Origin of the sequence: Faecalibacterium sp. 9, from assembly GCF_048320955.1 — a bacterium.
GTDB lineage: Bacteria > Bacillota > Clostridia > Oscillospirales > Ruminococcaceae > Faecalibacterium > Faecalibacterium wellingii.
The window spans coordinates 1-114,486 of the sequence record NZ_JBLWGB010000001.1 but is presented as its reverse complement, the minus strand read 5'-3'; the positions used below and the strand labels follow the sequence as shown (position 1 = coordinate 114,486).

Here is a 114,486-nt window from a genome sequence, read left to right as displayed (position 1 = left end):
TGCGCCGGTGCTTACGGCGTGGCAAAGGAGACCTACCACTGCGCAGGCCACAAAGCCCACGGCACCATCACACTGGCCGAAGCTCTGCGTCAGAGCTGCAATATCTACTATATCCAGCTGGGCCAGCGCGTTGGCTCCCAGACCTTCTATAACTACTTCGATGCCTTTGGCTTTACCAGCCGCACCGGCGTGGACCTGCCCAGTGAGACGGGCTTCATGCAGTATTATAAGGCCAACCAGCTGGGCGAAGTGCAGCTGGCTTCTTCGGCCTTTGGCCAGGCAATGGCCATCACCCCGCTGCAGATGTGCACCGCTGTGGCCGCAGCCGTCAACGGCGGCTATCTGGTCACGCCCCATGTGGTGGATAAGATCACCGATGCAAATGGCAACGTGATCGAGGAAATCGGTGCCAATGTGCGCCGTCAGGTCATCAGCGAGAGCACCAGCAATGTGATCCGCCAGATCATGGAATATGAGGTGGGCGCCGGTACCGGCGGCGGCAAGTATGCCTATGTGTCCGGCTACCGTATCGGCGGCAAGTCCGGCACTTCCGAACAGTTGAACATGGATCGCCGTGCCGACGGTGACTACAAGAAGGTGGCATCCTTTGCCGCTGTCCTGCCCGCCGACGACCCGGAGATCATCGTCTATGTGATGCTGGATGACCCCAACAACGCCAGAACGGACTACTCGTCCTTGCTGGCAGCGCCCGTTGTGGGCAACATCATCAGCGAGATCGCACCCTACCTTGGCATTGCCGCCGACGGCGAGGATCGCAGCCAGACTGTGGTCACTGTGCCGAATCTGGTGGGCACCGAGTGGAGCAGTGCGCAGGTGCAGCTGAACATCAAGGGCCTCAGGCATCAGCTGGCCGAAAGCACCACCAGTCAGGCGGCAGCAGCTGTCACCTACCAGTATCCGCACGCGGGTGCAAAGGTGGCCTACGGCACCACCGTGTACCTGTATACCGATACCTATGAGGGCAGCCATACCGATGTGCCGGATGTGACCGGCAAGAGCGCGGACTTTGCTCGCCAGATGCTGTCTGCCGCCGGATTGAACTGTGTGGTGGAGGGCAATGCGAACGCCACCGTGCAGGCCCAGAGTGCAGACCCCGGTTCCAGTGTGCAGCGCGGCACCGTCGTGACCATTACCTGTGGGTAACAAGAACCCTCTCAGGCGCTTGCGCGCCAGCTCTCCCGAAGGGCGAGCTTTATGAGTGGGCACGGTAAAGTGAATCTTCTGAAGAACTGCACTTTATCGTAAGATGCAAAAGAGCTCCCCTTTCGGGGGAGCTGGCAATGCCGCAGGCATTGACTGAGAGGGTTTTACAAGATAAAAGAGAGGGGAAAGAACCAATGGAAAAAATTTCTGCAAGCAAGCTTCTGGCAGGGCTGGTGCCCGCAGACTTCATCCGGGAAGAGGTGCAGGTGGAACTGGTGACCACCGACAGCCGCGAGGTGCGGCCCGGCTGCATTTTTGTAGCGTTCCCGGGTGAAAAATTTGACGGCCACGATTTTGCGGCCAAAGCACTGGAGAACGGTGCTGTTTATGTGGTGGTGAACCACCCGGTGGAGGGCGTGCCTGCGGAAAAGGCCATCCTCTGCCCGGACAGCTACCACGCCATGATGGTGATGGGCGCGAACTACCGCAGCCAGTATCACCCCAAGATGGTGGGTGTGACCGGCAGCGTGGGCAAGACCACCACCAAGCAGATGACCTACGCCGCCCTTGCAGGCTTTGGCGAGACCATCAAGACCGAGGGCAACCAGAACAATGAACTGGGCATGCCCCGCACCCTGATGCGGCTGGAAAGCAGCACTGAGTATGCCGTGATCGAGATGGGCATGAGCCATGCGGGCGAGATCGACCGTCTGGCCCGGGCCGCACGCCCGGATGTGGGCATCATTACCTGCATCGGTGTGTCCCACATCGGCAATCTGGGGAGTCAGGAGAACATCTGCAAGGCAAAGCTGGAGATCTGCAACGGCCTGCCGGAGGGTGCACCGCTGGTGCTGAACTATGATGATAAGTTCCTGCGCGCCGCAAAGCTGCCCGCCCACGTGAAGCCGGTATGGTTCAGTCTGGCAGATGAGAACGCGGATGTGTGTGCACTGTCCATCCGGCAGGAAGAGGACGGCATGAGCTTTGTGCTGGAAGATCAGGAAGAGGGCACCTTTGTGGTCAAGATCCCGGCCATGGGCAAGCACAATGTGGCAAACGCTCTGGCTGCCTACTGCGCCGCCACCCGCTTGGGCTGCGACCCGCGCGGTGTCATCAAGGGGCTTTCCAATTTTGAGCAGACCGGCCGCCGCCAGAAGGTGGTGCACAGCAAGGGCGTTACCGTCATTGAGGATTGCTACAATGCAAACCCCGACAGCATGAAGGCCGCGCTTGCCATGTTCAAGGAATTCCCCTGCAAGCGCCGCTTTGCCCTGCTGGGCGATATGCTGGAGCTGGGCGAGCTGTCCCGCGAAGCCCACGAGGAGCTGGGCCGTCTGGCTGCGGAGAGTGATCTGTACTGCCTTGTGACCTACGGCGAAAACGCAAAGCGCACGGCTGTGGTGGCTGCGGCCAAGGGGGTCAAGACCCTCCATGCAAACAACTACCGCGAGGCAGCGGATGCTCTGCTGAACCGGATAGAGCCGGGCGATGCCCTGCTGGTGAAGGCAAGCCGCGGCATGGCGCTGGAAAAAGTACTGGAAATTTTCTACGCAGAGCAGAAAGATGCCGAAGAATAACCCTTTGGCATGAATTTGGAGATTGAAAAATGATTCGTTTCGCCTTGGTCGTCGCGTCGGTGCTGGGTTTTGTGCTGACTGCGGCGCTCGGCAATATGATGGTGCCGCTGCTGCGGGAGTTGCAGCGTACGGCACGCGGTACACAGCCGGACAGCGATGCCCCGGACAGCCCGGTGCCTACCATGGGCGGGCTGTGCCTGATGGTGGGCACCCTTGCCGCTGTGGGCGTGGGCTGGCTGGCCGCATGTGCTGCACAGCCTTCCCTGCTTGGCAGCGACCGGCAGATGACCTCCCGCCTGCTCATTGCACTGCTGGGGTCGCTGGCCTTTGGCGCAGTGGGGCTGGCCGATGATCTGGCCCGCATCCGCAGCCGCTACCCGAACGGTTTGGGCCTTGGCCTGCGCCGCACACAGCGCCTTGCACTGGAATGCACTGCTGCAGCGCTGGTGCTGGGCCTGCTGGCACTGAACGGGTGCCTGCCCACAGGGCTGATCCTGCCGGGAGCAGGCTATGTGGAATGTGCGCTGGCACCGCTGCTGTGGGCTGTGCTGCTGGTGGCGATGGCCGAGGCGGCCCGCGTGGCCGACGGTGCCGACGGCACGGTGTGCGGCGCGGCCTTTGTAGCTATGCTGGGCCTGATGATGCTGGAAACGCAGCTGGGATGGTTCCCGCTGGCGGTGTTCCCGGCAGCGCTGGCCGGAGCACTGATGGCCTTTCTGCTGTGGGATTTCCCGCCGGCAAAGCTGCACCCCGGCAAATGCGGGTGTCTGTTTGCGGCGGGAGCCATCGGCTGCATCCCGCTGTGCATCGGCTATGCAGAGCTCAGCGTCCCGCTGGCGCTGCCCTTCTGGCTGGAAGGCGGCATGGTGGCGCTGCAGATCCTGTTTTACCGCCGCCGGGGCAGGCTACTGTTCGCGGCTGCGCCGCTGCATCGCTGGCTGGAAAAGCGCGGCCTGAGCGCGGTGAATGTTTTTTACAGCCTGTGCGCCCTGAGCGTGTGCGGGCTGGCGCTGGCCGTGCGTCTGGCACGCTGGGCCTGAGCGCTTTATTCTGAAAAAACGAGGGGGAAGGGCAATGGAAGCCGCCCGCAGACAATACAGACAAAAAGAGACGACATGGGCCCCGCCGCTGCAGCGGGACCCGGGGCCGTGGAGCCGGCTGGTGATCAACTGGATGGCAACACTGGCGGTCATTATGGCGTTTGGCCTTGTGATGCTGTACAGCGCAAGCTACACCACCGGCTACCTGCGCATGGGCGACAGCCTGCACTACATCAAGCAGCAGATCCTCTGCATGGCCATTGGCATCGGATGCATGGCAGCCATGAGCTATGTGGATCACCGCTTTCTGCGCTGGGCATGCAAGCCGTGTTACTGGATCGTGCTGCTTATGCTGGCAGCTACGCTGGCCTTTCCGCCGCTGAACGGCTGCCGCCGCTGGATCCGTCTGGGAGGACTGACCCTGCAGACCTCTGAGGTAGCTAAGTTTGAGATGATCCTGCTCACGGCGCATCTGGCGTCCAGTGCGCCGCAGATCGGACGGTTCCGTCCATCCCTGAAAGAAAAGGTCCGGCTGAAGGACTGGCTGTTCATCCGCATCGTGCGGCAGATCATCCTGCCGGTGCTGCCGCTGGTACCGGTGCTGGTGCTGCTGATCATGGAACCGCACATGTCCGGCATCCTGCTGACCACCGCCATCGTGGGCACCATCCTGATGATGAGCGGCAGCGGCGGCATCATTACATGGGCAGGAGCAGGCACCGCGGCGCTGCTGCTGGAAACGCTGCTGACCCATGTGAACTCGATTGAGTACCTGCAAAAACGCCTGAAAACATGGTCGGACGATCTGGAAAAACTGAATCCCCAGACCAAGCAGAGCCTGTATGCCATTGGCTCCGGCGGCCTGAAGGGCCTTGGCCTTGGCAACAGCGTGGAAAAGCAGCTCTGGCTGCCGGAGAGCACCAACGACTTTATCTTCAGCGTGGTATGTGAGGAGCTGGGCTTCATCGGGGCCACGCTCATCATCGTGCTGTTTATCCTGTTCATCGTGCAGGGCCTGCTGATCGCCTACAAGGCCGAGAATCAGTTCTGCACCATGGTGGGCATCGGCATTATGGCACAGATCGCATGGCAGGTGTTCTGCAACATCGCCGTTGTCACCAATACCATCCCGAACACCGGCATCAGCCTGCCCTTCTTTTCGTCCGGCGGCACCAGCCTGATCCTGCTGCTGGCAGAAATGGGCGTGATGGTGAACATTGGGCGCAACGGAGAACGAGCGGCCCAGCAGCGTGCCGCAGACCACGCCCGGCGGGAGGCAGAACGTGCGGCGCAGGAGGCCGAACGGGCCAGCAGGACCATCAATCTGGAAGATGCCCGCCGTGCACAGAACGGGAAATGAGAGGCTCCGGGCAAAGGCCGGACACATATAGGAGGAAATCAGTATGCGAGTTCTTATCGCTGCCGGCGGCACTGCCGGCCATATCAACCCGGCACTTGCCATTGCAGGTGCCATCAAAAAGGCAGATCCTTCTGCCGAGATCCACTTTGCCGGCCGCAGGGAGGGCATGGAGTACCGTCTGGTGGGTCAGGCGGGCTATCCGTTCCACCACATCGAGATCACCGGTTTCCAGCGCAGGTTGTCGCTGAACAACATCAGGCGCAACATCGTCACCCTGTGGAATCTGGCCCTTTCCGGCCCCAAGGCAAAGAAGATCATGAGGGAAGTCCGGCCCGATCTCGTGATCGGCTGCGGCGGCTATGTGTCCGGCCCGGTGGTGCGCTGCGCTGCCAAAATGGGCATCCATACCGCCATCCATGAACAGAACGCCTTTCCGGGCGTGACCAATAAGCTGCTGGCACCGGATGTGGACATCGTGTTCGCCGCTGTGCCCGCCGCTGTGGAAAAGCTGGGAGCACCCGATAAGACCATCGTGGTGGGCAACCCGGTGCGCCCGGAGGTGTTCACAAAGGCAAAGGAGCGGGATGCCATCCGTGCCGAGCTTGGCGCAGGCGACCGCACCGTGGTGCTTTCCTTCGGCGGCAGTCTGGGCGCACGCCGCGTCAATGAGGTGGTGGCCGACCTGTGCGCATGGGAGCAGCAGGAGCACAAGCCGGTGCTGCATCTGCATGCCACCGGTCAGTACGGCGTACAGCTGTTCAAGGATCTGGAAAAGGAAAAGAACTTTGCCGAGGGCAGCAGCCTTGTGGTGAAGGAATACATCAACAACATGCCGGAGCTGCTGGCAGCGGCAGACCTTGTCATCAGCCGTGCCGGTGCGCTGACGCTGGCCGAGCTGGAGGCCGTGGGCCGCGCTGCGGTGCTCATCCCCAGCCCCAATGTGGCAGAGAACCATCAGTATTTCAACGCGATGGAGCTGCAGAAGGCCGGTGCCGCCGTGGTCATTGAGGAAAAAGACCTGACGGGCGAAAAGCTGGTGGGCACTGTTGCCGATCTGCTGGCACAGCCCGGTAAGCTGGCTGAAATGGGCAGAAATGCGCGCAGCCTGTCGGTAGACGACAGTCTGGACCGCATTGCCGCTGCCCTGATGAAACTGGTGCAGAAGCACTGACGAGGAAAAAACGGAAAGGAGGTGCACGCCATGCAGCGATCCGGTGGAAACAACGGCAATATCTACGACCTGCGGAAGGATCTGCAGCGTCCTCAGGCACCTTCACAGAAAAAGGAAACCTCCGGCAGCACCGACAGCCGCTATGGCTTTAATGGTGAGCCGCTGAGCTTTGCGCCGGACCGGACGTCCAACGGCGCCGTCCGGCGGACCCGGACGGACAACAGCATCGAGTTTCCCACCCAGCCGCGCCGCACAGCCCAGAGCAGTGCCCCGCGCACCCGCAGTCAGGGCCAGAACCGCAGCGCACCGCGTTCCCGCCCTGCGTCTGCAGGCCGGAACAGCTCCGGCACGGCCCGCAGGCCCCAGCAGCGCAGGCCCCAGAGCCAGCAGACCGGGCAGACGGCAGACAGAGCCGCCCGCCAGCGCTACAAAAATCAGCGCCTGCGCCCGGCGCAGCAACAGCAGGTCCGGGACCCGGTGCGGCGGGAAAAACGCAAGAAACGCCGCCTGACCCGCGCCGCGCTGAAACGGCGGCGGATGATGCGGCGTCTGATGGCCTTTGTGACTCTGCTGGCCGTGATCGCCGCCGGTGTTTACCTGACCATGACCATGCTGTTCAAGATCGGCACCATTCAGGTGCAGACGGAGGACGGCACTGTGGTGCAGGAGGCGGGCGGCTATTCCAGCAGCGAGATCATTCAGGCGCTGGGTGTAGCGCCGGAGGAAAATATCTTCAGCTTTGACCCCGGCGAAAAGGAGGCGGCGCTGGAACGCCAATTCCCTCTGCTGGAATCCATCAGGGTGGTGCGGGATTATCCCAACACGGTGGTGGTGCAGGTGACGGAAGCGGTGCCTGCCTACGCCATGCAGACCCAAAGCGGATGGCTGACCCTCTCGGATCAGTTCAAGATCCTGGCCTGCGGGTCGGCCCAGCCGGAGGGACTCAAGACCCTGTACGGCGGTGAGGCGAAAACGACTGCCCCCGGCGAACAGCTGAGCTTTGCGGCAGAGGATGCCGCCGACAGCACGGCAGCGTCGGACAGCGCAGCAGCCAGCAGCCCGGAGGAAGCGGACAAAAAGATGGAGACCCTGACGGCTCTGCAGGCAAAGCTGGAGGAATATGAACTGCTGGATGATGTGACCCGCATGGAATTTGCGGACACCGATCAGGTAGCATTTTTGTATCAGGATCGGGTCAGCGTGCTGCTTGGCACCCTGAACGATCTGGATTATAAGCTGGACCGCGCACGCTATGTGCTGACCAATGCCGACGGTAAGGGCTGCGCCCCTACCGACACCGGCAGGCTGGATTTCAGCCATGTGAGCGCAGGCAGCACCCGCAAAATTTATTTTGCACAGGGAGAGCCGACCCTGCCCTCCGGCTATGTGGTGCCGGAACCGGAGGAACCGGCCCAGACCGAGGAACCGTCTGCCGATGATACCACGGCAGATGGTGCAGAGGATGCCGCAGCCCAGCCTGCGGGCGATACGGCTGCAGCGGAGGAAACGCCGCTGATCGACCCCGCCCGCATGACCGCCAACGAGACCCAGGACCCCATGTGAGAATACGACCATTTGAGGAGTGAGCAGCAATGAAACTGGAACAGTTACTGGAAGGTGTGCCCTTTACTCTGGTGCAGGGCAGCCTGAATACGGAAATTTCGGATATCATCTATGACAGCCGCAAGGCAGCCCCGGGGCTTGCATTTGTGTGCATCGTGGGCACTCAGCGCGACAGCCACGAGTTCGCCGCCGACTGTGCCGCAAAGGGAGTCAGCGCGCTGGTCATCCAGCACGACATCGACCTTTCCGCCCTGCCGGATGTGACCGTGGTCAGGGTGGAGAGCAGCCGCTATGCCATGGCGCTGATGAGTGCAAACCTCTTCGGCAACCCGTCCCGCCAGATGACCATGATCGGCGTTACCGGCACCAAGGGCAAGACCACCACCACCCACATGATCAAGAGCGTGCTGGAAGCAGCGGGCCGCAAGGTGGGCATGATCGGCACCAATGGCATCTACTACATGGGCTGCCACAAGGAGACCGCCAATACCACCCCCGAAAGCTACGAGCTGCAGAAGACCTTTCGGGAGTTTCTGGACGCAGGCTGTGATACTGCGCTGATGGAGGTGTCCAGTCAGGGCCTGATGATGGACCGCGTGGCGGGCGTGCACTACGATGTGGGTGTGTTCACCAACCTTTCGCCGGATCACATCGGCCCCGGTGAGCACAAGACCTTTGAGGAGTACCGCAGCTGGAAGGGCCAGCTGTTCAAGCGCTGCGACGTGGGCGTGGTGAACATTGACGATGAGAACACCGAAGCTCTGCTGGAAGGCCATACCTGTAAATTGGTCACCTATGGCCGTGATGAAAAGGCCGACTACCGCGAGACTGGCTATGAGCTGCTGCGCACCCATGATTTTCTGGGCGTTAAATTCAATGTGACCGGCAAGGACGAGATGGACGTCAAGGTGAACATGCCCGGCGAGTTCAGCGTGTACAACGCGCTGGCAGCTCTGGCGGTGGGCAAGGTGCTGGGCCTGCCGGATCAGGCGATCCACGACGGCCTTGGCAAATGCGTGGTCAAGGGCCGGGTGGAGCTGGTGCCCATCAGCAAAAAGTTCACCATCCTGCTGGATTACGCCCACAACGAGGTGTCCACAGAAAGCCTGCTCACCACTCTGCGGGCCTACAAGCCCCACCGTCTGGTGGTGGTGTTCGGCTGCGGCGGCAACCGCTCCAAGCTGCGCCGCTACGGCATGGGCGAGATCTGCGCCAAAATGGCCGATTTCTCCATCCTCACCGAGGACAACAACCGCTTTGAAAAGGTGGAGGACATCCTTGCTGATATCCGCGTGGGTATGAACAAGGGCAACCCGGACGCAAAGTTCGTGGAGATCCCCGACCGTCTGGATGCGCTGCACTACGCAGTGGATCACGCGCAGGAGGGCGACCTGATCGCCGTCATCGGCAAGGGCCATGAGACCTACCGTGACCGCGAGGGCGTCAAGACGCCGTTCCTGGAGCGGGAGCTGCTGGAAGAGTACGCACAGCAGATCGGGCTGGAATAAGAATACAAAAAACAACGCCGTGTCGAATGTTCAGACACGGCGTTATTTTTTGCGGTAATTATGCTTTCAGCTGCGAAGCCTTGTTCTCCGGCAGGAGATTGGTCATGCTCTTCAGGCTGATGCCAATGGTAGACAGGTTATGCAGCATGGCAGAGGAGGCCGGCTGCAGGATGCCCAGAGCACCCAGCGCGATGAGGGCGGAGTTGAAGGTGAGCACGAAGCGGTAGTTTGCGTGCACGCGCTTCTGCAGGGAGTTGGCGATGGCCTTGAGCGCCACCAGCTCCTCCAGACTGTCGGCCTTGATGGTCACATCGGCAATCTCGCGGGCGATGGCAGCGCCGGAGTTGATGGCGATGCCGATATCGGCAGCGGAAAGGGCAGGCGAGTCGTTGATGCCGTCACCGATCATCACCACGGTGTGGCCCTCGGCCTTGGCCTGCTGGACAAAGTTTGCCTTGTCCTCGGGCAGCACCTCGGCAAAGAAGCGGTCCACGCCCACCTGCTTTGCAATGGCGGCAGCGGTGCGCTCGCTGTCGCCGGTCATCATGACGGTGTTCCGGATGCCCAGCGCACGCAGACCGTTCAGCACAGCGGCGGCTTCCGGGCGCAGCGGGTCGGAGATGCAGATGACACCCACCAGCTGCCCGCTGGCAGCCATGTACAGGTGCGAATACGCGGGCTTGAGGGCATCGAACTTCTGCTGTTCGGCTGCGGGGATGGTGCACTTTTCATCCTCAAAGACGAAGTGGTGGCTGCCGATGACCACGCGCTGGCCGCCCACGCGGCTTGCAATGCCGTGGGCCACGATGTACTCCACCTCAGAGTGCATCTCCTCATGGGAAATGCCGCGCTCTTTGGCGGCACGCACCACGGCGTTGGCCATGGAATGGGGGAAGTGCTCTTCCAGACAGGCGGCCAGCTGCAGAACTTCGCGCTCGTTACAGCCGGAGAAGGGCACGACCTCCACTACCTGCGGGGTGGCACGGGTGAGGGTGCCGGTCTTGTCGAACACGATGGTGTCTGCCTTGGACAGGGCTTCCAGATACTTGCCGCCCTTGACGGTGATGTGGTAGCTGCCGCACTCACGCATGGCAGAAAGCACGGCCAGCGGCATGGAGAGCTTGAGCGCACAGGAAAAATCCACCATCAGGCAGGAGATGGCGCGGGTGGCGTTGCGGGTGAGCAGATAGGTGACCACCGTTGCGCCCAGACACCATGGCACCAGCTTGTCGGCCAGCACCAGCGCACGGTTCTCGGTGCTGGACTTGAGCTTTTCGGATTCCTCGATCATGGCCACGATTTTGTCGTAGCGGTTGGAACCGCCCTCGGCCTTGGCGATAAAGATGCACTCGCCCTCCTCCACAACGGTGCCGGCATAGAGGGTGGAGCCCTCTGCCTTGCGCACCGGCATGGCTTCGCCGGTCAGGGCAGCCTGATTCACCATGGCTTCGCCTTCCAGCACGGTGCCGTCCAGCGGGATCATGTTGCCGCTGCGCACGACCACCTCATCGCCGGAGCGTACTTTGGTCAGAGGCACCAGCACTTCGGTGCCCTGACTGCGCACCCACACCTTGTCCACGTTCAGGGCCATGCTGCGGGCCAGATCGTCCAGACTCTTCTTGCGGGTCCACTCTTCCAGCAGAGAGCCCAGATTCAGCAGGAACATGACAGAACCGGCGGTGCCAAAGTCGCCGCGCAGCAGCGAGACGCCGATGGACAAAGCGTCCAGCACCTCCACTTCCAGCCTGCGGCTCAGCACGCAGCGCACACCCTTCCAGAGAAAGTGGATGGAGCGGAAGACGGTGTAGGCAGCGTCAAGGGGTGCGGGCAGGAACAGCTTGCGCAGGCAGCGTCCTGCCACCAGATCGAACATTTTATCCTGATATTCCCGGTTCAGTCTGCGGCTGTCGGTAGAGGTGACCAGAGCGTCATACTCGGCCACATCGAACTTGTAGCCGGCCAGAACAGCGATGGCAGCGGAACGTCTGCCGGTATAGGTGATGACCACATCGCCGGTGCGCTCGTAAACGGCGGCATGGACGATGGCATCATTGTGGTTCAGATATGCTTCCAGCACATCGGCACGGTGCAGGGTCATGCGGACTTTTTCCACATGCACGCGCATCCGGCCCTTGCCTTCATGCAGAATGGTACATTTCATATATCAAATATCCTTCTCTATCTTTTTGCCGCAGCGTCAGGCTGCTATACCCTGCACGCCTGCGGCCCCACTCTCACAAAAAAGAGCCGCCCGAAGGCGGCTCGAAAGCCACGTTGGGGCTTTCAGTGTTTTACGAACCGAAAATTACTCAGCGGTCTCTTCGGTGGTCTCCTCGGCGGCATCCTCGATCACAGCAGCCTCGGCTTCAACAGCACGAGCCTCGTTGATGGCCTTTGCATCGGCCAGAATGTCACCGGCCTGCTCCTGCACCTTGCTGACGGTCTCCATGGTGGAGTCCTTCATGCGCAGCACGGCAGCAGTGGTCTGGGTGTAGACCTTCTTGGCGTCCTTGCTGGACAGCAGCTTGAAACCGGCAGAACCGAACAGAGTGCCGGCGGCGAACAGTGCAATCTTCTTGATATCCATAGTAACTTCCCTACCTTTTCTATTTCCTGTCAGAGGCCCTGCACCGCAGGACCTGTAAGATGAATATACCGGCCCAAAAGCCGGAGAACAGGGTGGACATTTCCCTTCTGTCGAGCCTATTGTAGCACAGAATTTCCCATTTTCAAGCTTTTTCTTGAATGTTAATACATGTAAACTTTTTACGATGTGTAGTTAGAAAAAGCTATCTCTAACGTGTTTTTTGAGACAAACTACAGTTTGTAAATGAAAACTAACCGGCAGATGAGACGAGAAAGAATTTCCAGCTTGTAAAAAGTCCTGGTTTGGAAATGCAGTTTGCCGCCACGGCCCTTCTCTGTGAAAAAGCAACCCGGAAAAATCCGCAGATTTTTCCGGGTTGCTAAAATAAAAATCGTTTTGCTTTACAGGATGCGCACCCGGATCACCGCGGGGATGGCAGCCAGCTTTTCGGCCAGCTTCTTGTCCACAGCACCGGTAGCATCCAGCATGGTGTAGGCCATGTTCTTTTTGCTCTTGTTCACCATGTTCTCGATGTTCAGGCCGGCTTCAGTGGTCAGGGCGGTGATCTGGCTGATCATGCCGGGCTCGTTTTTGTGGATGATGCAGATGCGCTTGCCGCCTGCGCGGGGCTGATTGACCTCCGGCATGTTCACCGAGTGGATGATGTTGCCGTTCTTCAGGTAGTCGCTCAGCTCCTTTGCAGCCATGACAGCGCAGTTGTCCTCGGCTTCCGGAGTGGAAGCGCCCAGATGCGGGGTGCACACGATGCCGGGCTTGCCCAGAATGGCCTCAGACGGGAAGTCGGTCATATAGCCGGACACCTTGCCGGTCTCCATGGCTTCCAGCAGGGCTTCGGTGTTCACCAGTTCGCCGCGGGCGTAGTTCAGGATCTTCACGCCGTCCTTGCACAGGGCAAGGGTCTGGGCGTTGATGGTGTCCTTGGTGGTGGGCAGATAGGGCACATGGATGGTGATGTAGTCGCACAGGGGCAGCATGTCGTTCAGGTTCACGCAATGGTGTACCTGACTGCTCAGGTTCCAGGCGGCGTCAATGGAGATGTAGGGGTCGTAGCCGTAGACCTCCATGCCCAGCTCAATGGCGCAGTTGGCCACGCGGGAGCCGATGGCACCCAGACCGATGACACCCAGCGTCTTGCCCTTGATCTCGTTGCCCACGAACTGCTTCTTGCCCTTTTCCACGGTCTTTGCCATGGCGGGGTCGCCGGTCAGGCCCTGACACCACTGGGCAGCAGCAGCCACATTGCGGCTGCCGGCGATCAGCATACCGACCACCAGCTCGGCCACAGCGTTGGCGTTGGCACCGGGGGTGTTGAACACCACGATGCCCTGCTCGCTGCAGCGCTCCAGCGGGATGTTGTTCACGCCGGCACCAGCGCGGGCGATGGCCAGAAGATTGTCGTTGAAGGCGGTATTCAGCATGTCGGCGCTGCGCACGAGGATGCCGTCCGGGGCATCGGTGTCCACAGCCACGTCAAACTGCTTGTTGTTCAGCTTTGCCAGACCCACCGGGCTGATGGCGTTCAAAGTTTTGATGGTGTACATAGTCCAGATTTCCCTTCTATTATACAGGAACCCTCTCAGTCACGGCTTGCACCGTGCCAGCTCTCCCAAAGGGCGAGCTTAGAAAGCGGGTTCGATCAAGTTGTCCTTCTGATAAAAAGCTCCCCCCTGAGAGGAAAGACTTCCCCCGGCCGGGGGAAGATGTCGCGCAGCGACAAAAGGGGGAATCTGCCGAACGAAGTGAGGCTGAGAGGGTTTTATGCATTTTCCTTGCGGAACTTCTCCATGAAGTCCACCAGCTTATCCACACCCTCGGCAGGCATGGCGTTGTAGATGGAAGCGCGCATGCCGCCCACCAGACGGTGCCCCTTCAGGTTCACGAAGCCTGCTTCTGCAGCTTCGGCGCAGAACTTCTTGTCCATATCTGCATTGGGGCTGGTGAAGGTGACGTTCATGGTGCTGCGGTAGCGGTGCTCCACAGGATTCGTAAAGAAGTCCTGACCGTCCAGATAGTCGTACAGCACCTTGGCCTTGGCTTCGTTGATCTTCTGCATGTTGGCAAGACCGCCGATGTCGTTTTCCAGATACTTGAGCACCAGACCGGTCATATAGATGCACCAGCAGGGGGGCGTGTTGTACATGCTGTCCTTGCCCAGCAGGGTGGTGTAGTTCATCATGGTGGGCACATTGTCGGCGGCATGGCCCAGCAGGTCATCGCGGACGATGGCAATGGCCATACCGGCGGGGGCCACATTCTTCTGCACGCCGAAGTAGATGCAGCCGTACTTGGTCACATCCACCGGCTTGGAGAGGATCATGGAGCTCATGTCTGCCACCAGAGGCACACCCTCCACCTGCGGCACCTCCACGAACTGGGTGCCGAAGATGGTGTTGTTTTGGCAGATGTGGATGTAGCTGGCATCCTTATCATAGTTGATGGCGTTCACGTCCGGGATGTAGGTGAAGTTTTTGTCCTTGCTGGAAGCAACGATGTTCACCTCGCCGAACTTGGCGGCTTCCTTGGCGGCAAGGTTCGAGAAGTTGCCGGTGACAAGGTAATCCGCCTTGCCGGTGGTCATAAAATTCAGCGGGACCATGGCAAACTGCTGGGTGGCACCGCCCTGAAAGAAACCGACCTTGTAGTTGTCGGGAATGTTCATTACCCGGCGCAGGGTGGCCTCGGTGTCCTTGATGATGGCATCGAACCACTTGCTGCGGTGGCTCATCTCCATCACGCTCTGACCGCTGTCGCCATACTCGAGCAGCTCTGCCTGTGCCTGCTTGAGCACCTTCTCGGGCAGCATGCTGGGGCCTGCGCTGAAGTTGTAAACTCGTGCCATAATGAACTCTCCCTTTCCTGTATCGCACAGCACCGCGGTTTTCTGCGGTGCGTTCTGTTGATTGCCGTAGCCGTAGTATACCGGTTTTGCGGGGGCGAAAACAAGAGCATCTTTGCACAAAGATACGGCGCAAAAGCCACTGCACAGGCACAAAGCACACAAATGTCCTTGATGGAAAAACAAAAGCAAAGACAAATGTAAAATATAGCCGGAAAAGCCTGATTCCATCGGCATTTCCGGCTCTTGCACTTTTACGGGAAAACAGGTATAATGAAGAAACAAAGACAAATGTAAAAGCAAAAAAGATGCGGAAAGGAGGGAGAACAGCAGGATGTATGGCATCCCGGACAGTGTAAAGCCGCTTTCGGCGGCAGAGGAGCAGGTGATGCTGGCGGTGTGGGCCTGCCGTGCGCCCGCGACCCGGCGGGACATCGACGAAAAGCTGCGCGCAAAGGGCTGGGCCCCGGCGACCGTGCTCAACTTTCTTTACCGGCTGGAGGAGAAAGGCTGGGTGAAAAGCGGCAAGGACGGCAACCACAACACCTATACCCCGGCCATCACCCGGCGCGCCTATCATGTGTGGAGCATGCGCGAACGGCTGGACACCCTCTTTGGCGGCGATCTTGCGGCGGCGGTGCACGCGCTGGTGAGTGAGAGCGGCTGCGGCCAGAGCGAGCTGGAACAGGCCATGAAGGTGCTGGAGGAAAAGCATCTGGAAGCGGAAGAATATGATCTGTATGACCCTTATGGGTAAAAAGGAGAGCGGAAGATGGATTGCAAACTGCGTGCCAAAAACTGCGGCGGCTGCCCGATGCTGGGCATGGACTACGCCGCACAGCTGAAGCAGAAAGAAGAGACCGTGAAAAAGCTGCTGGGCAGATTCGGCCCGGTGGAGCACATCCGGGGCATGGAAACGCCGTACCACTATCGGAACAAGGTGATATCCACCTTTACCACCGGCTGGGGTGGAAAACTTACTTCCGGCATTTACGCGGCAAACAGCCATAAGGTGCTGCCGGTGGAAAGCTGCCTTTTGCAGGACGAAGTGCTGGACAAGACCATGCTGGCAGTGCGCGCAGCGGCGGGCGCCTGCCATTACCAGCCTTTCAATGAGGATAAGGGCACCGGCCTTCTGCGTCATTGCCTGCTGCGGCGGGGCGTCATGACCGGGCAGGTGATGGTGGTGCTGGTAACAGCCCAGCCGGTGCTGCCGGGAGCCAAAAACTTTGTCAAAGCACTGCTGACCGAAGCCGGAAAGCAGGGCGTGACCATCACCACCATCGTGCAGAATGTGAACAGCCGCAGGACCAGCGTAGTGCTGGGTGAAGCGGAAAAGGTGCTGTACGGCAAGGGCTTCATTCTGGATACCCTCTGCGGCAAGACCTATGCCATCAGCCCCCGCAGCTTTTACCAGATCAACCACGCCCAGACCGAAGTACTGTACGGCCTTGCGGTGGATGCCGCAAAGCTGACCGGCAAAGAGGTAGTGCTGGATGCCTACTGCGGCATCGGGACCATCGGCCTGACCGCCGCCGACCACGCAAAGCAGGTGGTGGGTGTGGAGCTGAACCGCGACGCCGTGCACGACGCCATTGGCAATGCAAAGCACAACGGCGTGAAGAATGCCTGCTTCTTTGCCGCCGATGCCACCCAGTGGATCGGCGAGGCTGCCGCCGCAGGCGAGCGGGCAGACGTGATCTTTATGGACCCGCCGCGGGAGGGCTCTACGCCGCAGTTTATCGAAAGCGTGGCCCGCATGGCCCCGAAGCGTGTGGTGTACGTCAGCTGCAACCCGGTCACGCTGGCCCGGGATCTTGAGCTGCTGACCCGGAAGGGATACAAAGTGGAGAGCAGTACGCCGGTAGATATGTTCCCCCACAGTGAGCATATCGAAACGGTATGCGCATTGTCCAAACTGGATGTCTACCAGAAGATCACGGTAGACCTGAAGATGGATGAGTTGGACGTGACTGCTGCGGAGACCAAGGCTACCTATGAAGAGATCCGGGAGTACGTCAAGGGGCATACCGGTCTGAACGTGAGCAACCTCTATATTGCACAGGTCAAGCAGAAATGCGGCATCAAGGAGCGGCAGAACTACAACAAGCCTAAGGCTGAGAACCCCAAGCGGCTCAAGTGCCCGCCGGAGAAGGAAAAAGCCATCCGGGAGGCACTGAAGTATTTTAAGATGATTTGAAATAAAAAAATAGACGGATGTCTGTCAACTGGCAGACATCCGTCCGTTTTTATGATAATCTGTTATGATCGCAGTTCCTCAAGCAATGCCGTGCAGCCTTCCAGTATATCCTGCCATGTGGTTTCAAAATCTCCCGTGAACCATGGGTCTGCCACTTCACGGGGATGATCCGTATGCGCCATCAGCAGCGAGACTTTATGCTGTGGGTCACCGCCGACAAGCCGCAGGATGTCGCACAGATTACTTTCATCCATGCCAATCAGATGATCATACCGTGCATAATCCAGCCGGGTCATCTGCCGGGCGGTCTTGCTGTTGCAGTCGATGCCATGTTCTGCCAGCTTCTGCCGCGCAGGAGGATAGACCGGATTTCCGATTTCCCATGCACTGGTGGCGGCTGATGCGATTTCAAATTGCTCGGAAAGTCCTGCCCTGGACGTAAGGTCTTTCATCACATACTCCGCCATCGGGCTTCGGCAGATATTTCCGAGACAAATAAATAAGATCCTGGTCATGCCGGGTCGTTCTCCTTTTGGCTTACAAAAGCATAGCCGCCGTGGGTAGTGCGGATAAAGCTACCGCAGCCGGCCAGCTTCTTTCGCAGATTGGAAACGGTATTTGCCACGACCTTTAAGGTGTCGTCACAGTTTTGTCCCCACACAGCACGGAAAAGCTCTTCTTTTGAGAAGATTTGTCCTTCGTGGGAGGCAAGCATCAGCAGCAAATCGAACTCCAGTCGTGTAAGGGAGACTTTTCTGCCGTTGCACGACACTTCGTGGGTCATTCCGTCCAGTGTAAGCCCCGGAAGAACCAACTTCTCCCATGAATCAATGGATATTTGCTCTGCCTCGATGTGCTCTCGTTCCAGAAGCATCCGGATCTTCTGCTCTAATTCCGGGTCAGGCTGTCGGGTTTTTATAACGATCATGGCAAACTCCTGCGTGTATTTTATTCTGCGGCGGTATCCATTTCCCGGAGCAGGTTTACCATCTCGATGGCACTGACTGCACAGTCATAGCCTTTATTCCCTGCTTTGGTGCCTGCCCGCTCGATGGCCTGTTCGATGTTTTCGGTGGTCAGAACACCAAAGAGGACGGGAACCCCGCTTTCCAGTGAGACCGTGGCAATGCCTTTGGAAACCTCATTGCACACATAGTCGTAATGGCTGGTAGAACCGCGAATCACGGCACCAAGGCAGATCACAGCATCATACTTTCCGCTTTTTGCCATTTTAGAGGCAACCAGTGGGATCTCAAAAGCACCCGGAACCCATGCAACATGAACATCAGCGTCTTGCACATCGTGCCGGAGCAGACCATCCATTGCTCCGCTCAGAAGTTTGGACGTGATAAATTCGTTGAAGCGGGCAGCTACGATACCGACCTTGATGTTCTGAGAAACCAGCTTACCTTCAAATGTTTTCATTTTTAAATACCTCTTTCGTTGTTAATATTCCAGAAGATGCCCCATCCGTGCCTGCTTCGTTTTCAGGTAAAACAGGTCATACGGGGTCGCCGTCATCTGAATGGGTACGCGCTCGGAGATCTCCAGCCCAAACTCGGAGAGCTGATATACTTTGTCCGGGTTATTGGTAAGCAGGCGCAGACTTTTTACGCCAAGTTCCCGGAGGATCTGCGCGCCGAGATAATACTCCCGTTCATCTCCATGGAACCCCAGAGCGAGATTGGCTTCCAGCGTATCCATGCCCTGCTCCTGAAGTTCATAGGCACGCAGTTTATTGATCAGACCGATGCCCCGGCCTTCCTGCCGCATATAGAGCAGGATACCCCGGTCTTCTTTTTCGATCTGCGTCATGGCAGCGGCCAGCTGCTGGCCGCAGTCACAACGCAAAGAGCCAAATGTATCTCCTGTCAGGCATTCCGAGTGGACGCGGCACAGAATATCCTTTCCATCGCCAATCTCACCTTTTACCAGTGCAATGTGATGCTCTCCGTTCAGGCGGCTCACGAAACCATAAGCTCTGAAGGTGCCATACTTGGTGGGCAGGTTCACTGCCGTTACCTGATCGACCAGTTTATCGTGACACTTGCGGTACTCCTGTAAATCACGGATGGTGATGAATTTGATCTGGAAACGCTCTGCCAGCTTTGCCAGTTCAGCGGTGCGCATCATCGTGCCATCCTCCCGCATGATCTCGCAGCACAGGCCGCATTCTTTCAGCCCTGCCAGACGGCACAGGTCAACGGTTGCTTCCGTGTGACCGTTGCGCTCCAACACACCGTTCTTTTTTGCCAGAAGGGGGAACATATGGCCCGGTCTGCGGAAATCTTCTGCTTTTGCGTGATCGTCCACACAAGCCATCGCCGTAATGGAACGCTCTGCGGCAGAAATGCCCGTAGAAGTAGAAACGTGGTCGATGGACACCGTAAATGCCGTTTCATGGTTGTCGGTGTTATACTGCACCATCTGCGGAAATTGCAGCTTCTGGACGAAAGCCTCGGACATCGGCATACAGATCAGACCTTTGCCGTGGGTCGCCATAAAGTTGACGTTTTCGGTGGTGGCAAATTCGGCAGCACAGATGAAGTCCCCCTCGTTTTCACGGTCGGGGTCATCCGTTACCAGAATGATTTTTCCTTGCTTCAGGTCTTGCAAAGCTTCGGGAATGGTATTGAAGTTCATCGTAAACTCTCCTTAAAAGCCGCAGCGCAGCAGCATTTCTTTTGTGAGCGTGTTTTGCTTCGGTGTTTCTGATGGAAGCAGCCTCTCGATATATTTTCCAACAACATCGGTTTCCAAATTGACAAAATCCCCTTTGTGCCGTTGGTTCAGGTTCGTCTGACGGACGGTGTGCGGTATCGTGGACACGGAAAAGCCCGTAGGTTCCACCGCAGCCACGGTCAGGCTGATACCGTCTATTGTGATAGAGCCTTTTTCAACGACATAGCGAAGGATCGCAGGATCTGCATGAATGGTGTACCAGATAGCCGTATCGTCTTTTCGGATATTAGCAATGCGTCCGACGCCATCCACATGGCCTGCTACGATGTGTCCGCCAAAACGTCCGTTGGCCGGCATGGCACGTTCCAGATTGACAGAACTTCCAACGGTGAGCTGTGCAAGCGCAGAGCGGTTCAAGGTCTCGTGCATGACATCCGCAGCAAAGCTATCCGGGAAGAGCTGCCTGACGGTCAGACAGATGCCGTTGACGGCGATGCTGTCGCCGATCCTGGTTCCTTCCAGAACCGTTTTTGCACGAACAGTCAGTACGGCGGAATGCTGTCCCCGATTGATGGATTTTATTGTTCCGACTTCTTCCACGATTCCGGTAAACACGGGTACTCCACCTCACTTTCGATCAGAAAATCTTTGCCAAGCTGTTCCAATCGGCTGTTTTTCAGGCGGAATGCAGCATCCGGAAGCGGGACACCTGCACCCTCAATGGGTGCTTTGGCATCCCTTCCTCCGAACAGCTTCGGGGCAATGTAAGCCTGTACCTGCTGCACGATGCCGCTTTCCAGTGCAGACCAGTTCAAGGTTCCGCCGCCTTCCAGCAGAATGCTGTCGATCTGCTCCTGCCCCAGCTGTTCCATCAGTTGCAGAAGATTCACATGACCGCAATGCGCTTCCAGACAAAGGACCCGGCACCCGGCCTGTTGATATGCCGCCTGCTTCTCCGGGTCGCCGCAGCAGGTCGCAAGAATGGTCGGAACCTGTTTGGCGGTCATGACCACCTGTGATTGCAGCGGTGTCCGCAAATGTGTATCACAGATGATCCGGACGGGATCACGGCCACCCTCTATCCGGCAGGTCAGCAGCGGGTCATCTGCCAGAATGGTTCCGACTCCCACCATAATGCCGCGGAATCGGTGTCGCTGCCGTTGAACATGATTCCGGGCAATTTCCCCGGTGATCCATTTGGAAGCGCCTGTGTATGTGGCGATTTTTCCGTCCATCGTCATGGCGTATTTCATGGAAACGAAGGGGCGTTTTGTGGTGATATAGTGGAAGAACACCTTGTTCAGCGCATCGCATTCCTCTTGCAGAACATTTTCGGTCACATCTATGCCGTGTGCGCGCAGGATTGCAATTCCTTTTCCAGCCACCAGCGGATTCGGGTCAGCAGAACCCACGACCACCCGGTGAATGCCCGCGTCCAGAATCGCATCCACGCAGGGCGGCTGCTTTCCGTAATGGCAGCACGGCTCCAATGTCACATACAGGGTCGCTCCCTGCGGATCTTCGGTGCAGGATGCCAGCGCATTGCGCTCCGCATGAGCCTGACCGTATCTCTGGTGCCAGCCCTGTCCGATGATCCTGCCCTCTTTTACGACCACGGCACCCACCATCGGGTTGGGCGATGTCCATCCGCAACCCTTTTTTGCAAGCTGCAAAGCCAGACGCATATAGTCTTTGTCGTTCATCGTGTCGCCTCCAAAAGAAAAAGCCCTGAACAAAAACGTTCAGGGCAAGCCGAAAAGACACAAGGGACCCTTGTGCAAAAAAGAAAGCTCCAGAATGCAAACGCATCCCAGAGCAGCCTCCACAAGCGCCGAACCGTGCGGGCTCTGCGCTTGGTATCTTCTTTCATCCAGACTGTACTGTCGGCTTCGGAGTTTCACCGAATCATGCCTTACGGCTCGTGGGCTGTACCACCGGTAGGGAATCGCACCCTGCCCTGAAGATTTCTGATTCAATTACAGCGGCATTATAGCACGGCTCCTTTCGGATTGCAAGGGCATTCTGCAAACCGGGACGAAACCGGGATGAAGCGAATCGCTACAACAATAAAATCACATCGTCCGTAGGACAATGTGAACGGAGAATCCAAAGGGGCGCGGGTCGCCAGGCGAGAGCAGCGCCCTTTGGCACACGACTTTGCTTGCAAAGTCTAGTGTGTTACACCTTGGTTCCGGCTGATGCGGAAAAGGGGCTGCGAGAGGCTCCGGCAAGCACCTGTTCTGCGGCAGAAGGATGCGCGGATGGGCATGGTCTGCATGAAGGTCTGGTGTCGGAAGAAGTATGGCAGACTGCACAGGTCAAGATGAAAGCCAATGCACAGAAGTATGAGCTGGCAGCTCGTCCCAAAACAGACCGGGTGCATCTGCTGTCCAACATCCTGAAATGCCCGGTCTGCGGTGCGGAAATGTATGGCAATAAGTCCATCAAGAAGCGACCGGACGGGACAAAGTACAAGGACTTCTATTATTACGGCTGCAAGCACCGCAATATGCAGCGGGGCTACAAGTGTGATTACCGCAAGCAGATCCAGGAGGAAGTGCTGGATGCGGCAGTTGCTGAAGTGGTGTCCAGGCTGGTCAGCAATCCCCGCTTTGCCGCTATGATGCAAGAGAAGATCAATATGAAGGTGGATACCACTGCCATTGAGCAGGAAATCGCCGCCTATGAGAAGCAGCTACGGCAGCACTACTCCACAAAATCCCGGCTTATGGAGGAAATCGACAGCTTTGACCCGGACGACCGGCACTTTATCGCCCGAAAATCCGACCTTGACGACCGCCTTTATAAGATGTACGATAAAATCGAAGAGGCGGAAAATGGACTGATGGATGCCCGGGCAAAGAAGCAGACCATTGAAGCCGATAAAATCACAGGCGACAACATCTATAAGATCCTGATTTGCTTCGACAAGCTCTATGCCACCATGACCGAGGCGGAACGCCGCAGACTAGTGGAGATTTTGATCGATGAGGTGCAGATCTACCCGGAACGCCAGCCTAACGGACAGTGGCTGAAGTCCGTCCGGTTCAAGCTGCCCATCATCGACCATGACCTTGAATTGAGTTTGGACAATAAGGATCGTGTCGAGGTTGTGTGTTCGATGGTTAGAGTCAAAAAGCATTGATCTAATGTGAAGTAGGGTAAACCGTTTTATGTATTCTGTTACACAGCGTATAAAAATGATCCGGCAATATGAAGGAAAATAAGTAGGCCTGTGCGGTCTGGTGAAAAATAACAACACAAATAGCACAGAGAAAAGGAGCATCCCATGAACGCAAATATCAATTATGATGAGATCCCGGATACCAGTGCCGTGCAGGAGGACCTGCTTGCGGCGCTGAGCAGCCAGCATGTGACCGTGCACACGAATGAGGAGCCGGACTTCGACTACATGGAAAACGAAGATGTGGCCTTTGTGGTCAAGAATCCGCACAACGAAGAGAATCTGCTCGTTGAACTGGGCGGAGAGTTTTCGGTGTTCTTCGGCCTGTGGCATGGGCAGTACAAGGCGGTGGAGTATGACTACGACCGCATGAAGAAGGACGTTGCCGCGATTCTGGCGGGCAATGCCGGTGTGCTGAGCCTGTATGCCGATGGCAGATGGCAGGGCAGTACCCTCTGCCCGGAGAAGGTGTCTGCCGATGCTGATATGGAAAAGCTGCTGGAACGCTGCTGGCAAAAGCAGGAGCCGAAGGAAAAACTGCTGGCACAGGGCGGCAGGGTGGAATTGCTCTACTGGGACCCGGCGGAGAACAAAAGCTTTGTCATTCCGGCGAAAGGATGACACTTTTTACGCGAAAGACTATTATGAAAAAGCAAAAACAGCCAGGCCCGTGGGCCTGGCTGTTTTGCCATGGAATGTAAAAATTTAGACCTTCTCGATGGTGATGCTCCAATCGGCGGTCATGGCCTCGTCCGGCTCCAGCACCTCGTGCCGGCCTTCCTCGTTGACGCTGTTGGCCCAGCCGTTCCAGGGCTCCATGCACACGAAGCTCTCGGCATCCTGCTGCCACAGCACGGCGTGGTCGAAGCTGTCGTCGGCATCCACAGTCACCTTGTGGCCGTTGCCGCTGTCGGTGAGGGTCATGGGGAACTGCACGCCGGTCAGCAGGCGCACGCTGTTGTCGGCACCTTCCTTGCGGGTGAGGGTGATCTTTTCCGGGGCAGCGGGCTGTTCGCCCTTGGCGCTCTCGGAACAGGTGGCGCAATGGATGTCAAAGTCCACGTTTTCCAGCTTGGAAGCCTTGAAGTAGGGGTGGAAGCCGAAGCTGAAGGGCATGTTGGTATCGCCCTCGTTGATCACGGTCATGTTGATGGCGGCAGTATTGCCCTCAAGGTTATAATTCATCAGCACGGTGAAATCGAAGGGATAGAGGAACTTGGTCAGCGGGGTGGACTCCAGGATCAGGGTCACGCCGTCCGGGCCGACGCTCTCCACATCCCATGCGCACAGGTCGGCAAAGCCGTGGTTCTCCATGGGGTATGCCTTGCCGTCGAAGATATGCACGCCGTTATCGGGCAGGCCGCAGTTGGGGAACAGCACCGGCACGCCGAAGCGGGGACGGTTGCACTCGGAAAAATTGGGGTGGCGGGTCCAGATGTATTCCTCGCCGTTCAGCGAGAAGCCGGTGATCATGCCGCCGCGCTCCGGGGTGATGACCAGCTCGGTCTTTGCCTCGGCATCGGTGATGACATACTGCTCGTAGCAGGCACCGTTTTCGGTGACGTAACGGGTGGTGATCTGATTCATGGTTCAGTCCTCCTTATGTTTCTGGCTCTGTGCCAGTTTTTCAAAATAATAATCAATGCCATAGCGGATGAGATATTTTATGACCCTTGCAATAACGGCCACGATAGCGGCAAAAATGCCGCCGTAAAGCAGGAACGCATAGATCATCATACGGGTGGTCATAGCCATAAAAACACATCCCTTCCGTTTTCATGCACAAAGAGGCTGCCGTACAGCCAAAGTGCCATACAGCAGCCTCGAAACGATTACAGAACGACACCGTCCTTGAAGATGGAGATCTCGCGGAAGCCGTGCTTCTCGGCCTTGGTCTGCTCACCGCTTGCAACGCGGATGACCAGATCCAGCAGGTCCTTTGCGGCCTCGTCGATGGTCTTTTCGCCATCTGCGATCACGCCGGTGTTGAAGTCGATCCAGCCGGATTTCTTCTGGGCCAGCGGAGTGTTGGTGGAGATCTTCAGGGTGGGAGCCGGGGCCGAGAACGGAGTGCCGCGGCCGGTGGAGAACAGGATCAGGTGTGCGCCTGCGGCGGTCATGGCGGTGGCGGAGACCAGATCATTGCCGGGGCCGTACAGCATGTTCAGGCCCTTGGTGACAACGGGATCACCGTAGCCGATGACATCCATGATGGGAGCAGTGCCGCCCTTCTGGACGCAGCCGCAGCTCTTGTCCTCCAGCGTGGTGATGCCGCCCTGCTTGTTGCCCGGAGAGGGGTTATCGTAGACCACCTCGTTGTGGCTGATGAAGTAATCCTTGAAGCCGTTGATCATGTGCTCAGCCTTGACAAAGACGTCATGGTTGATGCAGCGATCCATCAGGAAGCCCTCGGCACCGAACATCTCGGGCACCTCGGTCAGCACGGTGGAACCGCCGCGCTGGCCCATCATGTCGGAGAAGCGGCCGATGGTGGGGTTGGCGGTGATGCCGGACAGGCCGTCCGAGCCGCCGCACTTCATGCCCACCACCAGATCGGACACGGGGATGGGCTCACGCTTGAACTGACCGGCGTAAGCGGCCAGCTCCTTGAGGATATCGCGGGCGGCGGTGAACTCGTCGTCCACCTCCTGACAGGTGAGGAACTTCACACGGTCGTGGTCGTACTCGCCCAGCTCTTCCACGAACTGATCGTGCTGCAGGTTCTCGCAGCCCAGATGCAGCACCAGAACGGCGGCAGCATTGGGGTGGCGCACCAGCGCAGCCAGCAGCTTGCGGGTCTGTGCATGGTCGTGGCCGGTCTGGCTGCAGCCGAAGGGATGGGTGAAGGTGTACAGGCCCTCGATGGAGCCGGTGACCAGATCCTGATTGTCGGCAACGATCTTCTTGGCGATGTCGTTGACGCAGCCCACGGTGGGGATGATCCAGATCTCATTGCGGATGGCGGCGCGGCCGTCCTTGCGGCGGAAGCCCATAAAGGTCTCCGGCTCGACCTTGGGCAGGGGAGCCAGATCCGGGGCGGGGTTGTAGCTGTACTCCACCTCGCCGGACAGGTTGGTGTGCACGTTATGGGTGTGCATCCAGCTGCCGGGAGCGGCGTCGGCGGTGGCGTGGCCGATGGGGAAGCCGTACTTGATGACGTTCTCGCCGTTCTTGATGGGCTTGACCGCCATCTTGTGGCCCTGCGGAATGTCCTCCAGAGCAGTCACGGAAAGACCGTCCACTTCCACCAGCGTGCCCTTGGCAATGGGGTGCAGAGCAACGACCACGTTGTCGATGGGGCTGATATGAATTGCCTGCGGCATAGTTGTTCTCCTTGTTGACAATTAAAAGCACAAAAGGGAATGAACCCTCTCCGTCATCGCCATGCGATGCCACCTCTCCCGAAGGGCGAGGTCTTTGCGATGAAAACTTTACGTTTCCGCAAAAGCTCCCCCCTCGGGGGAGCTGGACGCGAAGCGGACTGAGAGGGTTCACACCTCAAAGCAATGTTTCTTTTAAACGATCAGGCTTACAGGCAGCTCTTGTAAGCAGCCTCGGCACCCTCGGTGCGGATCTTCTCGAGGTCTGCCAGAACAGCGGCCTCCAGACCCTCGATCTTGGTCAGATCCTGATCCCACATCTGGGTGTTGGTCAGCACAGCATGCACCAGCTGGGCTGCGGTGTCGTCCTTGTGTGCATAGTAGAAGTCCAGAGCCCATGCGTCATCCTGGATCTTGTAGGTGTTGCCGGCGGGGCGCTTGCAGATCAGGCCGTCAGCGGTACGCTCCTGAATGTCGCTGGAATAGAAGGCAATGTAGGCTGCCAGAGACATGGTCAGGCACTTGGGCAGCTGCTTCTGCTCCTCGATGTAAGCCAGGAAGGAAGGCATGTTGCGGGCCTTCCACTTGGAGGTGGAGTTCAGGGAGATGCTCATCAGCTCATGGTTGACGAAGGGGTTGTTGAAGCGGTCCTCAACAGCGGAGGCAAACTCTTCCAGATCCTTCTTGTCCAGCGGCAGGGTGGGGATGATCTCCTCGTGCAGCATCTTGTTCATGAAGCCGCGGATGGTGTCGTTGTGCATGCAGTCACGGACGATGTCAAAGCCTGCCAGATATGCGCCCAGAACGAAGCCGGTGTGGGCACCGTTCAGGATGCGGACCTTGCGCTTCTTGTAGGGGGTGACGTCAGGCACGACCATGACGTTGACGCCGGCCTTCTTGAACGGCAGCTTGTTCTCCAGCTCTGCGGGACCCTCGATGACCCACACGCCGAACACTTCGCCCACGTCCAGAGCGGCATCATGGTAGCCGTTGGCCTCTTCCATGGCAGCCAGTTCCTTGGGATCGCGGATGCGGCCCGGAACGATGCGGTCCACCAGAGTGGAGCAGAAGGTGTTGGCGTTGTTCATCCAGTCGATGAAAGCAGGCTCCAGATTCCAGTCCTTTGCGTAGTTGTTGCAGCACTTCTTCAGCTCTTTGCCGTTGTTGTCGATCAGCTCGCAGGACAGGATGGTCAGACCCTTGTCAGCAGCACCGTTGAATGCCTTGTAGCGCTCGAACAGCACGCGGGTCAGCTTTGCGGGGAAGCTGTTGGGAGGAACCTGATCGAACTGGCTGTCGCCCTGCGTGTAGGCGATGCCGGCCTCAGTGGTGTTGGAAACAATGGTCTCCAGGTCGGCAGAACGTGCCAGAGCCAGCACTTCGTCCCACTTGCCATCGATGTAGGGGCACACACAGTCGGACACGCAGGAGATCACGCGCTTTGCATCGACCTTCTGGCCCTTCTCGCTGCCGCGCAGGTACAGGGTGTACAGGCCCTCCTGCTCGTTGATCCAGTCTGCCATCTGGGGGAAGTTGCTGATGGGCTGCACCAGCTTGACCTTGCCGTTGTAGCCGGCCTTCTCGTTTGCGATGTCATAGAAGTAATCCACGAAAGCACGCAGGAAGTTGCCCTCGCCAAACTGCATGACCTTGACGGGTGCATCCTTCAGGATGTAGCCGTTGTAGCCGGTGCCTTCCAGAACCTTGTAGTTCAAAGTTTCCATCTTGTTGATCTCCTTTATAAACTTGCTTTGCTTATCAGAGAGCCTCTTTATCTGCTCTCTGCTCCTTACCCTATTTTATGCTGTTGTATACAAATAAGTCAAGGGCTTTGTGCAATATTTTTAGCCCAAAGGTGCCATTTTGGGGCATTTCCAGCGAAAAGCACAATTGTGTGCTAGAAAATTTGTCACTTTTTCAGTTGTATACATGCAAATTTTCCGCTATACTAAAAGTAAGACGAGTTTGCCCGTGCAGGCGGGTGTCCCGTTGTACACAACGTTTGACTATTTTCTAACAAACATCGATCAGAAAAAGGAGTTATCGACCCATGAAAGCATTTATGGATAAGGACTTCATGCTCCAGTCTGCCACTGCGCAGCATCTGTACCACGACTACGCTGCGGATATGCCTATCTGCGACTACCACTGCCACATCCCTCCCCGTGAGATCTACGAGAACCGCCGCTTTGAGAACATCGCTCAGGTGTGGCTGGGCGGCCGCAACCCGGACGGCAGCTACTTCGGCGACCATTATAAGTGGCGCGTGATGCGTTCCAACGGTGTGCCCGAAGAGTACATCACCGGTGATAAGCCTGACCGCGAGCGCTTCCAGAAGTTTGCAGAGGCTCTGCCCATGGCCATCGGCAACCCGATGTACCACTGGACCAATCTGGAGCTGCATGTGTTCTTCGGCTACGAGGGCGTGCTGAACGGCGATACCGCTGAGGAAGTCTGGAACCTGTGCAACGACAAGCTGCAGCATGATCCCAAGCTGACCGTCCGCGGCCTGATCGAGCAGTCCAACGTTGCCTTCATCGGCACCACCGATGACCCCATCGATGATCTGTACTGGCACAAGAAGATCAAGGAAGATCCCACCATCAAGTTCACCGTGGCTCCTTCCTTCCGTCCCGATAAGGCCATCAACATCAACAAGCCCGGCTTTGCAGAGTACATGGGCAAGCTGGCCGCTGTTGTGGGCAAGGAGAAGCTGGCCTGCATCGACTGCGTGACCGATGCCCTGACCAAGCGCATCGAGTTCTTTGCCGAGATGGGCTGCCGCGCTTCCGACCACGGCCTGGATTACATCCCCTACCGTGAGGCTACTAAGGAAGAGGTCAACGCCATTTACCAGAAGGTGATGAAGGGCGAGAGCTGCACCACCGAAGAGGCTGAGAAGTACCAGACCTACATCCTGATCCATCTGGGCAAGCAGTATCACCGTCTGGGCATTGCCATGCAGATCCACTACAACTGCCTGCGCGGTGTGAACCGCAAGATGAACGCTCTGCTGGGACCCGACACCGGCTATGATATGATCAACACCGCTACCTGCGGCGGCGAGATTGCAAGCCTGCTGAGCGCCCTGAACGACACCGACGAGTGCCCCAAGACCATCATCTACAGCCTGAACCCCGCCGACGACGCACAGATCGGCACCATTCTGGGCTGCTTCCAGAACAGCGAGGTGCCGGGCAAGATCCAGCACGGCTCCGCATGGTGGTTCAACGACCACAAGATCGGCATGGAAGAGCAGATGACCCGTCTGGCAAGCCTGGGCCTGCTGGGCAACTTCGTTGGCATGCTGACCGACAGCCGCAGCTTCCTGAGCTACACCCGTCATGACTACTTCCGCCGCATCCTGTGCAACATCATCGGCCAGTGGGTCGAGGATGGCGAGTATCCCAACGACGAGAAGGCTCTGGAGAAGATCGTCAAGGGCATCTGCTTTGACAATGCAAAGCGCTACTTCAACCTGTAAGAGAAGTGCCTGAACCTGAATAAGGTATAACACAAAGCCCCCGGAACGGTGATCCGTTCCGGGGGCTTTTGCGTAAACAGAAGAGCTTTACTTTACAAGGCTGCGCAGCACGACACGCGCAGTGGAAACATCGGAACCGAGCAGGGTGTCGTAGACGTTCAGCACGTCCCGGATGGCCTGCAGGTTGTCCTTGGTCAGGGTGTAGGTCTTGGTGGAGCCGTCCCTGCCGGTAAAGGTGGCGGTGACGCTCTTGGCGGCAAGCCACTCGTTCAGCCAGCCGGTCTCGTCGTCCATATCGAACAGCTCATAGGCGAACCATGCCTTGAGGTCGTTGTCGTAGCCGCCGATGAACTCTTCACCACAGGTAAAGTCGTAGTAGTTATCCTCGGTCTCTACCCGAACAGATTTCATGTCCAGCTTTTTATCGCCGAAGTAGGTCATGCCCAGACTGAGATACACGGTGGGATCATCGTTGGTAACGAACAGGTAGGGGTACAGACCGCAGGAGGCCTTTTCCATGCTGGCCTCCTCGTAGGGAGAATCGATCTGCCAGCCCTCGGCCTCGCTGTCATAGGTGACAGTGAACTTGGACAGGGCAGAGCGCAGCTGCGCCTCCGACACCGCATTGGTCACTGAAAGCTCTGCCGGGGCAGGCTCGTCCGGAAGAGCAGGGCTCAGGGCAAAGGCAGAGACGCCGCCCATCAGGATGGCGGCGGTGCACAGGCAGGCGGCACCGCGCTTGAACAGTCCGGTCAGTTTCATAAGGATCTCCTTTCGCTTCACAGAAATGCTTTTTCTCTGTCCAGAGCATACCAGATTTTACGGCCTCTGACAGCAAAACGGCATGAATCGCCCTTCAGATGCATCAGAACGACCGTTCAGATGGTGTGCAGTGCGGATGAAAACGGCTTCTTACACCTGATGGTTTTCCAGCCAGTCGGTCATCTGCTGGGCGATGCCCTTGATGCTGCCCTCCTCAAAGGGAACTTTCAGCCCGGCAGTCTCCAGCAGCTCGGTATAGCTGGCCGTACCGGCGCGGCGCACAAGGCGCAGATAGCGCGCCCATGCATCCTTGTGGTCGGTCAGGCTCAGCAGGAAGAACTGCAGCGCGGCCATGGTGGACAGGCAGTAGTCGATATAATAGAAGGGGCACTCATAAATGTGCAGCTGGCGCTGCCAGCCTGCGCCCCGGCCATAGAAGGGCAGATTGTCAAAATCGATCCACGGGCGGTATTTCTTTTCCAGCTTGAGCCACTCGGCATTGCGTTCATCGGGGGTCAGGTCCGGATTCTGGTACATGATGTGCTGGAACTCGTCCACCTCGCAGCCGTAGGCAAGGAACACGAAGCTGTCCTCGGCGTGCAGCAGGGCGTATTTGTCGGTATCCCGGCCGAAGAGCAGATGATGCCACGGCGCAGTGAGGAACTCCATGGCCATGGAGTGGATCTCTGCACTCTCCATGCCGGGGCATTCCAGATCGGCGGGGATGGCGGGGTCACGCTCGGCTACATAGCCCTCAAAGGCATGGCCGCATTCGTGGGTCAGCACGTCCACATCGCCGGAGGTATCGTTCCAGTTGGCAAAGATGAAGGGGGCCTTGTAGCTGGGCAGGCTGGTCATATAGCCGCCGGACATCTTGCCGGGGCGGCTCTCCACATCGAACAGCTCGTTGTCCTGCATAAAGTCGATGAACTCGGAGGTCTCGGGGCTCAGCTCGTGGTACATGGTGCGGGCGGCATCCATGCGGGCCTTGTAGCCGGGGATGGGCTTGGGGTTGCCGTCCCGGAACAGAATGGGCAGGTCGGTAAAGGCGGGATGGGCGATGCCGGTGCGCTTTGCGCGCAGGGCCATCACCTTCTGCAGCTGAGGCACCACATCGTTTGCGACCTGATCGCGGAATTTCCGGATCTCCTCCGGGCCGTAGCCGATGCGGTTCATGCGGACGTAGGAGAGCTCGCTGTAGTCGTGATAGCCCATCACCCGGGCCTGTGCATTCAGGTTCTGGACGATCTGACCGTACAGCTCGTCCAGCTCGGCACGGTGGGCGTCAAAGTAACCGGCCTCGGCTTCGTAGGCGGCACGGCGCACAGCGGGGTCCAGATCTTCTTTGTAGGGGCCCAGCTGGGGGATGGTGAGCTGTTTGCCGTCCAGCTCCACCAGTGCGCCGCCGTAGATCTGCTGGTAGCGGCTCACCAGAGCATTGAACTGCTGCTGCAGCTCCACGGTACGGTCGTCCATGCTGAGGACGGCGTTCTTCATGCCGGCCACGCAGGTGGTGCCGAATTTTTCGGTCAGGGCATCCACATGGGGATTTGCCAGAAATGCCCGGCTGATCTCCACGCTGGCGTTGGTCACGGCGGGGCCGTTGGCATCAAAGAAGTCCTGCTCGGCCTTCCAGTAAGCGTCGCGGGTGTCGCAGGTGTAGTGGATGTTGGCGAGGTTCGCGGCGGTGTTGTACTCTGCAAAGGCTTCGCTCTGCTCATAGTAGAGCCGGACAAGGGCATCGCCGTCCGGTGCGGCAGCGGCCTTTGCGGCCAGCTCCCTGCACCGGGCCAGCAGGGCATCGATGTCCGGGCGGGTATAGGTCATTTCGTTGAATTTCATCGGGAAACATTCCTTTCCGGGAGAAAACTCCATATTTAAGGTTAAACTCATCTTACCACGTTATGCGGCAAATGAAAAGAGGATACAGGCCAAAACCCGGCAGATGCTATGCACAACTGCTAAAAATTGGTGCTGTGTTTTAGCAAAGTTATCCATTGATATGGTTGCAAGGCCGCAGAAAAAAGACTATAATAAAGCCATCAACAGAGTAAGACCATGTGCGTTAAGTGCCGCATCAACGGGGAGTTGTGCTGTGGACGAAGGTGTACCCGCGGTGCATGGTCTGCATCCCGCTGCTGCATGGACTTGGGTGCAGGCGAGACGGCTTGCGTCCCGCCCGGAAGTGAAAGTTGTTGGATTCACGCCCTCCTTTGTGCGGTTTGTCACAGGGAGGGCGTTTTTGTTTGTGCAGACCGCCCACCCGGTATTCCTTTTGCAAGGAGGACAGTTGATATGAACAACTCGAAAAATTCCGTCCGTACGCTCACCATGCTGGCCCTGCTGGTGGCAATGAGCATCGTGTTCAGCCGGGTGCTGAGCATCTCCACCGGCTTTGTGCGGTTCAATCTGGGCAGCCTGCCGGTGCTGCTGGCAGCGCTGCTGTTCGGCCCGGGAGCAGGCTTTGCCGTGGGCGCTGTGGCCGATATGATCGGCGGCGTGCTGGCAGGCTACGCCATCAACCCGCTCATCACGCTGGGCGCAGGTGCCGTTGGTCTGGTGGCGGGGCTTGCATGGCAGAAGCTGCCCGGGCTGCGCACCGGCCTGCGGCTGCAGATCAGCGTGCTGCTGGGACACTTTGTGGGTTCCATGGTCATCACCTCGCTGGCACTGCGCATCTTCTACGGCTACCCGTGGGCAACGCTGGCCGTGCGCATCCCCAATGCACTGATCCTGGCTGCGGTGAACACCGTGCTGCTGCGCATCCTGCTGGAAAACCGTGCCCTGATGAAGATGGTGAAGAAATAAAAGCTTTCCGTATCCGCAAAAATAAAAATTCGTCTAAAATAGTGATCTCGAAAAGAGGCATTACAATGAATTACGAACAGGCAATGGAATACATCCACGCCGTCCAGTGGGCCGGCCACAAGCCCGGCCTGACACGTACCCGCACCCTGCTGGCCGCACTGGGCGACCCGCACAAACAGCTCAGATTCGTGCATGTTGCAGGCACCAACGGCAAGGGGAGCACCGCCGCCATGATGGCGTCCTGCCTGCAGGCCGCAGGCTATCGGGTGGGCCTGTACACCTCGCCCTTCATCAACCGCTTCAACGAGCGCATTCAGGTCAACGGAGTGCAGATCCCGGATGAAGAGCTGGTGAGACTGGTGGAGCAGGTAAAGCCTGCCGCCGACACCATGGAGGATGTACCCACCGAGTTTGAGATCATCACGGCGCTGGGGATGCTCTATTTTGCCCAGCAGAAATGTGAGATCGTGGTGCTGGAGGTGGGCCTTGGCGGCACGCTGGATTCCACCAACGTCATTGATGCCCCGGAATGCGCAGTCATCACGGCACTGGGCATGGATCATGTGAAGGAGCTTGGCCCCACCCTTGGGGACATCGCTGCCGCCAAGGCGGGGATCATCAAGGAAGGTTGTCCGGTGGTGAGCTATGGCGGTGTGCCGGAAGCGGACGCCGTGATCCGCCGCGTGGCAGCGGAAAAGCACGCCGAGCTGACCGAGGTGGATTTCAGCAGGCTGAAATACGAGGGCGGCAGCCTTGACGCTGTGGAGTTCGACTTTGACGGCCTGACCGATGTGCACCTGCCCCTGATCGGCAGCTACCAGCCCCGGAATGCGGCGCTGGCGGTCACGGCTCTGCGGGTGATGCGCGCCCATGGCTGGAACATTCCGGAAAGCGCCATCCGCACAGGTCTGGAAACGGTCAGCTGGCCGGGCCGGTTCGAGCTGCTGCGGTACGCGCCCGCCTTCCTGCTGGACGGCAGCCACAATGCCCATGGAATGCGGGCCACGGTGCAGAGCCTGAAAGACCGTTTCCCGGGGCAGAAGTTTGTTTTTCTGGTCAGCATTATGGCAGACAAGGATGTGGACCAGATGCTGAGCCTGCTGGCTCCGCTGGCTGTGCGGTTCGTCACGGTGACGGCACACACGCCCCGGGCAATGCCCGCCGAGGTGCTGGCAGAACACATCCGGGCCTATGGCTGCAGGGCAGAAGCGGCCGACTCCATCGAAGCAGGCGTGGCCCGGGCGGTGGAGCTGGGCGGTGAAGGCCCGGTGTGCGCGCTGGGAACGCTGTACTTCTCCGGTGATGTGCGGAACGCATTTGCGGAACTTGTGAAGGACTGACGATTTAAAATGGCTCCGCGTGCGCTGCGCCATCATCAGCGGAAAAATTATTTTTAATATTTGCAACTCCGGAAGATCTGCGGATCTTCCGGAGTTGCTTTTTCACGGAAAAAGTTGCTTCTTGTGCAGAGAGCGGTCGCGTGGGACAGGCTTAAGGGCTTTTATAAAATTCTTCTCCGTCGGTGACGCTCCGCTGGGCCAGAGGCAGGGAGGGGTGTTTCGAGTCCCCCCTCCCTGCCTCTGGACTCCACCCACCCCGCAACGAGAAAGGGGCTGCACGCCCCTTTCAGACCCCAAAGCTGTTGGGCTCCATACAAAAAATCCAAGTCGCTCCGCTAAAGGATTTTTTGTGTTGCGCCGATTTCAAGGCCCCTCAGTCGCTGCGCGACAGCTCCCCGCAGGGGAGCGAGCGCCAGCAGATGCAGCTACTCGCCGCGGCCCCTTCCCGTGAAAAAGCAAATCAGGAATGACCGCAGTCATTCCTGATTTGCAAATATAAAAATATTTTTCCGCTGAAAATGCCCAGAGTGAAACGGAGGGCATTTAAATGGTTAGGCCTGCGATAGCACAGACAAAAAGAAAAAGCGGTGACTCGTGCAGGTTGAGTCATCGCTTTTCTTGCCCCTTGCGGGGCAGGCAGGGTAAATGATAAGAAGGTAAATGAAGAAAATAGCAAAAATAAGGAACAAAGCGCGATAATGAGCGAAAAACCGCTCTGAGAAGTTCATGTATCCAACACTGCAGCTTTGTTGGATACAACATACCACTTTTCAAATAAAAATACAAGCCCTTTTTTTGATTTTTCACCAAAAGACGTCCGAAAAAACTCATTTTTGGAGGAACGCACAAATTTGACGAAGAGTTCCCGGCAAACTGACGAACAAGCCCAAAAGCAGCAGAAACACCCCGGATGCCGCGCAAAAAACACACAGGATACGACAGTTCTTTACAAGCGTCGGCCTGTGTGTTATGATGGATACATTCAATGGGGAGTCTGCCCTGTGTGCGGCAGACGGCGTGCGGGGGAAAAGAGGCCCGGCACGGGGGAAAGGAGCATATCAATGGAAAATCAGACGGTGAGCGGAACAAAAAAGCCGCTCTTCGGAGGGCGGAAGCCGCTGTTCACACAAAAGGAACTGCTGCTGCTGACCGGCCCGCTGCTGGTGGAGCAGCTGCTGGAAGTGACCGTCGGCATGGCCGATACCATGATGGTGTCCCGCTGCGGCGAGGCGGCTATTTCGGGCGTCAGCCTTGTGGACATGATCAACAACCTTATCATCGTGCTGTTTGCGGCACTGGCCACCGGCGGCGCGGTGGTGGTGAGCCAGTTTCTGGGCGCACGGGAGCAGAAGGGCGCCAACGAGAGCTCCGGCCAGCTGATCCTGCTCAGCGGTCTGTTCGGGCTGCTGGTGGGCGCATTCTGCTTTGTTCTGGCCCGGCCCATGATCCGGCTGTTTTACGGTGCCATTGATGCCGATGTGCTGGACGCCAGCGTGCTGTACCTGCGCATCATCGCCATCAGCTATCCGTTTCTGGCACTGTATAACGGCGGCGCGGCACTGTTCCGCAGCATGGGCAACTCTAAAATCTCCATGCAGATCAGCCTTTTGATGAACGTTATCAATATCGTGGGCAATGCAGTGTGCATCTTCGGCCTGAAAATGGGCGTGGACGGCGTTGCATGGCCCAGCGTGGTGTCCCGCGTGGTGGCGGCGTTCCTCATCCTGCGCAGATGCTACCAGAAGGGCAACGCCCTCACGGTGCCCAAGACCACCCGTCTGGACGCAAGGATGACCCGGCGCATTCTGGGCATCGGCATCCCCTCTGCATTCGAGAACAGCCTGTTCGAGGCCGGACGCATTCTGGTGGTGAGCATGATCTCCACCTTCGGTACGGTGCAGATCGCGGCCAACGCGGTGGCAAACAATCTGGACGGCATGGGCGTCATCCCCGGCAAGGCCCTCAGCCTTGCCATGATCACGGTGGTGGGCCGCTGTGTGGGCGCGGGAGACAGCGAGCAGGCGGTCTACTACACCCGCAAGCTCTCCCTGTGGTCCTACATTGCAATGGGCCTTTCCAACGGTGCCATCCTGCTGTTTTTGCATAAGCTCATCGGCATCTATGCGCTGTCCGGGGAGACGATGGTGCTTTCCGAGACGCTGGTGCGCATCCACGCGGGCTTTGCCATCCTGCTGTGGACCCTGTCCTTTGTGCTGCCCAACGCACTGCGCGCCGCCAATGATGTGAAATTCACCATGCTCGTGTCCATTCTGAGCATGGCCGTGTGGCGGCTTGGCTTCAGCTATCTGCTCTGCGTGCGGATGGGCTGGGGTGCCGTGGGCGTGTGGATCGCCATGATCATCGACTGGATGTGCCGTGTCACCTGCTTTGTCATCCGCTTCCGCAGCGGTGTATGGAAGAACAAATATCACGCATAACATAAAGGAGTACAGCATGAAACTGATCAGCTGGAATGTCAACGGTCTGCGCGCCTGCCTGACCCACGGCTTTGCCGAGAGCTTTGCGCAGCTGGATGCCGATATCTTTTCGGTGCAGGAGACCAAGATGCAGCCGGGACAGGCAGATTTTGCCCCGGAGGGCTACACGGAGTACACCTATTCCGCAGAGAAAAAGGGCTACTCCGGCACGGCCTGCTGGTGCCGTGAGCAGCCGCTGGCCGTGACCACCGGCATCGGCATCGAGGAGCACGACCACGAGGGCCGGGTGCTGACGCTGGAATACCCGGCGTTCTGGCTGGTGAACTGCTACACCCCCAACAGTCAGGACGGGCTGAAGCGTCTGGACTACCGCATGGAATGGGAGAACGCCTTCCGCGCCTACCTGCTGGCGCTGGATGCGAAAAAACCGGTGATCCTGTGCGGGGACCTGAACGTGGCCCATACGGAGATCGACATCAAAAATGCAAAGACCAACCGCATGAGCGCAGGTTTCACCGATCAGGAACGCGGAAAAATGACCGAGCTGCTGGATGCCGGCTTTGCCGACAGCTTCCGTGTGCTGCACCCGGACGAGGTGAAGTACAGCTGGTGGAGCTACCGCTTCCATGCCCGGGAAAAGAACGCGGGCTGGCGCATCGACTACTTTATCGTATCCCGCCGCATCGCCGACAGGATCCGGGCGGCAGAGATCCACAACGAGATCTTCGGCTCGGACCACTGCCCGGTGGAGCTGGACATTGACCTGTAACCTGTAAAAAACGCCTGCTCTCCCGGAAAGAGCAGGGAAAAGGAGATTCTATGCTCAAAGGCTATCTGCTGGTATTTTTCGTTTCCATGGTGCCGCTCATTGAACTGCGCGGTGCCATCCCCATCGGGCTTGGCATGGGCCTGCCCATCCTGCCCACCTATCTGGTGTGCGTGGTGGGCAACATGATCCCGGTGCCGTTCATCTATCTGTTTGCACGCAAATTCCTGATCTGGGGCTACCATAAGCCCCTCATCGGGCCCATCTGCAAGTTCTGCATCGTCAAAGGCGAAAAAGGCGGCCGCGCACTGGAAGCCAAGGCGGGCCGCGGCCTTGTGGTGGCGCTGCTGCTGTTCGTGGGTATCCCGCTGCCGGGCACCGGCGCGTGGACCGGGACGCTGGCGGGCTCGATCCTGGATATGAAGTTCAAGGACGTGGTCAAGGCCTGCATGGGCGGCGTGCTGCTGGCGGGCATCATCATGGGTCTGGCCAGCGCGGGCCTGCTGGGTGCGCTGAGCACCCTGTTCTCGGTGGGCTGAGGAAAAAAGACTGCGTTCCGGCAAAGAACAACAATTGACAATGGTATTTTGCCGCCGAGTATGCTAAAATAAAAAAGTGTTTTGGAACCGGCGGCGCAAAGCTGCCGGACGGAAAGGAACGATAAGATCATGGATCAGGCACTGAATCAGAAAATCGACGCATATATTGCGCAAAACAAGGAACAGCTGCTGAAGGATATCGCCGCACTGGTGGCTGTCAACAGCGTGGAGGGCACCCCGGAAGAGGGCGCACCCTATGGCGCAGGCCCCCGCGCCGCACTGGACAAGACGCTGGAGCTGGCTGCAGGCATGGGCCTTGCCACCCGCAACTGCGAGAACTACATCGGCTATGCAGAGCTGGCCGGCAAGGACCCTGAAAAGTATCTGGCGACCATCTGCCATGTGGACGTGGTGCCCGTGGGCAACGGCTGGACGGCCGACCCCTTCACCATGCGCATTCAGGACGGCTGGCTGCTGGGCCGCGGCGTTGCCGACGATAAGGGCCCCATGGTGGCTACCCTGTATGCCCTGAAGTTCCTCAAGGAGCAGGGCTATGAGCTGCGCTACCCCATCCGCGCACTGGCAGGCACCAACGAGGAGACCCACATGCAGGATGTGGACTACTACCTCAAAAACTACCCGGCTCCGGCCTTCTGCTTCACCCCGGATGCCGAGTTCCCGGTGTGCAACGGCGAGAAGGGCCTGTTCGGTGCCAAGATCGTCAGCCCGGTGTGCAACGGCGTCATCGTGGAGATCGAGGGCGGCGTGGCAAACAACGCCGTGCCCGACCGTGCAAGTGCACTGGTCAAGACCGACATCTCCAAGCTGAAGAATGCCCCCAACATCACGCTGGAACCGGAAGGCGACGGCGTGCGCATCCGCGGCTGGGGCAAGTCCGGCCACGCAGCCATGCCGCAGGGCACCGTGAACGCCATTGGTCTGGTGGTGAACTACCTGCTGGACAACGGCCTGTGCAATGAGACCGAGCGCACCTATCTGGAGGCTGTGCGCAAGCTGCACGCTTCCACCGCCGGTGAGGGTCTGGGCATCAACTGCGCCGACGGCCCCTTTGGCCCGCTGACCGTGATCGGCGGCCGCATCTACATGGAAGATGGCCGCATTTTCCAGACTATGGACAGCCGCTTCCCCACCTGCACCAACGGCAAAAAGATGACCGAGCAGATCCGTGCCGCACTGGGCGACGGCGCTGAGCTGCGCGATGTGACCGCTGCCGAGCCCTTCTATATTGAAGCCGACAGCCCCGCCATCCTGGCCTGCATCAACACCTACAACGAAGTGACCGGCGAGAACGCCAAGCCCTTCACCATGGGCGGCGGCACCTATGCCCGCCACTTCCCCTATGCTGTCAGCTTCGGCCCCGAGCATGTGGACCTGCCGCTGCCGGAGTTCGGCGGCCCGATGCACGGTGCAAACGAAGCTGCACCCATTGACAAGCTGCTGGAAGCCGTAAAGATCTATATCATCGCGCTGCTGCGCCTTGAGGAAATCGACTTCTGATGCAGCCGATGAATGTGCTCGTCATCGATGGGCAGGGCGGGGGCCTTGGCAAACAGCTGGTGGCAGCCCTGAGCACGCAGTGCCCGGAGATCCGGCTCACTGCGGTGGGCACCAACAGTCTGGCGGCAAACGCCATGCGCAAGGCCGGTGCCCCGCGTGCCGCCACCGGTGAAAATGCAGTGGCGGTGAACTGCCGCAGCGCGGATATCATCGTGGGGCCCATCGGCATCGTCATTTCGGACGCACTGCTGGGCGAGATCACCCCCGCCATGGCCACGGCCGTGTGCCAGAGCCATGCGACGCGGGTGCTCATCCCGGTGAACCACTGCGAAAACTATATCGTGGGTGTGCCGGAGCAGCCCATCAGCGATCTGGTGGCCGCTGCGGTGCAGAAGGTGAAAGCCCTCTGTGCCGGGGAAGGCTGCGGAAAAAGGGTTTATTGAAAATGCCCTCCGCTCTCGCTCTGGGCATGATTCAAGGAATTTATATTTTTTAGTTGCAAGTCGGAAAATCCTGCGGGATTTTCCGACTTGCTTTTTCACCGGAGCGGGCGCAATGAAGAAGTGGCCTGTTTCCCGGCTGTGCGGCTGTTTCCGCAGGAAACGAGCACAGACAGATCAAGTTTCCCTCTTGGACCCTTTCCGTGAAAATGCAACAGCGGACAGCCCGCAGGCTGTCCGCTGTTGCTATAAGATATTTTTCCGCTGAAGATGCCCAGAGCGCAAGCGGAGGGCATTCTGAATCGTTATGACTTCTGCCGTGCGGCGATCTGCGCTGCCGTGGGCGGGGTATCGCCCTGCGCAGCGTTTTCCAGTGCGCCGAGGCGGCGGTCCAGATCGGTCAGGCGCTGGGCTACGATATCCGGCAGATCCTGCTGGTCCAGATCGTCCGCCGGGTTCACGGCCTTGTTGTTGATGCGCACCACTTCGGCGGGCACGCCCACGGCGGTGCAGTTGGCGGGCAGATTGCGCAGCACCACGCTGCCTGCGCCGATGCGGGAGTTGTCCCCGATATACACCGGGCCAAGGACCTTGGTGCCTGCACCGATCAGCACGTTGTTGCCCAGAGTGGGGTGGCGCTTGCCGGTGTCCTTGCCGGTGCCGCCCAGAGTGACACCGTGGTAGATGGTGCAGTTGTCCCCGATCTCACAGGTCTCACCGAACACGATGCCCATGCCGTGATCGATGAACAGGCATCTGCCGATGGTGGCACCGGGGTGGATCTCGATGCCGGTGCGGCGGCGTCCGTGCTGGCTGACCCAGCGGGCAAGGAAAAAGCGCTTGTGCCGGTACAGCCAGTGCGCAATGCGGTGATACACCAGAATGTGAAAGCCCGGATACAGCAAAATGACCTCCAGCACGTTGCGTGCAGCGGGGTCCTTGCGCTGGATGTTCCGCGCGTCCTCCAACAAACCCATGGGAAAACCCTCTCTTTCCTGATTCCGATGAAGCTGCTCTGAAAAAATCACGCCTCTGCCATGAAAACAGCCTCTGACTCTTTTGACCATATTATAATAGCACACCCGGACGGGAATGTACAGCAATATGCTAGGAATTGATGCGACTAACCCGGAATCTGGCAGGGAAAAACTGCTTTTGGGTAGAGTAGCTAAAATTCCGGGAGGGAAGCGGCAAACCTTTTTGCAACAAAATATATGCGGAAGCATTGACACATTTCGCGCTTCTATGCTAAAATATTATGAAAAGATTCCAGACTTATAAAAGGAGACAGCACCATGCAGAAAAGCGCGATGTGCACCAAACTGAACAAGCAGTTCGCATCCGGTTTTGCCGTGGGTTCGTTGTTTCCTTTTTTTGTAGAATGAGCTTTTCCCTTTGCGGGGAAAAGTTTTTTTTTGCCCGTAAGCCGGAAAGCCGAACCAGACAAACGCAAATCAGGAGGGAACTGCGATGCTGCTTGTAAATGCTGTGAACACCGAAGGAAGACCGCTTGAGATTTTTGTAAAGGACGGCAGAATCGCTGCTGTGGGTCAGGAGCTGGAGGCGCTGGCCGGGGAGAACGAAACGGTCATTGATGCCGGCGGGCTGACCGTGCTGCCCGCCTTTGTGGACCTGCACTGCCACTGGCGCACCCCGGGCTTTGAGTACAAGGAGGACATCGAGACCGGCAGCCGCGCCGCAGCCGCCGGCGGTTACACCTTCGTGAACCTGATGCCCAACACAAAGCCGGTCTGCTCTTCTGCGGCACAGGCCATGATGGTGGAGCAGAAAGCCGCCGAGATGGGCCTGTGCGATGTGAACCAGACCGTCTCCATCACCGAGAATTTTGACGGTGTGAGCATCGACCACCTCAAGACCCTGCCTGCCGGTGTGAAGTTCATCACCGAGGACGGCCACGGCGTGCAGGACAATGCCACCATGGCAAAGGCTTTCGCCATCTGCACCCAGAAGGATATCACCGTGATGAGCCACGCCGAGGATATGGAGATCAGCCCGTGGGACTACCGTCTGGCTGAGGACATCGAGACGGTGCGCAACTGCTGGCTGAGCGAATACTACCAGACCAAGCTGCACATGTGCCACGTGTCCACCCGCGGTGCGCTGGATGCCATCCAGATGGCAAAGCTGCGGGGTGCACCCGTCACCTGCGAGGTGACCCCGCACCACCTGTGGTTCACCAATGATACCTGCGATTACCGTGTGAACCCGCCCATCCGCACGGCCGACGATGTGCAGGCGCTGGTGGACGGCATCCGCACCGGCATCGTGGATGCCATTGCCACCGACCACGCGCCCCACTCCGAAGAGGACAAGCTGAAGGGCATGGCCGGTATGGTGGGCAGCGAGACCGCTTTCGGCGTCTGCTACACCAAGCTCTGCAAGCAGGAAGGCCTGCCGCTGGAAGTGCTGGTGCATCTGATGAGCACTCGCCCCGCCGAGATCCTGGGCCTTGCCAAGGGTCAGCTGGAACCGGGCTACGACGCGGACTTTGTGCTGGTGGATCTGGATACCCCCTACACCGTGGACAAGGACAAGCTGCACTCCAAATCTCACAACACCCCGTTCGACGGTGCCCAGCTGTTTGGCAAGGTCTGCGCCACCATCAAGGGCGGCAAGCTGACCTATCAGGCAGAGAACTGAGAAAATGTTTCACAAAATAATATGATATAAAATAGATAAGAAAGCAAACAGGAGGAACACCCAAATGACGAACATGGACAAACTGTACGAAGCTGTGGAAGCCCGCGGCCCGGTGTGCGTGGGTCTGGACACCGACTTCAGCTACCTGCCCGCCGATTTTGTGGACAGCACCCTGTCCCGCGGCGAAAACATCGTGCGCTTCAACAAGAAGCTCATTGACGCCACCAAGGCCGTGGCAGGCTGCTACAAGGTGCAGATCGCTTACTACGAGTCTCTGGGTCTTGAGGGCATGAAGGCCTACGCCGACACCCTGAAGGCGGTGCGCGAGGCAGGTGTGCCGGTGATCGCCGACATCAAGCGCGGCGACATTGCCAAGACCGCCGAGATGTACGCCATGGGTCACTTTACCGGTGATTTCGAGAGCGATTTCGTCACGCTGGCACCCTATATGGGTCTGGACTCCATCAGCCCCTACCTGCCCTACGCCGAAAAGCAGGGCAAGGGCATGTTCGTGCTCTGCCGCACCTCCAACGGCGGTGCCAAGGACTTTGAGTATGAGAAGCTGGCCGACGGCCGTCACGTCTACGATCTGGTGGGCGACAAGCTGAACGCTCTGGGCAAGGACTACATGGGCGAGCACGGCTACTCCTCCATTGGTCTGGTCATCGGCGGCACCCACATCGAGGAGGCCACCGAGATCCGTGCAAAGTATCAGGACAGCTTCTTCCTGATCCCCGGCTACGGTGCACAGGGCGGCAAGGCCGAGGATATTGCCCAGTATCTTACCAAGGGCAACGGCGGCGTGGTCAACTCCAGCCGCGGCATCCTGCTGGCCTACAAAAAGCAGCCGGGCACTGCCTTTGACGAAGCCGCTTACAACGAATGCGTGAATATGAAGGAGGCCATTGCTCATGCGTGCAGCCTGCTGTGAAGCCACTGTTCTGCGCAATGAGGTCATTGCCCCGGACATCCGTCTGCTGACGGTGGTCTGGCCGGATCGCGACCACGCACCCCACGCAGGCCAGTTCTTTACCCTGCGTGCATGGGGCGCAGATGAAGCCCCCTTCCTGTCCCGGCCCATCAGCGTGCACCGCTGGAACCCGGACAGCAGCACCATCGAGTTTCTGTATCAGGTGGTGGGCGAGGGCACGGAAAAGATCGCGCAGCTCAAAATGAAGGATACCTTCCAGCTCACCGGCCCTATGGGCAACGGCTTTGACGTGCCGGACATCCTGAGCAAGTACAAAAAGATCGCTGTGGTGGGCGGCGGCATCGGCACTGCGCCCATGTTCCAGCTCACCCGCGAACTGGCAGCAGCAGGCGTGAAGCCGGATGTGTTCTTCGGCTTCCGGGATGCCCCCTACTGCATGGAGGAGTACCGCGAGATCGCAAACCTCGTCAAGGTGTCCACCGACACCGGCGCGGTGGGCTTCCACGGCTTTGTCACCCAGCTGTACGACCCCGCCGACTACGATGTGGTGCTGGTGTGCGGCCCCACGGTCATGATGAAGAACGCCGCCCGCCTGTGTGCCGAAAAGGGCACCCCCTGCTTTGTGAGCATGGAAAAGAAGATGGCCTGCGGCATCGGTGCCTGCCTTGGCTGCACCTGCGAGACCAAGAGCGGCGAGGGCAAGAGCGTGTGCAAGAACGGCCCGGTATTTGATGCAACGGAGGTGTTCTTCTGATGGCTGACCTGAAAACCAACCTGCTGGGTTTTGTGATGAACAGCCCGGTCATCGGTGCATCCGGCACCGTGGGCTACGGCGTGGAGTACGAAGAGCTGGCAGACTTTGCCAAGATCGGCGGCATCTCCGGCAAGGGTCTGACCCTGCACGGCCAGTACGGCAACAAGGGCGAGCGCCTGTGGGAGACCCCCTCCGGCCTCATCAACAGCATCGGCCTGCAGAACCCCGGCGTGCAGCACTTCATTGACGTGGAGCTGCCCGAGATGCTGGAACTGAAGCAGAAGTACGGCACGGTGGCCATCGCCAACCTTGGCGGCCACAGCGAGGAAGAGTACGTGGAAGGTGCCGCGATGCTGAGCGACAGCGCAGTGGACATCGTGGAGCTGAACATCTCCTGCCCCAACGTCAAGGTGGGCGGCATGGCCTACGGCGTCAAGGCCGAGGCTGCCGGTGAGGTGGTGCGCATGGTGCGCGCTGCCTGCAAAAAGCCCCTGATGGTCAAGCTGAGCCCGCAGGCCGAGAACATTCCCGAGATGTGCAAGGCTGTGGAAGCCGCCGGTGCGGATGCCATCAGCCTGACCAACACCTTCCAGGCCTGCGCCATCGATCTGGAAAAGCGCCGCCCGGTGTTCAACAACATCTTTGCGGGCCTGTCCGGCCCGGCGGTGCGGCCCATCGCCCTGCGCATGGTATGGCAGGCCGTGGGCGCTGTGAACATCCCGGTGGTGGGTCTGGGCGGCATCGCCACGGGCCGTGACGCACTGGAGTTCATCATGGCCGGTGCTGCGGCGGTGCAGGTGGGTGCCGCAAACTTTGCCAACCCCCGCGCTATGGAGACCATTGCGGACGAGATGGCCGCATGGATGGACAAGAACGGCGTGAAAACGCTGGACGAGATCCGCGGATGTGCCCGGAATGCTGAATAATCCAATTGATATACCAGCATAAATCCTGATTTATACGCATAAAAACAAAGTTGCTGCATAAATTTGCAAATCACGCAAAAGCGTGGTACAATACCGTTCAAAAGACATTTTTATAAAAGAGAGGGAGAAGTACAATGAGTGAAGCACTTGAGATCCTGAAGAGCTGTGACGCGTTCCTGGAAGGTCACTTCCTGCTGTCCTCCGGCCGCCATTCCAGCGCATACTGCCAGATGGCTTATCTGCAGCAGTACCCCGACCGCTGCGCCGAGGTCATGAAGAGCGTGGCAGATAAGGTCAAGGAAATGGACGTGGATGTGATCGTGGGACCTGCCATGGGCGGCATCGTCTATGCCTACGAGCTGGCCCGCCAGACCGGCAAGCGCGCCATCTTCACCGAGCGCGTGGACAATGTGATGACCCTGAAGCGCTTCGCCATCCACCCGGGTGAGAAGTGCCTCATCGCTGAGGATGTGGTCACCACCGGCATCTCCTCTCTGGAGACCAAGCGGGTCATTGAGGAGAACGGCGGTATCTGTGTGGGCATCACCTGCGTGGTGGACCGCACCAAGCCCGAGGCTCCGTCTCCCATTCCCATCGTGGCAAGCGCCCTCAAGCTGGACCTGCCCAACTACGCACCGGAAGAGTGCCCCATCTGCAAGGAGGGCAAGCTGCCGCTGGTGCATCTGGGCAGCCGCAAGATGAAGCAGGAAGCAAAGCAGACCCTGTAATGTGTTGAAACGAGGAAAACTATGAACGCATATCTTCTTTTGGCAAATGGCATGGTCTTTGCCGGCCAGTCGGTGGGTGCCGAGGGCGTCACCGTGGGCGAGGTGGTCTTTGCCACCGGTATGGTGGGCTTTCAGGAGACTCTGACCGACCCCAGCTACTACGGCCAGATCATCACCCAGACCTACCCCCTTATCGGCAACTACGGCATGAATAAGGACGACATGGAGTCCGACCGCATCTGGGCAAAGGGCTACATCGTGCGCGAGGCCTGCACCACCCCCTCCAACTGGCGCTGCGAGGAGACGCTGGACAGCTTTTTGAAAAAGAACAACACCATCGGCATCGAGGGCATCGATACCCGCCACCTGACCCGCATCATCCGGGAAAGCGGCGTGATGAACGGCGCCATCCTGACCACCTTTGACCCCGCCGACCCGGCCAACAAGGCCGAGACCGAGGCCCTGCTGGCCCAGATCCGCGCCTACGCCGTCACCGATGCGGTGAAGAATGTTACCTGTGAAAAGCCCGAGGTGTTCAACCCGCAGGGCGAGACCCATATCGTGCTGATGCACTACGGCTGCAAGCGGAACATCGTGCGCTGCCTTGTCAAGCGCGGCTGCAAGGTGACCGTCATGCCCGCCTTTGCAACGGCAGACCAGATCAAAGCTCTGAACCCGGACGGCATCATGCTGTCCAACGGCCCCGGCGACCCCGCCGAGCCGGTGGAGGTCATCGAGAACCTCAAGCAGATCTTTGCACTGAACATCCCCACCTTCGGCATCTGTCTGGGCCACCAGCTGTCCGCGCTGGCAGCCGGTGCCAAGACCATGAAGCTGAAGTACGGCCACCGCGGTGCCAACCAGCCCGTGACAGACTTTGAGTCCGGCCGCACCTTCATCACCAGCCAGAACCACGGCTACGCTGTGGTGGGCGACGAGCTGCCCGCCGAGATGGGCGAGGTGGCACAGGTGAACGCCAACGACGGCACCTGTGAGGGCATCAAGTACAAGAAGTGGAACTGCTTTACCGTGCAGTTCCACCCGGAAGCAAACGGCGGCCCCAAGGATACCGAGTTTCTGTTCGACCGCTTCCTGAACAACGTCAAAGCAGCAAAAAAGGAGGCACGCTGAAATGCCGAAGGACCCTAGAATCAAGAAGGTGCTGGTCATTGGCTCCGGCCCCATCATCATTGGTCAGGCTGCGGAGTTCGACTACTCCGGCACGCAGGCCTGCCGCGCCCTGAAGGCAGAGGGCATCGAGACCGTTCTGCTGAACTCCAACCCCGCAACCATCATGACCGACCCGGATGTGGCCGACCATGTGTATATCGAGCCCATGACGCTGGAAGTCGTGGAGCGCATTCTGGACATCGAAAAGCCGGACTCCGTTCTGCCGAACCTCGGCGGCCAGATGGGCCTGAACCTGTCCATGGAGCTGGCCCGCTCCGGCTATCTGGACCGCACCGGCATCCGTCTGCTGGCCTGCAAGCCCGAGACCATCGACCGTGCCGAGGACCGCGAGCTGTTCAAGGAGACCATGGAAAAGCTGCACCAGCCCATCATCCCCTCTGAGGTGGTGGAGACCCTGCAGGACGCACTGGCCTGTGCAGACCGCATCGGCTACCCGGTCATCGTGCGCCCGGCCTTCACCATGGGCGGCACCGGCGGCGGCATCTGCGAGAACAAGGCAAAGCTCATCGAGATCGGCACCAACGGCCTGCGCCTTTCCCCCATCCATCAGATCCTTGTGGAAAAGTGCATCGCCGGCTGGAAAGAGATCGAGTACGAGGTCATGCGCGACCACAAGGGCAACGTGATCACCGTGTGTAACATGGAGAACCTCGACCCTGTGGGCATCCACACCGGCGACTCGGTGGTCGTGGCTCCCTCCCAGACCCTGACCGACCACGAGTACCAGATGCTGCGCACCGCTGCGCTGGACATCATCACCGAGCTGGGCATCGAGGGCGGCTGCAACTGCCAGTTTGCTCTGAAGCCGGACAGCTTTGATTATGCGGTCATCGAGGTCAACCCCCGTGTGTCCCGCTCTTCCGCACTGGCTTCCAAGGCTACCGGCTACCCCATTGCCAAGGTGGCCACCAAGATCGCCATTGGCTACACGCTGGACGAGATCACCAACGACGTCACCGGCAAGACCTGCGCCTGCTTTGAGCCTGCGCTGGACTACATCGTGGTCAAGTACCCGAAGTGGCCCTTTGATAAGTTCGTCTACGCCGACAAGTCTCTGGGCACCCAGATGATGGCCACCGGCGAGGTGATGAGCATTGGCAACAGCTTCGAGGCTGCCATGATGAAGGCGGTCTCCTCCATCGAGCTGGGCATGGACACCCTGACCCACAAGCCCTTTGAGGAGCTGACCGATGACGAGATCGTGGCTCACATGCATGTTCAGGACGCCGAGCGCGTGTTCTGCGTGTACGAGGCTCTCAAGCGCGGCATCGACCACGAGACCATTTACAAGATCACCAAGATCGACTGGTGGTTCCTGGACAAGATGCAGCATCTGGCAGATCTGGAAAACGGTCTTGCCAAGTGCAACGGCGTGCTGACCGAAGAGCAGTACAAGACTGCCAAGAAGTACGGCTTCCAGGATAAGACCATCAAGCGTCTGGCACAGGTGGACAAGCTCCCTGTGGAAAACTACCGCGCCGGTTTCAAGATGGTGGATACCTGTGCGGCCGAGTTCTCGGCCAACACCCCTTACTTCTACTCCACCTACGACGGCGACAACGAAGCCGCTGAGTTCATTGCCGAGAAGGAAGCCGAAGCATCCGCCAAGGGCGAGCCCAGGAAAAAGAAGGTGCTGGTCTTTGGCTCCGGCCCCATCCGCATCGGTCAGGGCATCGAGTTCGACTACTGCTCGGTACACTGCGTGTGGACCCTGAAGAAGCACGGCTGCGAAGCCATTCTGGTCAACAACAACCCCGAGACCGTCTCCACCGACTTTGACACCGGCGACCGTCTGTACTTTGACCCGCTGAACCCGGAGAGTGTGGACAACATCATCGCCACCGAAAAGCCGGACGCCTGCGTGGTGCAGTTCGGCGGCCAGACCGCCATCAAGCTGGCAAAGCACATGGACGAGATCGGCCTGCCCATTCTGGGCACCCCGGCAGATGCCATCGATGAAGCCGAGGACCGTGAGCGCTTCGACGAGCTGCTGGAGCGCTGCAAGATCCCCGCGCACCGGGCCGCACCGTGTTCAATCTGGACGAGGCGCTGGCCGCTGCCGATGAGATCGGCCTGCCGGTGCTGATGCGCCCCTCCTACGTGCTGGGCGGTCAGAACATGATCGTGGCTTACACCAAGGCAGACGTCATTGAGTACATGGGCGTCATCACCGAGCATGTGGACATGGATCACCCTGTGCTGCTGGATAAGTACATTCTGGGCACCGAGTGCGAAGTGGATGCCATCTGCGACGGCGAGAACTTCCTGATCCCCGGCATCATGGAGCAGGTGGAGCGCACCGGCGTGCACTCCGGCGACTCCATCTGTGTCTATCCGGCACAGCACCTGACCCAGGCCGAGATCGATACCATGGTGGACTACACCGGCCGCTTTGCCCGCGAGCTGCATGTCACCGGTCTGGTGAATGTGCAGTACGCTGTCTCCAACGGCAGAGTGTACGTCATTGAGGTGAACCCCCGTTCCTCCCGTACTGTGCCGTATATCTCCAAGGTCACCGGCGTGCCCATGGTGGATCTGGCAGTGCGCTGCTGCTTGGGCGAGAAGCTGGCAGATATGGGCTACGGCACCGGCCTGCATCCCAACGCACCCTATGTGGCCGTCAAGGTGCCTGTGTTCAGCTTTGAAAAGCTGCACGGTGTGGACACCCAGTTCGGCCCCGAGATGAAGTCTACCGGCGAAGTGCTGGGCATTGCCCCCAACTACCACGACGCCCTGCTCAAGGGCCTCATCGGCGCGGGCTACACCTTCAAGACCCCCGGCCCTGCAAGCTGCTGCATCTTCACCGTGAAGGACAGCGACAAGCCGGAGTTCGTGGATATTGCATGGAAGCTCAAGAGCATGGGCTACAAGCTGTACGGCACCTCCGGCACCTGCGCATGGCTCAACAAGCACATGGTGCCCTGCAACGAGGTGCGCAATATGTCCGGCGAGTCGCCCAACATCGTGGACCTGCTGCAGAGCGGTCTGGTGGACTACGTGTTCTCCACCAGCGCCAAGGGCCGTGACCCCAAGCGCGATTCCGTCCGCCTGCGCCGCAAGGCCGTGGAGCTGAGCATTCCCTGCATCACCGCCGTGGATACCGCCAACGCTCTGGTGGACTGCCTGCGCAGCGACCACAGTCTGGAAAATATCCCGCTGGTGGATATTGCCACCCTGTATCACCGCAAGTAATTACCGCTGTAATTACCCCCGGAAACGGATAAAGACAGACTTTATACAGCGCCCGCCAAAACGGCGGGCGCTGTATTTGTGAAAGGCAGACAGAGAATATAAAAGTTCGTGCGCAATAAATGACGTTTTGTGCGCAATCTGTCGCAAACAGTGCGCAAATTATGTTATACTCAACAACGCAAAATTTGCCAAAAGACCGTTACTTTTGGACATTCCAGGAGGATATAGATACATGACCCGTTCCCAGATGATCGAGACTGTTGCACGCAAGACCGGCTTTACCGAAGCTCAGGTCGAGACCACGATGGATGCGATGTTTGACCAGATCGCCGACTGCCTGCGCGCAGACGAGAAGGTGACCATCGCAGGCTTTGGCCGTTTTGAGATGCGTCCCCGCAAGCCCAAGGCCTACACCAACCCCAAGACCAAGGTTTCCAGCCGTCTGGAGTCCACCTCCATCCCCGGCTTCAAGGCCAGCGGCCGCTTCAAGCAGAAGCTGGAAGCAGGCAAGAAGAACGTGGAAGAGACCGCCTGATCGATGTGCATTGAGGACCGTACCCGTGACCCCGGGGGCGGTCCTTTTTGTTTGCTGGATATGCGGGCGAGAGAACGATTTGGAATGCCCAGAGCAAAGCGGAGGGCATTCTAAATCGTCCCGCTCTGTGCCCGGCGCACGGCATCTTTTTGTTTCTCTGCTGACAAGTGCGGCATTTCATGCTATACTGAGTGCAGAATATAAAAGGACAAAGGAACGGAGATTCAGATGCTTTACAGTGAACTGCAGTGCAGCCCGGCCATCCATCAGGCAGTGGAACGCATGGGCTTTGCCGAAATGACCGAGATCCAGGAAAAGACCATCCCCGTCATGATGGCGGGTCATGACGTGATCGCAAAAGCCCCCACCGGCACCGGCAAGACCTGTGCCTTCGGCATCCCGGTGGCGGAGCATATCCTCCCGGAAAACAAGTACCCGCAGGCTGTCATCATGGCCCCCACCCGGGAGCTGGCCCAGCAGATCGCGGAAGAGCTGACCCAGCTTACCTATTTTATGCCGGAAGTGCAGGTGGCCTGCGTGTATGGCGGTGCCAATATGGAAAAGCAGGCAAAGCGCCTTGCCGAGGGCTGCCAGATCGTGGTGGCCACGCCGGGCCGTCTGATGGACCACTACAAGCACCGCACCATCGACATCTCCCATGTGACCCAGATCGTGCTGGACGAGGCCGACGAGATGCTGAACATGGGGTTCTATAAGGATGTGCGGCATATCATTGAAATGATGAAGGCCCGCAAGTCCCTTTCCATGTTCTCGGCCACCATCAGCCGCGAGGTGATGGACATTGGCTGGCTGTACCAGCACAACGCTGAGGAGATCACCGTCCAGCCTCGTGAGGAGAGCCAGCCCAAGATCACCCAGTATATGCTGGAGACCTCCGGCCGCAACAAGCTTTCCGACCTTGCACAGATCATCATTGGTGAGAGCTACAAGCGGGTGATGGTGTTCTGCGATACCAAGTTCAACACGGCCACTCTGGCCAACCAGCTGGCACGGCTGGGCTTCTCGGTGGATTGTCTGCACGGCGACCTCTCCCAGAAGGAGCGCAACCAGATCATGCAGAACTTCCGGGACGGCAAGCTGGCCATTCTGGTAGCCACCGACGTTGCCGCCCGCGGCATCGATGTTTCGGACGTGGACGCTGTCATCAACTACGATGTGCCCAGCGAGAACGAACATTACACCCACCGCATCGGCCGCACCGGTCGTGCCAAAAAGGAGGGCGTGAGCTACCTGTTCTATGTGCCGGAGGAGAAAAAGCGGGTGCAGGAGCTGCTGCGCCTGACCCGCAATACCGACCTGTGTACCCCGGTGCATTTTGACTTCAACCATGAGCACATCGTGGTGGAGGAAAAAAAGGACAACGCCGACCGGTTCCAGATCAAGTGTTACTTTTAAAGGAAGAAACTCCCTCAGTTTGCTCCGCAGACAGCCCCCTCAAGGAGGGAGCCTGCCCGTACGGTAAGCCTCCCTCTCTGAGGGAGGTGTCGAGCGAATGCGAGACGAAGGGAGTTCTTTTTGTAAAAAAGACTTGACCTTCCCCTTTCTGGAAGGTGTAACATAGGCACGTAAGGAGGCACCGGAGCCATGAAGATCAACGAGGTGGAAGCCGCTGTAGGCGTGACCAAAAAGAACATCCGCTTTTACGAGGAAGAGGGACTCATTACCCCCGGCCGCGAACCGGGCAACGGTTACCGCAGCTACTCGCAGGCAGACGTGGAGCGTCTGCGCCGCATCAAGCTGCTGCGCAAGCTGGATGTTCCGTTGGCCGAGATCCGGGAAATGCTGGAAGGGCGAAAGACGCTGGCCGAGGGAATGGGTCAGCAGCTGGAACGGCTGAACGCCCGCCGCAAGGATCTGGACGAAGCCATCGACTTCTGCACCGTATTGGAAAAGGCTTCCGGAAACCTTGAAGAACTGGATGTGGAACAGACGCTTGCGCGCCTTGCTGCACGGGAAGAACAGGGGGTGACCTTTGTGAACATTGAACGCACAGACCGAAAAGGCGAGCGCATCCGCGGTGCCTGCGTCGGCGCGGCCCTTTTTGTGGCGCTGATGGCTTTTGTGATCGCAACGATGGCGTGGGCCTTTTACAGCGACCCGCAGGAAGCGCCGCCGCTGCCGCTGCTCATCGTATTGTTCGGCATCCCGGTGGGGTGCATCGTGGGCACGCTGAAGGTGCTGCTGGAACGCATTGAAGAGATCGGAAAGGGAGAAGAAGATGCTTATCGTAACTATTAACGAGGTGCCCGGCAAAAAGCTGGAAGCGCTGGGTGTGGTGCGCGGCAGCACGGTGCAGAGCCGCAATCTGGGCCACGATCTGATGGCGGGGTTCCGCACGCTGGTGGGCGGTGAAGTGACCGACTATGCGGATATGCTCACCGAAGCCCGGCAGATCGCCACAGGACGCATGGTCAAGGATGCAGAGGCCCTTGGGGCGGATGCAGTTGTAGGGATGCGCTACGCTTCTGCCAGCGTCATGCAGGGCGCGGCAGAGGTCATTGCTTATGGAACGGCGGTGAAGTTCGTATGACCACAAAAGAAAAGCAGGGCTTCGGCCTTTATTTCCTGTTAGCGTTTGGTCTGGCATGGCTGTGTCAGGTCGGTGGCTGCATGGCGCTGCTGCAAAAGCAGAATGCCGTGCTGTATCAGCTGGCGCTGGTCGCCACCATGCTCTGCCCGCTTCTGGCGGTGCTGCTGGTGCAAAAGGTCTTTCTGCGCCAGCCCACCGGCATCGGCTGGAAGGTGCAGGGCAAGCGCCGCTACTGGCTGGCGGCGTGGTTCGGCCCGGCGGTGTTCACGGTGCTGGCTGCAGTGCTCTATTTTGCGGTGTTCCCGCATCGGCTGGACCTCTCCGGCAGCTGGCTGACAGCGGCCTACGGCGGCGAGATGGACGCTCAGACCCTGCGCAGGGAGCTGGGCGTATCCAACCTCAGCTACATGCTGGAAACAGGTCTGTTCGCGGTCACACTGGCACCGGTCATCAATATGTTCGCAGCTTTGGGTGAGGAAGCTGGCTGGCGCGGGTATATGATGCCTCGCCTGAAGGAGCAGCTCGGCCTGCTCAACGGCCGCCTGCTGGGCGGCGTGATCTGGGGTGTCTGGCACTGGCCGCTGATGCTGCTGGTGGGCTACGAATACGGCACCAACTATTTGGGCGCGCCGGTGCTGGGCCTTTTCGTGTGGTGCATAGTCTGTTTTGCGCTTAATACCCTGTTGGACTGGCTCTATGAAAAGACTGGGTGCATCTGGGTGCCGTCCATTGCACACGGCGCGTTCAACGCGGTGGCAGCGCTGTTTGTGGTTCTGACGAACCCGGCAGACAGCTATTACAATGTATTGGGTCCGGCACCCATTGGCCTGATCGGAATGCTGCCCATGCTGGCTGCTGCAGTCTGGTTGACCCTGCAAAGATCCTGAAAACCTGAATATTCCGGGAGAGGACTCTTCCGCTTTTGCCGCCGCAGCTGCGTTGCAGCTGCGGTTTGCTGCTGTTTTGGGGTGGACACGAAAAAAGATGAAAAAATCTGTCAAAAAGTGTTGACAAGGAGGCGGGGGTGTGGTATTATACTTGAGCGCCAAGCGCTGAGGCAAAAGAATGACTTCCGGAGCCACAGCGGGAAGCCCTTGAAAAGAACCAATAGACGCAGAAAACACCAGTTGACACTGAGATGTTTGAAGCGCTCCAAGTTCAGAAAGTTCAAAAGCTTCTGAAAAATAAGGCTTGACAAAAAACCACTTCGGTGGTACAATGAACAGGTCGTCAGCCGCAAGGCTGAGGCGCTACAGGACCTTGAAAATTGAACAATATCGAAAAACTTGTAAGGAACCTTTATGTGTTTGGAAAAACACTTAAAACAATTCCAAAAGTAATTCACACAGGACGCAAGCGATTGCGTGCTGAGCGAACAAGATTTAACACTTTTAAGTGATAAATATCATTTATAAAGAGTTTGATCCTGGCTCAGGACGAACGCTGGCGGCGCGCCTAACACATGCAAGTCGAACGAGCGAGAGAGAGCTTGCTTTCTCGAGCGAGTGGCGAACGGGTGAGTAACGCGTGAGGAACCTGCCTCAAAGAGGGGGACAACAGTTGGAAACGACTGCTAATACCGCATAAGCCCACGGGTCGGCATCGACCAGAGGGAAAAGGAGCAATCCGCTTTGAGATGGCCTCGCGTCCGATTAGCTAGTTGGTGAGGTAACGGCCCACCAAGGCGACGATCGGTAGCCGGACTGAGAGGTTGAACGGCCACATTGGGACTGAGACACGGCCCAGACTCCTACGGGAGGCAGCAGTGGGGAATATTGCACAATGGGGGAAACCCTGATGCAGCGACGCCGCGTGGAGGAAGAAGGTCTTCGGATTGTAAACTCCTGTTGTTGGGGAAGATAATGACGGTACCCAACAAGGAAGTGACGGCTAACTACGTGCCAGCAGCCGCGGTAAAACGTAGGTCACAAGCGTTGTCCGGAATTACTGGGTGTAAAGGGAGCGCAGGCGGGAAGACAAGTTGGAAGTGAAATCTATGGGCTCAACCCATAAACTGCTTTCAAAACTGTTTTTCTTGAGTAGTGCAGAGGTAGGCGGAATTCCCGGTGTAGCGGTGGAATGCGTAGATATCGGGAGGAACACCAGTGGCGAAGGCGGCCTACTGGGCACCAACTGACGCTGAGGCTCGAAAGTGTGGGTAGCAAACAGGATTAGATACCCTGGTAGTCCACACCGTAAACGATGATTACTAGGTGTTGGAGGATTGACCCCTTCAGTGCCGCAGTTAACACAATAAGTAATCCACCTGGGGAGTACGACCGCAAGGTTGAAACTCAAAGGAATTGACGGGGGCCCGCACAAGCAGTGGAGTATGTGGTTTAATTCGACGCAACGCGAAGAACCTTACCAAGTCTTGACATCCCTTGACGATGCTGGAAACAGTATTTCTCTTCGGAGCAAGGAGACAGGTGGTGCATGGTTGTCGTCAGCTCGTGTCGTGAGATGTTGGGTTAAGTCCCGCAACGAGCGCAACCCTTATGGTCAGTTACTACGCAAGAGGACTCTGGCCAGACTGCCGTTGACAAAACGGAGGAAGGTGGGGATGACGTCAAATCATCATGCCCTTTATGACTTGGGCTACACACGTACTACAATGGCGTTAAACAAAGAGAAGCAAGACCGCGAGGTGGAGCAAAACTCAGAAACAACGTCCCAGTTCGGACTGCAGGCTGCAACTCGCCTGCACGAAGTCGGAATTGCTAGTAATCGTGGATCAGCATGCCACGGTGAATACGTTCCCGGGCCTTGTACACACCGCCCGTCACACCATGAGAGCCGGGGGGACCCGAAGTCGGTAGTCTAACCGCAAGGAGGACGCCGCCGAAGGTAAAACTGGTGATTGGGGTGAAGTCGTAACAAGGTAGCCGTAGGAGAACCTGCGGCTGGATCACCTCCTTTCTAAGGAGTCAGGCAAGGACAGGACATCAAAAGATGGACAGTCCTTGGACAGGTTTAAACAAGTAGAGTAGATATTGTTCGATTTTGAGGGCCCTGAAGAGCGAAAGCTCGAAAGAACCTTCAAAGACGTACCTTGAAAACTGAATAATAACTGCGAAACAAAGATTATAGTAAGTTCTTTTTTAAGAAATATTGCAATTTCAAAAGGAAGGGTAACAATAATCTTCGTTGGCAAGAGAGAATCAAGAGGATACCAAATGTTCCAAGAGAACGTTTGAAAGGTCAAGCGAACAAGGGCGCAGGGCGAATGCCTTGGCACTGGGAGCCGATGAAAGACGTGATAAGCTGCGATAAGCTTCGGGGAGCTGCAAATAAGCATTGATCCGGAGATTTCTGAATGAGGAAACTCACCTGGGTTCATACTCAGGTACGTTATACTGAACTTCAAAATAGGTATATCGAGGGAACCGCCTGAACTGAAACATCTAAGTAGGGCGAGGAAGAGACATCAAACGAGATTCCGTAAGTAGTGGCGAGCGAACGCGGAAGAGGGCAAACCGAGAGTAGAAATACTTTCGGGGTACGGAGCGCATTTAGGACTTAAGTTGTTAACCGAACGGCATGGGAAGGCCGGTCAGAGAGTGTGAGAACCACGTAGGTGAAAACGACAAGAGCCGAGCGAATTCCAGAGTACGGCCAGACACGTGAAACCTGGTCGGAATATGGGGGGACCACCCTCCAACCCTAAATACTACCCAGTGACCGATAGCGTATAGTACTGTGAAGGAAAGGTGAAAAGCACCCCGGGAGGGGAGTGAAAAAGAACCTGAAACCCTGTGCCTACAAGCACCTAGAGCGCGTCAATGCGTGATAGGGTACTTTTTGTAGAACGGTCCGGCGAGCGATTGTATGCAGCAAGGTTAAGGACTTAAGGTCTGGAGCCGAAGCGAAAGCGAGTTTGAAAAGGGCGTTAAGTTGCATATAATGGGCCCGAAACCGGGTGACCTACCCATGGTCAGGTTGAAGTGGAAGTAAAATTCCATGGAGGACCGAACCGACCTCCGTTGAAAAGGCGGCGGATGAACTGTGGGTAGCGGAGAAATTCCAATCGAACCCGGAGATAGCTGGTTCTCCCCGAAATAGTTTTAGGACTAGCCTCAAGTTAGATACCTGGAGGTAAAGCACTGAATAGCCTAGCGGCCGAGAGGTTAGCGAAGCTTATCAAACTCAGAATGCCAGAGTATTGATGCTTGGGAGTCAGACAGTGTCAGATAAATGTCATTGTCAAAAGGGAAACAGCCCAGATCTACAGCTAAGGTCCCAAAGTCAGGTTAAGTGGAAAACGATGTGAAGATACGCAGACAACCAGGATGTTGGCTCAGAAGCAGCCACTCATTCAAAGAGTGCGTAATAGCTCACTGGTCGAGCGTCTTTGCGCGGAGAATTTAACGGGGCTAAACCTGACACCGAAGCTTAGGCAGCATGTTTACATGCTGGGTAGGGGAGCGTTGTATACGCGGTGAAACAGTAGCGTAAGCGGCTGTGGAGTGTATAGAAGTGAGAATGCCGGAATGAGTAGCGCGAATGCAGTGAGAATCTGCATGGCCGAAAGCCTCAGGTTTCTGGAGGAAGGTTCGTCCGCTCCAGGTTAGTCGGGAGCTAAGGTGAGGCCTAACGGCGTAGCCGATGCACAGACGGTAGAGATTCCGTCACCACCAAAAGAGTTAAACACAGGGACACATATGAAGTCTCGGAGCCGGGTGTTGGTTCCGGTAGCGATCGAGGGAAATTAGTACCGAAGTCCGGGATGGAAGATGGCGAGAAAAGCTGTGTGTATTTCTGCGGTGCCCGTACCGCAAACCGACACAGGTAGGTAGGAAGAAGATTCTAAGGCCAACGGGAGAAGGGTTGTTAAGGAACTCGGCAAATTGACCCCGTAACTTCGGGAGAAGGGGTGCTGCAGCAATGCAGCCGCAGAGAATCGGCCCAAGCAACTGTTTACCAAAAACACAGGTTTGTGCTAAATCGAAAGATGACGTATACGAGCTGACGCCTGCCCGGTGCTGGAAGGTTAAGAGGAGATGTGCAAGCATTGAATCGAAGCCCCAGTGAACGGCGGCCGTAACTATAACGGTCCTAAGGTAGCGAAATTCCTTGTCAGGTAAGTTCTGACCCGCATGAAAGGCGTAATGATTTGGGCACTGTCTCAACAGCCCGCCCGGCGAAATTGTAGTACCGGTGAAGATGCCGGTTACCCGCGACAAGACGGAAAGACCCCATGGAGCTTTACTGTAGCCTAATATTGGGTTTCGATGTTGCATGCACAGGATAGATGGGACACTGGGAAGCAGGTGCTTTGGCGCTTGTGGAGTGGCCGTTGGGATACCATCCTTGCGATATTGGAATTCTAACCTGCGCCTTTGAATCAAGGCGGGGGACATTGTTAGGTGGGCAGTTTGACTGGGGCGGTCGCCTCCTAAAGAGTAACGGAGGCGTTCAAAGGTTCGCTCAGCTTGAACGGAAATCAAGCAAAAGAGTGCAAACGCAGAAGCGAGCCTAACTGCGAGACTGACGGGTCGAGCAGTAACGAAAGTTGGAGTTAGTGATCCGGTGGTATGTGAGTGGAAATGCCATCGCTCAACGGATAAAAGTTACCCTGGGGATAACAGGCTGATCTCCCCCAAGAGTCCACATCGACGGGGAGGTTTGGCACCTCGATGTCGGCTCATCGCATCCTGGGGCTGTATTCGGTCCCAAGGGTTTGGCTGTTCGCCAATTAAAGCGGTACGCGAGCTGGGTTCAGAACGTCGTGAGACAGTTCGGTCCCTATCTGTCGTGGGCGCAGGATATTTGATGGGAGCTGTTCCTAGTACGAGAGGACCGGAGCGGACGTACCTCTGGCGCACCAGTTGTTCTGCCAAGAGCATAGCTGGGCAACTATGTACGGATCGGATAAACGCTGAAAGCATCTAAGCGTGAAGCCGACCCAAAGATAAGATATCCCATTGTTTCAAACAAGTAAGACCCCTTGAAGACTACAAGGTTGATAGGCACGATGTGTAAGTGGAGCGATCCATTCAGCAAGCGTGTACTAATAGGTCGAGGGCTTGACCACAATTCGCTTGAGACTCTGAGAGTCAACGAAAAAATGTCAGCAGTGATTATTCAGTTTTGAAGGCACGTCCTTCTAAGAAACACTGGACAAAGTAGACCAGTTATGGTATACTGAACCAGTCAGATCGGTCGGTGTCGATGACGGTGAGGTTCCACCTGTTCCCATTCCGAACACAGAAGTTAAGCTCACTTGTGCCGAAGATAGTTCGCTGGAAACGGCGCGTGAAAATAGGTAGTCGCCGACTTGAACAAAAAGCTCTGAGATGAAAGTCTTAGGGCTTTTTTGTTGCATAAAAATATGGCATGATTTTTGGTTGTAATGCCAATAGGCCAGGACTTGACAGAAGAACTACTATGTAATACAATGTAGATAAGCTACTACGCATTACATACTAGCGGAGAGGAGGATTTATGGAAAACAATGCACAACTTTTAAAGGGTGTTCTGGAATATTGTGTCCTGAAATTGATTGCGCAAGAGCCGACCTATGGCTATGAGATCGTGATGCATCTGAAACAGGTCGGATTTTCTGACTTGAGTGAAAGTACACTCTATCCGCTGCTATTGCGCTTGGAGCAGCAGGGAAAGGTTACGGTAGAACGCAGACCTTCTCCCAAGGGGCCGAGCCGAAAATACTACATTGTAACGGAAGAAGGGCAGCAGGCGCTTCTTGAGTTCCGGCAGGATTGGAGTCAGCTCTGCCAGCTGGTGGAAAAAATTTTTAAGGAGGAGCCAGATGAATAAGTATTTTGCATTGCGAAAAACAAACCGGATGCGTACCGAGTTGCTGACTGAAAAAAGTCAGGAGCAGCTTAAAGAAGTGATTCGTTATCTTCGCCGGGTCAGCTGGGACTTCTGTGGTATCGAACTTGTGCGCAGCGATTTGCTTGATATTGCAATCCAAGCCAACAAGGAAAATCAGGAACTGTTTCATTCGATTTCGGACGCAAAGACCTTTGTGGAAGAGGTCAAGCCCAGCTTGAAAACACTGAGAGCCGGGGATTACTTCTGGTATGCTGCACCTCTGTATTTCTTTTTTGGGTGGGGCGTGGAAGGCTTGTTGCTCTATCCGGTAATTGGAAATTGGGTCTTTGAGCTTTCGGTAGGCTATCTGATGCAGTTAGCTGTTGCATTGACCGCGTTTTGCATACTGTTCCGCCGGATGATGGAGCAGGCGGGCTTTCCTCCACGGAAACACTGGCTCAAATACATCGCCTGGATGGCGCTATATATCGTAGTGCTGTATGGGACAGGCTGGTTCTTTAACCAAATTGCGGGCAATCTCGTGTTGCTGCGGCTTCCGAATCTTCGCTATTCGGTCTTTTGCCTGCTTCTGGGTGCGGGGCTGTATGCGGTACATTTCTGGAGATATGGAAAAGATTCGCGTCTGAATGCTCGCATATAAAGCAAAAAGCGGCCCCGCCGCGTTGAGCATTCAACGTGACGGGGCCGCATACTTTATTGGGTGGTGTACCGGTTACGATACGAGCTTCTGCTTAGCCCTTGCCTGCGCAGCCGAACAGCTCGATCTTCTCCTTGCACTTGGCCTCGATGGCCTTTGCGCCGGGAGCCAGCAGCTTGCGGGGATCGAAGCCCTTGCCCTGCTGATCCTTGCCCTCTTCGATGTACTTGCGGGTGGCCTCAGCAAACACCAGCTGGCACTCGGTGTTGATGTTGATCTTGGAAACGCCCAGGCTGATGGCCTTAGCGATCATCTCATCGGGGATGCCGGTGCCGCCGTGCAGGACCAGAGGAATGTTATTGGTGGCCTTGTGGATGCGGTCCAGAGCCTCGAAGTCCAGACCCTTCCAGTTTGCCGGGTAGACACCGTGGATGTTGCCGATGCCGGCAGCCAGGAAGTCGATGCCCAGAGCAGTGATCTTTGCGCACTCCTCGGGGTCTGCAATCTCGCCGGCACCCACGACGCCGTCCTCGACGCCGCCGATGGAACCGACCTCTGCCTCGATGCTCAGGCCCTTAGCGTGTGCCAGAGCCACCAGCTCCTTGGTCTTTTCCACATTCTCCTCGATGGAGTAGTGGCTGCCATCGAACATGATGGAAGAGAAGCCGGCCTCGATGCAGGCCTTGCAGCCCTCATAGGTGCCGTGATCCAGATGCAGGGCAACGGGAACGGTGATGCCCATGGAATCGACCATAGCGCTGACCATGGCAGCGACGGTCTTGAAACCGGTCATGTACTTGCCAGCACCCTCGGAAACGCCCAGGATCACGGGGCTCTTCATTTCCTCGCAGGCGGTCAGGACAGACTTGGTCCACTCCAGATTGTTGATGTTGAACTGAGGCACACCATAGTGGCCATCACGTGCTTTGATCAGCATTTCGGTTGCATTTACCAACATTATTCATTACCTCCACAAAATCATTGGGGCCTTGCTCGTTTCGTGCCTGCTTTGTGCACGTCTTAACGAACTTACAGGGTTAGTATACCCCAAACAGCGCCTAAAATCAATCCAAACGGGCTTTTTTCCTGCAACAATGCGGAAAATCGATCCCTGCGGGGAAGGAGACTTTCCGTCAGAAAGGGTCAGCACAGAACAAAAAACAACAATATTCCATAAAATCTGCAACATGAAGCCGCGCGGCGGGAAAGCAGCAAAAGGACGAATTTTCAACATAGATCCACATTCGTCAAAATGATATTGGAAGATCTGGCAAAACCGGACAGAATGCAGTTCAAAAAATTGTCATATTTTCGACTTGTATTTTACAAACTGTACGCAAGAAAAACAAACGGGTCGAACCGGAATGTGGAAAACACGGTGGAAAGTGTGGAATTCCACCCGTAAAACAGGCTTTAAAACAGGACTTTTGAACTTTCTCCACCGGGTTTTCAACATGTGGAAAAAGTGATCGGCCCTTTACGGATTGTATACCACATTTTTGTGGAAAACTTTTCTCATCGGCAAAACAGAGGACGCTTGTGCAACAACAGAGTGAAGATGCACCTGTGCGGCAAAACATTTCTGCAAAAATGAGCGCGGCCTGCCAAAGCGGAAAATGCGGCAGACCGTGAACAGGGTGTGAAAACTTTTGCCGGACAGGGACAAAAAATGGTGATTTACTGGCAAACAAAGGCGGCATATGTTATACTTCAAAATGAGTTATCATATGGAAACGCGATGGGTGCGCAGTGCAGGATGCCACGCACCTTTTGGAGGGTGCATGCAGCACGTTCCGGCAATACAAAGAAAGGGAGAAAATACAATGGAAGAAAAGAATCAGCCGCGCCGTCCGCGCCGCAGCCCGGAGGAGAACACGCAGAAAAACGAGAGCCTTGTTTACGGCAAAAATCCTGTGACCGAGCTGCTCAAGAGCGGCTCCGGCGTGGATACCGTGCTCATTGCCGAGGGTCTGGCTCCGGCGGTGGCGGCTTACTATACGGCGCTGGCCAAGGAGGCGGGTGCCACGGTCAAGCGGGTGCATCCCAACAAGCTGCGCCTGATGACCGGCACCGAGAGCCATCAGGGTGTGGCTGCATTTGCCAGCGAGATCGAGTACGTGACGGTGGATGACCTGATGGCAGCGGCCAAGGCCAAGGGCGAGGCACCTTTTCTGGTGCTGAGCGATGGCATCGAGGACCCGCACAATCTGGGCGCAGTGATGCGCAGCGCTCTGCTGTGCGGTGCCCACGGAATCGTGATCCCCAAGCGCGGCGGTGCATCGGTGACGCCCACCGTTATCAAGTCCAGCGCGGGCGCAGCAGAGCGTCTGCCGGTGGCCCGTGTGGCCAACATCGGCGAGACCATCCGCCGCCTGAAGGATCAGGGTGTGTTCGTCTATTGCGCGGATATGGACGGCGTGTCCCTGCGCAGGAACAACCTCACCGGCCCCATCGCACTGGTGCTGGGCAGTGAAGGCAGCGGCGTTTCCCAGCTGGTCAAGAAGCTGTGCGACGGTGTGGTGCGTCTGGATATGGCGGCATCCGGCACCGGTGTGGACAGCTACAATGTGTCGGTGGCTGCGGGCATCATCCTGTACGAGATCCAGTCCCAGCGCGCAGCACAGCAGGCATAAACCGGTACAAAGGCCGGAACCTCAACGATATTTACAGGAGGGACAAGAATGCCGAAGGATAAAAATAACAATCAGGCAATGACCAAGGATGAAAAGTTCCGCTCTTTTTTCAGTACCACGGCGGTGAACATCCCGGAAGAAATGACCCGGCGGGATGAGGAACTGCCGGAGGAAAAGCCGCAAAAGCGGTTTGGCCTGTTTGCCCGCGGCAAGGCAGATCAGGAGGAAGCCCAGGCAGCAGAGCCGCAGGAAATGCCCACCGGTGAGGTGGTGCTGGGCGGGGATGCCCAGCCGGAGCAGGAAGCAGATCTGGAACTGATGCTGAAGCCTGCGGCAGACCCGGAGCGGGAGCTGGCCCCGTGGCCCCTTCTGGAGACGGAAGCGGAGGATGCAGAGCCGCTCAGGGTGGATCTCCCGGCCCCTGCTCCTGCAAAGAAACCGGAGCCGCCCAGACAGAGCACAGTCCCGGTGGCAGAGCCTGCCGGGCAGCGCAGTGCGGCAAAAACCTCCTGCAACCCCAAGAATGCACCGGAGGTGCTGCTGCCGCAGGAGGAACAGGAGCAGCAGGAAATGGCTCAGCTCAAGGCCATGATCAATGGCCTGAGCGAGAAAAAGCCCGCTCCCGGCGCAGCCGCGCCGACCCGGACGGTACAGGCAGAGGAAACAACCCCGGCAGCGCAGCCGGAAACTGCCCCTGAACGTAAAAAAGAAGAAAGCGGCACGCCGCTGCCCGCTGCTGTGTTTGCGTCGGTGAAGGAAGCGGATGCCGACCTGCAGCCGAAGGAAAAAAAGAGACCGGAACGCAAAAAGCCGGTGATCGATTTCTTTGGCCGTGCAGAGGACGAAGAAAAGCCGCAGGCCCCCTCGGCCCCGGCAGATGCGCCCGCTGCAAAAGAGGACACCATGAGCCTGCCGCTGCTGCCGCTGGACGGCGAAGCCCCGGCAGCAGAGCCGCAGGCAAAGGCAGAGGCAGCGCCTCAGCCGGAACAGAAGCCGGAAGCCGGGGAGCCTGCGCCGCTGGCTGAGGAGCCGGAGAGCGAGCTGCAGGGCCCGGAGGCGACAGCGGAAAAGCTGCACCGCATGAGCGCCGAGCTGACGCTGCGCTGCGTACTGGGCGGCATTCTGGCCGTGGTGCTGCTGCACTTTGGTCTGGTGTCGGACGGGCTGCTGCCCGCGATGGCCGCGCTGGACCTGGATGCAGCTCCGGCGGCATTCTACGGCGCAAACCTGCTGCTGCTGGCGGCAAGCCTGTGCGTGGGCTTCCCGGTCCTGCGGGACGGCCTGACCGGCCTGCGCGGGCGTCACTCGGCCGATACGATGCCGGCTCTGGCTGCAGCGGCGGCGCTGCTGCAGGCCGTGACGGCAATGCTGAACGCCAATGTCTACCGCGGCACCACGGGCATTTCTCTGCTCAGCGGTATGGCGGCGCTGGGCCTGTTCCTTGCCCTGCTGGGCAGCCGGGTGATGCTGGCAGCGGTCAAGGGCGGGTATGAGCTGGTGACCAATGGCGTGGAGCATCAGGGCGCTTTCCGCGCCAGAGATAAGGACCTGCTGCGTGCGCTGGCACGGGATCTGGAACAGAAGGATCCATGGGTGCTGCTGAGCCGCCCGATGCAGGATGCCGAAGGCTTTGTGGAACAGAGCCTGTGCGAGCGTGCCAGCGAGCGCCGTGCCCGCAAGGTCTCGTACATTCTGCTGGGCGTTGCCCTGCTCAGCGGTGTGCTGTTCCTGCTGGCAGGAGCCGGGTGGAACAAGGCCGTTGCAGCCATGGTCGCAGTGCTGTGCATGGGTGCACCGCTGTCTTCCACCCTCATCGCGGGCATTGCATCGCTGCGGTTGCAGCGCGCCGCTGCGGCTGTGGGTGCGGTGGTGCCCGGCTGGCAGGCCATTGAGCAGCTGGGCGGTATCGATACACTGCAGATCGACGCCGACGACCTGTTCACAACCGACAGCGCACAGCTGGAGGACATCCGCATCTTCAAGGGCGGCCGCATCGACCGCGCGATCCTGTACGCGGCCAGCGTGCTCAACGAGACCCACGGTGCTCTGCGGGGCCTGTTCCGTCAGATCATCGAGGACCGTACCGACATCCTGTTCCCGGTCAAGGATCTGGAACAGCATCGGGGACTGGGCTTCTCGGGCTGGTGCGATAATAACCGCATCCTCATCGGCACCCGTCGCTATCTGGAGAAGGAGGGCGTCTCGCTGCCGGATGAAGAGTACGAGGCGCAGCACTCCAAAAACGGGGAACTGCAGATCCTGTATCTGGCAGTCTCCGGCAATCTGCACGCAATGTTCGTGCTGAAGTATGTGGGCGGGCGCAATGTGGCCCGGGGCCTTGCCGTGCTGCAGAAGGAAAATATCCGGCTGATGGTCACCTGTCAGGACCCCAGCCTGACCGCAAAGCATATCACCGAGGTGTACCGCCTACCGGAGGGCATGGTCACGGTGCTGGATCAGGAGCAGTGCGATGCCATCAAGGCCGCACCTGCCGACCCGGCGGACGTCTGCTGCATGATCCATCTCAAGGGCTTTGCCAGCCTGACCGGCGGCCTGCAGGCGGCAGATCAGGCCCAGAATGCTGAGAACAGTGCCACTACGGTGCAGATGGTCTCGGTGCTGTTCTCCATCGTCATCGCGGCTCTGCTGACCAGCGCGGGCAGCATCTGGGAGCTGTCGGTGGCAACGGTGCTGATGTATCAGGCCGCGTGGAGTGCACTGAGCATTGCAGTGTGCGCCCTGAAGCAGCACAATTGAAAGTGAGAATTATTCTTAAAATAAATAGGAATTATTCTTGATTTTGCATTGGGAATATGGTATACTCTGTTCAGAACCTGAGCCGCAGGCGGAAAAATTTCCGCCTGGCTGAATGATAGAGCCGGGATCGGTCGATCCTGACAGAAGAGCCGTTTTTGAAAGGAGAGCACCATGGAACTGAAGGGCACCAAAACCGAGAAAAACCTGATGGAAGCATTTGCCGGTGAGAGCGAGGCACGCAATAAGTACACCTTCTTTGCCAGCATGGCCAAAAAGGAAGGCTACGAGCAGCTGGCCGCGATCTTTGAAGAGACCGCCGGCAACGAGAAGGAACACGCAAAGATCTGGTTCAAGCTGCTGTGCGGCGGCGCGATCCCCGATACCCTGACCTGTCTGGACATGGCTGCAGGCGGCGAACACGACGAGTGGACGGAAATGTACCCCCGTATGGCCAGAGAGGCCAAAGAAGAGGGCTTCCCCCAGATCGCAGCCCTGTTCACCATGGTGGCACAGATCGAGAAGGAGCACGAGGAGCGCTACCGCGCTCTGGCCGACAACCTGAAGAACAGCAGGGTGTTTGCCCGCGAGGAACAGCAGGTGTGGCAGTGCCGGAACTGCGGATATACCTATATCGGCAAGTCCGCACCGCTCAAGTGCCCGGTGTGCGCACACCCCCAGAGCTATTTTGAGCTGAAAAAGATCAACTACTGATAAAAACAGGCAGACGCCGCCGTATCCGGTCCCGGGTACGGCGGCGTTTTGTACAAAATTGAAAACCGGATTTTAGCACTCCCCACAAAATGCGGCCCTGCGGTGCGGCAGAAGGGCCCAAAAACTTGACCATGTTTTGCTCTGCGTGTAAAATAATACGAAGATAAGAGTATTTGAACGTTTCCGGAAACAGGCAGGGAGGGCAAAGCCCATGAAGCAAAGATTCAAGACCGGCGTTGGCGCATTCGTGCTGTGTGTGGCGCTGCTTTTGGCCGGGGCTCTGCCGGTCTGTGCGGTCAAGGCCCACCCGGTCCCGGACAGCGGTATGACGCTGGACACCTCGGAGCTGCTGCTGGAGCTGACCAGTGAGGACCCTGCCCCGGTGGCCTATCTGACGGTGCAGGCACCCAACGATTACTTTTTCCTGATCTGGACATCCAGTGCACCGTCGGTGGCGTCGGTGGACGGCACCGGAAAGGTGACCGGCCATTCCGAGGGCACGGCTTCCATCACAGCCTGCAACGAGCGGGGCGAAAAAACGGCCTGCCTTGTGACCGTGCGCAAAAGCACAGTGGCCCGCCCGGTGCTGAACGCCACCGAACTGGCGCTGACCATTACGGAGCGGGAGCCTGCGCCTTCGGCTCAGCTGAAGCTGGAACAGAACGACAGAGGGTTCATCTATGTGCGGCAGTGGGTGAGCAGCAACCCTTCCGTGGCACAGGTGAGCAGCAGCGGAACCGTGACGGGCCAAAGCTCCGGCAGGGCCGTCATCAGCGCACTGACGACAGCCGGGCAGGTGCTGCGCTGCACGGTGACAGTCACCTCTGAAATAGGCCGTGTGCAGATCAGCAAAAACGCCATGCTGCTGCAGGCAGTGGGGGCCAGCCAGAAGCTGACCGCACAGGCTGCAGGCGGCAAAAACACGGCAATGACATGGCTCAGCAGCAACCCGGATGTGGCACAGGTGAGCACAGACGGCACAGTGACCGCTGTGGGCGATGGTGAGACCGTGATCCTTGCAGTCTCGCCGGAGGGCCGTGCCGATGCCTGCTACGTGGCGGCGGGAACGGCGGCGTGGCGCTACCGCTCCGAGGAGGAGCTGGCCGAGGAGTTGACCGTCTCCGGACAGCTGCCGTATTCGGATGGAAAATGAAAAGGGGAGCGTTCTGTGCGGCAGGACGCTCCCTTTTTTCAGGAACCAGCGGGCAGAAAAATCATCGTTCCCCGGGCAGACCACGCCATCCGCTGGGCCATGCAGCCGGGCGCACCGGCCAGCAGAAACAGGGCCAGTGCGGCGAGCAGCAGCACCCATCCAAGGCCGCTGTGCGGCCTGCCGGAAAAAGGCTCCCCTTTTTTGCGTCTCATCCCGCTGCCCCCTTTTTGCTGTGCTGGGCCATCCTATGCGCCGCAGGCACCGATTGTGCAACCGGCCCGGCTGTGGTACAATAAAACCTTAAGAGATACATTGTACAGGGAGAACGATCTTTATGCTTACCATCACACTGCTGGGCACCGCTGCTACCATGCCGCTGCCGGACCGGGCGCTTTCGGCTGCGTTTGCAGCCTGCGGCGGTCACGGCCTGCTCTGGGACTGCGGCGAGGGAACTCAGGCAGCGGCACACCGGGCAGGCGTGAACCTGATGCGGGCGGATGCCATCTGCCTGACCCACTACCATGGCGACCACATCTTTGGTCTGCCGGGCCTTTTGCAGACGCTGGGGGCGCAGGGCCGCACAAGGCCGCTTGCGCTGCTGGGTCCGGAGGGCCTGCCGGATATCTGGGCGGCTGTGCGGGCACTGACCGGCCCGCTGCCCTATCCGGTGAAGCTGCAGGTGCTTATGCCGGGCCAGCCGCTGGCGCTGGATACGCTGGGCGAGGGCTGGCCTGCCGGTGCGCGGCTGGTGCCGTTTGCCACAAAGCACCGGGTAAAAAGCCTTGGCTACCGGCTGGAGCTGCCCCGTGCGGGCAAATTTTCGCCGGAGCAGGCCCGGGCGCTGGGGGTGCCGGTGCAGCAATGGAAGCTGCTGCAGAAAGGGCAGAGCGTTGCCGTGGAGGGCAGAACGGTGCAGCCTGCGCAGGTGCTGGGCGCCCCGCGCAGGGGGCTGAGCGTGGTGTTCTCCGGCGACACCGCCGCCTGCCCGGGCCTTTTGCAGGCGGCACAGGATGCAGACCTGCTGCTCTGCGACGCCACCTATGCGCTGCCGGAGCAGGAAGCGCAGGCCCGGCAGTGGGGCCACAGCACCTTTGGGCAGAGCGCAGCCCTTGCTGCACAGGCGGGCGCAAAACGGCTGTGGCTGACCCATTACTCCCCCATGATCACAGACCCGGAGGAGTATGCCGAACAGGCACAGGGCATCTTTCCGGCGGCAGAATGCGGCTTTGACGGCAAAAGCATCACCCTGCAGTACGAGGAGGTGCAGCCATGACCATCCGGATGGACGAGGGCGCGGCGGAGCTGCTGGACACCCTGCACAGGGCGGGCTATGCGGCCTACGTGGTGGGCGGCTGCGTGCGGGACAGCCTGCTGGGCCTTACCCCCCATGACTGGGATCTTTGCACCAGCGCCCTGCCGCAGCAGGGAATGGAGCTGTTCGGCGCAGAAAAATGCATCCCCACCGGCCTGCAGCACGGCACCGTGACTATCAAGCAGGGCGGTGGGCTGTACGAGATCACCACCTTCCGCACCGAGGGGGCCTACACCGATGGCCGCCACCCGGACGAGGTGCATTTTGTACCGGATGTGCGGGAAGATCTGGCCCGGCGGGATTTTACCATCAACGCCATGGCCTACAATGAAAAAGAGGGTCTTGTGGACCCCTTTGGCGGGCAGGCCGATCTGCAAAGCGGCGTCCTGCGGGCCGTGGGCGTGCCGCACCAGCGGTTCACCGAGGACGCGCTGCGCATCCTGCGGCTGTACCGGTTCGCAGCGCGGTTTGGCTTTGCCATCGATCCGCCCACGGCGCAGGCGGCACAGGAGCTGTGCGCCCATCTGGACTGCGTATCGGTGGAGCGCATCGAGGAAGAGCTTGCAAAGCTGCTGAGCGCACCCGCCCCTGCGGCATATCTTGACGAAAAAATACTCAGCGTTGTTTTGTCCGAGCTTTCACCGGAGGCACTGGCGGCGGCAAAGCCGGTGGTGGATGCCTGCCCGGCAGGGGAGCAGGCTCTGCCCGTCCGTCTGGCGGCGCTGCTGCTGAGTCTTGGCGAGGACGGCACCCGCCGCACTCTCAGGCGCCTGCGCTGCTCCAATACCTGTATTGAGGAAACAGCGGTGCTGGTACGGGAAGCCGTGCCGGGTGTGCCGGTATCCCTGAATATCTACGCCCGCCGACTACTGGGCAAATATAACTTGTGTACCGTGCAGCGGCTGGCGGCACTGGGCACAGCCCTGCAGCCGGAACACGCGGCTGATTTTGCTGCACTTTCCGAATTGGCCGAACAATTGGATGCGGACGGCGTGTGCTGCCGCGTCAGCCAACTGGCTGTGAATGGCCGCGACCTGATGGCGGCAGGCGTCCCGGCGGGGCCGGGCATCCGCAAAGTGCTGGAAGCGCTGCTGGACGGTGTGATCCGGGAAGAATACCCCAACGAGCGGCAAGCCCTGCTGGCCGCAGTGCAGCAGCTTGCTGCGTCTTGACAAGCGCTTTTTTCAGAGTTACTATTATACTACTGTTTTAGTGTGTTGAATGCACCAAAGGAGAACTTATGACCACACAGATCCCTGATTCAAAGCCGCGTGCCCTCATTGCCATGAGCGGCGGCGTGGACAGCTCGGTGGCGGCATGGCTCATGCAGCAGGCAGGCTATGACTGCACCGGCATCACCATGCGGCTCACCCGCAACGAAACGCTGGGACAGTCCGGCTTTCACACCTGCTGTTCGGAAAAGGACATCGAGGACGCGGCAGAGGTGGCGTATGCCATGGATATCCCGTACGAGGTGTTGGATTTCACGGCCGACTTCCGGGAACAGATCATTGAAAAATTCGTCCGCGTGTATGAGGCGGGCGGCACGCCGAACCCCTGCATCGACTGCAATAAATATATGAAGTTCCGCCATCTGCTGGACTGGGCCCGGGCACACGGCATGGAGTATGTGGTCACGGGCCACTATGCCCGGGTGGAGCAGGACGAGGCCACCGGCCGTTTCCTGCTCAAAAAGGGGCTGGACGAGGGCAAGGACCAGAGCTACGTGCTCTACAACCTCACCCAGGAGCAGCTGGCGCACATTCGCCTGCCGCTGGGCGGCCTGCACAAGACCGAGGTGCGCGAGATCGCGGAGCAGCACAAATTCGTCAATGCCCGCAAGCACGACAGTCAGGACATCTGCTTTGTGCCGGATGGCGACTATGCCCGCTTTATGGAGGACTTCACCGGCAAACGCTACCCGGCAGGTGATTTTCTGGACGAAAACGGCAGGGTGGTGGGCACCCACAACGGCGCGGTGCGGTACACCATCGGCCAGCGCAAGGGGCTGGGCCTTGCCATGGGGGCACCTGTGTACGTCTGCGGCAAGGATATGCAGGCAAACACCGTCACGGTAGGGCCGGAGGAGATGCTGTTCGACCGCATCGTGTATGCGGACGAGGTGAACTGGATCGCCATTCCGGAGCTGACCGGGCCGCTGCGGGTTACAGCCCGCACCCGGTACCATCAGGTGGAGCAGGCCGCCACCGTCTACCCGGCGGAGTGCGGCTTCCGGCTGGAATTTGACCAGCCCCAGCGCGCCCCTACGCCCGGTCAGGCCGTGGTGCTGTATCAGGGCGACACGGTGCTGGGCGGCGGCACCATCACCCGCGTAGAAAAGTAAGGAGAACGAAATGCAAAATCAGTATTCCCGCACGCAGCTGCTGCTGGGCGCGGAAGCCATGGAAAAACTGCACAATTCCCGCGTGGCGGTGTTCGGCATCGGCGGCGTGGGCGGCTACACGGTGGAAGCGCTGGCGCGCAGCGGTGTGGGGGCACTGGATCTGATCGATGACGATAAGGTCTGCCTGACCAACCTCAACCGCCAGATCATCGCCACCCGCAGCACGGTAGGGCAATATAAGGTAGATGTGGCTGCGCAACGCATCCACGACATTGACCCGGACATCAAGGTGACCACCCACCGGTGCTTCTTTGGCCCGGAAACACAGGATCAGTTCGACTTTGCCCAGTACGACTATGTGGTGGACGCCATCGACACCGTCACCGGCAAACTGGCCCTGGTGATGAAGTGCAAGGAGGCGGGCACTCCCATCATCTGCTCCATGGGCGCAGGCAACAAGATGGACCCGACCCGCTTTGAAGTGACCGATATCTATAAGACCTCGGTCTGCCCGCTGGCCAAGGTGATGCGCACCGAGTGCCGCAAGCGCAGGATCAAGCACCTGAAGGTGGTCTACTCCAAGGAGCCTGCCATGACCCCCATCGAGGATGACGACATCAGCTGCAAGGATCACTGCATCTGCCCTCCGGGCACCCAGCGCAAGTGCACCCAGCGCCGCTCGGTGCCGGGCTCCAATGCCTTTGTACCCTCGGTGGCCGGCCTGATCATCGGCGGCGAGGTGGTAAAAGACCTTGTGGGCTTTGTGCCGATGAAGGGGTAAAACAGACCGCGGACTCCTGCTGTGTGGGACGATTTTGAATGCGCTCCGCGTTGCTTTGCGCATAAGCTAAGGAAATTATATTTTTGATTTTGGGGTCCAGAAACGCCTGCGGGCGTTTCTGGACCCCATTTTCATGGGCGGGGGTCGTGGAGGAAAGGCTTGTGCTTGCTGGCAGAACCCTCTCGGTCACGCCTACGGCGTGCCAGCTCCTGAGAGGGTTCAGCCCGCTGAAAACAGGCAGAACGTTAACTCTGCCGCGCGAATGTTTCCGCAGGAAACCAGCGCGGCAGCTTCCGCTTTCGGTTATGACTCCTCCCGTGAAAAGGCAATTCTGGAAAATCCGCAGATTTTCCAGAATTGCGAAATAAAATAATAATTCCGCTGAAAATGGTCAGAGCGTCAGCGAAGACCATTTAAAATCGTGTTTTTTACGCGCTGCAGTGTTCTATAATATAAATTTGCAATCAATTTGCAATTTGGTATTGCAATTGGAGAGAATATCGTGTATAATCATCCCTGTTCGAAAATGCAAATTGGTTGCAATTTGCTATAATAAAGCAATTTACTGCTGCGTTTGGAGTGTATATGGAACTGTTTCTGGATGTTCTGGGCGAATCTCTGGTGGATACCGCCAAGATGCTGCCCTTCCTGTTTCTGGCTTATCTTCTGATCGAATATATTGAGACCCGCCATGGTGAGCGCATCGAAGCGCTGCTGGCCGGAGGCGGCCGCTGGGGCGCGATTCCGGGCGCGGTGCTGGGCTGTGTGCCGCAGTGCGGCTTTTCGGCCATTGCGTCCAACTTCTATTCCTCCCGCGTCATCACGCTGGGCACCCTGATGGCGGTTTACCTTGCTACCAGTGACGAAGCCATTCCGCTGCTGGTATCCATGCCGGCTTATTGGGACAAGCTGGCGGTGCTCATGGTCATCAAGGTGGTGTACGCCATTGCGGTGGGCTTTGCGCTGGACTTTGTCCTGCGCGGTGTGCTGCCCAAAGGCCTGCGCGGCGGCTACACTGGCCACGCGGATGAAGTGGACTGCCACGAGGAGCACAACGATGAAGCCGGAAACGCACAGCCCATCTGGAAGGCAGCCCTGCGCCACACGCTGGAGATCTTCGTGTTCATTTTTGCGTTCAGTCTGGTGTTCGGCCTGATCGTTGAGGGCGTGGGCGAGGACGTCTTTGCCAGCGTTCTGGGCAGCATGGGCTTCTTCCAGCCGGTAGTGGCTGCGCTGGTGGGCCTGATCCCCAACTGCGCCGCCAGCGTGCTGCTGACCCAGCTGTATGTGGAGGGCGCCCTGCGCTTTTCCAGTCTGGTGGCGGGCCTGTGCACCGGTGCAGGCGTGGGTCTGGCGGTGCTGTGGCGTACCAACCCTTCCTGGAAACAGAACCTCTTCATCACCGGCCTGACCTGGGGCGCAGGTGCCTTTCTGGGCGTGGCGATGCAGGTGGTCGTGGCCGTGTTTGCATAACGACCGGAACGGGCTGCCGCATCCGGTTTGGCTGTATCCTTTTTAATATCTTCCTGCTGTGGAGAACAAAAAACGGGCTGTTGCTCCGGGGCTCGCCCCCTGTGCAATGGCCCGTTTCATTTTTTACTGAATTTTAACCGTTGTGATATGTTACATGTTTTTGCCGGGGTTTCATGAAAACATGAAATAAAGCCGCTGTACAGGTCTTTTTTTGCGAAAAAGGAAAAATACTTTCTTTTTTCAAAAAGCAATTTACTTTTTGATCCATCTGTGGTAATATGTTAGTATCGGCACGGCCCGGAGCCATCCGCCCACCGTGCAGAAAGATCATCAAAATCTTTAAGACCGTTATCAGATTTTAGGAGGAAGATTTTATGAAGGGCGTTCAGATCGTTGAACCGAATAAACTGCAGATCGTTGATCTCGAGAAGCCTCAGATCGACAAGGAAAACAATGTTCTGGTCCGCATGGTCGCTGCCGGTATCTGCGGCTCCGACGTGGGCATCTACCATGGCACCAATGCCGCTGCCACCTATCCCCGCATCATCGGCCACGAGAACGTGGGCATCGTTGAGGAGATCGGCGAGGGTGTGACCCGCGTGAAGGTGGGCGACCGCGTCATCATCGATCAGGTCACCGCCTGCGGCCACTGCTACGCCTGCCGCAAGGGCCGTCCCAACGTCTGCGGCAACCTGAAGGTGCGCGGTGTGCACATCGACGGCGGCTACCGCGAGTACATGGCTGTGCCGGACCGCGACTGCTATCTGGTGCCTGAGATCCTGAGCGACGAAGAGGCGGTCATGATCGAGCCCACCACCATTGCTGTGCAGTGCTGCAGCCGTGCTCAGCTGGAGAGCGAGGACACCGTCATGATCATCGGCAGCGGCGCTCTGGGCAGCTCCATCCTGCGCATCGTCAAGCTGTACAACCCCAAGGCCATCATCGTCACCGATATCGACGACGCCAAGCTGGAAGAGGCCAAGAAGAACGGCGCAACCTACACCATCAACAGCCTGAAGGAGGATGTTCCCGCCAAGGCTCACGAGCTGACCGAGGGCTACGGCCCCACCGTGACCATCGATGCCGCCTGCGTCAAAGGCAGCCTGCTGACCGCTCTGCAGGCCACCGGCAACGCCGGCCGCGTCATCACCATGGGCTTCTCCGTGGCTCCCACCGAGGTCAACCAGTTCGTCATTACTTCCAAGGAGCTGGACGTTCGCGGCAGCCGCCTGCAGAACCGCAAGTTCCAGGATGTCATCGATCTGGTCAACGAGGGCAAGGTGGATCTGCGCGGCAGCATCTCCCACACTTGGAACTTCGAGGATGCACAGGCAGCCTTCGACTTCGTGGACAGCCGAGATCCTTCCTACCGCAAGGGCGTTCTGACCTTCAAGAAGTAAGAACCCTTCACCGGGCCGTTTCCGCGCTCTGAGGGCGCTTTGCGCCGGTCTCAGCGCACATTGTAAGATATAAATAAAACTGGCAGGGTGTGTCCTTCGGGGCGCACCCTGCTTTTGTCTGGCCGTTTTTTGTTCGGAGATGGCGGGCATTGCGGAATGACAAAGAACTTGCCATTGCGAAAATGCACTTTATGGCACAGCGCGTTAGAGCGGCGGGGCAGGCAATGCAGCGGAAGGAAGACTGCTCGCGGCCCCTTGCACAGGGGCTTTGCGGGGGCATTCCGCATGATGTTCAGGACTTTCTCAGACCGCTGGCTCAGCCGACAGTCCTGAGAGCAGCAGGCTTCTATGATCTTTGCGCAGAAGAGCTCCTGCTGCTCCGGATGCCGACCGGAGAAGAGGCCGGAGCGGGGACAGCCGATCTATGACAGGCCGGCATGGGGCGGAATGACCGTTCCCATCCCAGCGGGGCGGCACGAAGGCTGTAGGTGCAAAAAAAGAGATAGGCGGCCCCTTTCGGGAACGCCTATCTCTTTTTGGGGCTGTTTGCAGCAGCCCTTTTTTGACGAAGTAAAAGAGTTTCTTGGAAAGACTGGGAAAGGATCAGCCCATGACCAGATTTGCCACGCCGACGGTGAGGAAGGGCACATAGGTGACCAGGAACAGAACGCCGAAGTTGACGATCAGCAGCGGGACCAGAGCCTTCACGCTGTCGGACAGGGTGCACTTGCCGTAGCGGGAGCCGATGTTGGTAGCAGCGAACAGGCAGACACCGACGGGAGGAGTGCACAGGCCCAGAACCAGGTTCATGACCACGATGATACCGAACTGGATGGGATCGACGCCCACGGCGGTAGCCACAGCCAGCAGGGTCGGGAACAGGATCAGGATAGCGGCGATGGTCTCCATGAACATGCCGACGAAGATCAGGAAGAGGTTGATGAGCAGCAGGATCAGGTACTTGTTGGAGGTCAGGCGCAGCATTGCGTCAGCGATCATACTGGGGATGTGCTCCTTGGTCAGGATGAAGGCAAACACGTTTGCAAAGGCCACCAGAGCCATGATAGCGGAAGCGGAGGAAACGGTATCCTTCAGGCAGGAGTACATCTCCTTGGGGCCCATCTTGCGGTAGATGAACACTGCCACGAACAGGCCGTAGACCACGCAGATGATGGAAGCTTCGGTGGGGGTAACGATGCCGCCCATGATGCCGAACAGGATGATGGCCACCATGATCAGCGCCCAGATAGCTTCCTTAGTTGCATGCAGGACGTGAGCCAGGCTTGCGCGCTTATCGCGCTTGGGGTAGTGACGCTTGACCGACAGCACGTAGCAGGTAGCGCACATGCCGAGGCCCAGCAGCAGGCCGGGGACGATGCCGGCCATGAACATCTTGGAGACGGACAGGCCGGTCATGGTAGCAGCCATGATCATGGGAACGGACGGGGGAATGATGGGGCCAAGGCAGGAGGAAGCGGCAGTGATGGCGACCGAGAAGGGCACGTCATAGCCCTGATTGACCATCATGGGGATCTCAACGCCGCCCAGAGCGACGGTATCGGACAGAGCCGTGCCGGAGATGCCGGCAAAGACCATGGAGGCCAGAACGTTTGCATAAGCCAGACCGCCGGTGATGTGGCCGACCAGTGCATCTGCAAAGTCCAGCAGCTTCTCAGAAATGCCGCCCTGATTCATCAGGTTGCCGGCAAAGGTGAAGCCGGGGATGCACAGCAGGGTGAAGGAGTCCAGACCCTTGAAGAAATACTGTGCAAAGTTGATCATCTGGATGTGGGAACCCAGCATGTAGGCTACGGATGCGAGACCCAGACTGAACGCCACGGGCACGCCGATGGCCAGCGCGACGAGGAAAACGATAAACAGAACTGCAACCATTGCTTAGTCCTCCTTTTCAGCGGTATCGTTCCAGCTCAGCGCAGTGCGGACGATGTCCAGCAGGTAGCTGACAGGCAGGATGATGAAGGTGAGGAACTGGGAGAAGTAGATATACTTCATGGAGATGTTGGTGGCGGTGGAGTTCATCGCAAAGGCGGGGAAGCAGTACTTCGGCTCGGCCATCACCAGAATGACCAGACACATGGCCAGAATGGCGAACTCGATGACAAGGTTCAGCACCTTCAGCGCCTTGGGACTCTTCTTTTTCAAAAAGTCGCCCATGAACTCAACGTTGACGAACTCATGCTTCAGGGCCGCCAGACCAACGCCGAAGGCCACCATATAAATAAAGGAATAACGGGCCAGCTCCTCGGTCCAGGAGGGAGCATTGGGCAGGAAGTTGCGGCTGATGACCTGCACCAGAACGCAGAAGCAGAAACCGATGTAGAAAACGGAGCTCAGCGCATACAGCACTTCCATGTAGCCCTTGATGAACTTATTCAGGCTTTTTTTCATAAAAGATTCGACCTCTCTTTCCTTGAGGGTGGTATGGACGATAAAGAAGGGGCAGACTGCAAGTTTTGTCAGCCTGCCCCGTTGGAACAACTTAACTTATATCGTCAGTCGATCAGGCCAGAGCTTCGATAGCGTCGTAGATCTTCTTCTGGCTGTCGGTCAGGATGGGCAGCACGCCGCTGACCATTGCATCAGCAAACTCCTGAGTATCGACCTCGATGAACTCCATGCCCTGCTCCTGCAGCTGGTTGTAGTACTTTTCCTCGTTGTCCAGGAACAGCTCGTGCTCGTATGCCTGGCACTCGGCACCGGCCTGATCCACAACGGCCTTCTGGCTGTCGGACAGACGATTGTACTGGGCCAGACCCATTGCGATGTAGACCCATGCACGCAGGTGAGCGGTCAGGATCAGGTAGGGGCAGACCTCGTAGAAGCTCTGGGTCTCGATCATGGCCAGCGGGTTCTCCTGAGCCTCGATGGTGCCCTGCTGCAGAGAGGTAAAGACCTCAGACAGTGCCATGGGGGTGGGCTTTGCGCCCAGAGCCTGGAAGGCGGCCACGGTCATAGCGGACTGGGGAGTACGGATGACCAGATTGTTGCAGTCGGCAACGCTGGTGATCTTCTTGGTGGAGGTGATGTAGCGGGGACCACGGGTGAAGTAGCCCAGGCACTTCATGCCGCAGGCCTCCATCAGGCCCTCGAATTCCTGACCGACTTCACCGGTCAGAACCTTCTCCATCTGCTCGTCGCTCTGGATCAGGTACGGCATGCCAATCATGCCCAGATCGGGCTGGTAGGTCTGCATGGACTCGCCAGTAAAGGTGATATCCACCGTGCCGCTGTCGGACAGGATGCCCTGGATCATATCCACCTCGGGGCCCAGCTGGCTGTTGGGGAACACGTCCACTTCGATGGTGCCGTTGGAGTTGGCTTCGCAGTACTCCTTGAACTTCAGAGCGCCCTGATGCCAGGAGTCGCTCTCGTCGTTGATGTGGCCGATGTTGATCACGACCTTATCGCCGGTGACCTCGCCGCCTGCAGCAGTGGAAGCAGATGCAGCGGTGGAGGTGGAAGCAGCAGTGCTGGAGGAGCTGCCGCCGCAGGCTGCCAGACCCATGGCCAGTGCAGAGACACCTGCAGCCTTCATAAAGTTACGACGAGTAATCTTGTGGATACGCATAAAATTCTCTCCTTTTACTTCGTATGACCTTTTCCGGTTATCACGTCCGAACAGCAGGTTCGTGCTTCTGCGGTTCGGTTTTCCTGCAAATATACTAACATATCAGCTGAGGAATGTCCAGTAAAAAAGCAAAGTTTTTTTGCCAAATTCTTAGCCAAATCTTTGTGCGAAATGTAAAAAATTTGAAGCTTGTTGGATACAACAGACGAAACTTTTCTCCGGCAGAGGTGAAAATTACAAATAAATTACAATAAAAATCCTTTCTTTCGCAACGATCCTGTGCGGTGACCGACAAGGGTTGGAAAACACCTGATGATATGTTACATGATTTTCTGGCAATACCAGCGTATGGAAAGGACTGCAAAACCGGGTGCGGAAAGCGCAGCGACAAAAAATGGCTCCCTCCGCAAAAGCGGAAGGAGCCGTAAGAAGAAAGAGAAGAAGGAAAGCTTATCAGCCCATGACCAGATTTGCCACGCCGACGGTGAGGAAGGGCACATAGGTGACCAGGAACAGAACGCCGAAGTTGACGATCAGCAGCGGGACCAGAGCCTTCACGCTGTCGGACAGGGTGCACTTGCCGTAGCGGGCACCGATGTTGGTAGCAGCGAACAGGCAGACACCAACGGGAGGAGTGCACAGGCCCAGAACCAGGTTCATGACCACGATGATGCCGAAATGGATGGGATCGACGCCCACAGCGGTAGCCACGGCCAGCAGGGTCGGGAACAGGATCAGGATGGCGGCGATGGTCTCCATGAACATGCCGACGAAGATCAGGAAGAGGTTGATGAGCAGCAGGATCAGGTACTTGTTGGTGGTCAGATGCAGCATTGCGTCAGCGATCATGCTGGGGATGTGCTCCTTGGTCAGGATGAAGGCAAACACGTTTGCAAAGGCCACCAGAGCCATGATAGCGGAAGCGGAGGAAACGGTATCCTTCAGGCAGGAGTACATCTCCTTGGGGCCCATCTTGCGGTAGATGAACACCGACACGAACAGACCGTAGACCACGCAGATGATGGAAGCCTCGGTGGGGGTGACGATGCCGCCCATGATGCCGAACAGGATGATGCCCACCATGATCAGTGCCCAGATGGCCTCCTTGGTCGCATGCCAGATATGGCTCCAAGTAGGCGGGGTGTTACGCTTGGGGTAGTGGCGCTTGACCGACAGGATGTAGCAGGTAGCGCACATGCCGAAGCCCAGCAGCAGGCCGGGGACGATGCCGGCCATGAACATCTTGGAGACGGACAGGCCGGTCATGGTAGCAGCCATGATCATGGGAACGGACGGGGGAATGATGGGGCCAAGGCAGGAGGAAGCGGCAGTGATGGCGACCGAGAAGGGCACGTCATAGCCCTGATTGACCATCATGGGGATCTCAACGCCGCCCAGTGCGACGGTATCAGACAGAGCCGTGCCGGAGATGCCGGCAAAGACCATGGAGGCCAGAACGTTTGCATAAGCCAGACCGCCGGTGACGTGGCCGACCAGTGCGTCTGCAAAGTCCAGCAGCTTATCCGAGATGCCGCCCTGATTCATCAGGTTGCCGGCAAAGGTGAAGCCGGGGATGCACAGCAGGGTGAAGGAGTCCAGACCCTTGAAGAAATACTGTGCAAAGTTGATCATCTGGATGTGAGCACCCAGCATGTAGGCCACGGATGCGAGGCCCAGACTGAACGCCACGGGCACGCCGATGGCCAGTGCGACGAGGAAAACAATAAACAGAACTGCAACCATTGCGTTTCGACCTCCTTTATGCAGCAGGCTTCTCGGTCCAGCCGACCAGAGTGCGGACGATGTCCAGCACATAGCTGACGGGCAGGATGATGAAGGTGAGGAACTGGGAGAAGTAGATATACTTCATGGAGATGTTGGTGGCGGTGGAGTTCATCGCAAAGGTGGGGAAGCAGTACTTCGGCTCGGCCATCACCAGAATAATCAGGCACATGGCAAGGATGATGACCTCGATGACAAGGTTCAGCACATCCAGTGCCTTCTGATTCTTTGACTTGAGGAAATCGCCGAGGAACTCAACATTGACGAACTCGTGCTTCAGGGCCGCCAGACCAACGCCGAAGGCCACCATATAAATAAAGGAATAACGGGCCAGCTCCTCGGTCCAGGAGGGGGCATTGGGCAGGAAGTTGCGGCTGATGACCTGCACCAGAACGCAGAAGCAGAAGCCTGCATAGAAGACGGAACTCAAAGCGTACAAGATCTCCATGTAGACCTTGATGAATTTATCCAAGCCTTTCTTCATGATCTCAACCTCATTTCAGGATTTACAGCCGCATCAGGCCAGAGCTTCGATAGCGTCGTAGATCTTCTTCTGGCTGTCGGTCAGGATGGGCAGCACGCCGTCGATCATTGCCTTGGCGAACGCATCGGTATCGACCTCGATGAACTCCATGCCCTGCTCCTGCAGCTGGTTGTAGTACTTTTCCTCGTTGTCCAGGAACAGCTCGTGCTCGTATGCCTGGCACTCGGCACCGGCCTGATCCACAACGGCCTTCTGGCTGTCAGACAGACGGTTGTACTGGGCCAGACCCATTGCAATGTAGACCCATGCACGCAGGTGAGCGGTCAGGATCAGGTAGGGGCAGACCTCATAGAAGCTCTGGGTCTCGATCATGGCCAGCGGGTTCTCCTGTGCCTCGATGGTGCCCTGCTGCAGAGAGGTGAAGACCTCAGACAGTGCCATAGGGGTGGGCTTTGCGCCCAGAGCCTGGAAGGCGGCCACGGTCATAGCGGACTGGGGGGTGCGGATGACCAGGTTGTTGCAGTCGGCAACGCTGGTGATCTTCTTGGTGGAGGTGATGTAGCGGGGACCACGGGTGAAGTAGCCCAGGCACTTCATGCCGCAGGCCTCCATCAGGCCCTCGAACTCCTGACCGACTTCACCGGTCAGAACCTTCTCCATCTGTTCGTCGCTCTGGATCAGGTACGGCATGCCGATCATGCCCAGATCGGGCTGATAGGTCTGCATGGACTCGCCGGTAAAGGTGATGTCCACCGTGCCGCTGTCGGACAGGATGCCCTGGATCATATCGACCTCGGGACCCAGCTGGCTGTTGGGGAACACGTCCACTTCGATGGTGCCGTTGGAGTTGGCTTCGCAGTACTCCTTGAACTTCAGAGCGCCCTGATGCCAGGAGTCGCTCTGGTCGTTGATGTGGCCGATGTTGATCACGACCTTATCGCCGGTGACCTCGCCGCCTGCAGCAGTGGAAGCAGATGCAGCGGTAGAGGTGGAAGCAGCAGTGCTGGAGGAGCTGCCGCCGCAGGCTGCCAGACCCATGGCCAGTGCAGAGACACCTGCAACCTTCATGAAGTTACGACGAGTGATCTTGTGGATACGCATAAGAAAATCTCTCCTTTTCATTTGTTTTCATGCCTGCGGTCAGGGTGGAACGCCGCTGCGCCAGTTCATGCAGCCGGACGCCGCGTTCCGTCTGCGGCATGTTTCCCTTGACGATATACTAACATATCAGATTGACAGGAACAATACAAAACGGCGCTTCTTATCTGAATCTTTACCAGCCGTTCCCAAAAGGGGAGCTGTGCTTTATGTTGTATACTAGCCTGAAAAAATGGAGAAATGGAGCATAAAAACCAGAAAAAACAAAAACAGACAGCCCGGTACAGGAGGACTGTACCGGGCTGTCTGTTTAAAAATCCCAGAGAATGCATCTGCAGCGTTCCGCTGTGCCGGAAGGCTGCTGGTAACATTTCAGACGCAGATCATTTCTTTTTCTTCTTGTTTTTTTCGGACTTGTATACCGTTACAAGGCTCTTCAGCTTCACGCCGGTCTCGTGGGTGTCCTCCACCGGGCCGGAATGGAAGCGCTCCTGCTCCAGATAGGCGATCATGCCGTCGCGGTCAAAGCACTTCTGGGCAGAGACGCCGGTCAGCCGGGCTTCCTTGCTGGTGAACACGGCGATCACCTCCACCGGGATGCCGCTCAGCCCGGCCCTGTCCATGGCGCGGCGCAGCAGCATCTGCTGCTTTTCGCTGGTGGTGACAGGGTTCGGGATGCGGTTGTCCGTGTGGTTGATGTGCTGACGCCACTGGTCGTTCGGCTGGTCGCCGGGACGGATCTCGCCGGCAAAGCCGAAGCAGTTCAGGCCCACCACGCCGCCCGGGGTGACCACCAGCGCCAGCGTGGTGGTCAGCTGGCCGTCTTCCTGAATGGTGCCGGGGTACACCAGCGTATAGTGCTGGCGCTTGGTAAAGGTGATGAGCTGCGAGACGATCGCGGTCAGCTCGCCCTGCATACTGTTGTTCACATGCCGTTCCGGCTTTTTTTCCGGCTCGACCTCAAGCCCCAGCGGGCCGCGCTTTTTTTTGCGGTGCAGCGGGGCCATCAGGGCCTGCGTAAAGCTTTTGGTGCCGTTGCGCGCAGCCACCATAGGCAGGATCAGCAGAAGGATCAGGGCCAGAACGACCACAACAAGAATATTCCATGCGTCCAAAACAGTACTCTCCTTATAACTTCAATGTAGTGGGGAGCCGTTTACTCCATCGTGACAACGACCTTCATGTAGCTGCCGGGGTTCTTCTCGATGTCGATGATGGTCTCAGGCACCTCTTCCAGCTTGACGGTCTTGGTGAGCAGCTTGAGCATATCCACCTTCTTGGTGGCGATCAGCTCCAGAGCCTCGGGGAACTCGCCGGCGCTGGTGCGGGCACCGCGCAGGTCGATCTCCTTGCGGGTGATGGTGTCGGTGGGCAGGCTGGTCTCCTTCTTGGGCCAGCCGGTGAAGGTGATGCGGCCTGCATGGCTCACAAGGTCCAGCGTGCTGCGGATGGCGGGGTTTGCGCCGGAGCACTCCATGACCTGCTGTGCGCCCTCGCCGCCGGTGATCTCGTGGACACGGGCGTTGGCATCTTCCTTGCCGGAGTTGATGGTGTACTCTACGCCCAGAGACTTTGCAAAGTCCAGACGCTCCTGCACCAGATCCAGCAGGATGGCGTGTGCGCCGTAGGCCTGTGCCACCATGGCAGCAGCCAGACCGATGGGGCCTGCACCGATGATGGCGCAGTATTCGCCTGCCTTCAGGCCGCCGCGGTGGATGCCGTGCAGGCTGATGGTCAGGGGCTCGGCCATGGCGGCCTGCACCCAGCTCATGCCATCGGGGATCTTGACGAGCATATCAGCCGGGTGGCAGAAGTACTCGGCCATGCCGCCCTCAACGTGCACACCCAGAACGTGCAGATCGTCGCAGCAGTTGGTGCGGCCGATGGAGCAGGGATAGCAATGACCGCAGTACAGGTACGGGTCCACGACCACGCGGTCGCCCACCTTGATGCCATTCTTGTTGTTCTCCGGGATGGAGACGACCACACCGGCCAGCTCGTGGCCGATGACGCGGGGATAGCTCACCAGACCATTGGTGCCGCGGAACGCGCCGATGTCGCTGCCGCAGATACCGGCTGCCATGATCTTGATGAGGGCCTCACCGGGCTTGGGTTCCGGCATGGGGATCTTGACGCAGGAGACCTGCCAGGGTTCTGCAAAGCGGATCGCATTGATTTCAGACATGTGATTGACCTCCTATAGCCAACTGATATGTTACTTGTTGAGCATATTATAACGCCTTTGGGGCGGAAATGCAACTTGTTTTACAGTTTTTTATCCGCAATTTCAGGATTTTAGTTGCTTTTTAGCAAAAAGGCTTTTGACAAGTGATATGTTATGCCTTATAATAGAGAAAACAATATCTTTAAAAGCAACAAACCTTGACCCAGCGCTTTCCTGCCGGAGAGCAAACTATTGTAAGGGGAAATTACCAATGAAAGATGACAAGTCCCGCATCCTGCCGCTGCTGATGGACCCTCGCCAGCCGGACGAGAACAACCGGGCCTACGCCTACCGCATCCTGCGCAAGAATATCATGAACATCCAGCTGCAGCCCGGCTGTCAGCTGAGCGAGGCGGAGCTGAGCGAGCATCTGGTCATGAGCCGCACGCCCATCCACGAAGCACTGATGATGCTCAAGGGCGAATGGCTGGTGGATGTACTGCCTCAGCGCGGCAGCATCGTCTCCAAGATATCGATCCAGTACATCAACGAGGGCTATGCCATGCGCAAGATGCTGGAACCCGCTTTGCTGCGCAGCCTGTCCGGCCACCTGAATCAGGCGCAGCTCAGTGAGCTGCACGGTCTGCTGGAACAGCAGGATGGCTCCGCCTGCATCAGCCACGATGTGCTGGGCGATTACTTCATCACGCTGGACAACGAGTTCCATAAGCGCCTGTATACCTATGCCGGCTATGACCGCATCTGGCAGGCCATGCACAACGTTACTACCCATATGGATCGTGTGCGCTATCTGGACACCGCCCTGTGCCAGATGGATATGGAGACCTTCCGCGTGGAGCATGAGCAGCTGTATAAATATCTGATGGTGGGCCTGCCCAAGGATGTGGATGTGGACGCATTCTTTGAGCATCATCTGGGCGCCTACCGGGAACACTTCCAGAGCCTGCTGGACCGCTTCCCGGATTTCTTCATCTGAGAAGCTGTTTTTGTGAGCAGGGCCGCTTCCGTGAATGGAACGATGCGGAGGCCCTGCCTGCATCCGGGAACCCCTTTTCCCTTGGCATTTCAAGCGGTTCCCGCCGAATTTTCCAGAAGCTCTGTCGTTTTTACCAAAGGGCAGAGCTTCTTTTTGTTTATGTTTTTTGCGGAAAGTGCTTGACAGAAGCTATAGGATGTTATATATTTGAAGCGATGAAACATATAACACAACGCCGGTTTCCCATACCAGAAAAAGGAGAAAGGTGGATACCATGAAAAAACAATACGATGTGGTCATCATCGGCGCGGGCGTCGTGGGCAGTGCCATTGCGCGCGAGCTGTCCCGCTACAAGCTGAGCATTGCAGTGCTGGAGAAGAATCTGGACGTCTGCAACGAGACCAGCGGCCGTAACTCTGCGGTGGTGCACGGCGGTTTTGCCAACCCCACCGGCAGCCTGAAGGCAAAATGCTGCGTGGAAGGCAACAAGATCATGGATCAGCTGGCCGAGGAGCTGAACTTCCCGTTCAAGCGCTGCGGCAAGGTGCTGGTGGGCAACACCCCCGAGGACATGGAACAGCTGGAGCGCACCATGAAGCAGGGTGCCGTCAACGGCTGCACCGGTCTGGAGATGATCGACGAGGCAAAGCTGCATGAGCTGGTGCCCGCCGTGGTGGGCAAGTTTGCCATGTGGTCCAAAAACAGCGGCATCATGGACCCGTTCCTGTATACGGTGGCTCTGGCCGAGAACGCACACGCCAACGGCGTGGATTTCTTCTTTGACCACAAGGTCACGGCCATCACCCGCGAAAACGAGCTGTACTACCTGCACACCGAGCACGGCGATGTCTGCACCCGCTGGGTGGTCAACGCCGCAGGTCTGGGTGCAAAGCAGATCTCCGACCTGCTGGGCCTGACCGGCTACCGTGTCATCGGCTCCCGCAGCAACTACATCATCCTGCACAAGCGCATGGGCAAGCTGCTGCCCATGCCGGTGTACCCGGTGCCCAGCAACACCTATATGGGCATCCACATCACCCCCACCGTGGACGGCAACGTCACCGTGGGCCCGGATGCCGAGAACACCGATGTGCTGGACGATTACAGCGTGCCGCAGGCCAACATGGACAGTCTGGCCGTGGAGGGCGCAAAGCTGTGGCCCCACATCTTTAAAAAGGATCAGATCCGCACCTTCGCCGGCATCCAGCCCAAGTGGGTGGATGAGAACGGCGCCATTCAGGACTGGAAGGTGGAGATCCGGGACGACGTGGCCCCCAATGCCGTCAACCTCGTGGGCATCGAGTCCCCGGGCCTGACCGGCAGCGTGCCGCTGGCCCGCTACGTCATCGGCCTGATGCTGGAGCACGAGAAGTTCGAGGCAAACCCCGGCTTCGACCCGCACCACAAGGGCATCGTCAAGTTTGCAGAGTGCACTCCGGAGCAGCAGGCAGAGCTCATCGCGCAGGATCCTGATTACGGCGAGATGATCTGCAGCTGTGAGGAAGTGACCAAGGCGGAGATCCTGCAGGCCATCCATAACCCGCTGGGCGTCTCCACCATGACCGGCATCAAGTACCGTACCCGCGCCATGATGGGCGGCTGTCAGGGCGGCTTCTGCCAGATGAAGATCGAGAACTTCATCGAGCAGGAGCTGGGCACCGAGCCGGAGGATGTTCGTTACAGCCGTCAGGGCTCCTGGGTCCTGACCGGAACCATGCGGAAGGAGGAGAACTGAGCGATGGAACAGAAGGACGTTGTGATTATCGGCGGCGGCCCCGCAGGTCTTGCCGCAGCGGTGGAGCTGCACAAGCAGGGCATCCGCAACATGATCATTCTGGAGCGCGAGGCGATGCTGGGCGGCATCCTGCGCCAGTGCATCCATGATGGCTTTGGTCTGGGCCGCTTCGGCGAGAGCCTGTCCGGCCCCGAGTATGCACAGGCTTTCATTGATGAGGTGAACAAGCGTGAGATCCCCTACGAGACCAGCGCTACGGTGCTGAGCCTGACGGCGGATCGTGTCGTCACCGCCTCCACCCGCAGCGGCCTGCGCCAGTATCAGGCAAAGGCTGTGGTGCTTGCCATGGGCTGCAAGGAGCGCAGCCGCGGCGCACTGGGCATTCCCGGCGAGCGTCCGGCGGGCGTGTTCACCGCAGGCACCGCGCAGGCTTACATGAACCTCTACAACCGGATGCCCGGCAAGGAGGTCATCATCCTCGGCTCCGGCGATATCGGCATGATCATGGCCCGCCGCATGACGCTGGAAGGCGCTCATGTGCAGGCAGTGTTCGAGCTGATGCCCTACCCCTCCGGCCTGCCGCGCAACATCGTGCAGTGTCTGGATGACTACAATATCCCGCTCTATCTCAGCCACACCGTCACCGAGATCCATGGCCGTGACCGTCTGACCGGCGTGACCATCTCCGAGGTGGACGCGAACCGTCGGCCCATCCCCGGCACCGAGAAGGAGTACAAGTGTGATACGCTGATCCTCTCCGTGGGCCTGATCCCGGAGAACAAGCTGCTGGAGGATGCCGGCATCGCCATTGACCCCCACACCAACGGCGCTGTGGTGGACGAGAACCTGCAGACCAACGTGCCCGGCGTGTTCTCTGCCGGCAATGTGCTGCATGTGCATGATCTGGTGGACTTTGTTTCCATGGAGTCCGAGGCACTGGCACGCCACGCTGCCGCCTACGTTGAGGGCAAGGGCATCGATCCCTGCACGCTGGACGTGAAGTGCGGCGAGGGCGTGGGCCACACCATTCCGCAGAAGGTCAGCGGCAAGAACGACTTTAGCCTGTCGCTGCGCGTGCGGAACCACTACCGTGACTGCCGCATCGTGGTGCGCCAGAACGGTGTGGAAGTTGCTGCCAAGAAGATGAAGAAAGCCATTCCTGCGGAGATGATCCAGTTCAAGGTCTCTGCTGCCAAGCTGCAGGAAACGGGCGCACTGGAGGTGTCGGTGGAATGAAAAAGCAATTTACCTGTATCGTCTGCCCCAACGGCTGCGAGATCGAAGCCGAAGTTGAAAATGGTCAGGTGATCTCAGTCACCGGCCACACCTGCCCCCGCGGCGAACAGTATGTCCGTCAGGAGCTGACTGCGCCCCGCCGCACCATCGCCAGCTCGGTGCTGGTCAAGGGCGGCGAGCTGCCTGTCACCAGCGTCCGCCTGACCCGGGCTATCCCCAAGGATATGATCTTCCCGGTGATGGACGAGATCCGCAAGGTGGTGCTGACTGCCCCCGTCAAGGCGGGCACCATCGTTCTGCACAACGTCTGCGGACTGGACAGTGACGTGATGGTCACCAAGAATGTTGCCGCAAAGTAAATCATCTGCATCGTTCTCCATGATATAAAGGAAAGCACCCGCTGCCCGGTCTGAAAATGCCCGGCGGCGGGTGCTTTTTCGTGCAAACAGAAGGGGACGCCTGCTCTGCCCAAAAGGGTCCCGAAATAACCTTTTTACCCCGAAATGCAGCGGACAGTCTTTTCTCGTGCGGGATCCTCTGCTATACTTATATTGTATTGGTGCGGGGACCAAATGCTTCTGAGACCCGGCACACAGGGAAGGAATGGACTTATGCAGATCAACGACCTTTTTGGCAGGGCAGCTGCCTTTGAAACGGCGCGTCTGCCGGACGGCACCGCGGCGGTGCTTCCGGCAGAGCATGCCGCCGCGCTTTATGTCAATGAACAGCCGGCCTTCCGGGTGGTGTGCACGCCGGAGCTGCTGCCGCAGCTGGCACTGGGGCGGCTGCTGACCGAAGGCTGGATCACTTCGGCACAGGAGGTAGAGCAGGCCGCAGTCTGTGCTGAGGGGCTGAAGGTGAACGTCTACCTGAATCATCGGCTGACGGCCCGCGGTGCAGCGGCGCAGGCGGTGTCCAGCTGCTGCACGGATAATGTCACGCTGAGCAGCCCGGTGGAACTGCCGCCGCTGCGCACGGTGCCGCAGCTGGAGCTGCAGCCGGAATGGCTGGATACGCTTGCCGCCGCCATGAGCGCCGGCCTGCCGCTGTACCGCGCCACCCGCGCTGTGCACAGCTGCTTTGTGCTGCGGCAGGGAACCATCCTCTTTGCCTGCGAGGACATTGGCAGGCACAACGCACTGGATAAGGCTGTGGGCGAGATGCTGCTGCAGGGCGTCCCGCTGGCAGAATGCGTGCTTTATACCAGCGGCCGGGTGCCCGTGGACATGGTGCGCAAGGCCATCCGGGCGGGCGTTCCGGCACTGGTGAGCAAGAGCATGCCCACGATCCAATCGCTGGAACTGGCGCAGGAATACGGCCTGCAGCTGGTGTGCGGCAGGAAACATCCGCTAACTTTAGCAGAATGTGTAAAATGATGGTGACAAAACAGAGAAAGCACGGCTGTTTGCGTTGACTTACCTCCGGTACGGATGATAAAATGATAACGAAGAAACCGCTTCGCTGTTGCAGCAGCAGGAGCGGCTATTTTCATGTCCGGGAAACTTTCCCGCACAAACAAAAACAGGCAGGTGATAACATGAAGCAGGCAACCAACCCGTTTGCGCCCGTTCCGCTGTGGCGTAAGCGGCTGCCGGGCTATGCAGCCATGGGCGCTGCCACGGTTGCCATGGCGGTCGGTCTGATCGCTGTGCAGCACGCGCGCACCACGGTTGCCGGTACCCTGCTGCCGGTGTCGGAGGCGGATGCAGCCGCCTACGGCATCAGCGCAGTGTACCAGCTCGACGACGGCAGCTACCGCGTGGAGGGCACTCAGAAGGGCTTCCAGAGCGATGTGCAGGCTGCTGTGACCCTTGACGCCGAGGGCAATGTTTCCGCTGTGGAGATCCTTTCGCAGGCGGAGACCGACAACCTTGGCGGCCAGTGCGTCAACCCGGAGTTCACGTCCCAGTACCAGGGCGCGGCTCCCTTTACGCTGGCAGGCAAGAGCTACACTGTGACCGATCCGGCCACCGGCGCAGCCTACGCCTCTGCCGGTGCAGTGGCGGAGGACACCACTGCCGCTGAGGAGTTCGATCCCACACAGTGGAACGTGTCCGACACCTCTCCCGAGGCCGAGGCCACCCGCAGGATGTATGCGGCAGGCCTGACCCTCTCGGCACTGAACGGTCAGCCCCTGAGCGATGAGCTGGCCCCGCCGCTGGATTCCAGCGCAGAGGCCGTGGCACGCCGCAGGCTGTACGCAGCTGAGCTGAGCAAGAGCGCACTGGACGGCGAGCCTATGGCGATCCCCTTTGCGGATCTCTCGGCAGAAGAGCAGTCCAAGGCGCGTCTGGCACAGGCCGACCTGACCACGGAGCAGGCCCAGACCGGTGCGGTGAGTGCCGACCTGACCGAGGTGGACGCCCTTTCCGGCGCGACCATCACCTCGACGGCGGTAACGAACATCGTCAACAACTCGTATTTCTATGTGACCGAGGTGCTCTGCGCAGAGTGACCTCAACGGAGGAATGGAAACTATGGCAAAAACCGATTTTCTGACGGCTGACATGACCCGCCGCCAGTTCATGAAAATTTCGGGCAGGAGCCTTGCAGGGCTCACCCTCTCCGCATCCATGCTGTCCCTGTTCGGCTGCTCCCAGCAGCAGGTGGACAGCGGCGCAGTGGCTACCTGGGCATTGCCGCAGGGCCTGCTGGTGGTCAATGCGGATCTGTGCACCGGCTGCCAGCGCTGCGAGATCAACTGCACGCTGACCAACGACGGTGTGTGCTCCTCTTACATCAGCCGTGTCAAGATCCAGCGCCGCCTGAATCTGGACGGCGACGGCAATGGCCTGCTGTCCGGCACCGACAACTGCTTTGTCTACTTCCCGGACACCTGCCGTCAGTGTGAGGACCCCGCCTGCGGCAATGCCTGCCCGCAGAAGGCTATCACCACCGATGACCGCGGTATCCGCGTAGTGGATACCGACAAGTGCATCGGCTGCGGTGCCTGCCATGAGGCCTGCCCGTGGCACATGCCCACCGTCAACCCCGAGACCGGCAAGTCCTCCAAGTGCATCGCCTGCGGTGCCTGCGTGGCAGGCTGCCCGTCCGGCGCTCTGTCCATCGTGGACTGGGATGCCGTCACCAGCGCAGCACAGGCTGCCTACATGGACCTGTAAGGAGGAACAACAATGGCTGAAACTTATGGCTGGGCAGGCAAGATCCTGCGCGTCAACCTGACCACCGGTGAGATCACCACTCAGGACGATGAAAAGTACCATAAATATATCGGCGGCATGGGCATGGCCTACCGCATCATGTACGAGGAAGCTCCCATGGAGCTGGACCCCTATGACGAGAAGGCTCTGGTCATCTTTGGCGTCGGCCCTCTGACCGGTGCCGGCGTGCCCTGCTCCGGCCGCATGAACGTGACCTTCCGCTCTACCTGGTCCAAGGGCCACTCCATCATCGACGCTCACATGGGCGGCCACATCGGCTCCATGCTGAAGTATGCCGGCTACGATGGCATCGTGTTCAGCGGCATCTCCGAAAAGCCCGTCTACCTGCGCATCGAGGACGACAAGGTCTCTCTGGAGGACGCAAGCGAGATCTGGGGCAAGGGCACCTTTGCTGCCAACAAGTGGATGGTGGAGCAGAACGGCCGCGAGTTCGAGACCGCTTCCATCGGCCCTGCCGGTGAGAATCTGGTGGACTACTCCACCCTGAACACCAGCTTTGGCAACTCCGGCGGCGCCGGTCTGGGCGCTGCGCTGGGCAACAAGAAGCTGAAGGGCCTTGCCATCCGCGGCACCGGCAGCGTCAAGGTGGCTGACCCCAAGAAGGTGCTGGAGCTGTCCAACTACATGATGGGCAACCTGATCGGCGGCAACAACAACCACAATGTGCCCGCACAGCCCCAGAGCTGGGCAGAGTACAGCGCCACCTCCGGCAAGAACCGCTGGTCCGGCGCTCCCGGCCGTATGTGGAAAAAGGCTCCCGGCGGCCCCGTGGATACCGGCGAGCAGCCCTACAACGATATCAACAAGGTAGCTCTGCGCTGCTTCAAGGGCTACTTCGACTTCGGCGCTCCCGCTGCCGAGTACACCGTGAAGAACGGCGGCTGCTCTTCCTGCCCCATCCGCTGCTACACCGAGTATGATGTGGACCCGCTGGCAGATTACGATCTGCCCACCCACAACTCCAACACCTGTATGCCCGTGTTGTACGGCACCCGCGTCTACCCGGACGGCGTGCACGACTTCAAGTACGAAGGCGACGGCACCATGGTCATCAATCTGGCATGGTCTCATGCAGTGGACGACATGGGTCTGTGGGACAACTACGGCAACCTGAACCGCGACCTGCTGTGGATCCTGCGGATGCCCCGTGAGGAGGCCACCAAGTACATCAGCGAGGCTGAGTACGATTCCCTGCCCTGGGAGTGGGAGAAGGCCGGCGATCCCCGCTGGGAGGTTGAGCTGATCCGCCGCATGGCTTACGGTGAGGGCGACCTGTCCGTCATCGCCAAGGGCACCCTGGCTATGATGGAAAAGTTCGGCCTGCCCAAGAGCTGGCTGGACCGCGACGATGGTGCTACCAACTCCAACCTGATCTACAACGGCTTCCCCAACCACCACGGCCCTGCTGAGGCATGGCAGGTTGGTATGCTGTACAACCTCGTTTACAACCGTGACTGCATGATCCACGAGATCGTCTGCGAGACCGGTTCCGGTGCTCCCTATGAGGTGACCAAGAAGGTCATGGAAGACTTCTTCGGCGAGGGCTGCTACGATAAGGCCAAGGCCTACACTCCCATCAACGAGAACAAGGCAAAGCTGGCTGCATACTGCGTCAACGACAAGAACTTCCACGACTCTGCCACCCTGTGCAACTGGATGTGGCCCATGACCCAGTCTCCCTCCAAGGAGCGTGAGTACCACGGCGACCTGGACCTGCAGGCAGACTTTATGACCGCTGTCACCGGCGAGACCTATACCCAGGCCGGTCTGCAGGAGGACGGCGCCCGCATCACCCAGATGCTGCGCGCGATGACCGCCATCAGCTTCCAGCAGAACTGCGGCAGCGCAAACCTGCGTCAGGAGCACGATGCCATCTGCGATTGGGTGTTCGATAAGGACCCCGACTTCAAGGCATTCGAGGAAGGCACCACCAAGCTGGACCGCGCCGACATGGAAAAGGCAAAGGATCTGTTCTACGACATCTTCGGCTGGGATCGCACCACCGGTGTGCCCACCCGCGAGACGCTGGAAAAGTATGATCTGGCAGACATGGCCGATGATCTGGAAAAGCGCGGCATCTACGCCCAGAACACCGCAGCAGCTGAATAAATCCCATAGAAAGAGGAACGATCGTCATGTTGTTTGGCAGACGTAAACCCGGCTACACCACCACCGTAGACGGCAGCGTGGACCCGGAGCAGGCCGTTCTGGAACTGCAGAAGGCAGAGCTGGCCGCAAAGAAAAAGCCCAAGGCAGAGGTGTTCGACATCGATGCCGCCAGCGAGACGGCCCGCCGCCTGAAGGAGACCGGCAGCACCTTTGACGGCAGTGCCGCCAAGGCCGGCGAGGATGTGATGGCCGTGGTGGAGCGGGAGACCGCCGAGCTTGCTGCAAAGCAGGCCGCCGGGGCCGCACCCGAAGCCACTGAGGCTGCACAGCCTGATGCTACAAAGCCGGAGCTGCTGGATTTTCTGGCCGCCGAGCCGGAGGCAGAAAATGATCCCTTTGCGGATCAGCCCACCAAGACCGCTCCGGAGCTGCCGGAGCTTACCCCGGCACAGGAACTGGCCGGTTACATTCGCTCCCGCTCTGCGGCTGCGCTGCTGACCCCCCACGCCCTGCTGCTGACCGAGGTGGAAAATGCAGACGAGCTGCTGGCGCAGATGCCCGCAGACCCCCAGTGCGAGGACATCACCACCCGCAAGGGCGCAAAGGATACCTACTACTATTCCAACGCCAACATGAGCGACAACTACGCCATGATCGCGCAGCTCATTGAGGACAAGGATCTGTGTGTGATGTTCGCCGAGATGGTGCGGTTCAATGCCCGCATCTATCCCAGCGCCACCCCGCTGAAGTACTTCCAGCGCTCTCCCTACGGCCTTGCGCCGGAAGTCATCGAGCAGACATGGGAGTCCATGCAGGGCAAGCCGGAGTATGCCGACATTGAGGAGCTGACCAACAATCAGAATGAGCGGTTCCTCTTTTCCACCAAGCACCTCACCCGCCGCTATGCAAAAGCCATCAGCGACGTGGACGATTTCTGCGACTAAAAGCATTCCCACACAACTGAACAGGGTATAAGAGCTTCTTTGAGCAAAGGTGTCTAAACTCCCACAAAGAGCAGGACACCGCGCCGCAATGCTAAGGGCTTGGATCAAAATAGATCGGCCGGCATTCAAGGGTGGAGGGGGAAACCCTGCCGCCTTCCCGCAGAAGAAACGCTGCAATTTGAAAAAAAGAACTCCTCCCATCCACACAGGGCACTTCCCGGGCCGTACCGTCACTGCAAGGACGGCACAGGCCGGGGATGCCGTCGGCAGGGCAGACTGCAAGCTGCCGCTGGCCGGTATGTGCGGATATTCTGCGGAGGCGTTTTGATTTTCGGTCAAGACGTCTCCGCTTCTTTTTCACCTGCCTTTTAAGGTGTACCTGAAAACAAAGAAAATGACGAATATTTCGCAAGCACAAGCGGGATTTAAGGCAAAGAGCCGCAGAAATCCTTTGTGGATTTCAAGGCTGTTTCACGCAAAATCCAGCTGTGTTTGTAGAAATAGACTAAATTTTCGACTTTTCAGATACACCCCGGAAAAAAGAATATCCCCGGCACGCCCCGTCTGAGCCATAGCAGACCGGGTGCAGCCGGGAATTTGGAGGATTTTTTATGAAACAGCCTTTCTGCGCACCTGCCGCTGCGCTGCGCCGCGTGCTGGATGCAGCGGCGGCACTGCCGCGCCCGGCGGTGGAGATCCTGCCGCTGGAAAAAGCCTGCGGCCGCATTGCCGCAAAGGCGCTGTGCGCCCGGATGGACCAGCCCCCTTTTGACCGCAGCCCGCTGGACGGCTACGCCCTGCACAGCGCCGATACCGCCGGGGCCAGCCGCGAAACGCCGGTCACGCTGCCTGTGACCATGAAGCTCTACGCCGGGGATGCCCCCGCCGCCGCCCTGCCTGTGGGCTGCGCGGCCCGCATCATGACCGGTGCCCCTCTGCCGGAAGGCGCGGACTGTGTGCTGATGCAGGAGCTGACCGACAGCGGCGAAGAAACGGTGCAGCTTTATTCAGCTCTGAAACCGCAGCAGAACGTGGTGCTCCGGGGCGGGGATATCGCCGCCGGAGCCATCATTGCCGCCGAGGGCACACCGCTGACCCCCGCCCATCTGGGTGTGCTGGCGGGGCAGGGCTATGCTGAGGTGCCGGTGTACCGCACATTGACCGTGGGCATTCTTTCCACCGGCAGTGAGCTGCTGGCTCCCGGTGAACCGTGGGCTCCCGGCAAAATCTACGATGCCAACGGCATCCAGAACGCCGCCCGGCTGGGGCAGCTGGGCTTTGCCGTGCAGCGGCGGCACTGCTCGGACGACCCGGAGGTCATCGCCTGCCAGCTGCGGGAGCTTTTGACCGGCTGCGATGCCGTCATTACCAGCGGCGGCGTTTCGGTAGGGCAGAAGGACTATCTGCCCGCCGTGCTGGAACGGCTGGGGGCACAGATGCTCTTTGCGGGCGTGGCACAGAAGCCCGGCAGCCCCATGCTGGCGGCAGAGATCGCCGGCAAACTGGTGTTCTGCCTGTCCGGCAACCCCTTTGCCGCAGCGGCAACCCTGGAACAGTACGCCGTCCCGGCCCTGCTGCGGGCGGCAGGGCGCCGGGAGGAAAGCTGCATTCTTCCCCGCACCACCTGCACCCTGACCACCGGCTTTTCCAAATCCAGCAAGGGCGACCGCTACCTGCGGGCGAAAGCGGCAGGCGGCAGCGTGACCATCCCCGGCGAGGGCAGCGCCGAAGCGCATTCGTCCGGCAGCCTTTCTGCCATGATCGGCTGCAATTGTCTGGTAAAGCTGCCCGCAGGCAGCGGCCCGGTGGCTCCGGGCGAAGAAGTGGAGGTGCTTTACTTTGTATATTGAATCCAAACAGGCTCTGGCAGAAGAACTGGAGCTCAAGCGCCCGGCGGTGCTGGCCGTCAGCGGCACACACAACAGCGGCAAGACCACCCTGCTGGAAAAGCTGCTGCCCGTCCTGCGCAGCCGTGGGCTGAAGGTGGGTATCATCAAGCACGACGGCCACGATTTTACCCCGGATGTGCCCGGCACCGACAGCTTCCGTCTGCGGGAAGCAGGGGCCGAAGGCGTGGCGGTCTACTCCGGCACCCGCTATCTGCTGACCGAAGAATTCCGCCTGACCGAGCAGGATCTGCTGGCCCTGTTCGAGCGGCACGGCTATGATCTTGTGCTGCTGGAAGGCTTCAAATCCAGCGGCTGGCCCAAGATCGAAGTGGTGCGCAGGGAGATCGCAGACGCGCCGGTGTCGTTCCAGCCGCTGGCCGTGGTGGGCGACATCCCGGGTGCAGACTTCGGGCTGGAGGACATCCAGCCGCTGGCCGATTGGATCATTGCCCAGATGCCGACTCTGTAAGGAGAAGATAAGATGAAACTGATTCGTACCGAAGACGCGGCAGGGCAGGTGCTCTGCCACGATATCACCCAGATCATTCCCGGCGAGTTCAAGGGTGCCCGCTTCCGCAAGGGGCACGTCATCCAGCCGGAGGACATCCCGGTGCTGCTCTCCATCGGCAAGGAGAACCTCTACGTCTGGGAAAAGCACCCCGGCATCCTCCACGAGGATGAGGCAGCCGCCCTGCTGTACAAGGCCGCTGCGGGCAAAAACATCCACGGCACCGAGCCGAAGGAGGGCAAGATCGAGCTGATCGCGGACTGCGACGGCCTGCTGAAGATCCACCGCAAGGCGCTGCTGGCGGTGAACAGCCTCCCGCAGATGATGATCGCCACCATCCACGGCGACCTTCCCGTGAAAAAAGGCCAGAAGCTGGCAGGCACCCGCATCATCCCGCTGGTGATCGAGCAGGAAAAAATGGACGCCATGCAGGCTGCTGCCGGGGCAGAGCCCATCCTGAATGTGCTGCCCATGCAGGCCAAAAAGGTGGGCATCATCACCACCGGCAGCGAGGTGTTCAAGGGCCGCATTGAGGATAAATTCACCCCCATCCTGCAAAGCAAGCTGGCTGTCTACGGCTGTGAGCTGATCTTCCACAAGGTCTGCGACGACGACCCCGCCGGCATCACCGCCGCCATTCTGGAAGCCAAGGCCGCAGAGTGTGAGCTGATCTTTACCACCGGCGGCATGAGCGTGGACCCTGACGACCGCACCCCGCTGGCCATCAAGAACACCGGGGCCGAGATCATCACCTACGGTGCCCCGGTGCTGCCGGGTGCCATGTTCCTTGTGAGCTATCTGGACGGTGTGCCGGTGTGCGGCCTGCCCGGCTGCGTGATGTACGCCAAGCGCACCATTTTTGACCTGCTGCTGCCCCGTCTGCTGGCGGACGACCCCATCACCGCCGAGGACATCGCCCGTCTGGGCGAGGGCGGTCTGTGCCTGAACTGCGAAGTGTGCCACTGGCCCAACTGCGGCTTTGGGCACTGCTGAAAACCCTCTCAGGCAAAGCCTTTCGGCTTTGCCAACTCCCCCGAAGGGGGAGCTTTACTAAGGTGAAAAAATATGAACGAAAATAATCTGACCCATTTTGATGCTGCCGGAAACGCCGTGATGGTGGATGTGAGCGCAAAGCCCGTCACCACCCGGGAAGCCACTGCCCACGGCATCATCACCATGAACGCCGAAGCCTTTGCCGCCGTGCAGAGCGGCACTGTGAAAAAGGGCGATGTGCTGGGCGTGGCCCGCATTGCGGGCATCATGGCCACCAAGCGCACCAGCGAGCTGATTCCCCTGTGCCATCCGCTGCCCCTGACCAAGGTGAGCATCGAGTTCCGCCTGCTTCCCAAGCAGCAGGCGGTGGAAGCCCTGTGTACCGTCAAGACCGCCGGTGTCACCGGTGTGGAGATGGAGGCGCTGACCGGCGTTTCCACCGCACTGCTGACCATCTACGATATGTGCAAGGCGGTGGACAAGGGCATGGAGCTGGGCGAGATCCATTTAGTGGAAAAGACCGGCGGCAAGAGCGGCCATTACATCCGGGCGGAGGGCGGCTATGTTTGATTCCACCCGGCGCGATATCCACTATCTGCGCCTTTCCGTTACCGACCTGTGCAACCTGCGCTGCCGCTATTGTATGCCGGACGGCGTGGAAAAACTGGAGCGCGAAGCCGTGCTCACCTACGAGGAGTTCCTGCGTCTGGCGGCGCTGTTCGCCCAGTGCGGCATCGACACCGTGCGGGTCACCGGCGGCGAGCCGCTGGTGCGCAAAAACGTGGCACAGCTGGTGGCCGGGCTCAAGGCCATCCCCGGCATCCGCAAAGTTACCATGACCACCAACGGCATCCTGCTGGCGCAGCAGCTGCCCGCTTTGCTGGCAGCCGGGCTGGACAGCGTGAACATCAGTCTGGACACCCTGCGCCCGGAGGTGTTCCGGCAGATCACCGCCCGGGACGATTTTGCGGCCGTGCAGGCAGGCTTGCAGGCGGCGCTGGAAAGCGGCATCCCGGTCAAGTTGAACTGCGTGCCGCAGGCGGGGGTGAATGAGGGCGAGCTGGAAGACCTTGCGGCCCTTGCCGAGAACCGCCCGCTGCAGGTGCGCTTCATTGAAATGATGCCCATTGGCTACGGCGCGGCCATGCCCTGCATCTCCGGCCCGGAGCTGCGGCAGCGGTTTGCCCGCCGCTGGCCGGAGATGCAGCCGCTGACAGAAGCAGCCTTCGGGGACGGCCCGGCGGTATACTACACCGTGCCCAGCTGGCAGGGCAGCATCGGCTTTATTGCGGCGGTGCACGGCAAGTTCTGCGCCAGCTGCAACCGGGTGCGGCTGACCAGTCAGGGCTTTCTGCGTCCCTGCCTTGCCAGCGAAGCCGGGTGCGACCTGCGTGCCCTGCTGCGCAGCGGCGCGGACGATACGCAGCTGCTGGCCGCCATCCGGGAGACCATCTGGGCCAAACCCCGGGAACACCATTTTGAAGACAGTTCCATGCCCGCTACCCGCGGCATGTATCGCATCGGAGGATAAATTTTTATGGGAAAAATTCTGGCCATCTGCACAAGCCCCAAGCGCGGCACCGTTAAGACCGAGGTGCCCAGCGCCGTGCTGACCCCGGAGTGGGGCATCGTGAGCGATGCCCACGGCGGCAGCTGGCACCGGCAGGTCAGCCTGCTGAGCGCGGAAAAGATCGAGGCTTTCCGCAGGAAGATCTGGGTGGACTACGGTGCCTTTGGCGAAAATCTGGTCATTGAGGGCTTCGATTTCCGCAATCTGCCGGTCACCAGCCGGTTCGCCATCGGGGACGTGGTGCTGGAAATGACCCAGATCGGCAAGGAGTGCCACAACGACTGCGTTATCAAGCAGCAGACCGGCGAGTGCATCATGCCCCGGGAGGGCGTGTTTGCCCGGGTGCTCACCGGCGGCGAGATCCATGTGGGGGATGAGGTGACCCTGTTGCCCCCGCTGGAAAACCCGCTCCTGCGGGCTGCGGTCATTACTCTTTCGGACAAGGGCAGCCGCGGGGAGCGGGAGGATAAGAGCGGCCCGCTCATTGTGGAGATGCTTACCGCCGCAGGCTATGTGGTGGAGGAGACCATGATCCTGCCGGACGAAGCAAAGGCCCTGAAGGCACAGCTCATCCGTCTGGCCGACGGCCGTCAGGTGAATCTGATCCTCACCACCGGCGGCACCGGCTTCTCGCCCCGGGATATCACCCCGGAAGCCACCTGTGCGGTGGCAGACCGCAACGCCCCCGGCATTGCCGAGGCCATGCGCTATCACAGCCTGAGCATCACCCCGCGGGGGATGCTCAGCCGCGGCGTCAGCGTGCTGCGGGGCAAAACGCTCATCGTCAACCTGCCGGGCAGCCCCAAAGCCGTGCAGGAAAATCTGGAGTACATCCTGCCCAGTCTGGAACACGGTGTGCGCATTGCCGCCGGTCTGGACGGCGAGTGCGCCCGCAAATAAGGTTTTCCCGCCCTGTTTTCCTTTGCGGGGCGTAGAAATAGAATGTTGTTTTACTTGAAGGAGAAAAACAGATATGAACGACCATCGCATTTCCCGCCGGAGCTTTCTGGCTGCTGCCGGCATCGCCGGTGCAGCCGCTGCCCTCACTGCCTGCGGCGGCGCTGCTTCCAGCACAGCTGCTTCCGTGGCATCCTCTGCCGCCGCTTCTTCACAAGCAGCCCAGAGCGTGGAGCTGATCGTGTTTGCCGCCGCATCCCTCACCGAGACCCTCACCGCCATTGGTGAGACCTACTCGGCAGAGAATCCGGGCGTGACCTTCCGCTTCAACTTCGATTCCTCCGGCACCCTCAAGACCCAGATCCAGGAGGGCGCGGACTGCGACCTGTTCATCTCTGCCGGTCAGAAGCAGATGGACCAGCTGGACATCATGGCTTCGGCCGATGTGAACAAGGACAGGCTGGACTTTGTGGACAGCGACACCCGCGTGGACCTGCTGGAAAACAAGGTGGTGCTCTGCGTGCCGGAGGGCAGCGACAAGGGCATCGACAGCTTTGACGCTCTGGCCGAGCACCTGAAGGCACAGGACATCCTGTTCTGCATGGGCAACAGCGATGTGCCTGTGGGCCAGTACACCCAGAAGATCCTTGCCTACTACGATCTGGACGAGGAGGCACTTGCCGCTGCCGGTGTCATCACCTACGGCTCCAACGTCAAGGAGGTCACCACCCAGATCACCGAGGCCAGCGTGGATGCCGGTGTCGTCTACTGCACCGATGCTTTCAGCGCCGGTCTGACCCCCGTGGATGAGGCCACCAAGGAGATGTGCGGTCAGGTCATCTATCCTGCCGCCGTGCTGAAGGCTGCCCCCAACGCCGAGGCCGCCAAGGAGTTTCTGGCCTATCTGCAGACCGACCGCGCCGCCACCGTGTTCGAGGGCGTGGGTTTCAGCGCCGTATAAAGGAGCAGGCATGGACTGGTATCCGTTGTGGAACAGCCTGCGCATCGCCCTTATCAGCTGCGCGGCAGTGTTCTTTCTCGGCATTTTTGCCGCCTACTATATCGCAAAACTGCCGCGCACCGTCAAGAGCGTGCTGGACGTGGTGCTCACCCTGCCCATGGTGCTGCCGCCCACGGTGGTGGGCTACTTTCTGCTGCTGCTCTTTGGCGCAAAGCGGCCGGTGGGCATCTTCTTCATGGAGCAGTTCGGGGTCAAGCTGGTCATGAACTGGTACAGCGCCATCTTTGCCTCCATCGTGGTGGCCTTCCCGCTGATGTACCGCACCGCCCGCGGTGCCTTTGAAAGCTTTGACGAGACGCTGGCATGGTCGGCCCAGACGCTGGGCCAGTCCAACAGTTGGATCTTCTGGCGGGTGCGGATGCCGTACTGCCGTCAGGGCATTCTGGCCGGAACTGTGCTGGCCTTTGCCCGGGCGCTGGGCGAGTACGGTGCCACCAGCATGATCGCAGGCTACACCCCCGGCAAGACCGCCACCATCGCTACCACGGTCTATCAGCTGTGGCGCACCAACGATGAGGCGGGTGCCATGCGCTGGGTGCTGGTGGATATCGCTATCTCTGCGGTGGTGCTGCTGGCGGTGAACCTGCTGGAGAAAAAACAGAAAGCGGGTGGCCGGAAATGAGTCTGGAAGTGAACATTACCAAAAAGCTGGATGGCTTCACCCTTCGGGCCGAATTTACCGCAGGCAGTACGGCCACCGCTCTGCTGGGGGCCTCCGGCTGCGGCAAAAGCATGACATTGCGCTGCATCGCGGGCATCGTAAAGCCGGATGCGGGCCGCATCGTGCTGGATGGCCGGGTGCTGTTTGACAGCGAACAGCACATCGACCTGCCGCCGCAGCAGCGGGGCGTGGGCCTTCTGTTCCAGAACTATGCGCTGTTCCCCAACATGACCGTGGAGCAGAACATCCTCTGCGGGCTGAAAGCGGAAAAAGACAAGGCCGTCCGCAGGGAACGCTGCGCGGAAATGCTGCGTGCCATGCGGCTGGAAGCACTGGCGAAGCGCTGCCCGGCCCAGCTTTCCGGCGGGCAGCAGCAGCGCACGGCACTGGCCCGCATTCTGGTGGGCAGGCCCCGCATCCTGATGCTGGACGAGCCCTTCAGCGCGCTGGACAGCTACCTGCGGGAAGAGGTGGAGAGCGAAGTGGGCAGCCTGCTGGCGGGATTTGACGGAACGGCTCTGCTGGTGACCCACAACCGGGACGAGGCCTACCGCCTGTGCCGGGAGATGGCAGTGATGGACGGCGGGCGGGTGCTGCGCACCGGAACCACCAAAGAGGTGTTTGCCGACCCGCAGAGCATTACCGCCGCACGGCTGACCGGCTGCAAAAATATTCTGCCCTGCACCCGCGTGGATGCGCACACGGTGCGGCTGACCGGCTGGGACGCCCCGCTGCGCCTTGCAGCCGAGGTGCCGGAACACTGCACCGCCGTGGGAATCCGCGCCCACGACCTTGCGCCCTGCGCACCGGGAGCGCAGAACGCGCTGCCGGTAAAGGCGGTTTCCAGCAGTGAAAATCCGTTTGACTGGAATCTGATCTTCCTGGCACCTGACGGCACGACCCGCCTGTGGTGGAAGGTGAGCAAGGCAACGCTGGGGGCTGTTGCACCCGCCGCGCCGCAGTGCTTTGCCGCTGCGCCGGAAGGCATCATGCCGCTGGTATGAAACCTGCCCCTGCATGAATCAACAAAAAATAAGGCGAGATTTTGTGTAACTTTACAAAACATGAAAAATGTGATGGCAAAGTTGTTGCAACTTTCAGATTGAAAGAAATAACAGAAAACGCTATACTTTAAGCATCAAAGGCAAAGACGCTTCGTGAGAGATCGCAAAGCGTCTTTTTTTGTTACCCTGCAAGGCAAGGCGGCCTTGAGGGAGAGATGAAACAGGAAAAGGGGAATGCAACGTGATACGTTGAGGTTTTTTGGTGGGCGCGGGTGGATGTCGCGAGCCGCGCAAAATAAAAAGGAACCCGGGTCGCGGCTCCCAGCGGCTGCGTCGTGCCTTGGGCGGCACGCGCATCCTGCTGGCCGCAGCCCCAACAGCTCCTCCCTGCTTCTGCCGCTGGCAGCGGTCGTCGCTGTTGCACAGGGGCTTTTTTGCCCGCCGGACTATTCGGCGGGCCTTACGAGTTGCGCTTGCCGCTTTTTCTGCAGCCCCTTGGCAGGGCTTTGAAAAAGCGGAGCGCTGCCCCAGCCTCGCCTCCCTGTTTCCGCCGCAGGCGGCGGTCGGCTCCGCTGTTGTTCGAATCCACCCGCCCAGTGAGTCTGGCTTTGCAGCAAAACAAAAACCTCAGCGTACTTTCATACGTTGAGGTTTTTTGGTGGGCGCGGGTGGATTACGCGAGCCGCGCTGCTAAAAACAGCCCACTGGGCTGTTTTTGCGCCGTCTTCAGCGACGTCGCCGCAGCTGTTCGAATCCACCCTTGAGGGTGAAACTTAAGATACCGGATAAAACAAAAACCTCAGCGTACTTTCATACGTTGAGGTTTTTTGGTGGAGCGAAGCAACCCAAATCCGAACCATTGCCCCCTGGGGCATTCTTGGCGGCAATTTCATCGAAAGTGATGGTTTTTGTGCCGTCTTTGTAGTTGAATGTAATCAAAACTTTTTCATCATAGAGATAAACAGCGTTCACGAATGTATTGATAAGCGTCTCACGGTGGCTTTTCACGTTCGGGTCGAGCTTGCGGAACCGGGTCAGCCAGAACCGAACCTGATTTTCACTCAACCGAGGCCGAGCGATTTTTTCTTCGGCGATCCGAACCTCAAGTTCTTTCTGCTGGGCTTCCAGCTTTTCCAAACGTAATTTGGTGGAGTTGGTCAGCACACCTGCTTGAATGGCATTCAGCATATTCTCAATGCCGTTCTCTACCTCGCGCATCTGCTTTTCCAGCAAAGGGAGAGTGGTGTTTTCCTGATCCTGCAACTCCATCACTTCCGCAACGATGGCATCAATCACGGCATCGTCCTGAATCAGCTTCATGGTTTTAGCTATGACCAAATCTTCCAGCCACTCTTTACGGACGGTCTTTTTCTTGCAGGTCTTGAAACGCTTCGCGGTGGCGCACTTATAATAATGATGAACGACTTTGTTCCGACCCGTGCCGCACTCGCCGAACATCATGGCACCGCACATTCCGCAGAACAGCTTGGTGGTGAGCAAGTAATCGTCCTCGGCCTTGTGACGGGCAGGAGCGCGGCTGTTCTTCTTGATTTTTTGCTGCACTTCTTCAAACAAGTCCTTGTCCACGATGGCCGGGATGCTGTCGGGCATCACAATGTCCTTGAAGTGGTTTTCTCCGATGTACCGTTTGTTCGTCAACAGCTTCTGAACACTGTTGTAGGTAAACTTCTGATTGCGGTTGGTGGTCACGCCACTGTCGTTCAGCCAGTTCATCAGTTCTTTCATAGTTGCGCCATCGTTGTACCGCTGAAAGGCTTCTACCACAAAGGGAGCTTTCAGCGGGTCGACTTGAAAGAATTTCTCCTCGTCCACCTTGAAGCCAATGGGAATCGTGCCGCCGTTGTACTTTCCCTTCAGAACATTCTCGGTCATGCCGCGCACAACTTTTTCAGAAAGTTCTGCCGAGTAGTATTCAGCCATGCCGGTGAGCATACTCTTGACCATGATACCCGCAGGGCTGTCAGAGATAGGCTCCGTGGCAGATACCAGCTTGACATGATTTCGTTCCAACTGGTACTCATAGTGGGCCGAATCATAGCGGTTTCGGGCAAAACGGTCAAGCTTCCAGACCAGCACAATGTCAAACAACCGTTTCTCGCTGTCCTTGATCATCTGCTGGAAGTCCGGGCGGTTATCGGTTTTGGCGGAAAGGGCGCGGTCAATGTAGTGCTTGACCACGGTAATGCCGTTCTTTTCGGCGTAGGCCGTACACTCGCGAATCTGACCTTCGATGGATTCTTCACGCTGGTTATCGCTGGAATAGCGAGCATAGATCACAGCGGTCATGCAAACACCTCTTTCACTTCATTCTCCGTAGGCGGCGGACAAGGTCGGATGCACTATACAGCACACGAGCCACCGACACGGTATCCTCGCCCACAATGTAGAACACCGAGTAGTTGTCCACCAGCATCTGCCGCAGCCCTTGGGTGCGTTCCGGCTCGCTTTCCACCAGCGCACAGCGTTCCGGCAGGATGTTCAGCGATTGGATGGCTTCAGCAATGCGGTTATACTGCCCCATGGCCGTATCAGGCTCCAACAGACGGTCAGCAATGTAGCTGTAAATCTGCTCCATATCGCTGAGGGCTGCATAGGAAATTTTCACGTCATACTGCTTCATCTGTGCTGTTCCCTGAACTGTGCGAATGCGCTTGCGGCATCCACGGTGTCACCGTTCTGTATTTCCTTGATGCCCACCTGCAAGGCTGCATGGAGCTGGTCATCGGTCATGGTGTCAGCGTTCAGAGCCGCAGGAGCTTTCGGCAAAGACAGCGAGAAGGGGATGCCGCCCGTCAGAGTGATCTGGCGCAGGTACATATCAATAGCTGTTGCCATCGGGATGCCAAGCTGCTTCAACACATCCTCGGCTTGCTGCTTGACGGTAGGGTTGACACGAAGATTGAGCGTCATCGTTTTTTCCATGGTTATCACCTCAGTCTCATTGTAACGTATTTTGCGTTGCAAGTCAATTCGAGGTGAACGCGCAAATGAAATTCTCCATATCGCACAATATATTCATCGTTAAATTGTTCAAAGCGCGGGATATTCATCCTCTATAATAAATTCTTGGAGTGTGCCTAGCTTTTGCTGAGTAGTATGTTTGAATATTATCTCTCTTGGCTGCGACCATGGCAGACTGGAAGATTGACCTTTTTTCATAGAAATGTGATTGGCTGTTACAGAATGGCTCTTCAAAAAGCATTACAGAAAATCCGGAAACTTTTTTGAACCATAATAACTCAAAAAAGTTTCCGGATTTCTGTTTTTGTACGATTGCTATCGTATTTTCATTTTGCAATAGTTTTCATAATTGACCATTGTCCATTACAGAGAATATAGGTCTCTTCCTATAATTGGCTGACATTTTATAGCACACACATTTATTTCTGCATGGAATACCCACTGCTTCCATAAAATATTTACTCGAATAATTTTCCGCAAAATGGACAACGATCTTTCACTGTTAGTACAATTGAAAAGTGCTTCCCACAAAAAGGACAACGACGTGTTATAAAATCAAAAATATAGTCTATCAAAAGTACAACAACAGCTGCTATACGAAACTCAAATGCCCATAGTGCGCATACGACTATTGCTATGAAGATGAATACAGCTTTGCATAATGTGAGTTTTGTTTGGAATTTCATTTTTTATCCTTCTTTCAAGCATTTTCCTTATAAGACGGAACTCTGCATTGGAATCACCACTTTTTTGATAAAATTAGGAGCCATCACTTTCCGACAGCCATTCGTCTAGGATTCTTGATGCTATTTCAGCATATTCTTCATCTGTAGAAATAGATTTCAAATATTTGTAAAGAGTATCTTTTTCTTCTGCCGCCCCAATATAAGGAAGTTCTGCTCCAATTCCAGTTATGACAAGCGCTTCAAAATCCGTATCAGCCATCAGTTTGTTATGATTCAGTATACAAAGCGTATCTTCTGGAAATTCAACAAGCCGCTTAGACAATACCGAAAAACAATCTTCGGTATATCCGCCATCTGAAATTTTAAGTTCTTCTAATATTTGACTCGTTTCCATATCCTCAAGTTCTGATAAAAAATCTTGTGGATTTGATACCGATATGGAAACAGAGGATTCGGTGGAGGATGACGGTAACGAATTTGTTGCGCAGGCGGATAAACTGGCCAGCATGATTGTGAGGATTAGAATTTGAAACCTTTTCATCTCGCTCCTCCAGCATCATATCTTAGGTATCTCTCTCGATAATTTCAAGCACTCCCGTTTTTTGACTTTGATTATTGAGAACGTTCTGAATCGCTAATTGATCACTATTGGTGACGCGAACGCATCCATATGTAGGCCTTAGCGGATATTGAAGTGATGGTTTCACTTTGTCCATGCGTCAAATTGTGACTGATTTCAATGATTTTTTGGTGATGACTAAGATGTTTTATTTAGCTCATTTCGTCCGATGCGGTAAATCTTCTTGTCTTGTTCTCCTACTTCAACAATAAGTTCATTTTTATTGTGATGAACTATTACTGGAATATAGCTATCGGAATTTTCCACCATCAAACATGTGACTCCATTCGTCCATTCACTGTTCAATTCCTTTGATAGCATGGAAATGATTTCTTCTTTCGTCATTTTGATTAATAACCTCCATTTTGTACACTCCCACAGGAGCTTTTGCTTAGTCAACGTTGCTCACACTGCGTTTGTGACAGCTTTTTTGAAAAATTTTCGAGATTTTATCAACTTTGTATATTTGTACAAAAAATGCCGACACATTTGTAAACAATCACAAGTGTGTCGGCAAGGTCTTGACAAATCAGGAAATGCTTTCCGCAATTCTTAGAAGCTCATCATGCGATATCTTTCCAATAATCGTATGCGAAATGCCATCTTTCTCCCAGAATTCTCTGCAAATAGCGGGCTGTTTATGCTTCTAGAGAATCCATCTAGTGAATGCCGACACCCTCCATGATCTTTTCTATCCAATTTGTGGAAGAATCATTTTTCTCACTAAATGACCCCAAATAATGTGACGAACTCTCAACCTCTATTATTACACCATCCGGCATTCTGTATTTTTCTAAACTGAGATTCAAACCTTTAAGTGGGATTGTTCTAGCCAGTTGAGGGATAGAAACTGTATGGAGAATATCAATTTTTGATAAACCTCTATACGTTTCTGTCTTTTCGGCTTCACTTAGCAACCGTTCTGCATACTGATTTGAAATAACCTGTATGCGAAATTGTTCTTTTTCATCCTCGGTCATCTCAAGTGGAACGCCGTGCAATGTGTCCACAATATAGGACGAAATTTTAGCGAAGTGCTCGTCAAAATCAGTGGTATCTTCGTTGGTCATATTTCTGTTCTACCCTCATTATAAGCTTTCCGGTCTGCTTAAAGTTACAGCTTTCAGCGTAAAGCTTCCGTAGTTTTTAATGCTAAACGATAGTTATCGAACTTTTCCACAGCTTTTGCAAAATCGTCGAGAAAAAGTTCTGTATCTTTTTCATTCGTACCACTTTACCCCATTATTAGAATTGAAAATTAGTAGCCCTTTGATATAAATAAGTAAACGATGAATCCACCCCACAAAACAACTTCAGCAATTATCAAACACTTCAAGTGTTGCTGCAATTTTTCGGGGTCAATTTCGCCTTTTTTCAGAAAATCATAAATTGAATTTCGCAATTTATCTATGTCTTCCTGCTTGATTTCCAGTTTCAAATAAAAATTTTTCCCGAAAAGGAGCTGGTGCATCCCATAATATATTGAAAGCAATATTAAAAATGAAGTAATACTTACAAGCGCTGGCTGGGTCCAGCTTATTGTCATACCTTCTACCGATGTAAGATTTCTATAAAAAACAATATCACTTAAACCAGCTACAAACAACAGAAAATTCCAAACCAAAAATGTATATAAAGTTTTCTTCATTTTCTATACCTTCTTTCACTACTGCCCACATTGCTGGAAATATCAAACGCCTACTTTATTTTTATGCCCTCATTTTTTACAAATCATCAAACCTTCCCGCCTTGCTTTTTTGTTTAGATAACGAAATTTAAGCCTGATTTATTTCGTTTGTCCACAAAATTTTTCAAAATCGTATAGATGCACATAAACTTCCTGAAAATTTGTAGCACAATCGCAATCTTCTTTTAAATAAACACGCTATAAGGATAAACTTTTTGTTTTACCTCGATTGAAAGCCATCTTTAGCTTTCTGGTTTGAGAACTGTACTTCGGGCCGGATTCTTTGGGTCTACTAGAATTTTTATTGGTGCCCCTTTCGGAATACATGGATTGAACCAAAACCACTGCGACTTTCCATTATAGGTTTCACCTTTAACTTTATACTGATAATGTACCACATATGGATAGATTACATCTTCATCGGCAAGGTGGTAGGTACTCATATGAAATTTTATATGTACTCGTTTTGTTGCTGTAACCTTTCCGATGATTCTTGTTCCATTTTTCAAAAGTTCTGCCTTTTTTTAGTCGGAAATAATCGCCAATCCGATAATTATACCTGCTACAATCCATGCTAATATCGCAGCCACCCAAATACCAGACTTACACGCTCCAACCGATATAATTGCTGCCACGAACATTCCGACATATGCCATTGTATGAATAAGATCTTTTGAAAAAAACATTTTATCTCGTGTAATTTTCATAAAACGGCATCCTCCTCAAATCCTACAGTCGGTAATCAGCGGCTCCGTGAAATCAACGTTCCTTAGATACTTAGATTTAATCCTATTTTGTTTCATCCGTCTACAAAATTTCTCAAAATCGTATAGTTGCACATAAATTCCCATAAAGCTTGTAGCACAATCACGATTTTTTCTTTTCATTCAGATAAACCACCACGGCAGTTCCAGCCAAAGGTTATCCATGGCCTGTTCCTCCGTCTTTTTTGCGCGGCCTTTTGTCAGGTGAAAGTATATCGCCGTGCCGATCAGCGGATGTTCCTCGCCATCGGTGAAGCCATAGCGGTACAGCAGATAGGTCTGCTCCCGTTGGGTCAGCCGTTTCAGGCCATCGTACAGTTCCCGGCGCGATTCCTGCTCTTCCATAATACTCTGCGGCTGCATGGCGTAGGGGTCGGCTATGGCTTCAATGCGCCGCAGTTGTTCCTCTCCCGGCAGAACATCGTCCAGCGAAACGCGCTGGTAGCAGACGCCGTCCTTGTCCTCCGTTACCATCCGCTGCTCAAAAGCGGCAAAGGCATCCCGTACCATGTCCATCATGGCGTTGCGGATGGCAGGAGCCGCATAGGTCAGGAACTTCATGCCGCGCGCTGCATCGAACTTCGGCACAGCTTTCCATAAGCCCAGATTGCCTGCCTGTTTCAAATCGTCCGTGTCAAGGTTCAGGCCGGACTGTGCCAGATTCATGCTGCGAAAAAGGTCATTCGCCACCTTGCCAATAAAGGACTTGTTGTTGTCGATCAGGCTGTCCAGCGCGGCAGCATCGCCTTTCTGTGCCAGCGCACAAAGCCGTTCATTCGTCTGCTTCATGGGCGTTTTCCTGCTCTGCGGCAGACTGCAAGATTCCCAGCAGACCGTTCCGCAGCTGTTCCAGTGCTTCTGGCGTGGCTCCTTCCATGCCCGAAACACTGTCCAACATTGCATCTGTCAACTGCTCTGCCGTAATCGTTGGGTGCTGCACATCCTGCCCTTTGGTCAATTCAGTGAACATCTTCTCTGCCACTTTCTTGCTCATGGCTTCCTGTTCGGCGTAATGGCTCCCGATCCCCTTTTTGATTTCCTTGATTGCCGCCATGAAGTACATTTCAATATCATCAAGGTCGCCCTGGTACACCGGCTTTCTCCGAAGGCTGATGTCCTTTGCGGCTTTGGCTGCTTCCGGGGTCTTGACCTTTGTGCGCAGCAAGGTGCTCAATGTCGTGAGCATGGCATTCTGTGCCGCGATGCCAGACGCAAAAGTATCATCAAAATACTGCGCTATGCGGTAAGTAAGCTCTGCAAAGCGGGCGTTTTCCAGCAGCAGATTGACCACCTCTGTATTGACACGCCCTGTGTAGAGGTTCTTTGCAGCTTCTACGGACAAGCCTAACTCGGCAACGTCGTAGTTCTTGCGGTCAGGGATGTTGGTTTCTCCCAGCAGGAAATCCGTGGACACTTTGAACAGCCTTGCAATTTTTAGCACCTGCTCATGGGTCAGGGTTCCTTTCGCACCACTAATAAAACGGCTGATGGTGCTCTTGGAGCAGCCGATCTCCTTGGCGAGTTCTGGTTGGCTGATGTTGTGCTCTTTCATCAAGTCCGCAAGACGGATGTTGGACGGTGCGGGCAGGTATTCCTGTGCCATGTGGTCGGCCCTCCTTTTTGAGCTTTTTCCTCATTATAATACGCTCTGCCGTTTTGTTCAATATACGGTTACCCCTCCGCCCTTGCTGTTGCAGCCCTGCAACCAGTGAGGGCTTTTTTCTTTTTCCGTTGCAGTTTTGCCGCTTTTTTGCTCTTTCTGCAAAATTCCCCGTATATTCAGGCAGAAAGCAAAAAACACCAGAGTTCCCACGCTAGGGACTCTGGTGCAACGCACGAAACAAAGGAGGAATGCCCTTGAGCCTGTATCAAAAGATCAAGTCCGCCATCACCGTTCGGCAGGTGGGAGAAATGTACGGCATGAAGCCCGACCGCCATGGCATGGTGTGCTGTCCGTTCCATTCTGACAGCGACCCCAGCATGAAGCTGAACGACACCTATTATTACTGCTTCGCTTGCCGAGCCAACGGCGATGCCATCGACCTCACCGCCAAACTGTTCGACCTGAACCCACGGCAAGCCACCGAGAAGCTGATACAAGACTTCGGGCTTGACCCGGATAAGCCTCCCGCCAATGCCATCGCCCTGCCGCCGCCCAAGCGTGGCCTGACAGACGAGCAGTGGGCAGACATCGCCTACTGCCTGCGGGTGCTGACCGACTATCTCGACCTGCTGCACGACTGGCAGGAGCGCTACAAGCCCGCCGCCCCGGAGGAGCCGCATGACCCACGGTTTGAAGAAGCCCTCCACACGACCGAGACCATCGAACACCTGACGGACTGCGTTGCATTTGGAACGCCCCAGCAGAAGGCCGATGCCGCCGCACAGCTGCTGTCCGGGTCGTACCTGCTGATGCTGGAGGAGCGCACCGACCGCCTTGCTCTGGCAAAGTGCGCCTAATAATTTATTCACCCAAAGTGGTGGGTCTCACCGTGAGACCCACCACTTCACTTTTCTAAAGGAGAGCCACCCTATGAAGAAAAACATTTCCCGCAACCCCTTATGGCCGGACTGGTACAACGGCAAGAAGATCGATGAAGTCCAGTTTGGCCGTGCCTTTCTGGAGCAGTGGCCGCTGAAATGCGTCAACGAAACACTGTACACGCTGGACGGACCGGTGGAGGACGAAAGCGAGATCAAGCAGTGCATCTTGGAGAACATCGAGGAATATGTCACCTCCGGCCTGTCCAAAAAAGTCACCAACATTCTGGAGACCATCAAGCTGCTGGCTTTTTCCGACCCCTTTCCCATCGAACAGGACTGCATCCACCTCCAGAACGGCGTGTACCATCTGCCGGACGGCTCTTTTCAGGAGAGCCGCCTGTTCTGCCAGAACCGCCTGCCTGTGAGGTATGACCCCAAAGCCGCCACCCCTGACCGTTGGCTGACCTTCCTGCACGAGCTGCTGGACGATGCCGACATCCCCACCTTGCAGGAATATCTGGGCTACTGCCTGATCCCCAGCACCAAGGGGCAGAAGATGATGCTCATTGTCGGCAAGGGCGGCGAGGGCAAATCCCGCATCGGGCTGGTGCTCAAGCGGCTCATGGGAGATGCCGCCAGCAACGGCAGCGTCCAGAAAGTGGAGAACAACCGCTTTGCCCGTGCCGATCTGGAACGCCGCCTGCTGATGATCGACGATGATATGGATATGAACGCCCTGCCCAAGACGAATTATATTAAGACCATCGTGACCGCCGAAGCCAAGCTGGACTTGGAACGAAAAGGTGTCCAGAGCTACCAGCGGGACATTTACGCCCGGTTCCTCTGCTTCGGCAACGGTGCGCTGACCTCGCTGTACGACCATTCGGACGGTTTCTTTCGCCGCCAACTTATCCTGACCACTAAGGACAAGCCTGCCGACCGCACAGACGACCCTTTCCTTGTGGAGAAGATGTGCGCCGAGTTGGAAGGCATCCTGCTCTGGTGTCTGAAAGGGCTGCACCGGCTGGTGCAGAACGATTTCCGCTTCACGGTCAGCGAACGAGCCGCTGCCAACGTGGACACCATCAAGCGCAGCAGCAACAATGTCATCGACTTTATGGAATCCGAGGGTTATTTCCGCTTCAAGGCGGACTACTCCATCAGCTCCAAGGAGTTCTATGACATTTATAAGCAGTGGTGTGAGGACAACGCCTGCCACAGCGTATCGGCGATCCGTTTCAGCGCAGAGCTGCGCCAGAACGACCGCCGCTATAACCTTGAAGCCACCAACAACATCTATCTGCCCGGTGGCCGCAGGGTGCGGGGTTTTGTAGGCATCGAGCCGCTTGTCCACCCCTGCCCGTAAAAAGTGCATTTTTTACGGAAGAAGTTCGTACAACCTGTACGGTCTGTACTTGTACGCACCCGTACGGCAAATCGAGATAAATTAAGGCGTGTTATCGTTTATATTTCGGGTTTCCGTACACCGTACGAACCGTACAGGTTATTTGAACTCCGTACGCGATTTTTTCGGATGCGTACGGAGCAATCAAGTTCGCATTGTGCGAACTTGTCGGGGCGAGGCCCCTCCATCTTGCTGGCGCAAGACCGTTCGGTCACTTAAA

102 protein-coding genes, 3 rRNA genes, 1 pseudogene and 2 riboswitches (1 of these 108 only partly in view) are annotated in these 114,486 nt (G+C 57.6%); of the genes and pseudogenes, 67 read left to right on the top strand and 39 right to left on the bottom strand.

Annotation, left to right across the window (positions count from 1 at the left end; all coding sequences use genetic code 11):
- The 7 genes from ACKXF9_RS00530 to ACKXF9_RS00500 form a co-directional block, all read left to right on the top strand.
- Positions 1-1,164 carry the 3' portion of a penicillin-binding transpeptidase domain-containing protein gene (locus tag ACKXF9_RS00530; RefSeq protein WP_418264984.1) on the top strand. It extends 1,320 nt beyond the left edge of the window, so 1,164 of the gene's 2,484 nt are visible here — the last part of the coding sequence; its start codon lies off the left edge, out of view; it ends in the stop codon at positions 1,162-1,164.
- Positions 1,165-1,358: 194 nt separating this feature from the next.
- Positions 1,359-2,741 (top strand): UDP-N-acetylmuramoyl-tripeptide--D-alanyl-D-alanine ligase, encoded by a 1,383-nt coding sequence (locus ACKXF9_RS00525; protein WP_118528655.1) that lies wholly within the window; start codon positions 1,359-1,361, stop codon positions 2,739-2,741.
- Positions 2,742-2,770: 29 nt separating this feature from the next.
- On the top strand, positions 2,771-3,781 hold the full coding sequence (locus ACKXF9_RS00520; RefSeq protein WP_418264983.1) for a glycosyl transferase family 4: 1,011 nt from the start codon (positions 2,771-2,773) through the stop codon (positions 3,779-3,781).
- Between the two features lie 34 nt (positions 3,782-3,815).
- Positions 3,816-5,141 (top strand): FtsW/RodA/SpoVE family cell cycle protein, encoded by a 1,326-nt coding sequence (locus tag ACKXF9_RS00515; RefSeq protein ID WP_249237377.1) that lies wholly within the window; start codon positions 3,816-3,818, stop codon positions 5,139-5,141.
- A gap of 43 nt (positions 5,142-5,184) precedes the next feature.
- A complete protein-coding gene (murG, locus tag ACKXF9_RS00510; RefSeq protein WP_418264982.1) occupies positions 5,185-6,312 on the top strand; it encodes an undecaprenyldiphospho-muramoylpentapeptide beta-N-acetylglucosaminyltransferase in 1,128 nt (375 codons plus the stop codon).
- Positions 6,313-6,342: 30 nt separating this feature from the next.
- Positions 6,343-7,875 (top strand): cell division protein FtsQ/DivIB, encoded by a 1,533-nt coding sequence (locus tag ACKXF9_RS00505; protein WP_418264981.1) that lies wholly within the window; start codon positions 6,343-6,345, stop codon positions 7,873-7,875.
- 29 nt (positions 7,876-7,904) lie between these two features.
- Entirely contained in the window at positions 7,905-9,383 is a 1,479-nt protein-coding gene (locus ACKXF9_RS00500; RefSeq protein ID WP_418264980.1) for a UDP-N-acetylmuramoyl-L-alanyl-D-glutamate--2,6-diaminopimelate ligase, read from the top strand.
- 58 nt (positions 9,384-9,441) lie between these two features.
- Here ACKXF9_RS00500 and ACKXF9_RS00495 read toward each other — a convergent pair whose 3' ends face one another.
- From ACKXF9_RS00495 to serC, 4 genes are all read right to left on the bottom strand, one after another.
- The gene (locus ACKXF9_RS00495) at positions 9,442-11,544 is read right to left on the bottom strand and encodes a heavy metal translocating P-type ATPase (RefSeq protein ID WP_418264979.1); all 2,103 of its coding nucleotides are present in this window, start codon (positions 11,542-11,544) and stop codon (positions 9,442-9,444) included.
- A 144-nt stretch (positions 11,545-11,688) separates the two neighbouring features.
- Positions 11,689-11,970, bottom strand: a complete 282-nt coding sequence (locus tag ACKXF9_RS00490) for a DUF6110 family protein (protein WP_005944105.1) — start codon at positions 11,968-11,970, stop codon at positions 11,689-11,691.
- Between the two features lie 401 nt (positions 11,971-12,371).
- Complete coding sequence (locus ACKXF9_RS00485) at positions 12,372-13,532, bottom strand: phosphoglycerate dehydrogenase (RefSeq protein ID WP_418264978.1); 1,161 nt, start codon at positions 13,530-13,532, stop codon at positions 12,372-12,374.
- A gap of 215 nt (positions 13,533-13,747) precedes the next feature.
- On the bottom strand, positions 13,748-14,830 hold the full coding sequence (serC, locus tag ACKXF9_RS00480) for a 3-phosphoserine/phosphohydroxythreonine transaminase (protein WP_418264977.1): 1,083 nt from the start codon (positions 14,828-14,830) through the stop codon (positions 13,748-13,750).
- A gap of 331 nt (positions 14,831-15,161) precedes the next feature.
- On the opposite strand from serC, the gene ACKXF9_RS00475 reads away from it, so the two are divergent.
- Together ACKXF9_RS00475 and rlmD are read left to right on the top strand one after the other, a co-directional pair.
- Complete coding sequence (locus tag ACKXF9_RS00475; RefSeq protein WP_339395078.1) at positions 15,162-15,584, top strand: BlaI/MecI/CopY family transcriptional regulator; 423 nt, start codon at positions 15,162-15,164, stop codon at positions 15,582-15,584.
- Between the two features lie 15 nt (positions 15,585-15,599).
- Entirely contained in the window at positions 15,600-17,027 is a 1,428-nt protein-coding gene (gene rlmD / locus ACKXF9_RS00470) for a 23S rRNA (uracil(1939)-C(5))-methyltransferase RlmD (RefSeq protein ID WP_418264976.1), read from the top strand.
- Between the two features lie 62 nt (positions 17,028-17,089).
- Here the strand turns inward: rlmD and ACKXF9_RS00465 are convergent, their stop codons facing one another.
- From ACKXF9_RS00465 to ribD, 6 genes are read right to left on the bottom strand one after another with little or no spacing between them, the layout of a single operon-like run.
- Positions 17,090-17,542, bottom strand: a complete 453-nt coding sequence (locus ACKXF9_RS00465; RefSeq protein ID WP_418264975.1) for a low molecular weight protein-tyrosine-phosphatase — start codon at positions 17,540-17,542, stop codon at positions 17,090-17,092.
- On the bottom strand, positions 17,539-17,955 hold the full coding sequence (locus tag ACKXF9_RS00460) for a winged helix-turn-helix domain-containing protein (RefSeq protein ID WP_005944121.1): 417 nt from the start codon (positions 17,953-17,955) through the stop codon (positions 17,539-17,541). The genes ACKXF9_RS00465 and ACKXF9_RS00460 overlap by 4 nt, the downstream gene beginning before the upstream one ends.
- A 20-nt stretch (positions 17,956-17,975) precedes the next feature.
- A complete protein-coding gene (gene ribE, locus ACKXF9_RS00455; protein ID WP_005920573.1) occupies positions 17,976-18,452 on the bottom strand; it encodes a 6,7-dimethyl-8-ribityllumazine synthase in 477 nt (158 codons plus the stop codon).
- Between the two features lie 21 nt (positions 18,453-18,473).
- The gene (locus tag ACKXF9_RS00450; RefSeq protein ID WP_418264974.1) at positions 18,474-19,670 is read right to left on the bottom strand and encodes a bifunctional 3,4-dihydroxy-2-butanone-4-phosphate synthase/GTP cyclohydrolase II; all 1,197 of its coding nucleotides are present in this window, start codon (positions 19,668-19,670) and stop codon (positions 18,474-18,476) included.
- A gap of 12 nt (positions 19,671-19,682) precedes the next feature.
- Positions 19,683-20,324: a riboflavin synthase gene (locus ACKXF9_RS00445; RefSeq protein ID WP_418264973.1), complete on the bottom strand. Its 642-nt coding sequence runs from the start codon at positions 20,322-20,324 to the stop codon at positions 19,683-19,685.
- Complete coding sequence (ribD, locus tag ACKXF9_RS00440; protein ID WP_418264972.1) at positions 20,288-21,412, bottom strand: bifunctional diaminohydroxyphosphoribosylaminopyrimidine deaminase/5-amino-6-(5-phosphoribosylamino)uracil reductase RibD; 1,125 nt, start codon at positions 21,410-21,412, stop codon at positions 20,288-20,290. Before ribD ends, ACKXF9_RS00445 begins: the two co-directional genes overlap by 37 nt.
- Before the next feature lie 151 nt (positions 21,413-21,563).
- A riboswitch (FMN riboswitch) is annotated at positions 21,564-21,678 on the bottom strand.
- Between the two features lie 318 nt (positions 21,679-21,996).
- Here ribD and ACKXF9_RS00435 point away from each other — a divergent pair.
- Both ACKXF9_RS00435 and ACKXF9_RS00430 read left to right on the top strand, forming a co-directional pair.
- Positions 21,997-22,854 carry a zinc ribbon domain-containing protein gene (locus ACKXF9_RS00435; protein WP_418264971.1) on the top strand — a complete coding sequence of 286 codons (858 nt, stop codon included), beginning with the start codon at positions 21,997-21,999 and terminating at the stop codon, positions 22,852-22,854.
- A 144-nt stretch (positions 22,855-22,998) separates the two neighbouring features.
- Complete coding sequence (locus tag ACKXF9_RS00430; protein ID WP_418264970.1) at positions 22,999-23,514, top strand: hypothetical protein; 516 nt, start codon at positions 22,999-23,001, stop codon at positions 23,512-23,514.
- An 84-nt stretch (positions 23,515-23,598) separates the two neighbouring features.
- Here ACKXF9_RS00430 and ACKXF9_RS00425 read toward each other — a convergent pair whose 3' ends face one another.
- The 4 genes from ACKXF9_RS00425 to ACKXF9_RS00410 all read right to left on the bottom strand — a co-directional run bounded on the left by ACKXF9_RS00425 (position 23,599) and on the right by ACKXF9_RS00410 (position 27,937).
- Positions 23,599-24,480, bottom strand: coding sequence for an aldose epimerase (locus ACKXF9_RS00425; protein ID WP_348584930.1), 882 nt, complete (start codon positions 24,478-24,480; stop codon positions 23,599-23,601).
- A 3-nt stretch (positions 24,481-24,483) separates the two neighbouring features.
- On the bottom strand, positions 24,484-24,648 hold the full coding sequence (locus ACKXF9_RS00420; RefSeq protein ID WP_291014039.1) for a hypothetical protein: 165 nt from the start codon (positions 24,646-24,648) through the stop codon (positions 24,484-24,486).
- A 77-nt stretch (positions 24,649-24,725) separates the two neighbouring features.
- Positions 24,726-26,216, bottom strand: a complete 1,491-nt coding sequence (locus ACKXF9_RS00415) for a UxaA family hydrolase (protein WP_005944146.1) — start codon at positions 26,214-26,216, stop codon at positions 24,726-24,728.
- A 206-nt stretch (positions 26,217-26,422) separates the two neighbouring features.
- Positions 26,423-27,937, bottom strand: coding sequence for a tagaturonate reductase (locus tag ACKXF9_RS00410; protein ID WP_418264969.1), 1,515 nt, complete (start codon positions 27,935-27,937; stop codon positions 26,423-26,425).
- A gap of 326 nt (positions 27,938-28,263) precedes the next feature.
- On the opposite strand from ACKXF9_RS00410, the gene uxaC reads away from it, so the two are divergent.
- The gene (uxaC, locus tag ACKXF9_RS00405) at positions 28,264-29,697 is read left to right on the top strand and encodes a glucuronate isomerase (protein WP_339395085.1); all 1,434 of its coding nucleotides are present in this window, start codon (positions 28,264-28,266) and stop codon (positions 29,695-29,697) included.
- An 87-nt stretch (positions 29,698-29,784) separates the two neighbouring features.
- Here uxaC and ACKXF9_RS00400 read toward each other — a convergent pair whose 3' ends face one another.
- Both ACKXF9_RS00400 and ACKXF9_RS00395 read right to left on the bottom strand, forming a co-directional pair.
- Entirely contained in the window at positions 29,785-30,459 is a 675-nt protein-coding gene (locus ACKXF9_RS00400) for a hypothetical protein (RefSeq protein ID WP_418264968.1), read from the bottom strand.
- Positions 30,460-30,609: 150 nt separating this feature from the next.
- Positions 30,610-32,301: a M3 family oligoendopeptidase gene (locus ACKXF9_RS00395; RefSeq protein WP_418264967.1), complete on the bottom strand. Its 1,692-nt coding sequence runs from the start codon at positions 32,299-32,301 to the stop codon at positions 30,610-30,612.
- 202 nt (positions 32,302-32,503) lie between these two features.
- Positions 32,504-32,599, top strand: a riboswitch (THF riboswitch).
- Positions 32,600-32,754: 155 nt separating this feature from the next.
- Between ACKXF9_RS00395 and ACKXF9_RS00390 the strand changes: the two genes are divergently transcribed.
- The 7 genes from ACKXF9_RS00390 (at position 32,755) to ACKXF9_RS00360 (ending at position 40,311) form a co-directional block, all read left to right on the top strand.
- The gene (locus ACKXF9_RS00390; protein WP_418264966.1) at positions 32,755-33,267 is read left to right on the top strand and encodes a folate family ECF transporter S component; all 513 of its coding nucleotides are present in this window, start codon (positions 32,755-32,757) and stop codon (positions 33,265-33,267) included.
- Positions 33,268-33,332: 65 nt separating this feature from the next.
- Entirely contained in the window at positions 33,333-34,607 is a 1,275-nt protein-coding gene (locus ACKXF9_RS00385) for a bifunctional folylpolyglutamate synthase/dihydrofolate synthase (RefSeq protein WP_418264965.1), read from the top strand.
- Between the two features lie 1,061 nt (positions 34,608-35,668).
- Entirely contained in the window at positions 35,669-37,045 is a 1,377-nt protein-coding gene (locus ACKXF9_RS00380) for an MATE family efflux transporter (protein ID WP_418264964.1), read from the top strand.
- 16 nt (positions 37,046-37,061) lie between these two features.
- The gene (locus ACKXF9_RS00375; protein WP_249237352.1) at positions 37,062-37,814 is read left to right on the top strand and encodes an exodeoxyribonuclease III; all 753 of its coding nucleotides are present in this window, start codon (positions 37,062-37,064) and stop codon (positions 37,812-37,814) included.
- 50 nt (positions 37,815-37,864) lie between these two features.
- A complete protein-coding gene (locus ACKXF9_RS00370; RefSeq protein ID WP_418264963.1) occupies positions 37,865-38,350 on the top strand; it encodes a COG2426 family protein in 486 nt (161 codons plus the stop codon).
- Between the two features lie 129 nt (positions 38,351-38,479).
- The gene (locus ACKXF9_RS00365) at positions 38,480-39,868 is read left to right on the top strand and encodes a Sapep family Mn(2+)-dependent dipeptidase (protein WP_418264962.1); all 1,389 of its coding nucleotides are present in this window, start codon (positions 38,480-38,482) and stop codon (positions 39,866-39,868) included.
- Between the two features lie 8 nt (positions 39,869-39,876).
- Positions 39,877-40,311, top strand: a complete 435-nt coding sequence (locus tag ACKXF9_RS00360; protein WP_418265859.1) for a DUF3842 family protein — start codon at positions 39,877-39,879, stop codon at positions 40,309-40,311.
- Between the two features lie 302 nt (positions 40,312-40,613).
- On the opposite strand, the gene epsC is transcribed toward ACKXF9_RS00360, so the two are convergent.
- Positions 40,614-41,285: a serine O-acetyltransferase EpsC gene (gene epsC / locus ACKXF9_RS00355; RefSeq protein WP_097774358.1), complete on the bottom strand. Its 672-nt coding sequence runs from the start codon at positions 41,283-41,285 to the stop codon at positions 40,614-40,616.
- A gap of 493 nt (positions 41,286-41,778) precedes the next feature.
- On the opposite strand from epsC, the gene ACKXF9_RS00350 reads away from it, so the two are divergent.
- The 17 genes and pseudogenes from ACKXF9_RS00350 (at position 41,779) to ACKXF9_RS00270 (ending at position 61,215) form a co-directional block, all read left to right on the top strand.
- Positions 41,779-42,969 (top strand): dihydroorotase, encoded by a 1,191-nt coding sequence (locus ACKXF9_RS00350; protein WP_418264961.1) that lies wholly within the window; start codon positions 41,779-41,781, stop codon positions 42,967-42,969.
- A gap of 64 nt (positions 42,970-43,033) precedes the next feature.
- Positions 43,034-43,900, top strand: coding sequence for an orotidine-5'-phosphate decarboxylase (pyrF, locus tag ACKXF9_RS00345; protein ID WP_249237348.1), 867 nt, complete (start codon positions 43,034-43,036; stop codon positions 43,898-43,900).
- Positions 43,881-44,654 carry a dihydroorotate dehydrogenase electron transfer subunit gene (locus tag ACKXF9_RS00340; protein WP_349935853.1) on the top strand — a complete coding sequence of 258 codons (774 nt, stop codon included), beginning with the start codon at positions 43,881-43,883 and terminating at the stop codon, positions 44,652-44,654. Before pyrF ends, ACKXF9_RS00340 begins: the two co-directional genes overlap by 20 nt.
- Entirely contained in the window at positions 44,654-45,580 is a 927-nt protein-coding gene (locus ACKXF9_RS00335; RefSeq protein ID WP_005944201.1) for a dihydroorotate dehydrogenase, read from the top strand. The genes ACKXF9_RS00340 and ACKXF9_RS00335 overlap by 1 nt, the downstream gene beginning before the upstream one ends.
- A gap of 134 nt (positions 45,581-45,714) precedes the next feature.
- Positions 45,715-46,308, top strand: a complete 594-nt coding sequence (gene pyrE, locus ACKXF9_RS00330; RefSeq protein ID WP_118528611.1) for an orotate phosphoribosyltransferase — start codon at positions 45,715-45,717, stop codon at positions 46,306-46,308.
- A gap of 21 nt (positions 46,309-46,329) precedes the next feature.
- Complete coding sequence (locus ACKXF9_RS00325; RefSeq protein WP_418264960.1) at positions 46,330-47,439, top strand: carbamoyl phosphate synthase small subunit; 1,110 nt, start codon at positions 46,330-46,332, stop codon at positions 47,437-47,439.
- A gap of 1 nt (position 47,440) precedes the next feature.
- Positions 47,441-50,691, top strand: a pseudogene (gene carB, locus ACKXF9_RS00320) (carbamoyl-phosphate synthase large subunit).
- A 232-nt stretch (positions 50,692-50,923) separates the two neighbouring features.
- Positions 50,924-51,226, top strand: coding sequence for an HU family DNA-binding protein (locus tag ACKXF9_RS00315; protein ID WP_249237343.1), 303 nt, complete (start codon positions 50,924-50,926; stop codon positions 51,224-51,226).
- 228 nt (positions 51,227-51,454) lie between these two features.
- Positions 51,455-52,642 (top strand): DEAD/DEAH box helicase, encoded by a 1,188-nt coding sequence (locus ACKXF9_RS00310; protein WP_249237342.1) that lies wholly within the window; start codon positions 51,455-51,457, stop codon positions 52,640-52,642.
- A gap of 189 nt (positions 52,643-52,831) precedes the next feature.
- Complete coding sequence (locus tag ACKXF9_RS00305; RefSeq protein ID WP_418264959.1) at positions 52,832-53,485, top strand: MerR family transcriptional regulator; 654 nt, start codon at positions 52,832-52,834, stop codon at positions 53,483-53,485.
- Positions 53,466-53,777 carry a heavy metal-binding domain-containing protein gene (locus ACKXF9_RS00300; RefSeq protein WP_005944222.1) on the top strand — a complete coding sequence of 104 codons (312 nt, stop codon included), beginning with the start codon at positions 53,466-53,468 and terminating at the stop codon, positions 53,775-53,777. Before ACKXF9_RS00305 ends, ACKXF9_RS00300 begins: the two co-directional genes overlap by 20 nt.
- Complete coding sequence (locus tag ACKXF9_RS00295) at positions 53,774-54,664, top strand: lysostaphin resistance A-like protein (protein ID WP_418264958.1); 891 nt, start codon at positions 53,774-53,776, stop codon at positions 54,662-54,664. Before ACKXF9_RS00300 ends, ACKXF9_RS00295 begins: the two co-directional genes overlap by 4 nt.
- Before the next feature lie 521 nt (positions 54,665-55,185).
- Positions 55,186-56,696 (top strand): 16S ribosomal RNA (locus ACKXF9_RS00290).
- A 280-nt stretch (positions 56,697-56,976) separates the two neighbouring features.
- A 23S ribosomal RNA gene (locus tag ACKXF9_RS00285) occupies positions 56,977-59,811 on the top strand.
- Between the two features lie 127 nt (positions 59,812-59,938).
- Positions 59,939-60,055: ribosomal RNA gene (gene rrf, locus ACKXF9_RS00280) — 5S ribosomal RNA — on the top strand.
- The 16S, 23S and 5S rRNA genes sit together here, the layout of an rRNA operon.
- 166 nt (positions 60,056-60,221) lie before the next feature.
- Entirely contained in the window at positions 60,222-60,554 is a 333-nt protein-coding gene (locus ACKXF9_RS00275) for a PadR family transcriptional regulator (protein ID WP_418264957.1), read from the top strand.
- Complete coding sequence (locus ACKXF9_RS00270; protein WP_418264956.1) at positions 60,547-61,215, top strand: hypothetical protein; 669 nt, start codon at positions 60,547-60,549, stop codon at positions 61,213-61,215. Before ACKXF9_RS00275 ends, ACKXF9_RS00270 begins: the two co-directional genes overlap by 8 nt.
- A 91-nt stretch (positions 61,216-61,306) precedes the next feature.
- Here the strand turns inward: ACKXF9_RS00270 and fba are convergent, their stop codons facing one another.
- Positions 61,307-62,170: a class II fructose-1,6-bisphosphate aldolase gene (gene fba / locus ACKXF9_RS00265; RefSeq protein ID WP_005941384.1), complete on the bottom strand. Its 864-nt coding sequence runs from the start codon at positions 62,168-62,170 to the stop codon at positions 61,307-61,309.
- Positions 62,171-62,912: 742 nt separating this feature from the next.
- Here fba and rlmB point away from each other — a divergent pair.
- The 4 genes from rlmB (at position 62,913) to ACKXF9_RS00245 (ending at position 68,466) form a co-directional block, all read left to right on the top strand.
- The gene (rlmB, locus tag ACKXF9_RS00260) at positions 62,913-63,845 is read left to right on the top strand and encodes a 23S rRNA (guanosine(2251)-2'-O)-methyltransferase RlmB (protein WP_418264955.1); all 933 of its coding nucleotides are present in this window, start codon (positions 62,913-62,915) and stop codon (positions 63,843-63,845) included.
- A 48-nt stretch (positions 63,846-63,893) separates the two neighbouring features.
- Positions 63,894-66,602 (top strand): cell envelope biogenesis protein OmpA, encoded by a 2,709-nt coding sequence (locus tag ACKXF9_RS00255; RefSeq protein ID WP_418264954.1) that lies wholly within the window; start codon positions 63,894-63,896, stop codon positions 66,600-66,602.
- A gap of 171 nt (positions 66,603-66,773) precedes the next feature.
- Positions 66,774-67,313, top strand: coding sequence for a rubrerythrin (rbr, locus tag ACKXF9_RS00250; protein ID WP_418264953.1), 540 nt, complete (start codon positions 66,774-66,776; stop codon positions 67,311-67,313).
- 211 nt (positions 67,314-67,524) lie between these two features.
- A complete protein-coding gene (locus ACKXF9_RS00245; RefSeq protein ID WP_418264952.1) occupies positions 67,525-68,466 on the top strand; it encodes an Ig-like domain-containing protein in 942 nt (313 codons plus the stop codon).
- A 38-nt stretch (positions 68,467-68,504) separates the two neighbouring features.
- Here the strand turns inward: ACKXF9_RS00245 and ACKXF9_RS00240 are convergent, their stop codons facing one another.
- The gene (locus ACKXF9_RS00240) at positions 68,505-68,678 is read right to left on the bottom strand and encodes a hypothetical protein (RefSeq protein WP_418264951.1); all 174 of its coding nucleotides are present in this window, start codon (positions 68,676-68,678) and stop codon (positions 68,505-68,507) included.
- Between the two features lie 122 nt (positions 68,679-68,800).
- On the opposite strand from ACKXF9_RS00240, the gene ACKXF9_RS00235 reads away from it, so the two are divergent.
- The 6 genes from ACKXF9_RS00235 to ACKXF9_RS00210 all read left to right on the top strand — a co-directional run bounded on the left by ACKXF9_RS00235 (position 68,801) and on the right by ACKXF9_RS00210 (position 75,776).
- Complete coding sequence (locus ACKXF9_RS00235) at positions 68,801-69,739, top strand: ribonuclease Z (RefSeq protein WP_418264950.1); 939 nt, start codon at positions 68,801-68,803, stop codon at positions 69,737-69,739.
- Positions 69,736-70,950 carry a CCA tRNA nucleotidyltransferase gene (locus ACKXF9_RS00230; protein ID WP_418264949.1) on the top strand — a complete coding sequence of 405 codons (1,215 nt, stop codon included), beginning with the start codon at positions 69,736-69,738 and terminating at the stop codon, positions 70,948-70,950. Before ACKXF9_RS00235 ends, ACKXF9_RS00230 begins: the two co-directional genes overlap by 4 nt.
- Positions 70,951-71,018: 68 nt before the next feature.
- Positions 71,019-72,122 carry a tRNA 2-thiouridine(34) synthase MnmA gene (gene mnmA / locus ACKXF9_RS00225; protein ID WP_418264948.1) on the top strand — a complete coding sequence of 368 codons (1,104 nt, stop codon included), beginning with the start codon at positions 71,019-71,021 and terminating at the stop codon, positions 72,120-72,122.
- Between the two features lie 10 nt (positions 72,123-72,132).
- Entirely contained in the window at positions 72,133-72,903 is a 771-nt protein-coding gene (locus tag ACKXF9_RS00220) for a ThiF family adenylyltransferase (protein ID WP_418264947.1), read from the top strand.
- A gap of 585 nt (positions 72,904-73,488) precedes the next feature.
- Entirely contained in the window at positions 73,489-74,376 is an 888-nt protein-coding gene (locus ACKXF9_RS00215) for a putative manganese transporter (protein ID WP_339396294.1), read from the top strand.
- Between the two features lie 374 nt (positions 74,377-74,750).
- The gene (locus ACKXF9_RS00210; protein WP_418264946.1) at positions 74,751-75,776 is read left to right on the top strand and encodes a zinc-binding alcohol dehydrogenase family protein; all 1,026 of its coding nucleotides are present in this window, start codon (positions 74,751-74,753) and stop codon (positions 75,774-75,776) included.
- A gap of 603 nt (positions 75,777-76,379) precedes the next feature.
- Here ACKXF9_RS00210 and ACKXF9_RS00205 read toward each other — a convergent pair.
- The 8 genes from ACKXF9_RS00205 to ACKXF9_RS00170 all read right to left on the bottom strand — a co-directional run bounded on the left by ACKXF9_RS00205 (position 76,380) and on the right by ACKXF9_RS00170 (position 84,914).
- On the bottom strand, positions 76,380-77,669 hold the full coding sequence (locus ACKXF9_RS00205) for a TRAP transporter large permease (RefSeq protein ID WP_418264945.1): 1,290 nt from the start codon (positions 77,667-77,669) through the stop codon (positions 76,380-76,382).
- 3 nt (positions 77,670-77,672) lie between these two features.
- The gene (locus ACKXF9_RS00200; protein WP_339396292.1) at positions 77,673-78,185 is read right to left on the bottom strand and encodes a TRAP transporter small permease; all 513 of its coding nucleotides are present in this window, start codon (positions 78,183-78,185) and stop codon (positions 77,673-77,675) included.
- Positions 78,186-78,297: 112 nt separating this feature from the next.
- Positions 78,298-79,365 (bottom strand): TRAP transporter substrate-binding protein DctP, encoded by a 1,068-nt coding sequence (gene dctP, locus ACKXF9_RS00195; protein WP_418264944.1) that lies wholly within the window; start codon positions 79,363-79,365, stop codon positions 78,298-78,300.
- A gap of 453 nt (positions 79,366-79,818) precedes the next feature.
- On the bottom strand, positions 79,819-81,108 hold the full coding sequence (locus tag ACKXF9_RS00190) for a TRAP transporter large permease (protein WP_418264943.1): 1,290 nt from the start codon (positions 81,106-81,108) through the stop codon (positions 79,819-79,821).
- Positions 81,109-81,124: 16 nt separating this feature from the next.
- Complete coding sequence (locus tag ACKXF9_RS00185; RefSeq protein WP_418264942.1) at positions 81,125-81,631, bottom strand: TRAP transporter small permease; 507 nt, start codon at positions 81,629-81,631, stop codon at positions 81,125-81,127.
- Between the two features lie 33 nt (positions 81,632-81,664).
- A complete protein-coding gene (dctP, locus tag ACKXF9_RS00180; protein WP_418264941.1) occupies positions 81,665-82,732 on the bottom strand; it encodes a TRAP transporter substrate-binding protein DctP in 1,068 nt (355 codons plus the stop codon).
- A gap of 380 nt (positions 82,733-83,112) precedes the next feature.
- Positions 83,113-83,844: a nuclease-related domain-containing protein gene (locus ACKXF9_RS00175; protein ID WP_418264940.1), complete on the bottom strand. Its 732-nt coding sequence runs from the start codon at positions 83,842-83,844 to the stop codon at positions 83,113-83,115.
- Between the two features lie 41 nt (positions 83,845-83,885).
- Positions 83,886-84,914 carry a zinc-binding alcohol dehydrogenase family protein gene (locus ACKXF9_RS00170; RefSeq protein ID WP_249237321.1) on the bottom strand — a complete coding sequence of 343 codons (1,029 nt, stop codon included), beginning with the start codon at positions 84,912-84,914 and terminating at the stop codon, positions 83,886-83,888.
- 250 nt (positions 84,915-85,164) lie between these two features.
- Between ACKXF9_RS00170 and ACKXF9_RS00165 the strand changes: the two genes are divergently transcribed.
- The 19 genes from ACKXF9_RS00165 (at position 85,165) to ACKXF9_RS00075 (ending at position 103,639) form a co-directional block, all read left to right on the top strand.
- Positions 85,165-85,890 carry a GntR family transcriptional regulator gene (locus tag ACKXF9_RS00165; RefSeq protein ID WP_418264939.1) on the top strand — a complete coding sequence of 242 codons (726 nt, stop codon included), beginning with the start codon at positions 85,165-85,167 and terminating at the stop codon, positions 85,888-85,890.
- A 274-nt stretch (positions 85,891-86,164) separates the two neighbouring features.
- The gene (locus ACKXF9_RS00160) at positions 86,165-87,625 is read left to right on the top strand and encodes an NAD(P)/FAD-dependent oxidoreductase (protein WP_418264938.1); all 1,461 of its coding nucleotides are present in this window, start codon (positions 86,165-86,167) and stop codon (positions 87,623-87,625) included.
- Positions 87,626-87,628: 3 nt separating this feature from the next.
- The gene (locus tag ACKXF9_RS00155; protein ID WP_418264937.1) at positions 87,629-88,861 is read left to right on the top strand and encodes an NAD(P)/FAD-dependent oxidoreductase; all 1,233 of its coding nucleotides are present in this window, start codon (positions 87,629-87,631) and stop codon (positions 88,859-88,861) included.
- Positions 88,858-89,220, top strand: coding sequence for a DUF1667 domain-containing protein (locus ACKXF9_RS00150; protein ID WP_249237317.1), 363 nt, complete (start codon positions 88,858-88,860; stop codon positions 89,218-89,220). Before ACKXF9_RS00155 ends, ACKXF9_RS00150 begins: the two co-directional genes overlap by 4 nt.
- Positions 89,221-89,472: 252 nt before the next feature.
- Positions 89,473-90,237 carry a formate dehydrogenase accessory sulfurtransferase FdhD gene (locus tag ACKXF9_RS00145; protein ID WP_418264936.1) on the top strand — a complete coding sequence of 255 codons (765 nt, stop codon included), beginning with the start codon at positions 89,473-89,475 and terminating at the stop codon, positions 90,235-90,237.
- 161 nt (positions 90,238-90,398) lie between these two features.
- Complete coding sequence (locus ACKXF9_RS00140) at positions 90,399-91,316, top strand: FMN-binding protein (protein WP_418264935.1); 918 nt, start codon at positions 90,399-90,401, stop codon at positions 91,314-91,316.
- 22 nt (positions 91,317-91,338) lie between these two features.
- Positions 91,339-91,983, top strand: coding sequence for a ferredoxin-like protein (locus ACKXF9_RS00135; protein WP_418264934.1), 645 nt, complete (start codon positions 91,339-91,341; stop codon positions 91,981-91,983).
- A 12-nt stretch (positions 91,984-91,995) separates the two neighbouring features.
- Positions 91,996-94,152 carry an aldehyde ferredoxin oxidoreductase N-terminal domain-containing protein gene (locus ACKXF9_RS00130; RefSeq protein ID WP_418264933.1) on the top strand — a complete coding sequence of 719 codons (2,157 nt, stop codon included), beginning with the start codon at positions 91,996-91,998 and terminating at the stop codon, positions 94,150-94,152.
- A gap of 26 nt (positions 94,153-94,178) precedes the next feature.
- Positions 94,179-95,096 carry a hypothetical protein gene (locus tag ACKXF9_RS00125; protein WP_418264932.1) on the top strand — a complete coding sequence of 306 codons (918 nt, stop codon included), beginning with the start codon at positions 94,179-94,181 and terminating at the stop codon, positions 95,094-95,096.
- Between the two features lie 178 nt (positions 95,097-95,274).
- Positions 95,275-95,424: a hypothetical protein gene (locus tag ACKXF9_RS00120; protein WP_418264931.1), complete on the top strand. Its 150-nt coding sequence runs from the start codon at positions 95,275-95,277 to the stop codon at positions 95,422-95,424.
- Positions 95,425-95,707: 283 nt separating this feature from the next.
- Positions 95,708-96,946, top strand: coding sequence for a gephyrin-like molybdotransferase Glp (gene glp, locus ACKXF9_RS00115; protein ID WP_418264930.1), 1,239 nt, complete (start codon positions 95,708-95,710; stop codon positions 96,944-96,946).
- Positions 96,936-97,454 carry a molybdopterin-guanine dinucleotide biosynthesis protein B gene (gene mobB, locus ACKXF9_RS00110; RefSeq protein WP_418264929.1) on the top strand — a complete coding sequence of 173 codons (519 nt, stop codon included), beginning with the start codon at positions 96,936-96,938 and terminating at the stop codon, positions 97,452-97,454. The genes glp and mobB overlap by 11 nt, the downstream gene beginning before the upstream one ends.
- A gap of 12 nt (positions 97,455-97,466) precedes the next feature.
- The gene (locus tag ACKXF9_RS00105; RefSeq protein ID WP_418264928.1) at positions 97,467-98,486 is read left to right on the top strand and encodes a molybdopterin-binding protein; all 1,020 of its coding nucleotides are present in this window, start codon (positions 97,467-97,469) and stop codon (positions 98,484-98,486) included.
- A gap of 72 nt (positions 98,487-98,558) precedes the next feature.
- Positions 98,559-99,056 carry a cyclic pyranopterin monophosphate synthase MoaC gene (gene moaC / locus ACKXF9_RS00100; RefSeq protein ID WP_249237308.1) on the top strand — a complete coding sequence of 166 codons (498 nt, stop codon included), beginning with the start codon at positions 98,559-98,561 and terminating at the stop codon, positions 99,054-99,056.
- Positions 99,049-100,017, top strand: a complete 969-nt coding sequence (gene moaA, locus ACKXF9_RS00095; protein WP_418264927.1) for a GTP 3',8-cyclase MoaA — start codon at positions 99,049-99,051, stop codon at positions 100,015-100,017. Before moaC ends, moaA begins: the two co-directional genes overlap by 8 nt.
- 6 nt (positions 100,018-100,023) lie before the next feature.
- A complete protein-coding gene (locus ACKXF9_RS00090; protein WP_418264926.1) occupies positions 100,024-100,956 on the top strand; it encodes a molybdopterin-binding protein in 933 nt (310 codons plus the stop codon).
- A 73-nt stretch (positions 100,957-101,029) separates the two neighbouring features.
- Positions 101,030-101,914 carry a molybdate ABC transporter substrate-binding protein gene (gene modA, locus ACKXF9_RS00085; protein WP_418264925.1) on the top strand — a complete coding sequence of 295 codons (885 nt, stop codon included), beginning with the start codon at positions 101,030-101,032 and terminating at the stop codon, positions 101,912-101,914.
- 10 nt (positions 101,915-101,924) lie between these two features.
- Positions 101,925-102,596 (top strand): molybdate ABC transporter permease subunit, encoded by a 672-nt coding sequence (modB, locus tag ACKXF9_RS00080; RefSeq protein WP_418264924.1) that lies wholly within the window; start codon positions 101,925-101,927, stop codon positions 102,594-102,596.
- Positions 102,593-103,639 (top strand): sulfate/molybdate ABC transporter ATP-binding protein, encoded by a 1,047-nt coding sequence (locus ACKXF9_RS00075; protein WP_418264923.1) that lies wholly within the window; start codon positions 102,593-102,595, stop codon positions 103,637-103,639. The genes modB and ACKXF9_RS00075 overlap by 4 nt, the downstream gene beginning before the upstream one ends.
- An 810-nt stretch (positions 103,640-104,449) precedes the next feature.
- Here the strand turns inward: ACKXF9_RS00075 and ACKXF9_RS00070 are convergent.
- The 12 genes from ACKXF9_RS00070 to ACKXF9_RS00015 all read right to left on the bottom strand — a co-directional run bounded on the left by ACKXF9_RS00070 (position 104,450) and on the right by ACKXF9_RS00015 (position 111,980).
- Positions 104,450-105,946 (bottom strand): recombinase family protein, encoded by a 1,497-nt coding sequence (locus ACKXF9_RS00070; protein ID WP_418264922.1) that lies wholly within the window; start codon positions 105,944-105,946, stop codon positions 104,450-104,452.
- A 13-nt stretch (positions 105,947-105,959) separates the two neighbouring features.
- Positions 105,960-106,280, bottom strand: a complete 321-nt coding sequence (locus ACKXF9_RS00065) for a type II toxin-antitoxin system RelE/ParE family toxin (RefSeq protein ID WP_294649026.1) — start codon at positions 106,278-106,280, stop codon at positions 105,960-105,962.
- Complete coding sequence (locus ACKXF9_RS00060) at positions 106,277-106,582, bottom strand: type II toxin-antitoxin system RelB/DinJ family antitoxin (RefSeq protein WP_035393314.1); 306 nt, start codon at positions 106,580-106,582, stop codon at positions 106,277-106,279. The genes ACKXF9_RS00065 and ACKXF9_RS00060 overlap by 4 nt, the downstream gene beginning before the upstream one ends.
- A 798-nt stretch (positions 106,583-107,380) precedes the next feature.
- Complete coding sequence (locus ACKXF9_RS00055) at positions 107,381-107,815, bottom strand: hypothetical protein (RefSeq protein ID WP_227621300.1); 435 nt, start codon at positions 107,813-107,815, stop codon at positions 107,381-107,383.
- Positions 107,816-108,064: 249 nt separating this feature from the next.
- A complete protein-coding gene (locus ACKXF9_RS00050) occupies positions 108,065-108,271 on the bottom strand; it encodes a hypothetical protein (protein ID WP_005946665.1) in 207 nt (68 codons plus the stop codon).
- A gap of 184 nt (positions 108,272-108,455) precedes the next feature.
- Complete coding sequence (locus tag ACKXF9_RS00045) at positions 108,456-108,554, bottom strand: DUF4367 domain-containing protein (RefSeq protein ID WP_278320721.1); 99 nt, start codon at positions 108,552-108,554, stop codon at positions 108,456-108,458.
- A 31-nt stretch (positions 108,555-108,585) separates the two neighbouring features.
- Positions 108,586-108,996 (bottom strand): hypothetical protein, encoded by a 411-nt coding sequence (locus tag ACKXF9_RS00040; protein WP_015564578.1) that lies wholly within the window; start codon positions 108,994-108,996, stop codon positions 108,586-108,588.
- 188 nt (positions 108,997-109,184) lie between these two features.
- Positions 109,185-109,574, bottom strand: a complete 390-nt coding sequence (locus tag ACKXF9_RS00035; protein ID WP_005923150.1) for a hypothetical protein — start codon at positions 109,572-109,574, stop codon at positions 109,185-109,187.
- A gap of 281 nt (positions 109,575-109,855) precedes the next feature.
- Complete coding sequence (locus ACKXF9_RS00030; protein WP_418264921.1) at positions 109,856-110,056, bottom strand: DUF3592 domain-containing protein; 201 nt, start codon at positions 110,054-110,056, stop codon at positions 109,856-109,858.
- An 81-nt stretch (positions 110,057-110,137) separates the two neighbouring features.
- Positions 110,138-110,320, bottom strand: a complete 183-nt coding sequence (locus ACKXF9_RS00025; RefSeq protein ID WP_418264920.1) for a hypothetical protein — start codon at positions 110,318-110,320, stop codon at positions 110,138-110,140.
- 180 nt (positions 110,321-110,500) lie between these two features.
- Complete coding sequence (locus tag ACKXF9_RS00020; RefSeq protein WP_418264919.1) at positions 110,501-111,166, bottom strand: sigma-70 family RNA polymerase sigma factor; 666 nt, start codon at positions 111,164-111,166, stop codon at positions 110,501-110,503.
- On the bottom strand, positions 111,150-111,980 hold the full coding sequence (locus tag ACKXF9_RS00015) for a helix-turn-helix domain-containing protein (RefSeq protein ID WP_418264918.1): 831 nt from the start codon (positions 111,978-111,980) through the stop codon (positions 111,150-111,152). The genes ACKXF9_RS00020 and ACKXF9_RS00015 overlap by 17 nt, the downstream gene beginning before the upstream one ends.
- Positions 111,981-112,228: 248 nt before the next feature.
- Between ACKXF9_RS00015 and ACKXF9_RS00010 the strand changes: the two genes are divergently transcribed.
- Complete coding sequence (locus ACKXF9_RS00010) at positions 112,229-112,837, top strand: CHC2 zinc finger domain-containing protein (RefSeq protein WP_418264917.1); 609 nt, start codon at positions 112,229-112,231, stop codon at positions 112,835-112,837.
- 73 nt (positions 112,838-112,910) lie between these two features.
- Positions 112,911-114,227, top strand: coding sequence for a DNA primase family protein (locus tag ACKXF9_RS00005; protein ID WP_418264916.1), 1,317 nt, complete (start codon positions 112,911-112,913; stop codon positions 114,225-114,227).
- Positions 114,228-114,486: the final 259 nt, after the last annotated feature.

What these genes read in the sequence shown, in the direction of transcription:
- ACKXF9_RS00240 (WP_418264951.1), bottom strand. Translation starts at nt 68,678, where the DNA reads ATGAGACGCAAAAAAGGGGAGCCTTTTTCCGGCAGGCCGCACAGCGGC.
- ACKXF9_RS00370 (WP_418264963.1), top strand. Translation starts at nt 37,865, where the DNA reads ATGCTCAAAGGCTATCTGCTGGTATTTTTCGTTTCCATGGTGCCGCTC.
- ACKXF9_RS00410 (WP_418264969.1), bottom strand. Translation starts at nt 27,937, where the DNA reads ATGGAAACTTTGAACTACAAGGTTCTGGAAGGCACCGGCTACAACGGC.
- pyrE (WP_118528611.1), top strand. Translation starts at nt 45,715, where the DNA reads ATGAGTGAAGCACTTGAGATCCTGAAGAGCTGTGACGCGTTCCTGGAA.
- ACKXF9_RS00105 (WP_418264928.1), top strand. Translation starts at nt 97,467, where the DNA reads ATGAAACTGATTCGTACCGAAGACGCGGCAGGGCAGGTGCTCTGCCAC.
- ACKXF9_RS00150 (WP_249237317.1), top strand. Translation starts at nt 88,858, where the DNA reads ATGAAAAAGCAATTTACCTGTATCGTCTGCCCCAACGGCTGCGAGATC.
- ACKXF9_RS00270 (WP_418264956.1), top strand. Translation starts at nt 60,547, where the DNA reads ATGAATAAGTATTTTGCATTGCGAAAAACAAACCGGATGCGTACCGAG.
- ACKXF9_RS00420 (WP_291014039.1), bottom strand. Translation starts at nt 24,648, where the DNA reads ATGGCTATGACCACCCGTATGATGATCTATGCGTTCCTGCTTTACGGC.
- modB (WP_418264924.1), top strand. Translation starts at nt 101,925, where the DNA reads ATGGACTGGTATCCGTTGTGGAACAGCCTGCGCATCGCCCTTATCAGC.
- ACKXF9_RS00010 (WP_418264917.1), top strand. Translation starts at nt 112,229, where the DNA reads ATGCCCTTGAGCCTGTATCAAAAGATCAAGTCCGCCATCACCGTTCGG.
- ACKXF9_RS00340 (WP_349935853.1), top strand. Translation starts at nt 43,881, where the DNA reads ATGCGTGCAGCCTGCTGTGAAGCCACTGTTCTGCGCAATGAGGTCATT.
- ACKXF9_RS00505 (WP_418264981.1), top strand. Translation starts at nt 6,343, where the DNA reads ATGCAGCGATCCGGTGGAAACAACGGCAATATCTACGACCTGCGGAAG.
- ACKXF9_RS00300 (WP_005944222.1), top strand. Translation starts at nt 53,466, where the DNA reads ATGCTTATCGTAACTATTAACGAGGTGCCCGGCAAAAAGCTGGAAGCG.
- ACKXF9_RS00350 (WP_418264961.1), top strand. Translation starts at nt 41,779, where the DNA reads ATGCTGCTTGTAAATGCTGTGAACACCGAAGGAAGACCGCTTGAGATT.
- ACKXF9_RS00040 (WP_015564578.1), bottom strand. Translation starts at nt 108,996, where the DNA reads ATGACCAACGAAGATACCACTGATTTTGACGAGCACTTCGCTAAAATT.
- dctP (WP_418264941.1), bottom strand. Translation starts at nt 82,732, where the DNA reads ATGCGTATCCACAAGATCACTCGTCGTAACTTCATGAAGGTTGCAGGT.
- ACKXF9_RS00495 (WP_418264979.1), bottom strand. Translation starts at nt 11,544, where the DNA reads ATGAAATGTACCATTCTGCATGAAGGCAAGGGCCGGATGCGCGTGCAT.
- ACKXF9_RS00035 (WP_005923150.1), bottom strand. Translation starts at nt 109,574, where the DNA reads ATGAAGAAAACTTTATATACATTTTTGGTTTGGAATTTTCTGTTGTTT.
- ACKXF9_RS00460 (WP_005944121.1), bottom strand. Translation starts at nt 17,955, where the DNA reads ATGATCGTTATAAAAACCCGACAGCCTGACCCGGAATTAGAGCAGAAG.
- ACKXF9_RS00430 (WP_418264970.1), top strand. Translation starts at nt 22,999, where the DNA reads ATGAACGCAAATATCAATTATGATGAGATCCCGGATACCAGTGCCGTG.
- ACKXF9_RS00210 (WP_418264946.1), top strand. Translation starts at nt 74,751, where the DNA reads ATGAAGGGCGTTCAGATCGTTGAACCGAATAAACTGCAGATCGTTGAT.
- ACKXF9_RS00485 (WP_418264978.1), bottom strand. Translation starts at nt 13,532, where the DNA reads ATGTACACCATCAAAACTTTGAACGCCATCAGCCCGGTGGGTCTGGCA.
- ACKXF9_RS00365 (WP_418264962.1), top strand. Translation starts at nt 38,480, where the DNA reads ATGGATCAGGCACTGAATCAGAAAATCGACGCATATATTGCGCAAAAC.
- ACKXF9_RS00130 (WP_418264933.1), top strand. Translation starts at nt 91,996, where the DNA reads ATGGCTGAAACTTATGGCTGGGCAGGCAAGATCCTGCGCGTCAACCTG.
- ACKXF9_RS00305 (WP_418264959.1), top strand. Translation starts at nt 52,832, where the DNA reads ATGAAGATCAACGAGGTGGAAGCCGCTGTAGGCGTGACCAAAAAGAAC.
- modA (WP_418264925.1), top strand. Translation starts at nt 101,030, where the DNA reads ATGAACGACCATCGCATTTCCCGCCGGAGCTTTCTGGCTGCTGCCGGC.
- ACKXF9_RS00020 (WP_418264919.1), bottom strand. Translation starts at nt 111,166, where the DNA reads ATGAAGCAGACGAATGAACGGCTTTGTGCGCTGGCACAGAAAGGCGAT.
- ACKXF9_RS00490 (WP_005944105.1), bottom strand. Translation starts at nt 11,970, where the DNA reads ATGGATATCAAGAAGATTGCACTGTTCGCCGCCGGCACTCTGTTCGGT.
- ACKXF9_RS00310 (WP_249237342.1), top strand. Translation starts at nt 51,455, where the DNA reads ATGCTTTACAGTGAACTGCAGTGCAGCCCGGCCATCCATCAGGCAGTG.
- ACKXF9_RS00275 (WP_418264957.1), top strand. Translation starts at nt 60,222, where the DNA reads ATGGAAAACAATGCACAACTTTTAAAGGGTGTTCTGGAATATTGTGTC.
- ACKXF9_RS00415 (WP_005944146.1), bottom strand. Translation starts at nt 26,216, where the DNA reads ATGCCGCAGGCAATTCATATCAGCCCCATCGACAACGTGGTCGTTGCT.
- ACKXF9_RS00050 (WP_005946665.1), bottom strand. Translation starts at nt 108,271, where the DNA reads ATGACGAAAGAAGAAATCATTTCCATGCTATCAAAGGAATTGAACAGT.
- ACKXF9_RS00200 (WP_339396292.1), bottom strand. Translation starts at nt 78,185, where the DNA reads ATGAAAAAAAGCCTGAATAAGTTCATCAAGGGCTACATGGAAGTGCTG.
- moaC (WP_249237308.1), top strand. Translation starts at nt 98,559, where the DNA reads ATGAACGAAAATAATCTGACCCATTTTGATGCTGCCGGAAACGCCGTG.
- ACKXF9_RS00450 (WP_418264974.1), bottom strand. Translation starts at nt 19,670, where the DNA reads ATGAACTTCAATACCATTCCCGAAGCTTTGCAAGACCTGAAGCAAGGA.
- ACKXF9_RS00295 (WP_418264958.1), top strand. Translation starts at nt 53,774, where the DNA reads ATGACCACAAAAGAAAAGCAGGGCTTCGGCCTTTATTTCCTGTTAGCG.
- mnmA (WP_418264948.1), top strand. Translation starts at nt 71,019, where the DNA reads ATGACCACACAGATCCCTGATTCAAAGCCGCGTGCCCTCATTGCCATG.
- ACKXF9_RS00170 (WP_249237321.1), bottom strand. Translation starts at nt 84,914, where the DNA reads ATGTCTGAAATCAATGCGATCCGCTTTGCAGAACCCTGGCAGGTCTCC.
- ACKXF9_RS00220 (WP_418264947.1), top strand. Translation starts at nt 72,133, where the DNA reads ATGCAAAATCAGTATTCCCGCACGCAGCTGCTGCTGGGCGCGGAAGCC.
- ACKXF9_RS00030 (WP_418264921.1), bottom strand. Translation starts at nt 110,056, where the DNA reads ATGAGTACCTACCACCTTGCCGATGAAGATGTAATCTATCCATATGTG.
- ACKXF9_RS00165 (WP_418264939.1), top strand. Translation starts at nt 85,165, where the DNA reads ATGAAAGATGACAAGTCCCGCATCCTGCCGCTGCTGATGGACCCTCGC.
- pyrF (WP_249237348.1), top strand. Translation starts at nt 43,034, where the DNA reads ATGACGAACATGGACAAACTGTACGAAGCTGTGGAAGCCCGCGGCCCG.
- ACKXF9_RS00525 (WP_118528655.1), top strand. Translation starts at nt 1,359, where the DNA reads ATGGAAAAAATTTCTGCAAGCAAGCTTCTGGCAGGGCTGGTGCCCGCA.
- ACKXF9_RS00390 (WP_418264966.1), top strand. Translation starts at nt 32,755, where the DNA reads ATGAACAACTCGAAAAATTCCGTCCGTACGCTCACCATGCTGGCCCTG.
- ACKXF9_RS00425 (WP_348584930.1), bottom strand. Translation starts at nt 24,480, where the DNA reads ATGAATCAGATCACCACCCGTTACGTCACCGAAAACGGTGCCTGCTAC.
- moaA (WP_418264927.1), top strand. Translation starts at nt 99,049, where the DNA reads ATGTTTGATTCCACCCGGCGCGATATCCACTATCTGCGCCTTTCCGTT.
- uxaC (WP_339395085.1), top strand. Translation starts at nt 28,264, where the DNA reads ATGAAAGCATTTATGGATAAGGACTTCATGCTCCAGTCTGCCACTGCG.
- serC (WP_418264977.1), bottom strand. Translation starts at nt 14,830, where the DNA reads ATGGCACGAGTTTACAACTTCAGCGCAGGCCCCAGCATGCTGCCCGAG.
- ACKXF9_RS00060 (WP_035393314.1), bottom strand. Translation starts at nt 106,582, where the DNA reads ATGGAAAAAACGATGACGCTCAATCTTCGTGTCAACCCTACCGTCAAG.
- glp (WP_418264930.1), top strand. Translation starts at nt 95,708, where the DNA reads ATGAAACAGCCTTTCTGCGCACCTGCCGCTGCGCTGCGCCGCGTGCTG.
- ACKXF9_RS00360 (WP_418265859.1), top strand. Translation starts at nt 39,877, where the DNA reads ATGAATGTGCTCGTCATCGATGGGCAGGGCGGGGGCCTTGGCAAACAG.
- ACKXF9_RS00135 (WP_418264934.1), top strand. Translation starts at nt 91,339, where the DNA reads ATGGCAAAAACCGATTTTCTGACGGCTGACATGACCCGCCGCCAGTTC.
- ACKXF9_RS00215 (WP_339396294.1), top strand. Translation starts at nt 73,489, where the DNA reads ATGGAACTGTTTCTGGATGTTCTGGGCGAATCTCTGGTGGATACCGCC.
- ACKXF9_RS00015 (WP_418264918.1), bottom strand. Translation starts at nt 111,980, where the DNA reads ATGGCACAGGAATACCTGCCCGCACCGTCCAACATCCGTCTTGCGGAC.
- ribE (WP_005920573.1), bottom strand. Translation starts at nt 18,452, where the DNA reads ATGAAAACATTTGAAGGTAAGCTGGTTTCTCAGAACATCAAGGTCGGT.
- ACKXF9_RS00190 (WP_418264943.1), bottom strand. Translation starts at nt 81,108, where the DNA reads ATGGTTGCAGTTCTGTTTATTGTTTTCCTCGTCGCACTGGCCATCGGC.
- ACKXF9_RS00140 (WP_418264935.1), top strand. Translation starts at nt 90,399, where the DNA reads ATGAAGCAGGCAACCAACCCGTTTGCGCCCGTTCCGCTGTGGCGTAAG.
- ACKXF9_RS00395 (WP_418264967.1), bottom strand. Translation starts at nt 32,301, where the DNA reads ATGAAATTCAACGAAATGACCTATACCCGCCCGGACATCGATGCCCTG.
- dctP (WP_418264944.1), bottom strand. Translation starts at nt 79,365, where the DNA reads ATGCGTATCCACAAGATTACTCGTCGTAACTTTATGAAGGCTGCAGGT.
- epsC (WP_097774358.1), bottom strand. Translation starts at nt 41,285, where the DNA reads ATGGGTTTGTTGGAGGACGCGCGGAACATCCAGCGCAAGGACCCCGCT.
- ACKXF9_RS00055 (WP_227621300.1), bottom strand. Translation starts at nt 107,815, where the DNA reads ATGCTGGCCAGTTTATCCGCCTGCGCAACAAATTCGTTACCGTCATCC.
- ACKXF9_RS00070 (WP_418264922.1), bottom strand. Translation starts at nt 105,946, where the DNA reads ATGACCGCTGTGATCTATGCTCGCTATTCCAGCGATAACCAGCGTGAA.
- ACKXF9_RS00500 (WP_418264980.1), top strand. Translation starts at nt 7,905, where the DNA reads ATGAAACTGGAACAGTTACTGGAAGGTGTGCCCTTTACTCTGGTGCAG.
- ACKXF9_RS00090 (WP_418264926.1), top strand. Translation starts at nt 100,024, where the DNA reads ATGGGAAAAATTCTGGCCATCTGCACAAGCCCCAAGCGCGGCACCGTT.
- fba (WP_005941384.1), bottom strand. Translation starts at nt 62,170, where the DNA reads ATGTTGGTAAATGCAACCGAAATGCTGATCAAAGCACGTGATGGCCAC.
- ACKXF9_RS00400 (WP_418264968.1), bottom strand. Translation starts at nt 30,459, where the DNA reads ATGAAACTGACCGGACTGTTCAAGCGCGGTGCCGCCTGCCTGTGCACC.
- ACKXF9_RS00385 (WP_418264965.1), top strand. Translation starts at nt 33,333, where the DNA reads ATGAATTACGAACAGGCAATGGAATACATCCACGCCGTCCAGTGGGCC.
- ribD (WP_418264972.1), bottom strand. Translation starts at nt 21,412, where the DNA reads ATGAACGACAAAGACTATATGCGTCTGGCTTTGCAGCTTGCAAAAAAG.
- ACKXF9_RS00465 (WP_418264975.1), bottom strand. Translation starts at nt 17,542, where the DNA reads ATGACCAGGATCTTATTTATTTGTCTCGGAAATATCTGCCGAAGCCCG.
- ACKXF9_RS00160 (WP_418264938.1), top strand. Translation starts at nt 86,165, where the DNA reads ATGAAAAAACAATACGATGTGGTCATCATCGGCGCGGGCGTCGTGGGC.
- ACKXF9_RS00155 (WP_418264937.1), top strand. Translation starts at nt 87,629, where the DNA reads ATGGAACAGAAGGACGTTGTGATTATCGGCGGCGGCCCCGCAGGTCTT.
- ACKXF9_RS00375 (WP_249237352.1), top strand. Translation starts at nt 37,062, where the DNA reads ATGAAACTGATCAGCTGGAATGTCAACGGTCTGCGCGCCTGCCTGACC.
- ACKXF9_RS00245 (WP_418264952.1), top strand. Translation starts at nt 67,525, where the DNA reads ATGAAGCAAAGATTCAAGACCGGCGTTGGCGCATTCGTGCTGTGTGTG.
- ACKXF9_RS00335 (WP_005944201.1), top strand. Translation starts at nt 44,654, where the DNA reads ATGGCTGACCTGAAAACCAACCTGCTGGGTTTTGTGATGAACAGCCCG.
- ACKXF9_RS00075 (WP_418264923.1), top strand. Translation starts at nt 102,593, where the DNA reads ATGAGTCTGGAAGTGAACATTACCAAAAAGCTGGATGGCTTCACCCTT.
- ACKXF9_RS00125 (WP_418264932.1), top strand. Translation starts at nt 94,179, where the DNA reads ATGTTGTTTGGCAGACGTAAACCCGGCTACACCACCACCGTAGACGGC.
- ACKXF9_RS00515 (WP_249237377.1), top strand. Translation starts at nt 3,816, where the DNA reads ATGGAAGCCGCCCGCAGACAATACAGACAAAAAGAGACGACATGGGCC.
- ACKXF9_RS00025 (WP_418264920.1), bottom strand. Translation starts at nt 110,320, where the DNA reads ATGAAAATTACACGAGATAAAATGTTTTTTTCAAAAGATCTTATTCAT.
- ACKXF9_RS00005 (WP_418264916.1), top strand. Translation starts at nt 112,911, where the DNA reads ATGAAGAAAAACATTTCCCGCAACCCCTTATGGCCGGACTGGTACAAC.
- ACKXF9_RS00235 (WP_418264950.1), top strand. Translation starts at nt 68,801, where the DNA reads ATGCTTACCATCACACTGCTGGGCACCGCTGCTACCATGCCGCTGCCG.
- ACKXF9_RS00315 (WP_249237343.1), top strand. Translation starts at nt 50,924, where the DNA reads ATGACCCGTTCCCAGATGATCGAGACTGTTGCACGCAAGACCGGCTTT.
- rlmB (WP_418264955.1), top strand. Translation starts at nt 62,913, where the DNA reads ATGTTATACTTCAAAATGAGTTATCATATGGAAACGCGATGGGTGCGC.
- ACKXF9_RS00255 (WP_418264954.1), top strand. Translation starts at nt 63,894, where the DNA reads ATGCCGAAGGATAAAAATAACAATCAGGCAATGACCAAGGATGAAAAG.
- ACKXF9_RS00380 (WP_418264964.1), top strand. Translation starts at nt 35,669, where the DNA reads ATGGAAAATCAGACGGTGAGCGGAACAAAAAAGCCGCTCTTCGGAGGG.
- murG (WP_418264982.1), top strand. Translation starts at nt 5,185, where the DNA reads ATGCGAGTTCTTATCGCTGCCGGCGGCACTGCCGGCCATATCAACCCG.
- rlmD (WP_418264976.1), top strand. Translation starts at nt 15,600, where the DNA reads ATGGATTGCAAACTGCGTGCCAAAAACTGCGGCGGCTGCCCGATGCTG.
- ACKXF9_RS00230 (WP_418264949.1), top strand. Translation starts at nt 69,736, where the DNA reads ATGACCATCCGGATGGACGAGGGCGCGGCGGAGCTGCTGGACACCCTG.
- ACKXF9_RS00205 (WP_418264945.1), bottom strand. Translation starts at nt 77,669, where the DNA reads ATGGTTGCAGTTCTGTTTATCGTTTTCCTCGTCGCGCTGGCCATCGGC.
- ACKXF9_RS00185 (WP_418264942.1), bottom strand. Translation starts at nt 81,631, where the DNA reads ATGAAGAAAGGCTTGGATAAATTCATCAAGGTCTACATGGAGATCTTG.
- ACKXF9_RS00145 (WP_418264936.1), top strand. Translation starts at nt 89,473, where the DNA reads ATGCAGATCAACGACCTTTTTGGCAGGGCAGCTGCCTTTGAAACGGCG.
- ACKXF9_RS00475 (WP_339395078.1), top strand. Translation starts at nt 15,162, where the DNA reads ATGTATGGCATCCCGGACAGTGTAAAGCCGCTTTCGGCGGCAGAGGAG.
- ACKXF9_RS00520 (WP_418264983.1), top strand. Translation starts at nt 2,771, where the DNA reads ATGATTCGTTTCGCCTTGGTCGTCGCGTCGGTGCTGGGTTTTGTGCTG.
- ACKXF9_RS00325 (WP_418264960.1), top strand. Translation starts at nt 46,330, where the DNA reads ATGAACGCATATCTTCTTTTGGCAAATGGCATGGTCTTTGCCGGCCAG.
- rbr (WP_418264953.1), top strand. Translation starts at nt 66,774, where the DNA reads ATGGAACTGAAGGGCACCAAAACCGAGAAAAACCTGATGGAAGCATTT.
- ACKXF9_RS00065 (WP_294649026.1), bottom strand. Translation starts at nt 106,280, where the DNA reads ATGAAGCAGTATGACGTGAAAATTTCCTATGCAGCCCTCAGCGATATG.